We start from the raw sequence: 115,343 nt of genomic DNA, 5'->3' as shown, positions 1-115,343 counted from the left end.
GCGACGTGCGGGACGTGGCTGACTATAGCGACAACGTCGTCGTGCGCGTGCGCGTCGACCGACACGACACGACAGCCAAACTGGGAGACAAGCGCGTGCACACCGCGGAATGCGGCCATGTCGGTACGCTCCGTGGGCGTCAGCACGTAGTACGCGCCTTCAAACAGGTTCGGGTCGGACGCCTCGACGCCACTACGCTCTGAACCTGCCATGGGGTGTCCACCGACAAACGATGCGCCCGATCTCAGGTAACGCTCGGCGGCATCCACGATCCCCTTCTTTGTCGATGCGACATCGGTCACGACCCCGCGGTATCCCATAGAACCGAGCCGAAGCAGCCACTCCTCTGCGCGCGCAGCGGGTGTCGCGAGCACGACAAGGTCGACCCCTTCCTCTCCGAGCCACGCTTGCGTGCCCAAACCATCCGGAAGGGACGCGGTGTCGATGACGCCGTGGTCACACGCCCACGAGAGGGCTCTCTTGTCGATGTCAATCCCCACAACTGTGGGCGGGTTATCCAAACGTTTGGCCGCGGCCGCGAACGAGCCCCCGATGAGCCCTACACCTATCACCGCTATCGAACGAAAACGCACGATCCCACCTCCCGGCACGTGATTAACGCGACTGCTTCGGTCAGCCTCCAGCATCGGCGAGATCCGAGTGTCGCTACCAGCCGCCCATAGTGTCGATGGCCGCTTGAAAGGCGGCTACCGTCGTGGCGGTGTCTTCGGGGGTACCAACCCCCACCCGCAACGCGGGCGCGGTCCCGAAGTCTCGAACGATGACCCCTTCGCAAAGGAGCGCATCGAACGCTTCGACCGGCCGGTCCGTATGCACATAGATGAAGTTTGTCTGGGACGGGACATACGGTATGCCGAGACGGTCGAAGCATGAATAGAGGTACGTCTTCTGCTCCTGATTCTCCTCTTTGCGGCGGATGACCTCGGCCTCATCGGCGAGCGAGTAAAACGCGGCGACTTGTGCCACGGTGTTGACGTTGAACGGTTCACGGAGCTTGTGTATCGCCGAGGCGAGCGGCGCGGGAACGACACCGTATCCGATACGAGCGCCCGCGAGAGAGTAGATCTTCGAGAACGTCCGCAACACCGCGATCGGGCGTTTCCCGTCGAAGTAGGCTAGGCCGTCAGGGTATTCGGGATCATCAACGAACTCAAAGTACGCCTCGTCGACAATGAGCATCACATGCGCGGGGAGACGAGTCAAAAACGCCTCAAACGACTGGCGATCATAGATCGTACCGGTGGGATTGTTGGGATTGCACAAGAACACGATGCGGGTGCGTTCGGTGATCGCGGCGGCCATCGCCTCAAGGTCATGAACCTCACCGTGAGCAAGTGGCACCTTGACTGCCGTGCCGCCGAACATCTGAGTCACCATCGGGTAGACGACAAAACTCGGCCACGCGAAAACAACCTCGTCACCTGGGCGGATGAACGCCTGGGCGATGAGACGGATGAGCTCGTTGGAACCGCTGCCAACAACGAGGTTCTCATCGGCGACAGTGAGGCGGGCGCACAGCTCACGGCGTAAAGCGCGCGCCGCGCCATCTGGATAGCGGTTGAGACGAGGCAGCACGGCCTCCATCGCTCTAATCGCCGAGGGAAACGGTCCGCACGGGTGCTCGTTGCTCGAAAGTTTGAGGATCCTGTCTTTGCCGGAGCGCTCGCGAACTTCGCTCACCCGCAAGCCAGGTGCGTACGGCACCATCGGTTCGAGCTCTGCGCGTATCGCCGTCTCCCAGTCCATGCGCTCCCCTGCGTTGCGGCGCACCCGCCTACCGTGGACTAGGATTGTGGCAGGTGCGCGAACGTGCGACAAGGCCGCGCCAGCCGCGAGATGTACGCCGCCAGGGTTACCCGATCGTGCGGAACTCCTCGACCATTCCGTGCCCGTCAAGCACGCGGATCTCGGCCACCGATCCGTTTTGTATGTGAAACGACCAGATCGCTTGGCGTGGCAGTCCAAGGAGGTGGGCTATGGCGGAACGAAACACCCCGCCGTGCGTGACGATGGCCACGCGATCGAACGCGTGAGGGACCGCATCGAGCGTTCTGGCGACGCGGTCGTATATCTCGTTGCGAGACTCTCCGCCAATGGCCACCGGCGCGTCCGGCGACGCAAAGTCAAACTGCACACCCCGCTCGGACGTCTCAGCGTACGTGAGTCCCTCGGCAAGCCCGAAGTCAAGCTCGGTGAAGCGCACATCGACGATCGGATCGACTCCGAGGCGTACGGAGGCCTGCTCGGCGACCACACGGGCGCGTCTGAGGGGACTTGTGTACAGCGCGGCAGGCCGGAACGAGACGATGTGTTCGGCGAGCAGGGTCGCCTGAATGTTCCCGCGCTCGGTAAACGGCGTGTTACCTCGGCCGACGTATCTGCCTTCCACGTTCGCGACTGTTTCGGGATGCCTGACCAGCAGGAATCGGACATCGGTACTCACGTCACCACCACCATCGTCGCTGCCAGCAAGATGAGCGCCTCTGTAACGAGTATGCTCGCGCCCATGACGTCGCCTGTCACTCCCCCGGCTCGTGTGGCAAGCACGTGTCCCACAGAAGCGGCCACAAGCACGCCAAAGAGTAACCAGCCGAGTCCGGTAGCTCCGCCGTAGTGGAGAAGTACGACACCGCAGGCGAAAAGGACACTCACCGTCCCGGCAACGCCGGCAACACGGGGACGACCGATCACGGACGAACCGAGCCCACCCGGTCGCGCAGGAACGCCGAACCAGCATGCGAACGTGGCGGAGAGGCGTCCAATAACGGGGACGATTGCCACGAAGGCGAGCTTCAGCTCGAGCGCCAAGTTCCCGGAAGCGAGAATGGTGGCGATAGCCGCGCTCTGAGCTAAGGCGACAAGAACAATCGAAACGGCGCCAAACGCGCCGATCGCGCTGTCCTTCATTATCTCGAGCCGTTCTTCGGTTGTCTCTCCTCCACCGATCCCATCCGCGGTGTCCGCGAGACCATCCCAGTGCAAGAACCTTGTGGCGAGCGCCCACGCGCCGAGGATACACGCGGCAAGCGGCCATGCGAGCGAAACGGCCACATCACCGCGCGCTTCCGCATGCACCGCCGCATTCGCGAGCACCTCCGCCAAAAGCACGATCACGCCAGCCATCACGCCGAGCAACGCTCCGGCAAGAGGGAACCACCCTGCGACATCGGGTCGCGACTCAGGTTGGAGGCGCGTGCGAAGGGGCGCGACGGTGAGCAACGTGAGCGCTAACGCTGCATCGCGAAATGGACGTGACGGCGGCGAAACTTTAGCTGCCTTCGTTTCGTTCACAAGGCGCTCACTCACTTGGCCACGAAAGCTCGCACGGCGCGGCGGTAAGATCGATCAACCTGCCGGCCACCGCGAGGTAGGCGGCATCGGCAACCCGTACGAGCGTCACACCGGCTCGGCCAAGGCAATCTCGAAACACCCGTCCGCTCGCATAGGCGGGAACCACCCCCGAGCCAACTTCGTTGGTGACAACGATCGTGTCTCCCGCTCGGCACACGACCCAAGATATCGTCTCATTGAGCGCCGCGTCGAACGCTGCTTCGAACCCGGCGGGGTCATCGTCGAGGGCTACGGGCAACTCATCCATGAGCCGTGCGGCGAGCGTACCGAGGCAGTCGATAACGAGAAGGGCGTCTGTGGGAATCTCACCGCGCCAGGTTGTCGCGTCACCCGCCTCGATGACGGCGAACTCAGGGGGCCGCAAAGCGCGATGGTGTGCAATCCGCGCGGCCATCTCCTGGTCAGAGTCCCCATCCGCGAACACGACAGTCACCACACGATCTCCCGCCGCCTGACGGGACTCCGCGAGGCGCTGGGCAGCAGCGGATTTGCCGCTACGCGCTCCTCCCGTGATCACGACGAGGGCCACACGTCACCGCCCTTCACGGTCTGGCCTGCGACGCCGTCGTGTGCTGAACTCTTCAGAAGCACGACTTCATCGGCCGTGAGAACCCGATAGGACCCAACGGCAAGATCACCAAGATGAAGCGGCCCAAACGAGATTCTCTTAAGCGAGAGAACCGTGTGGCCGATCGCCTCGAACATGCGGCGCACCTGACGGTTGCGTCCCTCCCGGATGGCGATCTCGACACACGATTGCGTACATGCGATGTCGATCGCGCGAACGCGAGCGGGCGCGGTGGGGCCGTCGTCAAGTTCGACTCCTTGACGTAGTCGCGCCAGCGCCTCCTCATCAGGAGCGCCCTGGACGCTCGCTAGATAGATCTTCTCGACGTGATAGCGCGGATGCATCAGCCAGTGCGCGAGATCGCCGTCGGTCGTGAAGAACAACAGGCCAGTCGTGTCCCGGTCAAGCCTGCCCACCGGGAAAAGGCCCGCCGGCTCGCGCGGCACGAGTCCGGCCACGGACGGACGCCCCTGCGGATCGTCCATTGTCGTGATGACACCCGCGGGCTTGTTTAACATGACGTATGTCGGCTCGGCCTCAAGCGAGACGGTTTTGCCATCGAGGGCCACGATGTCGGTAAGCGGATCGACCTTTGCGCCGAGCTGGGTCACTACCACACCGTTTACCGTGACGCGTCCGGCGGTCATGAGGTCCTCGCTCCCCCGCCGCGACGCGACACCGGCGCGCGCGAGAAATCGCTGAAGGCGCATCGGGACGATCCGCTCGGCCAAAGGGACACGCCTCCTAGTCGATTCTCATTACGTCGTCATCTTGCTCACTTGGAGACGAAAACTCTACATCTTCGGTCCCGGGTTCGTCCTCCTCCGTCACCGGCGCACCAAAGGTGGGAGTCCCAAGTCGTTCCCGTATCCGCTCTTCGACTCGGGGGTCGGGGGCGAAATCCTCAAGGGGAGGGAGGGCCGAGAGATCCTTCAAACCGAACTTCTCTAGGAAGGTTCGTGTCGTGCCAAAGAGGATCGCGTTGCCCGCGTCTGGATTGCGTCCCATCTCACGCACGAGACCCTTCTCGATCAACGACGAGATCACCGCCTCGCTGTTGACGCCGCGTACAGCGTTCACTCCAGCGCGAGTGACCGGTTGGTGGTACGCGATGACCGCGAGGGCCTCGAGCGCCGCTTGCGACAGGCGGCGGGTGTCCCACGACAAGACGTAGCGCTCGATATGATCGTGGTACGCGGGGTGCGTGTAGAGACGCCATCCTCCCGCGACTTCGCGTAGCTGAAATCCACGTTCTTCGGCCCGGTACTCTTCGGCGATCGCCGCAAGCGTCGAGGAGACGACCGCGTGCGGCACTTCGAGGATCTGAGCTATCGTGGCAGTTGAGACGGGTTCATCCGAGACGAAGAGCAACGCTTCGACCGCGCCCCTAACAACGGGATCGAGCGATTCCATCATGGCACCTCCGGGGTCCGTGCGTGCGGCGGTGACGAAGCGACCACGCCGTCTAAGCATGCGATGACAAGGATGTCGTCGAACAAGCGGTCCTGACGCAGGTCCACCCGTCCGCGCTTGTAGAGCTCGAGAATCGCCAGCAGGGTTACGACGATGGTCTCGGGTGTAGCTCCCTCACCGAGCAGCTCGGTGAAACGGGCCGAGCCCCTCGATGCGAGGGTGCGCGAAACGCTCTCCGTGTGCAGCTCGAGGCTAATGGGAGCGGCCGCGACGTGCTCCGCGTGCAGGAGGAACACTTCGCGCTTGTAGATCAGGTCCGCACAGATGACCGCGAACCCGCGAAGCGTAAAGCCGTCGAGGAAGTCCGGCATCAATCCGAGGAATCGATCTTCGAGACCAGCCTGACGCGGGTGCGTGCGACCCTCCGCTTCCATACGGGCGGCAAGCTCGGCGGCGACACTCTTGAACTGCCTGTATGCGAGCAGACGCGCTACAAGCAGTTCGCGGGCTTCCTCAGGTGAGAGGTCATCGATCTCGTCACCCGCGTAGTGTTCCTCGGCGGGGAGCAAAGCGGCCGCCTTGATCTCAAGAAGCGTCGCGGCGATGAGGAGGAAGTCGCTCGCCACATCGAGGTCGAGATCACGGAAGCGCTCCACGTACTCGAGGTACTGACCGGTAACTTCAGTGATCGAGATTGTCCGCACATCGACCTTGTGACGGCTTACGAGGTGCAGTAGCAGGTCAAACGGCCCCTCAAACGCATCAGTCTTGACCCGGTAGCCCACGAGAAAACCCTATGCGCCGTCGTCGATGCGAACAAGACGGCGGCACGCCTCGACAACCTCGCGTGTCACGGGACGCGCCTTCGCGGCGCCTGCCTCAAGCACTTCCCACGCGAATCCGGGCCGTGCCGCGAGCTCAGCGCGGCGTGCCCTGAATTCGCCGAGATACTCGATGAGATCGGCGGCCATCTTCTTCTTGTGTGCGACGCAACCGCACTCCGCGGCACGGCAGCACGCGTCCCACTCGGCAATGTCCGCCGGATCGCTCGAGACGAGCTTGTGGATCTGATGGAGCGGACAGATGTCCGGATCGCCCGGATCGGTTTTTAGCTTGCGCGCTGGATCGGTGATCATCCCGCGCACCTTGCTTTCGATCTCTTCTGCCGAGTCAGAAAGGAAGATGGCGTTGCCGTATGACTTGCTCATCTTCCTGCCGTCGGTACCGGGAACGCGCGCGCCTTCTTTGGCGATGAGCGCCTGAGGCTCGACCAGGTAGGCGCCGTAGGTGTTGTTGAAACGCCGAACCACCTCGCGCGTAAGCTCGAGATGCGGTAGCTGGTCTTCACCAACCGGCACGACATCAGCAAGCACGATCGTGATGTCTGCCGCTTGAAGGAGCGGATACATGAAAAAGCCCAAGTTGCCGAGATCCTTGTCGGTAACCTGCTCGCGCTGTTCCTTATAGCTTGGAACGCGCTCGAGCCACGGCATGGGGGTCACCATCGAGAAGTAAAGCGTAAGCTCAGCTACCTCGGGAACGTCGGACTGACGGTAGATCGTACAGCGCTGCGGATCGAGTCCGGCCGCGCACCAATCGAGCACCATCTCCTCAGTGAACCGGCGAACACGCGTCGTATCCGCCCAATCGCTCGTCAGGGCGTGCCAATCGGCGATGAAGTAAAACGCGTCGTAGTCGTCTTGGAGCGTGAGCATGTTTTGCAGGTTGCCAAACCAGTGGCCGAGGTGGAGTTTGCCCGTCGGCCTGTACCCGGTCAGTACGCGCTTCTTGGTCATCGGTTCGTCTCGCTTCTCGCTTGCGGCCGCACCGTGTGACGGCGCGCTCTCACGTCGTTGGGATTGTAGCGCAGTTGACGCGGCGCGAGGCGGCTACGAGCCGCTTTCAGAAACTAAGTCCCGTGAACAGCTCGGTTAGCGGCACGGTGGTTACTCCCATATACCAGCCGAGAGGATCGAACCCGAGAAACTCCGGAAGAAGCCAGAGGCCGGCTATGAGGATGACGAACCCGTAGCGCTCGACCTGGTCGTAGATGTCCATTCCCCGATCCGAAAGAAAGAGAGGCAACACCCGCGACCCGTCGAGCGGCGGAAGCGGGATGAGGTTGAAGAACATGAGAGCGAGATTCATGAACGCGAACATGAGCAAGACGTAGCTCACGATCCCGGCGTCGGACATGCGAAAGAGCATCCCCGCGATCGCGGCCATGATCAGGTTCGATGCCGGTCCGGCGATTCCAGTCAGGAACAAGCCTTGACGGTAGTTCTTGAACCGATTCGGGTTGATGGGAACCGGCTTGGCGTATCCAAACGCAAACCCAAAGATAGCGACCATGATTAGGGGAAGGAGCAGGGTTCCCCACGGGTCGATGTGACGCACGGGATTGAGGCTCAAACGTCCCTTGTCCTTGGCGGTCGAATCGCCAAGCAGGTACGCCATCCACCCGTGAGCGACCTCATGGATGACGATGGCGGGCACGAGCACGGCAAACCGAATGGCAATCTGGGTAAGGTCCACTGACAGGGCTCCTACTTCTCGGCGATCGGGACACCATGTCTCTCGGTCGCGCGGGACACAAGGCGTCGCAGATGGGCAAGCTCGTCGTCCCTGCCAACGACGATTCCGTCGAGCCGGGCGTTGAGCGCTTGCGCGAGTATACCCGAGAACACCGCCGATGGCGGCAGTCCCATCTCTATGAGATCCGCGCCACTCACGCCAGGCTTGAGCCGCGCCAAAACGCGAACAAACCGCTCGATACGCTCCCGTGCCAGCGTGCCTCCCACGCCCCACAGGTACACGAGCGCTTCGTCAGGGACCGGTTCGAGCAATCGGTAGAGTCGCGAGTCACGCATCTTGCGGCGATCTTTGAGCCGCCTTCCAAGAAAGTCGGCCCTCTCGGCAAGCTCAAGCGCGGGAAGGCCGTACTCTCGGCCGAACCTCATGTACTTGAGCCATCGCTCTGCGTTCTGACGTCCGCAGCCAGCGACGAGCGAGGCGACGAGCGCGACACGGCGGCGGGGCGTCTTGCTGAAGGCGTCAGCGACCGCGCGATACGCGCGCTCAGTGGCGTACAACCCGTCGATCACCCGGTGACTCTCGGTCCCGTCAGGCACAAACACGCCGAGTACCCCGAGATCATCGAGGCGCACGAACACGGTTGCTGGAGAGTCCTCATCGATGATGTCAAGCATCTCCTCGCGGATCCGCGCGCCCGAGACTTCATCGATCACGCCCATCTCAACCGTACGACGGGCGAGCTCCTCGGTCGCTCCGTCCATCTTGAATCCGAAGCGCTCCTCAAAGCGGGCCGCGCGCAGCACGCGTGTGGGGTCTTCGACAAAGGAAAGCGAGTGTAATACGCGCAGCGTTTTGCGCTCCAGATCGCGCAAACCGCCAAACGGGTCGGCGATGGCCCCGAAACACTCGGCGTTCACGCACGCCGCGATCGCGTTTACCGTGAAGTCGCGCCGGAACAGGTCTTGCCTGAGCGAGGACCGCTCTACCGTTGGCAGCGCACCGGGACGCGTGTAGTACTCGGTGCGAGCGCTCGTCACATCCACGTACAGGCGCTTGGACACCACGACAACCGCAGTACCGAAGCGCCGGTGTATTTTCACCCGCGCACCGAGACGCGCCGCGGCCTCCTGCGCGAAGGTGACGCCATCGCCTTCGACGACTACGTCGATGTCGAGGTTTTGGCGGCCGAGCAACATGTCTCTGACGAACCCACCTACAGCGTGTACGCGAACACCTCGCTCGTCTCCCAGACGGCCGAGGACACGCAGCGAACCGGTCGCCTCTTCGGGCAACAACGATTCGATTGAGGACAGGAAGCGCTGCGTCGAGCGGGCGCGAGCCTGCGGAACCCGGCGGTCGAGATACTCCTCCCCATGCTCAGCGCGCAAAAGGTCTTTGCGGGTGACGATACCGATGATGTCGCCGTCAGCGACAACCGGCAGACGTCCGATGCCCTTGGTCGCAAGGAGCCGCTCGATGGAGACAAGATCAGCGTCGGGATGGATTGTCACGATGTCCCGTGCCATGAAACCGCGCACAGGCGCGTGTGAGAGGTTGTGGCGCGCTGCCTTGTCGACGTCCTTCCGAGTGACGATGCCAACGATCGTCGCATCCTCAAGCACGGGCAACCCGCCGTGTCCCCACCGCGACATGATCTCGAACGCCTCGGCCATGGTTGCGCCAGGAGGCACGAACCTTACCGGGCTTGAAGCGATGTCCTTGGCTCGCAGCGGAGGTCTGACGCAAGCGTGCAGCGCCTCACGGATCCGCTCAATCGCTTCGGCGACCGGCACGTCGCGCATAGCCGCGGAGGCCGCCTGCGGATGTCCGCCGCCGCCGATCCGAGCCATCACCTCGCCAACATCGACCCCGTGGACCCTGCTGCGCGCCACCACCTGCACGCGCTCGGCCATACCCACTATCGCGATCGCCACCCGGTGTCCCATGTCTTCGACGATGTAGTGAGTGAGCACGCTCGCCGAGTCCACGTACTCCTCGGCGTGGGCGGTGCCTACCGCAATCCGTTGACCGTTCACATCCCACACCTGAAGTGAAGCGGTGAGCTGGTCGAGCAGCGCGCTTTGCTGCGGGTCGAGGGTGCGCATGAGGAACTGGTTGAGCACCTCCATGTCGGCGCCAGCGGCCATCAGATAGGCGACGGCCTCCGCGTCGTAGGCCGTGGCATTGGGGTAGGTGAGCGATCCGGTGTCCTCGTGGATGCCGAGAAGCAGTAAGGAAGCTTCCAGTGGGGCAAGCGCTATGGCCTGCCGGTGGATCTCGTGCACGAGTATCGAAGTCGTGGCGCCAACTTCAAGACTGCGATCGTCCACCCCTTCAAGATCGCCTTCAGCGGGCGGATGATGGTCGTAGACGATGACATCTACCCCTGGCCTGAGCGCTACCTTCCCCAGCTCACCAATCCGCGCGGGATCGCGCGTGTCGACGACGATGAGACGCTCGACCGCCCCGAGATCAAGTCCGCGCAAATCGACGAAGTCGAGAAAGTCCTCGTGCAAGTTGTGAAACGCACGCACGTTGGCGTTTTGGGTGCCGAGAAACACGCCGCGAGACCCCGGGAAGAGCTTCGCGGCCGCGACCGTCGCGGCGTATGCGTCGAAATCCGGGTTTGCGTGTCCCACCACGAGTTGCACGGTACGGCTCCTACCCCTTAAGAAAGAGCGGTGGCGGCTCGGTCCTCACATCGCTGATGGTGATCGCCGAGAGCAGCATCGCTTCAGCCTCAGCGCACCGAGCGTCCGTCGCGGCGTGTACGGTCGCGATACGCTCGCCGCGCTCGACCGCATCTCCGATGCGTGGCTCAAGCACGAGCCCCGCAGCCGGGTCGATCACGTCCGTGGGGGTCGCCCGGCCTGCGCCCGCGAGCATCGCCGCACGACCGATCGCCTCGGCGTTTGTGGCTGTCACGTATCCGGCGCGTGTCGCGCGGACCTCGTGCGTCACCCATGCGCGAGGCAGGCGTTCCGGGTTCTCAACGATGTAGGGATCACCGCCCTGAGCCGCAATCCAGCGCGTCATCACTCGAACGCCTTCACCGGATCGCAGTGCGCGCTCGGCCATGGCGCGTCCCTCGCGCTCATCGGCTGCCACACCGCCGAGCAGGGCCATCTTGCCCGTCAACGCAAGGCATACCTCGGTCAGGTCCGGCGGTCCCTCACCTTTGAGCGTCCTTATCGCTTCAGCGACTTCAAGCGCGTTACCCACCGCCGTGCCAAGCGGCTGATCCATCCCGGTCATCACCGAGTGTACCTGCTTGCCAAGTGCCTCTCCTGTGCGCACGAGCGCATCCGCGAGCGCCTCGGCGTCTTTGATCGTCTTCATGAAGGCGCCCGACCCGACCTTCACGTCGAGAAGGATCGCATCGGCCCCACCCGCTATCTTCTTAGAGATGATCGAGCCCACGATAAGCGGGATGGACGGCACTGTCGCGGTGACATCCCGGAGGGCGTACATCTTCTTGTCGGCCGGGTCGATGTCGGGCGATTGAGCAATGACGGCTATTCCAACCTCACGCACCTGCTCGATGAACTCCTCGGCGTCAAGTTCGACACGCATCCCGGGTATCGCCTCGAGTTTGTCGAGGGTACCTCCCGTGTGCCCAAGTCCGCGCCCGCTCATCTTGGCGACAGGAACGCCGAGAGCAGCGACGAGCGGGGCGACCACCAGGGTTGTCGTATCGGCCACACCCCCCGTCGAGTGCTTGTCGACCTTCACACCGTGAATCTCCGAAAGGTCGACCACGCGCCCCGAGCGCACCATCGCACCGGTCAGCGCTACGGTCTCATCGGCGGTAAGCCCGTTCAAGAGCGCGGCCATTAGCCACGCGCTCATCTGGTAGTCGGGCATCTGGCCTGTCGCAAACGCCGAGACGATCCGCTCAATCTGCTCGGGAGTGTGTTCCGCGCCGTCACGCTTTGATGCGATGAGCTGCTCGAACGTCACGATGCTCCTTTCGTGTCGGGCGCGTGCAGCACGTCGGCGAGAAACGATCTCCCGCGCCCGCACGCGCCCGCAAGACCGTAAAAGTCGAGCACTGTCTCACCGACGTCGGAAAACGTCGACCTCACCCCTAGGTCGACACCGGAATCGACACCCTTGACCTTGGCGATAACTGGAGTGTACTCCCGGCTGTGGTCGGTTGACGGCATGGTCGGGTCACACCCGTGATCGGCGGTGATTATGAGCAGGTCGCCGTCGATCATCGCGTCAAGGAGCTCGGGGATCCTTGCATCGACCGCTTCGAGGCCGCGAGCGTAGCCCTCGGCGTCGTTGCGGTGTCCCCAGATCATGTCGAAGTCAACAAGGTTGGCAAAGACAAAACCCGGGGTGAGAGACGCGACGCGCTCGATGAGGTTGTCGAATCCGTGCATGTTGTCCTCAGAATGAGGGCTTTCGCATATCCCCTGCCACGCGAAGATCTCCCCTATCTTGCCGATCCCGTACGACACGATTCCTCTATCAGCGAGGCGATCGAGGACGGTGGGCTCGAAGGGCGCCACCGCGAAGTCCCGGCGGCGGTGAGTCCGCACATAGGCGCCTGCCGGATCAGGCCCGATGAAGGGTCGTGCGATGACGCGTCCAACCGCGTGTTCACCCACGCACACCGCTTCTCGAGCGATAGAACACATCTCGTAGAGCCGCTCGACGCTGATCACATCCTCGTGCGCGGCAATCTGGAAGACTGAGTCGGCCGATGTGTAGACGATCGGCTTGCCTGTCCTCACGTGTTCATCGCCAAGCTCTTGTATGATCGCCGTCCCGCTGGCCGGAGTGTTGCCGAGCCACCCTTCCCCGGTCTCACGTGTGAAGGCGTCCATCACCGCGACTGGAAAACCTTGCGGGTACGTGGGAAACGGCTGCGTGAGGTGGAGTCCCATCATCTCCCAATGACCCGTGGTGGTGTCTTTGCCCGCACTCGCCTCAGCGTTGCGTCCCCACGACGCGAGTGCCCTTGAACGCCGCGGCACGCCAAGAATCTCTGTCACGTTGCCAAGCCCCATCGCGCCGAGGTTAGGCATGTTGAGCCCGCCTGCCGCGCGAGCGGTGTTCGCAAGCGTGTTCGCGCCTTCATCTCCGTAGAGGTGAGCGTCGGGCAACGCGCCGACGCCCACGCTGTCGAGCACGAGCACGACCGCGCGCGGGTCTCTTCGCACTGTCACATCACAACCCTTGCTACCTCAGCAAGACTCGTGTGCCCGGCCGCAACCTTGTCGAGCGCGTCCCTGCGCAACGTGACCATCCCCCTCTTTATCGCAAGAGTCCGAAGCTGGTCAGCGGGAGCATTCGTCATGAAGAGCCGGGTCAGGCTCTCATCGATGTGCATGACCTCGAAGAGTCCCATTCGCCCGCGGTATCCGGAGTCCCCGCACTGTGCGCAGCCCACCGGTTCGTACACAGTGAGGTCAGCGGCCTCCCGCTTGTCAAAGCCGGCGGCCGCGATCTCCGCCGCATCGAGCTTCACCGGGCGCTTGCACGCCTCGCAAAGCTTACGCGCGAGTCGCTGAGCGATCACGCCGAGAAGGGACGAGCCGGTGATGTAAGTGGGCACGCCCATGTCGACAAGGCGCGTCAGCGCCGAGGGCGCATCGTTGGTGTGGATCGACGAGAGGACGAGGTGCCCGGTAAGCGCCGCCCGGATGGCGATCTCAGCTGTCTCTGGATCCCTGATCTCACCGACCATCACGATGTCGGGATCGGAGCGCAGCACCGTCCTAAGACCGCTCGCGAAGGTCAGTCCGATCTTGGTGTTGACGCCAATCTGTGTGACGCCAGTCATCTGGTACTCGACCGGTTCTTCGATCGTGATGATCTTGCGCGACGGGTCGTTGAGCTTCTGGAGCGCGGCGTACATCGTCGTGGACTTGCCCGAACCGGTGGGACCAGAGACAAGGAGGGCACCGTACGGACGGGTGAGGAGGTCAGAGAGTGTTTCGAGGTGGGTGGTGTTCATTCCGAGGTCGGTCAGGGAGTGAAACGAGAACTCGGCGTTGAGTATGCGTATGACGAGACTCTCACCAAAGGGCGTTGGAACGCCTGCGACACGCAAGTCGATCGGACGTTCTTCGATCCTGAGCGCGATCTTGCCGTCTTGGGGCCGGCGACGCTCCGCGATGTCCATCTCGGCCATGATCTTGATCCGGCTTGTAATCCCCGCACGCGCCGCCAGCGGGAGCGACATGACCTCGTGGAGCACACCGTCGACCCGGTAGCGGACTCGAACACCGCTTATCCCTGGCTCGATGTGTATGTCGCTCGCCCGCTCGAGTACCGCCTCTCGTATAAGCTGGTTGACGAGACGGACGATCGGAACGTCCTCCCCGCCAACAAGGACCTGCGTGTCCGCCTCGGCCCTCACCGATTCGGCGTCCTCGACTGCGTCCACCACGCCCTGGAACGCGTCTGCGGCCGAGATGTACTTCTCTATCGCGTAGCGGATGTGGGATGGAGACGCAACGACGGGAACGACGCGATACCCTGTCCGGACCTCCACCTCGTCAGCGGTCTCGATGTCGAGGGGGTCCGCCATCGCGAGCACGAGCGCGCCGTCGCGCAACTCGATGGGGACAACGTGCCGCATGAGCGCAACACGTGCGGGCAGGAGGCTCGCGGCCGAGCGGTCTACCCGGTACGTGGTGAGGTCAACGTACTCGTACCCTTTCTGAAGAGCGAGCGTGTCAGCGATCTGTTCCTCGCTCGCCACGCCCATGTCGACGAGGATCTGGCCAAGCTTCCCGCCAAGTCTGAGCTGCTCGGCAAGCGCGGCGCTCATGTCCTCCATCGAAACGAGGCCCGAGTTCACGAGGATCTCGCCGAGTCTCTCACGTGTGTACGTCACCTAGGCCGTCACCCCCGCCACCGGACGACACTCAGTATCCACTCGATTAACAGGAGCGCCACGGCGGTGATCGCCGCGTCGGAGTCGAAAACGCCGCCGTACGGAGTACGCGGCGAGGTGACGCCCAGCGGTGGGGTCACGTACTCCGTCAGCTCCACGACCACACTTCCCAGGTCGGTCGCGGCAAGCACTCCAAAGAACGCGATCACGACTCGCGCGATAAGTGCGATCGCGAGGAGTAAAACCACGTTGGCGGCGATGTTTAGAATCGTGCGGGTGGCGCCATCAACGCTCACAGGCCCTCGTCTCGTTCACGGGTCACGTGTGTCTACGCCGATTATGCGGGTTGCGAGGACGTGTGACCACCTCGCTCGAAGGGCGTACGCCGATTAACGAATGCTGTCGGAGATGATCCGGCCGAGCATACTCTCGGCAATCACCTGAGGCGGCGGGAGCGGCCCCTCTATCAGCATTCGAGCCGACTCGATCCGGTCCTCGCGGTAATCAGGTAGCGACTCCAGGTGTTTTTGAAGACGCTCAAGTAGCTGGGGGGATATCTCGCGCGACGCTTGTGTGTCCCGTGCGCCAGACGATGTTTGCAGGTAGCGGGCGGCGTGCCCGACTTGTTCGCGTGAAATTTTCATACTGTGGTACGTATCGGCTTTGCGCAGTAACTTCTTGACCCTTAACCCGTATGAATATCTTATGAATCGGATGGTTTTTCATCGTCAGCGGGCTGGGTGTCTGGAGTAGAGCCGCACGGCTTGAGCGATGTGCTCAGAAAAGGTTGAGCCCCAAGGCCGGCACCTTGAGGCTCAGGGGTAAGGGGTTGCATTCGCATGCAACACAACGACATTGTAATGCGACACTCCGGCAGGTGCAAGGAAAATTTCGTGAAACTGAGCGCGAACCGCTGGGGAAATTGCCACTTCAAAACCTATTTCAGTCAGACAAATGTGAGGGTCCTGACTATCCAGCTGAGCCCAGTGGCGAGCGGAACGATGCCGGCCGCCAGCAGCAGAAAAGACAGCACGAACAGCGCGGCAAGCGCGGGTCTATCAGGACAGGCTGTCTCGCAGACTAGCGCCTCAGCATCGCCGGCGTCGCCAGCATTCCCTGCATCACCGGATGACGCCGAGAAGTAAATCGCCTTCAGCACCGCGCCGTAGTAGCCAAACGACACTACGGACGCGATCACGCCGATGAGCGCAAGCCACCACAGACCGGCGGACACCGCTACTCCAAGCAGCAGGAATTTACCCCAGAACCCGGCGGTGAGCGGCATCCCAACGAGGGAGAAGAGCGCGATTGTAAGGGCGAACCCGAGCAACGGGCTCTGGCGGCCAATACCCGCCATCCCCTCGATCGATCCGTCCCACGCCGGACGCAACGCCCGCACGCATCCTGCGGCCAGATACGCGCCAGCGGCGGCGATCGCGTAGAAGATGAGCATCGCCGCTAGCGCGTTCATCGCCTGAGGACCGGTTGCGAGCGCAATCAGCGCGAAGCCAACGTGTGCGACGCCCGAATACCCAAGCATCCTGGTGTAGGAACGTTGCACGAGGCCGCCAAAGACCCCGAACGCCATCGAACCGGCAGCGAGCGCACCAAACACCCAGAGGTAGATCACTGGGTTGACATGCGAGAAGACCGCGAGCGGGAATAGCAGCATCATCGCGACGCCAGCGGCGAGTTTAGGTATGCCCGCCAGCAACGCCGAGGCGTGCGGTGGCGCGCTTTCAAACGCGTCAGGTGCCCACGAATGGAACGGAAACGCCCCGAGCTTGTAGGAGAAAGCCGCTACGAGGAGCGCGAACGCGGTGGTGACGCCTTGACCGGAGATCTCGCGGGTCTGGACGTTGAGCGATACGTACGACGTCGACGCTCCATACAACCCAAACAATACCGCCAGACCGAGCACGAACAGTCCGGTCGCGACCGCGCCTTGGATAAAGAACTTGATCGCGGCTTCCGTGGATGCTGGCGTCCGGGCGGACCACACAAGCGCGTAACTCGCGACCGCCATCACCTCCAGGCAAATCAACACAATCAGCAGATCAGCAGCGTGTGAGAGCGCGGCCGCGGCGGCGAGCGCAACGGTGGCGAGCGCGGCAAGCCCTCCGCCCATCTCGGCGGATGTGAAGTATCGCCACGATCCAAGCATCACCACCGCGCCTGTTGCGAACACGACGGTGCCCACTGCCGAGAATCCCGCTCCGCTCACAGCAATGTCGCCGGAAAGTGAGCCCGGACGCGCCACGGCGAGCGCGGACAGTGCCGCGGCGACGGCAAGACCCGTGGCGCAGGCCGCTACCGCAAGTCCACGCCGCGAAAACGCGTCAAACACCAACGCGATGACGGCCGCCGCCGTGGCGGCAATATGCGGAGCGAAAACCGTGATGAGAGCTACCTGCTCCACGTCATCCACCCGCCGTCATCGACGCGAGCACTCGGAAGACATCGCCAGTGGCACCTGTGACAACACCTGGCCACACCCCCACAGCGACTATCGCAACGCCGAGAAGAAGCGTGCCAGCAAGATCGCGAACGCCGACATCGGCAATCCCGCTCCACTCCCCGCTCGCCTGACCCCAAACCGTCTCGCGAACCGCGCGAAGGTTGTACGCGGCCGCCAGCACAACTCCCGCAGCGGCCGGCGCCATCCAGTACGACCACGCGCCAAACGCGGAGACCAGCGCAAGCAGCTCCCCGGGAAAGCCGGAAAGTCCTGGCAGTCCAAGTGAGGCAAGCGCGCCAAACGTGAAGAGCGCAGCCCACCTCGGCATGGTGACGCCAAGACCTCCGAAGCGCTCCATGCTACGGGTCCCGGTTCGCTCGTAGAGCTGCCCGGCGAGCAGGAAGAGCAGAGGCGCGATGAGGCCGTGACTCACCATGACAAGCATGGCGGCGAGATAGCCGTTCTCGGTCCCAGATGAGATGGCAAGAAGCACGAATCCCATGTGCGAAACGCTCGATAGCGCAATGAGGCGCTTCAAATCAATCTGCGCGAACGCGAGGGATGCCCCGTACACGATTCCAATGCCGCCGAGGATGGCGAGTGCCCCACGCGCGTCGATAAACACGTCTGGCGCGATCGGGATCGCGACACGCATGAAACCATATCCGCCCATCTTGAGCAGAAGGCCCGCAAGCAGGATGGAACCGGCTGTCGGCGCCTCCACATGGGCGTCGGCAAGCCACGTATGCAGCGGGACGGCGGGAATCTTCACGAGCATGCCCGCGGCGATCAGCCAAAACACAAGTGCCGGATCGGAGATGCTCCCGGCCGATCCGACAATGGCTTCAATCGAGGTCTGGCCCGTCTGGAAAATCGCGACAAGAATGCCGACAAGCATGAGGGCGCTCCCCGCGAAGGTGTAGATGAAGAACTTCATCGCGGCGTGCTTTCGCCCCTCGTGGCCCCACACGCCGATGAGGAAGTACATCGGGATCAGCACAGCCTCCCAAAACACATAGAGGAGCACGATGTCAGCGGCAAGAAAGACGCCGGCTATCGCAGCTTGCAGGCCGAGCAGAAGCGCGTGGTGCGCGACGGCCCGCTTCTCGACATTCCACGATGCAAGCACCGCAACCGGGCCGAGCAGGGCGCCAAGCGCAAGCAACGGCGCGCTCATCCCGTCGATGCGAAGCGACCAGAACGAAAAGGCGTCGGTCGGTATCGCGGTCCCCACAACAGCCGTTCCATCAAGCAACCAGTGGGGCGCGAGTGAGGCGAGCAGAAGCGCCGGTCCAAAGGACACGCACAGCGAGATCACGCGCGCAAAACGAGGCGCGCGTGCGCCAATCACCACAACCGCGATCGCGCCTGCGAGCGGGAGTAAGACCAACAGATCGACCGCGAGCATGGTCTTAGAGCCCCCTTCCGATGAGCGCGACGAGCGTGAGCAGAGCAACAGCGCCAGCGCCCGTCATCGTGGCGTACCACTGTCCGTCGCCGGACTGCAGCGCAGAAAATCCGCTACCCACAACGCGAGAGGCCGTCCCAGCGCCCTCGGCAATGCGGTCGATGACGCCGCGATCGATCCTCCGGTCCAGTAGTTGGACTACCGCCGCGGCGGGCCGAGTGATCATAGCGGCGACCAGCGTGTCCCAGCCAAAACCCGAGCGCGCCCAACTGGAGAGGCCAGCGTGTGAGGGCGGGTGCACTACCTCGCCCCTCACAAGGGAGCGGCGCGCGAAAAGCATCCCTATCACGCCGCCGGTCACCGCGAACGTCGTTGCGGCGGCGGCGATCGCGAGGTCGAGTTCAGCCGCGCCTCCGCCGATGAGCGCGAAGACCGGGCCACCTGCAAATCCAAGGATGGCCGCAAGAACGGCGAGCGCGACAAGCGGGCCACGCATCCGCAACCCGCCCTCGTGCGGAGACCCGTGCCCGCGATACGCGCCAAAGAAGACGAGCACCGTGGCGCGAGTGATATAGAGCGCGGTAAGCGCACTCGCCGCGAAAAGCGCGGCGCCCCACACTGCGTCAAAGCCCCACACAGCGTCCAGGATCTTGTCCTTACTGAAAAAGCCAGCGAACGGAGGGACGCCCGCGAGCGCCGCTGCGCCCACGAACCACGTCACGGCCGTGAGCGGCATCAGCCGAGCGATCCCGCCAGCGTGTCGCATCTCTTGGGTACCAGTAGAGTGGATCACGCTTCCGGCGCCAAGGAAGAGCAGCGCTTTGAATGAGGCGTGGGTTACTAGATGGAAGATCGCGGCGGCCCATGCGCCGGCACCGATGGCGGCGAACATGAAGCCGAGTTGGCTTATCGTCGAGTAGGCGAGCATCTTCTTGATGTCACTTTGCGCACACGCCGCCGCGGCGGCGAGGACCGCCGTAACGACTCCCGCCGCCAAGGTCGCCATGAGCGCTACCTCAGAAGCGCCCAACAGCGGCCACGCCCGCGCGAGCAGGAACACGCCTGCCGCCACCATCGTCGCCGCGTGTATGAGCGCGGAGACAGGGGTCGGACCCTCCATCGCGTCAGGCAGCCAGATGTGCAGCGGGAACTGCGCGGACTTGCCTACGGCACCCGCCAGCAGCAGCAGCGCAACCACGGTCACGGTCTCGGGAGCCATCCGAGGAACAGCGGCGGCCACAGCCGCAAACGACAAATCGCCCACTTCGGCGAAGAGCACCGCAAGGGCGATCAAGAGACCGACATCGCCGACGCGCGTCGTGAGGAATGCCTTCATTGCCGCAGAGGCCGCCTCGGCTTTGGTAAACCAGTAGCCGATGAGCAGGTATGAGCACGCCCCTACGAGCTCCCACCCGATAAACAGGCCGAGAAATCCGTCAGCGATCACGAGTAACGACATCGCTCCGGTGAACAGCGCGAGTAGCGCGAAATAGCGTGGACGCGCCTCGGCGAGCGCAAGGTACCCATCGGAGAACACAATGACGAGCAGCGCGACGATGCCCACCAGGCAGAGCATGACGGTCGCAAGCCCGTCTATCGCCCAGCCCACATCGAGTCCTACGCCAAGCCAAGGAAGCGCCCCTGCACCGATCGCCCCCTCGCCTCCAACAGGCGCGAACAACGCCGCTGAGACGCCGGTCGCCAGCACCCACGCTGGGGCGAGAGATGCGAGCAACGCAACACCCCTGCCGAGTCTGCGTCCCGCAAGCGCAACGGCGCACGCGACGGCTACCGGAACGGCGACCACGCTCCATCCGTGTGTCACGAGCGCCTCCACGCTACCCTCCCAACCCAGTGAGCTCATCGATGTTCGTTGACCGGAAACGCCGGGCTACAGCCACGACGAGCGCGAGGCCTATCGCCGCCTCGGCGGCGGCCAGCACGATGATCAGCATTGCGGTGACTTCGATCCGCGCGCCCGCCAGATCAAGATCGGCGATAGGCGCGCTCGATGCCGCCATCCCGATCAACAGGAGTGTCGCCGAGCCGAGCATCACCTCAATGGACGCCAGCACAGCCACAAGGTCTCGGCGGGTCAGCACTCCATAGAGCCCGACTGAGAACAGCAACATCGACACTACGAGGAGGCTCACTTCTCCCTCCCGCCCACAATCACAACCACCGCGACAAGAACTGCCAGCAGCAGCACGCCAGCCATCTCAAAGTGGGTGAGCATCGGACCAAGGAACACCTCGGCGATCCTGTCGGTGTCAGAGTCAATCGCGCCTTCCACGCCGCGGGGAGCGACGTCTTGAAGTGTCGAGACAACCATGAAAAACACCCCGCCGGCGACGGTGAGCGCGGCGACGTCGTGTCTGGTTTCAAGCCGAGGTGAGCCGTCGGAGCCCCGATGCACGAGCATGATGGCAAAGACAAACAGCACGAGCACGCCGCCAACATAGACAAACAGCTGTACCGCGCCCAGAAACACCGCACCCCAATAGACGAAGAAGCCGGCGAGTGCCAGAAGAAACGCGCCGAGCCCGATCATCATTCGCGTGATGTCCCGGGTGAACACCGTGATGAGTCCTCCGGCAATGGCGACGCCGGCAAGAACGGCATACACGATCGCGTCTCCCGTCATGATCCGGCCTTTCTGGCCTCGTGACACACAGCGTCACGCCCCGTGACCCGGGTGCCGATGCCATCGCGGAGCATCTCGTCGCGGTCGAGGACAGCAAGATCGCGGTGGTAGAAGGTCAGTTCGTAGCTACCGGTATGCGCAAGAGCGTCGGTCGGACACTGCTCGGCGCACAGTCCGCAGAAGCAGCACTTGGTCAGGTCGAGATCGTAGCGAGTGACGCACCTGCCGCCAGGATCGTCGATACGGTCAACTTCGATGGCGTAATCAGGACACGTTCGCGCGCAGAAGGTGCAGCCCACGCACACCTCGGATTGGCATCGCAAACACCGGGCGGCTTCGTTCAGCGCCTCGAGATGCGTGAAGCCAAGTTCGATGGGTCGAAAGTCCTTCGCACGCTCCTCGGCACGGGCCATGGGCATCACCGCTCGCAAGCGGGAGCTCTCCACGCCTGCGAGAGTGGCCTTCTGATACGCCGAGTAGAGCGGCACCGGACGCAACGTGCGCTCAGCGCGCAGGTCCTCGCCACGCAAGTGGCGATGGATCGAGATCGCCGCTTCGTGACCGGTCGCGATCGATCCGATCGCGCTTCCGGGTCCCGTCACGACCTCGCCGCACGCGAATACGCCTGGATGCGAGGTGGTAAACAGCGTCCCGTCGACCGGCAGCAGCCCACGCTCGGTCAGTCTGAGGTCTGATCCCGCGACCAGATCGGCGAGCGCGGGAGCCTGACCAACCGCGAACACCACGACGTCACACGCGATATCGGTATATCCCTCGCCAAATCGCGGCGCAAAGCGACCAGCGGCGTCGAACACCCCGAGGCACTCCCGCATCCTCATCCCCCTAACGAGCCCGCCGGATGTCGTGAGTACTTCTTCCGGGCCGAGAGAGCACATCGCGATGACACCCTCGTCGAGCGCTTCCTCGATCTCCCACGGATGGCACGGCATCTCATCATCTGCCTCGAGACATGCCAGACGCACCTCAGCGGCTCCCGTGCGGACAGCGCATCTCGCGACATCCACGGCGACATTGCCGCCGCCGATCACCAAGACGCGCTGGCCCTTTACCCCGGCATCGCCCTTCCAGTTGGCGGCCTTGAGGAACGGCAGGGCGCCCTCCACGCCGGTCGCATCGCTGCCAGGAAGGGGAATGATCCGGCTCTCCTGAAGACCCGCAGCGATGAGAACAGCGTCGTACTCGCCCATGAGGTAGTCGATGGGAACGTCGGTACCCACCTCGATACCGAGTTTCAGCTCGAGGCCCAGCCTCACCAAATATTCGATCTCTCCGAGCAAGATTTCCCGTGGCAGTCGGTACGCCGGAACACCCGAGTACAGCGCGCCTCCCGGGTGGCTGTCCTTCTCGTACACAGTCACCGAGTAGCCCAGGCTCATCAGGTCAAAGGCCGCCGCGAGTCCGCTCGGTCCAGAGCCGATGATTGCGACTCGCTCCTCGCGCGTCACCGGCAGCAAAGTGAGCCGCTCCTCGGCGACCTTGACAAACTCCTCGTACGCATGACGGTGCAGCGGCCTGATCGCGACGGGTTCGTCGTAGTAGCTGCGGCGGCACGCGGTCTCGCACGGGTGGTGACATATCCTGCCAAGAACACCCGGCAAGATGTTGCGCTCCCTGACGAGTTCGTACGCCTCGGCAGCCCTTCCCTCGGCGAGCAGATAGCCCTGTCCGCGAGCGTCTACGTTAGCAGGACAGTTTCCCACGCATGGCGGGAGCCGGTCAGCGGAGTAGAGCTCGTCGATGAGGTCGTTGTAGACGGGTGGCGACGCTTTGAGCAGGCCGATTTCGTCGCGGCCCAGAATTCCTCGTAGCCGGAGCGCTCCACGCCATCGCGGGGAAATGGTGACCTTCTCATGGGGGTAGCGAAGAGTCGTAGCGGGCTCAAGCGCTCGGCGGCCTGTGATCCCGTACCCGACGAGGAGCGAGCGCCACCTCTGGATGAATCCTGTCACGCCCGGGGAGAAGTCGTCGGTGACGCTCACCGTGATCGGCACGACGTCCGGCGTGCGATCGGGCGCGCCAACTTCGTGGTGGCGGGCACCGCCATTCAGCCGGGCGCCGGGCTCATCACCTCCACGTGAGAAGCGACCCCCTACAGCCACGGGAGCACCACCCCCACGAGGGCCAGCTGCACGAGCGCCATCGGCGTGAGCACCTTCCACGCAAGCCCCATGAGCTGGTCGGGACGCATCCGCGGAAACGTCCACTTGGTCCACACCATGAGGGTGGCTATGGCTGCGGAAAAGACGACAAACAGAGCGATCCCCGCAGCGCCCGGCAGCAACGAAAACGGGCCGAGGAAGAGCGCCGCTCCAAACACCGATGCCGCCAACAGTCCGCCGTACTCGGCCATCATGAAGATCGCCCAGCGGATCCCCGAGTAGTCCGCGAAGTAACCCGCCACAAGCTCAGACTCTGCTTCCGGCAGGTCGAAGGGGCCGCGGTTGAGCTCGGCTAGTGAAGAGATGAGGTAGACGACGAAGGCTATGGTGAGCAGTGGGATCCACCACCACCGCCACGCATCCACGATGTCGAGCGGGCGAAGGGAACCGGCTAGCAGCACGAGCGGGAGAACTGACAGCGTGCGCGGAAGCTCATACGAGATCATCTGCGCCGCGGCGCGGATACCTCCGATGGTGGCGTACGTGTTTCGCGACGACCACCCTGCGAGCAGCACTCCGATCACGGATACTGCCGGCACGGCCATGAAGAACAGTACGCCGACGCCCGTGTCGAGCGGAGCGAAGCCCTGGGCGTACGGAACAACCAGGAGTGACATCGCTACCGGTGCGAACACGATGAGCGGCGCTATGCGAAAGATGGTGACATCCGCAGCCCTCGGCGTGATGTCCTCCTTCAAGACGAGCTTCACCGTGTCGGCGAGCGTCTGCAGCAAGCCCGCCGGGCCAAGCTCCTGCGGACCTATTCGCATCTGAATGGCGCCGGAAACTTTGCGCTCCCACCACACGCCAAGAAGGGCGGCGAGCGCGATGAGCAGCGAAGCAGCAAAGCCCCACACAACGCCCCACACCAATCCGCTCACCGGTCCACCTCCCCGAATACCGGGTCGAGGCTTCCGAGTACGACGACAAGGTCTGAAAGCAGGTGGCCCTCGGCAAGCAGCGGCAACAGGGCGAGGTTGGAGAAAGCCGGTGAGCACACCTTCATGCGGTGGGGCCGCGTGGAACCGTCGGAGACAAGGTAGACGCCGAGAGTGCCGCGCGCCGACTCGATGTGGTCGTACGCCTCACCAGGACGAGGGGCGAGCAGTCGCGGTAGACCCTCCGCGCTGCACGGGCCTGGCTGCATCTGCGCAAGGGCCTGTTCGATGATCCGGCACGACTCGTAACACTCGAACAGGCGTACGCGGGCGCGATCGTAGGCGTCTCCGTTTGTGCCAGTAGGCACGTCAAAATCGAACCGCGGATAAACCGAGTACGGATCGTGCTTGCGTAAGTCCCAGTTGACACCGGAGCCTCGGGCAACCGGCCCGGTGGCGCCCCACGCGATCGCGTCGCTCGCGTCGAGCACGCCAACGCCCTTCAGGCGCCCCCGCGCGATGGCGTTGCCAAAGTACAAGCGATCGAGCTCGCCGAGCGCGCTGCGGTGCGCCGTGGTGAATTCAAGAAGGCGGCTCGTCCAGCCCTCGGGAAGATCGGACGCCACGCCGCCGGGGCGTACGTAGTTGTATGTGAGCCGCGCGCCGCAGAGCTCCTCGAACAACTCTACGATCCGTTCCCTCTGGTCGAATGCGTAGATGAAAAACGTAAACGCGCCCGTGTCGGCGCCCATGGAGCCGAGCGCCATCATGTGGCTCGCTATCCGCTGCATCTCGCACACGATGACGCGCAGGTACTCTCCGCGCTCCGGGACACGGATACCAGCGAGCCGTTCGACCGCCCGGCAGTACGCCCAGTTCGAGTACATCGAGCCCACGTAGTCGAGACGGTCGGTAAGCGGGACGACCTGGAGGTAGGTGCGGTTCTCGGCCATCTTCTCGATGCCGCGGTGCAGATAGCCGATAATCGGCTCGGCGCGTGTCACGATCTCGCCGTCGAGATGCACGACGACACGGCACACCCCATGCGTGGAGGGGTGCGACGGACCGATGTTGACAACGAGCTCCTCGGTGAAGCTCCCGTCGGCAGTCTCTACGTTACGCCTGCTTTCCACGCCGAGAGGCACGCACGCCCTCCTTTCTCGTCCTCAGATGTAGTCGGGTCGTTTGATGACACGCTCATCGTGGTAGTCCTTGCGAAGCGGGTGGCCCTCCCACTCATCGGGCAGCAAGATCCTGCGCAGATCGGGATGACCCTCGAAGACGATCCCAAACAGGTCATACGTCTCGCGCTCGTGCCAGTTCGCGGCGGGCCAGAGCGAAGTGAGGGACGCGACCCTTGCGTCTTGGCGGGGAAGAGCGCACTTGAGCGAGATTGAGGCCGACAGCGACTGGGAGTGGAGACGATTCACATACTCGAAGAACTCACCGCGATCGACGGCGGTTATCATCCCGAGCCGCTCGAACCCAAACTCCAGCAAGTTTGAGGCGGCAGCGTAGAGCGCGTCCCGCTCGACAGTGATCACACCGTCATCGAATTCGATCGAGAACAGCGGACACAGATCAGGAAACGTCGCGCACAGGTGGTCGCGAAGATCGGAAATGTTCATCCAACGCCACCACACTTACTGGACGGTTCGTCACCTGATGCGTCGTGGCCCGTGCTGCAGGGGCCGCCCGGGAGACTCAGCGGGCGGTCGTACCGAGCGCCCGGGGCAATCGACTCAGTCGCTATGATCTCGCGCAAGCGCAACACCGCGTCTTGAAGCGACTCGGGACGTGGCGGGCAGCCCACCACGTGCACGTCGACAGGGAGGATCTCGTCAACGCCGCGCACCACCGAGTAGGAATCGTAGTAGAAGATTCCGCCCGAAACGGCGCAGTTTCCCATCGCTATGACCCACTTAGGATCTGGCATCTGCTCGTAGAGACGCTTGACCGCCGGAGCCATTTTGCGGGTGATCGTGCCCGCGACAACCATGACGTCTGTGTGACGCGGGTCAGGACGGGGAAACGTGCCGTGCCGGTCGAAGTCAAACTTGTTGAACGACGCGGCGATGAGCTCCATGGCGCAACATGCCGTTCCCATGGGCATCATCCAAAGCGACGTCTTGCGTGCCCAGTCGAGCACGGCATCCATGCTCGTGAGAATGATCTCGCCGGAGCCGCGGTCAAGGGCGTTGCCAAGACGGTCGATCAGCGCCACGTGAGCACCCCTTTGCGCCACGCGTAGAGCAAGCCCACTCCGAGAAGAACTACAAACGCGCCAACCGCGACCACGCCGCTAAGACTTCCTCTGAGGCCGCTCGCGACCGCAAAAAGCATCGCCGCTTCGGCATCGAAGATGACAAGCAACAGCGCGATCGCGGTGAAACGCAGGCGGACGGGCGCTGACGGATGGCCGGCCTGAGGCATTCCGCACTCGTAGGGTTCAACCTTAAGGGCGGTGGGGTTGCGCGGCGAGAGTAGCGCGTTGGCGGCGAACACAACCAAGATAAACACGACGGCTGCCGTGGCTGAACCGATTACGAACAGTACGCTGTCGGCGTACGGCCCTTCCACGAATGCCCCCTGCCGTGTTGACTCTTCATGCGATGACCGACGGCATCATCGCATATCCAAACAACATTGTAAAGATTGTTACAATGTACGGTTATCGCAGGTGAAGGGCGTCACAACGTTACGGCCGAGCGAGCATCACGGGCGGGGTTAAGACCCGGCGTCGGCTCGCTCCACAGCATCGGCAGCGATCATCCATGCCTCTTCCGCCTGGGCCAACCGGGGCTTGATGTCGGCGTACTCACTCATTGCAACACTGAACTCACCTGCGTCTTCGTAGAAAGCGGGATCGGCCATCAGGGCGACGAGCTGATCGTGGCGATGTTGCAAGGCCGCCAGTTCGCGCTCGGCCCGCTCCAGGGCTGCCCGGCTGTCACGAGTTTCCCGGTAGCGGCGGTTTCTGTGCTCCGCTTCCTCCCGCTTGCGTTCTTTCGACTTGGGCAAGGACGGAGGCGCTGCGGCCTGGGGAGGTCCGGAGCCGCCAGCAACGTCAGTTGCCTGCGCATCGATCCGCGCCCGCACCGCCAGAAACTCGTCGTAGTCGCGATCGTACACGGTGGCTGTTCCATCACGCACGTCGACGATCTTGTTCGTCACGGCCCTAATCAGGTGCCGGTCGTGCGTAATGAGGACAATTGTACCCTCGAATGACTTGAGCGCCGCTTCGAGCACATCGGACGACGCGATGTCGAGATGGTTCGTGGGTTCATCGAGACACAGAAGCGGCGCGGGCTTCACAAGCATCTTGGCCAGCGCCAATCTGCACCGCTCCCCTCCCGAGAGTACCGCTACCTTCTTGTCAACATCATCGCCAGTGAACAGGAACGTGCCGAGCAGCCGTCTGACCTCGGATTGTGTCCAGCCGGGAGCCACCGAATCGAGCTCGTCGAAGACCCTCTTGGCCGGATCGAGCGCCTCGAGCTGGTGCTGGGCGAAGTAGGCCACATCTACGTTGACGCCCCAGACGCGCTCCCCCGCATCGGGTGCGAGAACGTCGGCGAGCATCTTGAGAAGGGTGGATTTTCCCGCACCGTTGGGTCCGGTGAGCGCAACCTTGTCACCACGGTAGAGTGCCAGATCGAGAGAGTCGTACACGACGTTATCGCCGTAGGCTTTGCGCACCCCCGAAAGCCGTACCACCTCGTCTCCCGTCCGTGGTGGTTGCGGAAACGCAAAGCGCACACTGCGTCGCTGCTCGGGTAGCTCGATACGCTCCATCCGCTCAAGCTTCTTTATCCTGTCTTTAGCCTGTGTCGCTTTGGTGTTCTTCGCGCGGAAGCGCTCGACAAATCTTTCCATATGCGCGATTTCGCGTTGTTGCTTGCGGTAGGCCGCTTCGAGTTGCTGAAGCGCGAGTGCCTTGGCGTCTAGATAGCGCTGGTAGGTGCCTGTGTACGTTGTGACGTGACGCTGATCGATGTCGGCGACGTGGTCAACAAGGCCCTCAAGAAACGCGCGGTCGTGACTGACAATCACGATGGCCCCCTCGTAGCTGCGCAAAAACGTCTCGAGCCACGTGACACTTTCAAGGTCGAGGTGGTTGGTTGGCTCGTCGAGGAGAAGGAGATCGGGGGTCGCCAGAAGCATCCTTGCTAGCGCGAGCCGCATGAGCCAGCCACCCGAGAACTCCTCGGCCATGCGGGAAAGGTCGCGCTCCTTAAATCCGAGACCGGTGAGAACCGCTCTCGCACGCGGCTCGATGGTGTAGCCGCCCTGATGTTCGAACCGCTCGCGCGCCGCACCGTATTCAGCGAGCAACCGCTCTTGCGCCGAACCGGCGGGGGTCTCGGCGATCTCGCTCTCAAGGAGGGTGAGACGGTGTTCAAGGGTGGTGACGCCAGACGCGGCCGTTAGCGCTTCTTCAAGGACGGTGCGCCCCGATATCTCGATCGCTTCCTGTGTAAGGTAGCCGATCACCACGTCCTTTGCCCTGGTGACAGTACCGCTGTCAGGGCTCTGCTGACCTGCGATGATCTCGAGCAACGTCGTCTTCCCGGATCCGTTGTGACCCAGAAGGGCGACCCTGTCGCGCGCGCCGACACGCAGCGACGCCCCCTCGAACAGGACGCGCGCGCCAAAGGTCTTGGTAACGGAGTCAACAGAGATGATCACGGTGACAGTCTACCAGGGAGTTACGCTAAAGCGCCCCTTCGAAGGCTCTCGGCGGAGAGTCCGAAAGGGCGCACTGTGATCGGTGGTGGTGGGCCGTGGTCGACGCGCTTCGAACGGTGCGTAGGCGTCAGTGAGTTGAGCCGCTAGCGAAGCGAGTCGGGTTGAACTACTGGTTAGTCCGCCCGCTCCAGATCATCAATCAACGCGCGGCACTCCTCGCGAAGCACCGGAGCGTCATGCTGCGCGATCGCCCAGACAACCTCGTCTCTGATCGCGATGTAGTCGTGCACGAGTTGATTGCGAAATCCCACGATCTTGCGTGCGTTGGAGATCTGGCCTGCCAACTCCGGGTTCTGTCGAGAGATGGCGTTCACGGCCTCGCCGATGATCGTGAACTCGCGCTCCACTGCAGAGCGGATCGTGCGGTTGGCAAGGTACGCCTCAACGTCCACGCCGCTGAGCGTAGCCACGACGGAATCGCATGCATCGACGATATCCCGCAGATAGGCGAGCGCGCTACGCCGCATACAACACCTGCTTCGACGCCTCGATATCCGCAAGGATATATGGATTCTTGATGGCGCCAGACATCACAAGGTCGACAGGGCCACCGAACATCTCACGCAGTTCACCGAGCATGGCGAAGTACGCCTCCGCAAGCGCATACGGATCACGCGCCTCGAAATCGACGAGCAAATCGACGTCACTCTTGCCGGGATCATAGTCATCGCGCAGCACTGAGCCGAAGACGTCCATGCGGACGACTCCGTACTTGCGACACAGAGCGGCTATCGCCTCGCGCTTGTCTTCGATGGCTGCGACCATGATGTACCTCCAAGAGGAATCCTACCCGCGATTCACGAGCGGTGCCAAGCGCGAGCCTGAAATACTCTCCTTAAGGACGGTCAAACGCTCTTGGGCGAAGAGCGACGCCAAGATGCGCGCAACAGACGCCATCGTCGCGGTTTGTCGCGGTGGATGCGCGGGTTAGGTGTCTCGCGTTGACCCCCCGAGGCGGACCCGCTCAACGAATTCTGCTGGCGACGCCACCGACACGCCGCAGCGGGACTGTGGGGGGAAGTGCGCCAGGTTCCCCGTGACCAGACAGTCAGCGCCGCAAGCCAAGGCGACTTCAAGGAACGGTTCATCGTCGGGGTCCGGAAGGCGCGCGGCGAGCAGCTGTGGAGCGGCGATCTCACCGGCAAAGACGATGTAGTCGAGCAGCGCAGCGACCGCATCAGGCTCGAAGCCGAACCTCGGTCTTGCGAGGACCTCGTCGTACTCTGCGAGTATGCGGGCATCGAGACACAGGGTCACCGCGCCAGAAGACACCATGCGGACGATCTCACCGGGAGGGCCGAATGGAGAGAGGAGCCCGGAGACGAGCACGTTGGTGTCGAGCACTATCCTCAACGGACACGGGCCTTGCGGACCGCAGCTACCTCCGCGTCGATCTCAGCTTGGGACAGCGCATCTGTTCCGCGGGCAACCGAGCGACGCTGCATAGCGGCAACCGCATCGACAGCGCGTGCCTGACGAAACGCCGCGAGTGACTCTTCCAGGTTGGACTCGTTGACCGCTGCCAATATGGCGACGGGTCGCCCATTGCTGGTGACGACCATCTCGCGCTCATCCGGCAGGTCGCGCCAGATGTCAGCAGACTTTCCGCGGAGATCCCGGACGCTGATGAACTTCATGATGTGCCTCCAATCGTGACACTATTGTGTACACGATGGTGACTCACGTCAAGAGAGCGCGTTCGCTTACGGGAGTCTCGCGCGTCCGGACTCGAATTACTCGTGTCGCTAACGCGCGGCGAGTGAGCGGTGGCCCACCCGCAGGCTTGATTCCCGCGCGCGCTGCCGCCCGCTGATGCTTGTTCTACTGATCAGACGTCTGCTTCATCCGGCTCGACATCGCAAACCTTGCCCATGGCGCGCTCGAACTTAGCCCGGTCACCACTGGTAGCGCGCTCTTCGAGGTACGCGACCGTCATGAGCGCCGCCATCTTCTCCGCGAGCGCGGTAGTGATGAGCTGGTTGATCGAGACGTTCTCTTCTTTTGCGAGTTCGCGCACCTTGTTGTGCAGCGACTCGGGCAGACGCAGACTGATGGTACTCATGATCGCTCACCTATCCTTCGCAACAGCTCGTCCGCTGGTGTAGTCGAACGCATTAGGCTTGACCTGCAGCCGCGGCCAGATCAGTGGCGGGCTCAGAGGGTGCCCTCGGGTTACAACCATTCTGCCTGCCACTCTCGTGCGCGCAGGCCTGATGCGCGTGTTCGACATCACTCAACTGCGACTGTACGGAACGACCACGTCCTTCATCATGGAGAAATGTCGCTTGTTGAACGTCACGAGCACCGCACCAACGGAATCGGCCGATGCGGCGACAATCGCATCAGCGAGTCCGGTGCCGTGGGCCGGTCGGTAGCGCTGTCTGCAGATACCTCCGAGACGGGCGAGCGCCCGGTCAACCGGGATGACCTCGAACGCGTCGAGGAACCGCTCGAGCGCCTCCTCCTCATCGATGCCTTTCGCGCCCGAGTACAACTCCGCCACCGTGATCGCCGAGACGTACAGTTCGTCTTCCAGGGATTCCACGTACCGGATCGCCTCGTCGCGCCCGCGCAGGTACTCAATGATCACATCAGTGTCGAGAAGGAGGCGCTTCGTCGTCATGAGCGGTCAGCCCCAGCATCCAGCCGATCCCACTCGCTTCGCAAAGCATCTGCGTCAAGCAAGTCCTGGCGATCCCTCCACAGTCCTTTCGCGCTGCGAATCAAATCGAGCCGACCCGCCGAACTCTCGCGGTCGATGAACCGGTCGACTGCTGTGCGAATCACTTCGCTCTGGGTCGTGCCCAGGCGTCGCGCGATCGCCTTGACCGCCTTCTGCTCACGATCCGTAAGGTAGATCTGAGTTCGCCGCATGATGCACCTCCGATGAATGTACATCGTGAGTATACATCGTAGCTGCGGTGGTGCCCAGTCTCTTGCATGTCCAACGTGCTAGGTATGACCAGCAATCCGGCCACGCCTGGATTCCAAGTCGCGAATACCTCACACGACCGGTTTGTCTGCGTCGATGCCTTTGTTAGTCATTGACGGCTAAGCGCACCTACGAGCGTGGAGACTCAGTCCTAGTGAGCGCATGACCTTCATGATCGTGCCGAGCTCAGGGTTACCCTCAGCAGAGAGCGACCTATAGAGCGACTCGCGCCCCAGTCCGGCCTCGCGCGCCACCTGGCTCATTCCTTTGGCCCGGGCGATGTCGCCGAGAGCAGCCGCAACCACACGTGGATCGTCTTCCTCGAACGCGGCCTCAAGGTAGCCGATCATATCGTCTTCGGTCTTGAGGTAGTCGACTGCGTCGAACAGCTTCGTCTTCGTGTGCGCCATCTCAGTCATCCTCTCCGAGTCCGGCGGCCAACTGCTTGGCCTTGGCGATGTCCTTATCCTGCGAGGACTTGTCCCCGCCTATGAGCAAGACCACAAACAGCTCGCCTCGCCGAGTGAAGTACACGCGGTACCCGGGGCCGTGCGGGACGCGCATCTCGCTCACTCCATCGCCGACCGGCTTCACGTCTCCGGGGTTCCCGAAGGAGAGCCGGGTGATCCGCGCGAGGATGCGCTGCCTGCCCTGGGCGTCGCGGAGCCGCGCCAGCCACTCGTCGAACTCGTCTGTTCTGCGAATCTCAATCACACGACGAGTGTATTCCACAGGCTACAACTAGTCAATCCTTCGGGGTCATCTGACTAACGATGAGTACGTAGTCCGCATAACAGCATCTGGCAACAAGATCATGCGTGACCAGGGTGCTTCTCGGGTCAAGGCGAGCGTGGCTGTGGTCGGGTGCTGCCCAAGCTCTCATGGACCTTCCCACCTGGAAACTCCCGCATGGCGTGCGGCGCAAGGAGTCGTCTGCGAAATAAACGTTACTGGCAGGTCGAGGCGGTAGCCAGGGCCGCGACGAGCGCATGGTCGCAGTTCGCGACAGCTGACACCGAAGGCAAGCGCCACCTTCTCAATGCCGCAGTTTTGAACGCCGAGCTCACCGACTGCGCTATCGGCTCCTACCAGCTAAAACGCCCCTTCGAATATCTCCGCGGAGACCCCGAAGGGGCGCACTGTGATCCATGGTGGGCGATACTGGATTTGAACCAGTGACTTCTACCGTGTGAAGGTAGCACTCTCCCGCTGAGTTAATCGCCCGCTTGGGTGCCGCGTTGGCGGCGAAAGTCATTCTACCATTCCCACACGTGAGTTCCAGAGGCTAACGCTGTGGGCTAACGCTGTGCCACCGCCATGCGTCGGCGATCATGGTATGCAGCTCGCCGCGCGCCGGTATCCAGCCGAGTTCCGCACGCGCACGATCCGCCGAGGCGACAAGCACGGCCGGGTCACCCGCTCTCCTCGGCCCGGTGCGTACTTCAATGTCGACTCCGGTGACCTCGGCGCAGGCGCGAACCACCTCGAGGTTGGAGTAGCCCTGTCCGTTGCCGAGGTTGAAGACGCCACCATCACCGCCGGCGTGAAGGTGTTCGAGGCCAAGACGGTGCGCCTCGGCAAGATCGCACACGTGGATGTAATCGCGGACGCACGTGCCATCGGGCGTGGAGTAATCGTCGCCAAATACCTCGAACTCGCGTTGCCCGCTTCCCATGGCCTGCAAGATGCGCGGAATGATGTGGGTCTCAGGATCGTGGGCCTCGCCGAGAGAGGCGTCCGGCCACGCGCCCGCGACGTTGAAGTACCGGAAGCGGACAGACCTGATTCCGTGAGCGGTTCCGTAGGCGTCAAGCATCTGCTCGAACATGAGCTTAGTGGCGCCGTAGGTGTTGATTGGCCGAGTGGGGGCGTCCTCGATGATGGGAACGCTCTCGGGCTCGCCGTAGACCGCCGCTGTGGAGCTAAACACAATGGCGGGGATGGTGTGGCGTCTCATCGCTTCGAGCATGAGCACCGGCCGAGCGGTGTTGACGTCGAAGTACGCACCCGGCTCGCGCTGCGACTCGGCAACCTCGATGAGACCCGCGAGGTGCATCACGGCGTCGCAACCGGGTAGCGCGTCGTCGAGAGCGGTAATGTCGCCGATGTCGCCACGCACGAATCGCGCGCGCGGGTCGACCGCCTCGGCGCGCCCACGCACCAGTGAGTCGAGCACCACGACATCGTGCCCGGAGTCGATCAGGTGACGCGCGGTGATCGAACCGATGTAGCCTGCGCCCCCAGTGACACAGATCCTCATGCGCGCCACATCAAGCATCCAATCCCTGAAGTGGAATTATGCCGCCCTGGAGTGCTGCCACCACCCGCCCGGCGACCTCACTATCCCATCGCTCCGGGCGCTCCCAGTCGCGCGACGAGGCGAGTGCATCTTCGATACCGGTGAGAACCGCCGACGTCTCCGCGGTCACGAGCCGGTTCGCGCCCACGGTGACGGTAATGCCGCGCTCAGTGTTGCGTCGCACGGTCACGCACGGCGTGCCGAGCACACACGACTCCTCCTGCACACCTCCAGAGTCAGTCACGATAGCGGCAGCGTCGCGCTGAAGCGCGAGCATGTCGAGGTAGCCAACGGGGTCAACCACGTACGTGCGCGCCTCATCGGTGAGTCCAGCCAAGGCAAGCAGCGGTTTCGTGCGCGGATGTGCCGGAAAGAGCACCGGTAGTTCTATCGCCATGAACGCGCTCGCAATGGCGGCGAGCCGCTCGGGGTGGTCGGTGTTCTCCGGCCGGTGCACCGTCGCGAGCACGTAGGATCCCGGCTCGAGCCCGTAGCCGCGGCACACTTCGCGGCTTTCGACCCGGACGGCATTGCGAAGCACGCTCTCGGCCATGATGTTGCCGACAAAGTGAATGCGGCGGCGTTCTACACCTTCGGCCACAAGGTTATCGTCGGCGTCGCGCCCAGGCGTGAGATGCATAGCGGAAAGCTGGTCGGCGACGAGGCGGTTGATCTCCTCGGGCATCGACATGTCGCCGGAACGCAGACCCGCCTCAAGGTGGACGACCGGGATGTGCAGCTTGCTCGCGGCAAGCGCTCCAGCGAGCGTGGAGTTCACGTCGCCCACGACCATGACGGCATCGGGGTTCTCGGCGATGAAGAGCTCCTCGAGCGCCATCATCGCCTTGCCAGTCTGCACCGCGTGCGTTCCCGACCCTACGCCGAGAAACCACGTGGGCTCAGGGATATCGAGGTCGGTGAAGAAGACGTCGCTCATGGCGGCGTCGTAGTGTTGACCGGTGTGTGCGAGGCGCGCCTCAATCCCGGCCGAGGCAAACGCGGGCATGAGCGGTCCCACCTTAATGAAGTTGGGGCGCGCGCCGACAACGACGATCAGCCGCATGTGATTCCTCTCGTAACGGCAACTGGCAGTACCGATGGTATCAGTTCGCTACGGAGCGATGCGTGAGATCTCGTCGACAACGTCGTTGGAAACCGCGGACGTGCCACCGTACACATGTACGGCGTTAATCCGGTGACGGTGTGTCTGCAGGAAGCCCGAGCTCGGCACTGGTAGCGAGCCGGTGTTGGTTAGCAGCAGGACACCGCCAGCCGCACCGGCAGACGAGCCGCCGGAAAGCGCGTCGGCGAAGCCGCGGCCAGTTGCTACCCCTACTACGCCGGTGTCAGCCCAGTGAAACCTGAGCGCGTACTCGGCAACCTTTGCCGCAGTCTCGAATCGATCCTTGCCGCCGATACGGTCGACCCGCTGGATGCCAGTAACACCTCTAAGCTCCGTGGCGACCGAATCGGCGATGGCCGCTGTTCCGCCAACCATGAGGGCCTCTTCGGCTTTGATAGAGGTAAGCGCCGTGCGTGTGCTGGAACTGAGGGGACCGAGCGGACGTGTCATGAGCACCGGAATCTTGCGTGCGTAGGCAAGCGGAGCAACCGCGAGCGCATCAGCGAAACCATCGTGACGGACGATGAACGCGATACCGTTCCAGTCGAGTCCCGCGCGGTTGACTTCCGCGATCGTCGCCGAAGCGACGGCAGCTGCAGTCGCAAAGCGATCAGAACCCCAGACGCGTTCGACGTTGACACGGCCAAACTCGCTTCTCAGCGCCGTCTCGACGTCCGCACCTACTGCCGAGGTACCCCCGATGATGAGAACCCTCTTCGCACCAAGACGGGTCATCTCAGCGAGGACTTCAGCAGGCAGACCCGTGCGCGGGGTAAGCAGTACCGGAGAGCCGTACGCTCCGGCAAGACCAGACGCAGCAAGGGCGTCGGGGAAGTCAGCACCCGTCGCGAGAATGACTGTCTCACACGACCCCGCTGCAAACGTTTTGCGCGAGATATCGACGGCGGTTAAGTAACGATCCTGTCCTGAGAGGCGCTGCACCGAGGCGTGCGTGCGCGGGCCAATCGACCACGTGAGAGCAAACGCACCAGCGCCACGAAACGAGCTAACCTGAACGTAGTAGACGCCGCCTGCGCCTACCGGAACATCATATGTGATCACGTCAGGATAGTATGGGAGCCTGCTTTGCGCGACCGGCAAACCGGTGTGAACCGACGCAGTGCCAGGCGCGAACAAGCGAAGGTCGAAGTCTGTGGTGCTCTCACCCGAAAGCGAGAGCGTGATGCGCTCGCCAACGAGGGCGGCGGGCAGCGCGTAGACATACGTGGCCCCGGTGCTACCCAACGCGTTCACCACGGGCGAGGCGCTCACGGCGACCCCGGGAATCTCTGCCTCGGCACCGGGAGCAGGCGTGGGCGCAACGGTTGCCGAGAGTTCATACAAGGGCGAACCTGAGGCCGCCCACACGTTCAGGTAGTACGTGCCGCCAGCACCGAGAGGCACGTCGTAGAAGAGAAACTCAGGATTGTCCGGTGTCGCCGCTCCGGCGACCGGGGTGTCGGTCGTGACGTCGGTCGCACCGGGTCCGAACAAAAATACGTCCGCATCTCCTCCGGTAGCGGACATGGCAACCGACAGGCGCTGTCCGCCAGCCACCTCGATCGCGTAGACGTGATCGGGCTCGGTTCCCCGATCGAGCTGTCCGGTCACCGATGGCGGTGTGTACGTCACACCAGGAATCGAGTGAATGGGCCCTAAGACAGGCGCCGCTGCGGTAGCAACGTTGAGCGTGTAGGCGCCGATCCCTGAGAATCGCTCGACTACAACGTAGTACGTCCCCGCGTGCGGCGCGCGCACGTCGTAGACGATGCGCTCGGGATACGCGTCGAGCAAAGAGGAAGCAACAACGCCCAAGGAGTGAGGTTGCCGGTAAAGGTAGAGGTCGAAGTTCGTACCCGACACACCGGTAAGCTCGATCGCGACGCGCTGATCGGCACTGAGAGTAATGCTGTAAACGTCCGAGGCCTCGTCCGCGGCGAGCAAGCCGACCGTTGCGCCAGGGCCTATCGGCACCGCCGAGGAGAACTCGGGCACCGAAAGAGCGGTCATACCACCCGTCAAGTCATCCCGCACCAAAGCGTCTGCGAGACGCGCCTGCTTTACGCCGACGGCGGACTCACCCGCGACAACACTTTGCGACGCAACCGCGGGCGCAACCGCAGGCACCACAGTCACAACCAGAGCGGCACACAGCAGCCCGCGCGCAACGACGGAAAAGATACTATCTCGCTTCGAGCGAGCCATTCCCCTCACTCCCCTCCATCCGAACCCTCGCGCACGGCGTATGGCGCGCCCTCAATCTACTCTACCCTACCGGAGCGCTCTGACATCGTCCAGGCTGCCGACACCCCGCACTGAACACTACACGCAAGATGGAAGGAGTTGGGGCGTGAGATACGTCAGCCCTTGCGGTACGGCCCGCGTCCCTCGCGCGCGACGAAGCCAGTCTCCCCTACCAGCTCCGGATGCGCTCGAAGCAGCCTCATGAGCGTGTCGGCGGTCTTGCTCTGAACGAAGAGGCCGCGCTCCCAACGGCCCACGGTCTTCTCTCCCACGCCAAGCAGTCGTTCGAGATCACCCTGAGTGAGACCGAGGTTCATCCTCAGCTCGCGGATTTCGTCGGGGCGAAGAAGGCCCGCTTCCTCGCGCGCGAGCTTGGAAGCTGCCGCCCGTATCGCATCCGTCTGACCCGCTGGATGGAATTCCTCTGCGCACGCGGTGCAGCGCTCGTAGTCGAACCCGCTGACCGTGTAGCGGCCCGTGCGCAGTTCGACCGTCACTGGTTCGCTTGTCGAAACGATCGACCGCGCGCCACAGATCGGACACGCCGGACCCACCGTCATTGTCGCCATGTCACACCCCTTAATGGGCTTCACCATCAGCACAGAAGCTTAGAACCACAAGACTATGCCCGTCCTCGGTCTCCGTGAGTTTCAGATAGCGACGACACCCATCGAACGTCGGCCGGTAGATGTCGAGCCACACACCTGGGCGTTCGAGGTGCTCCTGTGACTTGTGCAAGTCGCAAGAATCGAGCGCCTGAACACATGCCCGCAAGTCCGCTTCGGTCCACTCACGCCGATCCATGTATCGTCGCACCCGCCGAGGAATCACGTAGTGACCCTCTGCAATCCGTTCTTGTATCACGCGTAGCGGATAGTGCGCGCCAAACTTCTCACGCTTCCCTGCATGTGCCACGCCACACCCCTCGTCAGCCAAGCGAGAGGGGATCGCGCGCCCAATAGTAGCGTGGTATTCCTTTTCGCACAAGAGGGATAGGTACGCGAAGAGCGCCGCCGAGAATCGCTTACGCCTCTTGCCCCTCTCCCACCCCTCGCTGCCTCAACACCCCGAGCACGGTCTCACGCTCGAGCATCCAGCGGTCGGCGTCGCGCTCGAGAAAGCGCTCGACATCGGTGAGCACGTGGTCCCACGGCGCCTCCCTCATCCTCGCGTACAGAGCAGACCTCCACGCGCCCTCGTGCGCAAGCTCCGTCCGACCCGCCTGCACGCACGCGTTGGCGAGCAACACCTCATTGGGTTCCGGCCAGCTTGGGTCGCTCAGGTACCACACAAGGTCGTAGACGTCCCTGCCCTTGATCCATTCTCGCAGGAGCAACGCGGCGATCTTGCCGGCGAGGAGCGATGAGCGATCGTGGTGAGCAAGCCTGAGTGTCGCGTACCTGCGCACCGTCGTGACCTCGACGACGGCACCAGCCGGCGGGTTGGTATCCACTTCGATCTTGACCGAGAACGTCTTGTCCCGTTGCGGACTGAGTCCCAGCTCGTGTTCGAGCCCTACGAAGCGGACGAACGCCTTGTTGACGGTGGTCTTGGTGGCAACCTTCAAGGTCACGTTATACGCCTCGCGCTCGAACCGCGTGCGCACCGCCTCAAGCAGCGCCGTGAAGTCGTACTTCGCGGCATCTACCTCCAGAGCGAAGTCGAGATCTTCCGAGAACCGGGGGATCGCGTAGAGGAACCGCAACGCGGTGCCGCCGTGGAAGGCGAGGTACTCCCAGGCACCTCGGTCCTGCAACGTTTGGAGTACCCGCGCCTGCAGATACTCACGCATCACGTTGGTCGCCGCCTGCCGAGGAACCCCGCTGACGACACTCGCCAGGTACTCCTTCACTCTGTGAACTCCTCTCGCTCGATCCACGCGAGACCGACCACGTTCGCCGCGAAGCGTGCCACCTTGGGGCTCGCGAATCTCTCCGCGTGCTCCATGAGTCTCGATGCGTCGATCTCGTCGAGGTGCTGCAGTCGCAGTTCACGGGCGAACGCGGGATTGTTGGAGCCGGTTCGCAGGTACGCCAGGTCGAGGAGCGCCTTTTCCGGCGTCGCCACGAACGCAAACCTGCCGCCGGAAAGCTCCACGTGTTCGTATCCCCAGAACAGCGACTCCTTCACATGGTGATACACGAACGTACCAAACGGCGTCTTACGAGATGCTTGCCTGCCGGTGGTTAACGCTGTCGTGACGAAGACCGCTTCCGGGATCAGTCCGGCATCGGCGAGCACGGTCTCGAGACTCACGTACGAACCGGGCACCAACGTGTTCGAGACCTCGTAGGGATGAGGCTCTGTGCGCCGGTACGGCTCCGACAGCGCGTACACGCCACGCCGCAGCTGCACCACGAACCCGTCGGACGTCCAGCGGGACAACTGCTTGTGCACATTGCGGACGTCTGAACCGGGGCCGAGGAGCATGCCCGTCGTGAAGACAGGCTCGTCGCCCACTATCGCCAGGAGTTCTTCGCGTTTCATGGCAATAGGTTACCATATGTGGTAAGTTCATGCCATGAAACTCACGCTCCACAGTAGGCTTCATCGCGCGCGAGTACCGCCAGTTCAGCCACAGGAAGACGAGTCAGACGGCGACACACGCAAGATGGAAGGAGTTGGCGCGTGAGATACGTCAGCCCTTGCGGTACGGCCCACAGTCTTCTCTCCCACGCCAAGCAGTCGTTCGAGATCACCCTGAGTGAGACCGAGGCCATCCTCAGCTCAATGTAGGTTGGAGCCAGACGGTCGCCCCATGGTCCGAGTATAGCGGGCGGCACCGACAGGGGACTTCGCTGGGGCGCTCCCTAGAACAGGAACACCAGGTAGCCAACGTACGCGGCGATGAAGACGAGCCCGACGCTGCGGCCTACGTTTCCGCGCCAGACGAGCAGAGGCGCCAAGAGGAGCGACGTCCCCACCATGATCCACACATCGATCGATGCGATCTGCTCGGCGACCACCATAGGACTCACGAGCCCGGTCACGCCGAGAATCCCGAGGATATTGAAGATGTTGCTGCCCACAACGTTGCCCACCGCCACGTCGGGATGGCGGCGAATGGCGGCCACTATGCTCGTCGCCAGTTCAGGCAGGGACGTACCGGCCGCAACAAGGCTCAGTCCGATCACTGCTTCGGGCACGCCGTAATTGCGAGCGATCTCCGATGCCCCGTCCACGAGGAGCCTCGAGCCGATGACGAGTGCAGCAAGGCCCCCTATCAGGAAAGCGGCTCCTGCAAGCGGGGAACCGGTGGCAGGTACGTCGTCCGCCCCGTGCTCATGATAGGCAGCCGATGGGAGCGAAGGATTGCGCACCTCCGACCGGTACGAGAACACTACGTAAACGCCCAGGCCGAGAAGCAGCAGGGCGGCGGGAATCCGTCCGATATCACCCGTGACGACGATGAGCGCAAGCGCAAGCGCCGAGGCCAGCATCACCGCAGTGTCACGTCTCAACGCGCGCGGGTTCACGAGTATAGGGGTGATGACCGCGGAGACACCGAGCACCACGAGGATGTTGAAGATGTTGCTGCCAACTATGTTGCCGACAGCGATATCAGACGCGCCTTCAAGCGCGGCGCTCAAGCTTACGATGAGCTCGGGTGCGGATGTGCACCACGCGACGACTGTCATTCCTATAAGGAGCGAAGAGAGTCCGAAGCGCCGCGCGATCAGGACCGCGCCGCGCACGAGGAACTCGCCGCCGCCGAACAGCAACACCAGGCCTGCGGCGGCCGAAAGATACATGAGCATTGGACAGACTCCCTCCGGCACCATGGTCAGCGCGCATCCGGCCCGTGTCGGCCGGTTCCTGTGAATGCCCCAGGGTAGCGTTCGGGTGGGTGGGACGCAAGCAGCCGAGTTGCCTCACCAGGACCGTACTCGAAGCCGCCGAGCGTTCTCCTCCATCTCGCACCCATCGAGCGGCTCCCCGATCGAGGCGGCGGCAAGCTCGCACAGCAGCGGCACCAACACCCCAGCGTCGTCGCCGATACGCGCCTCGCGCGCGAGCGTCGCGATGCGGCCAGATAACTCCCCGTTTATCCACGGCAGACAGCTCAGTCGCACCACAGCGGGACACTCGGTGGGCAAGAGATCACCATCGGGCTGCACGAGGATCTCATGCAGCTTCTCTCCAGGGCGCAAGCCTGTGAACTCAATCGTGGTTGGCACGCCGCTCAGTACAATCATGCGACGCGCCAGTTCGACGATCTTCACCGGCTCGCCCATCTCGAGCACGAAGATGTCGCCTCCGTCGCTCATCGCTTGGGCCTGCAAGACGAGCCGAGCCGCCTCCGGAATGGTCATGAAGTATCGCGTGGCGTCCGGGTGGGTGACGCGAACAGGCCTTCCGTTGCGAAGCTGCTCCTCGAATATCGGAACAACGCTGCCTCGCGAGCCAAGCACGTTGCCAAAACGCACCGCAGTCGCGCGCAGACCGTTGCGGGCCGCCTCGAGCATGACGCGTTCGGCGACGGCCTTGGTGGCGCCCATGACGTTGCGGGGCTCGACCGCCTTGTCAGTGGAGATGAGCACGAAGTGCTCCACCTCGTGGTGCGCGCACGCAGCAAGCACGTTCATCGTGCCGATCACGTTCGCCCGCACGGCTTCAGCGGGCTCGGCCTCCATGAGCGGAACGTGCTTGTAGGCCGCCGCGTGAAAGACGACGCCGGGTGGCGTCGCAGCGAAGATGCGGTCGATCTTGCGGTCGTCGCGCACGTCGCAGATGTGCATACGCGCGACACCCGGCCACGTCGCCTCGATCTCGAGGTACATCTCGTAGAGGCGCGACTCGTCGATCTCGAGCAGGAGCAATCGCTCAGGCTGCATCTTGACGATCTGGCGGCACAGCTCTGAACCAATCGATCCGGCGGCCCCCGTCACCGCCACCACCTTGCCGGTGAGCGTACTCGATATGAGCTCAACGTCGATCTCGACCGGCTCCCTGCCGAGGAGGTCGTCCACAGTCACCTGGTGCAGGTCACTCAATCCCTTGAACTGCTCTTCGACCACGAATCCGGGGATGATACGCGTCTTTACGCCCGCACGCGTACACAGGTCGAGCACTTCACGCTTGCGCGCAGGCGTAAGCGATGGGATGGCGACAAATATCTCGTCGACGCCATGCTCCCGGACAACCTCTTCGAGCGCCGATATCGGACCGAGGATACGCGCCGCGTGCACAGTCATGCCGTGCTTTCGCGGGTCGTCGTCAACGAAGCCCACCACGTACATGCCAAGGTCGGGCCGATTCTCGATGTCGCGCAGCAGAAGTGAGCCGGCGTCACCCGCGCCCACGATGAGTACCCGCGTACCGCTGCGCATGCCCGCCTGACTCATGACCACCCACAGGCGCCCCATGGTCCGCAAAGCGCCAAGTCCCACAAACGCGATGACCCCCGTGATGAACACGACTCCAAACGGTACGAGCCTCGTGCCTTGGATCGGCGTGAGAGCGACATTGAGCGCGAACAACACGGCCATCGCGAGCCCCACCGCCAACGTCAATCGCGCTATCGCGTACACGCCGACGTGCCGCAGCACCATATTGTAGAGGCCGTTTAGCAGCAACATGCCGATGAACACGACGACCGCTACCGCCATGTACTCCCACAGGTAGCGCCTGAACACCTCGGGTACCGAGCCCTCGAAGCGCGCAAAGTACGCGAGCGCGACGGCCACCACCACAACGGTGGCATCGGCGAGCATCAACATAAGTATCTGTACGCGACGCGACGTATGCACCCGCTGCTTGGCCTTGAGAAGCCAGTTCCCCTGCGGCATTCCTTTGGTCCCCCGTCGGCTAGGTCGCGTCTTCTGTCGCCTGACGCATCACGTCCGCCATGACGTCAGCCGCATGTCGCATGTCGTTTTTGGTGAGCGTGGGATCCACCTGCAACATTACCGAGGTCTCGCCGAGCGCTCTGGCGACGGGCAGGCGCTCCGCCGGACCCCAGCCCCGCTCCACGAACGCGCGCTCGAGATAGATTTCCGGGCACGATCCCTGCGTGAGGACGACGCCTCGCGCGTTGACCTCATCGAGTATACGCGAACGATCCCACCCGGGCAGCAGCGCCTCCGGCCTGACGTACGCGTAGTACTTGTAGTATGCGTGGTAGGCACTGGCGGGCGGCACCGCGACTCGCAGACCCGGCACCTTCGCCAGTGCTTCGTCGAGCACGGCCGCGTTGTGCCTGCGGTCTGCAACCCACTGCCCGAGCTTGCGAATCTGCACGCGTCCCACCGCCGCCTGCACCTCGGTCATTCGCCAGTTCGTGCCAAACGAGCCGATGAGCCACTTGAACTCAAATCCCGGCTTGGCCGTTGCGGCCCGCATGGCGTCGAAGTCACGTCCATGGTCCTTGTACTCCCACGCGCTGCGCCAGACGTTCTCGTCGTCGCTGACGAGCATCCCGCCCTCACCACACGTGGTCATGATCTTGTCCTGACAAAACGAGAACGCCGACGCATGTCCAAAACTTCCCACCAAACGCCCCTGCCACCGCGCGCCATGCGCCTGCGCGCAGTCCTCGATGACCTTCACGTCCCGTTCCCGTGCAAGCGCCATGATCGCGCTCATATCGCACGGCCACCCGCCGAGGTGCACGACAATGACCGCCTTCGTGTCCGACGTCATCGCCTCGCCGAGCGTCTCGGCCGTCACCACTCCAGAGTCCGCATCGACATCGGCCACCAGCGGCCGAGCGCCCACCGCAACGACCGCGGTCGCCGTCCCGATGAAGGTGCGTGCGGGCACCACGACATCGTCACCCGGCCCTATGCCGAAAGCACGCAGCGCCAGCTCGAGCGCCACGGTGCCGTTGGCAAGCGTAATCGCGTGCTTCACGCCCAGGTAGGCCGCGAACTCCTTCTCGAACGCGCGACCCTGGCCGCCGGTCCAGTAGTTGACGCGGCCCGAGCGCAACACCGCTTGCGCGGCGCCGATCTCGTCAGGACCGAATGTGGGCCAGCTACTGGGCATCATCATCCACCGCGATGACACGCGCGGGAACGCCGACCGCAGTAGCGCCATCGGGCACATCCGCGGTAACGACCGCACCCGCACCGATCGTGCATCCCGCACCGACGCGTACGCCCGGTAACACTACCGCCCCCGCGCCACAGAAGCTCGCCTCCCCCACTGAACAGCCGCCCAGAAGCAGCACACCTGGAGCGATGTGACAGTGGGCACCTACAACGCTGTCGTGGGCAACGAGACATCCCACGTTCAAGATGACGTTGTCTGCGACCTTTGCGCCAGCGTTGACAACGACGTTCTGCATTGTCTGCACGCCCCTGCCGATGCTCGCGTAAGGACTAAGACTTGCCGAGGGATGCGCGAGCGAAACCAGAAGATCCGCATGAGCGAGGGAATCGTGCACGCGCCGCCGTGCGGTGACTTCGCCTATCGCTATCGTGAGACCATCGAACTTGATCTTCACAACGTCAGGAACGACAGGAGCGCCCGTGGGCTCATGCACGCCTCTCATTGCGTCGTCCTGGAACCCAGCGAGGCTGTGTCCGCACGCCACGATGAGGTCCGCGACCTCTTTGGAGTGCCCTCCAGCACCAATCACCGCGATCCTCACGCCAGTTGCACCCCTCGGTAGCCCGACTGTTCCATCGTCTTACTCGCTAGCACGCTCGTCACTCCCACGGAACTCAGGCATCGTCGCGTGTCCCTCGGCGTTTACGCCCCGCAGCGAAAGCACTTGTCCTGCCGTCATCCAGAGAATCTTCATGTCAAGCATGAACGACCGGTTGTCGACGTACCACACGTCTAGAGCCAGCCGCTCGTCCCATGATAGTGCATTGCGCCCGTTGACCTGCGCCCAGCCGGTGATGCCCGGACGGACTTCGTGCCGACGTGCCTGCTCGGGTGTGTAGCGGTCCAGATACTCGGGCAGTAGCGGCCGAGGCCCGACCAGACTCATATCGCCCCTGAGCACGTTCCAAAGCTCAGGAAGTTCGTCCAGTGAGGTGGAGCGCAAGAAGCGCCCGAGGCGCGTGAGGCGCTCCGCATCGGGAAGCAGTACGCCGTCAGGACCCCTCTCGCTCGTCATCGTGCGGAACTTGTACATGCGAAAGAGGCGGCCGTTCTTGCCTGGACGCTCTTGGACGAAAAGTACGGGGGAGCCGAGTCGTAGACGAACTAGAAACATCAGGGCCAACAGCAGCGGACTGAGCAACAGTAGGCCGATAGCGACGAGCACTGTGTCCAGGAGGCGCTTCATAGTCGAGTTCACCTTGTGCTCCACGGGTTACCGGTGTTCAGGCTTCCAGTACTTCTCGATAGATTGCCTCAAGCCCGGTCCAAATGCGTGCCTGAGCGAACTCCTCGACAACGCGCCTCCGGGCCGATTCTCCCATAGAGCGCGCTCGGTCGGGATTCTCCAACATCAAGCGAAGTGCAACAGTCAACTCCTCGGAATCGCCTGGCGAAACGACAAGCCCCGTTTCACCATCGACGACAGCATCACGAGCGCCGGTCGCAGTCGTGGTGACGGTTGGTATTCCTGAGGCGGCAGCCTCGAGTGGGGCGTTAGGGAAGCCTTCTCGATGGGTCGGTAAACACAGTACACACATCAACTGGTAGTAAGGTGCCGTCTCATCTACTAATCCCACTCTGATTATGCCTTCATGGCGCTGAAGCATCCGCATCGTCTGGGAAGGCAAGGCATCCTGACGCTCCACCTCCCCTACGATGAGCAGTCGCCTTGAGTGGTCTTCGGAGTACAGATGATCAAAAGCCTCAAGCAACTCGACCGCACCCTTGTCTCTTGTCAGTCGTCCAACGAAACCGACCGTTGGGGTACCTTCAGGAAGATCCAGCTCCGTTCGCATCGACTGAACGAGGTCAGACGTACAAGTGTCCACAGTGAATCGAGCACAGTCGACACCATTGCTGCTACCCGCCCCAATAACGTGCGCCTTCCGCTCCGCAACCACTCCTGATGCAACCGCTTCGCTACGAAGGCTATGGCTTACACAGATGACAACACTGGCGCAACTACATGAAATTCGTTCCGTCATCGCGAGAACGGCCCGCTTGATTCCCTTGGCTCCTTCTAAGCGAAGACCGCGCATCACGTAGACCCGGCCTTTCACCCGCAGCAGGTAAGCCGATATCATCCCGATGAGTCCTGCCTTAGGCGTTCCTGCGTTGACGACGTCGGGCTGTATGCTGCGAATGAGCGACAGCATTGCGCAAAGCGAGCGCATGTCGCGCAGTACTGACACCTCTCGACACATCGGGATCTCGTGCACCACGACTCCCTCACGTGCAGCAACAGCAGACAGCTCAGCGCCGGGCGCACATGCGAGATGCACGGCCCATCCCCGCTCCACGAAGTAGGCCATCTGGCCACGAAGTAGTGTTGCGGCGCTCATTGGAACAGTTACACAGTAAAGAAGCTTTGGCCCCGATATTGAAATAACCGAGCTGTCTTGGCCCCGAGCTAGCGGCGGCTGAGGTTTCGAATCATTGGGTTCGGTCACCGTGTCGGCCTAACCTGGCAGTTCGTTGCGTACCACTCAAGCGTCCGGCTCAAGCCATCCTTAAAGCAAACTGAGGGCTCATAGCCGAGCACGGTCTTTGCGCGTTCAATAGCGGCGTGCGAAAACCGAACATCGCCAACCCTCTCGTCAAGAAAGCGGGTCTCCCCTGTGTGTGAGGTAAGGGAAATCAGAGATTCAATGAGCTCAAGCAGTGAGATTCGAACGCCACATGCGACATTAACCACCGCCCCGTCGAGGCTATCGGCTTCCAGTGCAAGCAAGTTCGCTCGCACTACATTCTCGACAAAGGTGAAGTCTCTCGCCTGCGTGCCGTCTCCATGGACAGTGAATGGCTCTCCTTCGAGTGCGGCAGTCATGAACTTGGCGATGACACCCGAGTACTGCGAAGTCGGGTCCTGGCGGGGTCCGAATACGTTGAAGTAGCGGATGGCTAGTGTTTCCATACCGTAGATCTCTGAAAAAACACGGGTATAGTGCTCGCATGTAAGTTTCGACACCGCATACGGTGACCGAGGGTTTGGGGTCATGCCCTCATGCTTAGGGAGCTGCTCTCCGTCCCCGTAGACCGAAGAAGAGGATGCGAGTACGACCCGACGCACACCCGCCTTGTGTGCCGCACTCATCAGTTTCAGCGTACCGCCGACGTTCACATCGTTGGTCGTCACCGGCGCCTTAATCGACCGGGGAACCGATGGCAAGGCCGCCTGATGAAGAACCATGTCGACGCCGGCAACAGCCTCCTCGACCGTTTCGAGATCCCTGATGTCTCCCTCAATCAGCTCAATGTCACCCAGGCAGTGCGTGAGGTTCTCACGCCGCCCGGTGGCGAAGTTGTCAAGTACCCGGACACGGTACAGATCCCTAGCTAACAATCCATCAACAATGTTGGATCCAATGAATCCTGCACCGCCGGTAACGAGCACTGTCGATCGACTCATGCAGTTCTCCCTCGTTGTCCAAGAGCCCGTGACCACTCTCCCGTGCCCGACAGAAATATCTCAGTGCCGCTCGTTCGCGATAAGTAGTTCATCCTCAACCGTCGCCGCATCACCACTTTCATCGACAATTACACCTGCTCGCTCCATGCAGCGCGATAGGATTGGACCATATCTTTGATGTCGTAACGCTGCACGATCACTCCTCGGCACTCAAATTTGCGGCGAGTCCAATCGCTATCACGCTTCATCAGTTCGATAGCGGACACAATCGCATCAGCTAGAGCATCTGAATCTCGCGGGGGGACAACCCAGCCAGTCTGGCCAACAATGGTTCGAGCGTCGCCAACAGCGGTAGTCACACATGGGGTGCCACACGCCATTGCCTCACAGATGACATTAGGAAATGCTTCGGTCCGCGATGAGAGCACATGGATGTCGATTGCGTTCATGACGGCTGGAATGTCTTCTTGTCTGCCCAACAGCATCACACTGTCATTGACATTCCATGCTGCTAGCCGCTCTTGAATACCACGGTTGGCTGAGTCCAGGCCGTTCCCGACTAGGACACACGTGAACACAACCCCTCTTCGCGCGAGGGCGGAAAGTGCTTGAAGCAGGTTCTCATGGTCTTTGTCTGGGTGTAACCTGCCGACCATGCCCAGCACGGCTGCCTTTTCGTCCACGCCCCAATTTGTTCGCAGTCGCTCCCTAGCTGCCTCACTTGGGGCAAAATGCTGCAGATTATAGCCGTTCGGAACAACAATCATCTTGTCAGACGCGAAGCCTATGTCCCGATGCGCATCAAGCGCACTCTGGGCGCAACAGATGATTGTGGAAGGCACGACGTAGGAGAGGACTGCATTCAACCGCGCGATCATGCGTGTTGCACGAGAAGAGGTTGATTTGTCGAGGCGCGCATGGTGCACCCCCCAACATACGCGGCGAATGCCCGCAGCCTTCGCAACAATCCCTCCAATTAGGTCAGCATGGTACATCCAAGTCTGCACCACGTCAGGCTTCTCAGCTCGCATAATCTTCCAGAGACGAAGGGGCGCATCCACACGCAAACGCCCTTTTCGCATTCTCAAGCAATGCACGACGCTGCCGGCTCGCTCAAGCAGCCGACCGTATTTCCCTTCATCCATCAGAGACACTACAACATGAGCTTCTGGATTGCTGGCGATAATGAGTCGATACAGAGCTGACTCTGCACCCCCGTCGTTCAGTCCCGTGATTACGTGCAGAACCTTCATGGGCGCTCGGTGCCCTTGGGAACAGTCACACACAAAGATCCGCCAGCCGCTGCCATGGACAACACTAACCAGGTCACCTTTCTCGCCTCAAGGTTGAGAATGAAGGAGCTGACTACGAGAACTGCTCCCAGTAGAACCCAGTAGGCGCGAGAAGGGCCTCTCAACAAACAGCGCTGCCCAAGGGCCGAAGCAGCCAGCCCCACCCAAAGAAGCAGACCGACAACCCCGCCGCCGACCGCGACTGACAAGAAGGCGTTGTGAGCTGAGTGGAATCCCCCCAGTAGCCTTTCGGCCACAAATGGAAATGTGCCGGTACCAAAGCCAATAAGCGGACGATTCCAGAAACCCTCCAGGCCTGCGTTCCAGATTGGGATGCGATTTCCGAGCGTTCCTGAGCGGATCTCGTAAGGAATGGTCGCTGCCCGAGTGAAGCCGTCATGCGCGAGATCAACCACGAAGAGAGAGGCCAGAGCGACCAACAATACGGGAGCCCAGGACCGCCAGCGTCGACCAAGCCCAATACCAGTCAACAAGACCCATGCGATGATCATCCCGCTAACAAGCACTCCTAAGCGAGAACCGGTCAGAAAGACGGCAAGGAACGCAACAGGAATCACCCCCCAGCAAAGAAGTCTCATGACGCCTCCGCTGCGCCCACCAACATACCAGCCTATGACAATGGCGACATTCAAGTAGACTGCCAAGTCGTTAGGATCGAAACCTATTGCTGCATACCGCGCGTACACTACCTGTGTTCCTTCGACGAAAGCAGCAAGTGTTCCAAGGGCTGAAACCCACGAACCGAGAACATATGCAAACATCAACGCCTCGAGTCTCGCCTGATCAGCGACGTACAGGACAACAAGCACAGAAGCGATGAGCAACTGGGTATATGTGAACGCCATCGAAACCGTGATTGCCGGATGAATACTCCAGAAGAGACTGACCCAACTCCAGAGTACGAACACTAGTCCCCACACAAGATGGCGGTGCACACGGATTCTTCCCGTCGCCAATAGCGCAAGGAGCCCTATTGTAAACACCCCCAGACCAACCATTCTTGCAACGGTCCCTAGACCCGGGATTATGACCATGTTTTCCCAGGGAACCACGAACGCGTACACACACAAAGCCCCGAATGCAATCCTGCTCATGATTGACCCAGAAGTAGCGCTATGTAGCGCTCAGCCGATACCCCAGCCGTGTACGACCGAATGTCGAAGTCGTCTGAGGGGGTCTCAATCAATGCGGCAAGTATCTCGCTCGCAAGTGCATCCGGGTCCCCTGGCGGAACTAGCCTCCCCCAGCGCCCTCCTTCCAGGATCTCCGCTGGACCACTCGGGCAATCGGTGCTCACGACAGAACATCCGCACGCCAGTGCCTCAATCAACACGGACGGCAAGCCCTCCCACCTTGACGACAGCACGAACACTGAGGCTCTCTTCATGTATGCATACGGATTGACGACGAAGCCTGGCATCGCCAGGTCAGATCGAACACCCAGGTCTGAGGCGAGTTTTTCCAACTCTTGCCGCAATTCCCCCTCCCCAAGAATCATGAGCCGGCAAGCCCGCTTGCTGCGCACCTGCGCAAATGCACGAATCAGATTCTCGAAATCCTTGGCTAAGGTCAATCGGCCAGCGCCCAAGATCACCGGAGGGGAACTCGGACCGAACCACGGATCATCAATAGACTGTTGACACATCTCAACAAGCGTGGGGGTTACCACAGGGTTGTAAATCACATGCACTCTATCCCGCGGGACCCCTGTTGAGTCCACAAGGTCGTCTGCTACACCCTGAGAAACCGCAACAACGACATCAGCATACGAGTAGGCGAGCTTGCGCATGACCTTGACTACTCGCGCAGGGACACTCTTTGCGCTTTTCTCCGCAACGGACACGGTGCTGTGCTCAGAAACAACCAGCCGCAAAGGGACCCGAGCCATGTTGCGAGCTACAACAGCGATGACATTTGCATGCCCTAGCGCGGAGAGCATCGCGGCCGGACGCTCGCGGCGCAGATACTGCACCAGCATTGGTAGACTTAAGGCCACCCTAGATGCACCCAGATCTACAACCCTGACATTCTCTGCAACTTGGTCAATGTAGGGGCCTTCTGCCCGAACGAGAACCAAGTCGACCTTGTGCCCAGCATCCGCGAAGGCATTTGCGAGGCCAACAATGACCCGTTCCGCGCCTCCGCCGCGAAGCGAGGGGATGTAGATCGCTATCCGCTCACTCAAGACAACCCTCCGAGGCTGCACGAAAGCCGTTCACGGCAATTCGCGACATTCAGGAGAATGACCAACCCGCCATACACAATGCCCCCTAGAGCCACTTGGCCCAGTAGCGCTACGACACCCAACTGGTCCGAAACCTGGGCGACCGCGATAGCCATCCCTCCAGCAGCTATCAACACCTTGCTTGCATCATGCCACGGGAATCCCAGCACGAAAGCCCTTCTGCCGAGGAAGATACTCAAGAGCAGCGCAAGACCGTAGCTAACCACAGTAGCCCACGCGGCACCAACAAGCCCGTGCAAAGGAATCCACCATAGATTCAACAATACGTTAGCCATAGCGGCCGGTAGCATCACCCACAGCTGACCGATGGTCCGGTGGCCCATCTGAAATGCTAGATCGAAGTAGTACGATCTCACTCCTGACAAGAAGGTAGCAACCGTAACCAGCGGCAACAATACACTTGCTGCTTCGCGAAACTCCTCACCTAGGAGTACCGCCGAAATATTGGGAGAGAGAAGGATAAGGCCGATGCACGCAGGCAACCCAACAGCCAGCAACAACGTAGCATTGTTCCGCAATTGATCACGTGCTGCTATTACGCCTTCTGCTTCAAGTGCCTTGAGTGCAAGAGGATACGCAGCTAGATTCACTACAACCATCAGAGATGTAAGCGTCTGATTCGCAAGGTCGTAAGCCGGCGCGTAGACACCGGCGTCAGCGGTGGTCAGTAGCGCTGCAATCAAGAACCGATCAGATGCGCTGATTACGAATACAAGAGCAAACGTAGCTGTAAGCGGCCAACCGTATCTCAGTGTCCTTGCAAGCCATTGTCGATTCAGGCGCGGCCTCACTTGCCATGTCGAGTCTCGTAGTCCTGCGGCACCAAACAAGAGAGCCGCAACCAGCAAGCCAAGCAACGGGCCGAGCTCGCCAAGTTCAAATACCAGAACACCGACCGCTCCTAGAAGAAGTGCAGATGCGCTCTTCGCGACAGACAGTAGGCCGTACCGCATCGGCCTGAGCTGAATCCGACTCAGCGTGAGCACGGTTTCCATCCATGCCATCGCCCAGAGCAACGGAATGCCAATCATGATCAATTGACGAATTTGAGAGTCCAGAACGAAGAAAGCAGACCCGGCTCCCGCTACACCCGTCATTACGACGAGCAGTATGAAGGCACCTAAGGTAGTAGAGGCAAGATCCTTAAGCTCTTGTCCAGCTGCTGGGTGGAACCGGAGCAACGCCGCACGCATCCAGTGGAACAGCACCGCATTACCGAGACCAACTGCCGCAATCACCAGGGTATAGCTACCGTACTGGGCAGGCGACAGCAAGCGTGTATATACCGCAAGCCCCGCGAACCCGAAAAGGCCGGTCAGTAGGCGGATAATCAGGTACTGGCTAGCGTGCCGTAGCAACATGATGATCGGCTCGTTCAACCAAAATGCCACTGGCCAAAAGTGTGGCTGCTCTTAGCATCAAGATAAGAGGAATGGCAACCTTTGACGCAACCAGCCAAACCGTGTCACAAATCAACCACCGCTCGGAAGAGTGCAAACCGAGTCCGGCACCCACTCTTCGCCAATGCACGCTATCGCGCACCGGTAACCACATCGAGCAGCCCCCACCCAAAGTACTGGTCGAGGAAGTACGCTGTAAGTGCCGCGACCACCACAACAGCGAGGAACCCGAGTAGCCCGGCCATCACGCGGCCCACGAAGCCGAGGAACTTGCGCATCGGCGAGATCTCCGGCAGGTAGACTACCGCAGGCGGCGGGAACTGCTCGGCAGACCTCACGTTCACCGTCGCTTTCGCGCCCGAGTCGTGCCTCTTGCCACCCTTCTTGGCGGCCGCGCGACCACTTTCTGGCGCGTTGTAGTAATCAGCGTAGTAGTAGTCGCCAAAGTACCCAGCGTAGTAGCCCCCACCCGCCGCGCCGCCCTCAAGGCCCCACACTACGGAGCCCACGATGCGCGCGCCAACGTTCTCGAGCATCTCCGCGCCCTTCGCGGCGGCTTCGCGCGTAGTCACACCCGCGCGCGTTACCATGAGCACGCCGTCGGCCCAGCGCGCCACTGCCGCCGGATCCGCGACCGCGAGCAGCGGAGGCGTGTCGAGAATGACCCAATCGGCCCACTCGCCTAGCTCGGTGAGTAACTCGTGCATCTTCTGCGAACCCAGCAACTCGCTCGGGTTGGGCGGCATCTTTCCGCTCGTCATGACCAGCAAATTCTCATCTCCGGGACGCTGGAGCGCCGCCTTGATCGAGTGCGAGCCAAAGAGCACGTCGGAAAGCCCGATCATGTTTTGCAACCCGAAGAAGTCACCAGACGTCGGGCGACGGAAGTCGCAGCTCACGAGAACGACCTTCTTGCCGGCCTGGGCGAGCGATGCGGCAAGGTTCGCGGCCACCGTCGATTTGCCCTCCGCGGGCGCGGCACTCGTGACGAGCAGCGTCTTGATATCGTGTTCGAAGTTGATGAAATCGAGTGAGTTGCGCAGCGCTCGGTATGCCTCGGCAGCCGGCGAGCCGGGGTGCTGGACGATCGTGAGCCTGCGCTGCTCGCCCTTCTCAAACGTCTCGAGCGGGATCATCCCGAGCACCGGCGCGCCAAAGAGCTTCTCGGCCACCTCGGTCGATTTGATGGTGTTGTCCAGGTACTCGTAGAGAAACGCCATGCCAAGACCAAACACGAGTCCCACCGCGAGCCCAAGCGCGCCGTTGCGCAAAGGTTGGGGCGACAAGGGTGTCTCGTTCACAACCGCCGGGCTGACCACGCGTCCCGCGCCTGTTTCGAGTTGCTGCTGGATGCGCAGCGACTCGAGCTTCTCGGCGAGTGTGGTATAGAGACCGGCGAGGATGCGCAACTCCGCATCGAGCTCATCGGTCCTGCCCTCATCAGAGATGCGACGGCCCACCTCAAGGACCTGGTCCTGCGCGTCTTCGAGGCGCAGTTCTACCTCGGTGGCGGCGGCAGCGATGCTCTCGCGGCGCACCTGCTGCGACCAGTTAACAAAGCCCTCGGCCATCTGGTTGGCGATCGCGACCGCCATCTCGGGGTCGGGGTCGGTGGCGACAACACGGATGATGTTCGTCTGCCCCACAGCTGCGACGGTGACGCGCTCCAGGAGTTCGGCGGGGGTGGTGCGCAAGCCGAGCTCGCGAACGGTTTCCTCGGCGATTGGGCGCACCTGCATGAGCTGGACCTGTGTTTGCAGATTGCGCTCGGCCGGGCCGGTGAACTCGCCCACGGCAAAGCCAAGAAGCGCGGCGCCGGCGTCACGGTCGGTGATGAGGACCTTGGCCTCGCCCTCGTAAGTGGGCGTCTGCAAGAAACTCACGGCAAGCGCGGCGAGCGTCACGACCACGATAGCCTGGACGATCACCCACTTGCGGGCCTTGATGACCTGCAGGTAGTCCCTGAGTTCGAGCTCTTCCACTTACAGCTCTCGGAAGGACGTCAAGAACCAGTGCTTGACGCCGTTGATGTCCTTTGAGATCGCAACGATCTGGCCCGCGCTACGCGGCTTTGTTCCCCCGCCAAACTCAACATCGATCGTCACCGTGCCAGAGCCTGTGGACACACGGTTGACCTTCACGGTGCGGTAGCCGCCGTCGACAAACGCTGCAATAACGTCCTGACTCGCGGTCTGCTGCTCGACTATCGTGTCGATGACTGAGATGTCTCCCCTGCGACCGGCAGCACCGCGAGAGGCGTTGCCGTCACGCGTGATGCTCGAGAAAAACCATGCGCCGTCGTGTGCGCGTAGCACAACCGTGCCGGAAATCGGGTCATTGCCGTTGGTGGACACGCGCAGCCGAGCCTCGGTAGCCGTTGCGGACTGCGGAGTCAGGGAGAACGATGAAATCTTGCCACCCACGAGCTTGCCTATCTGCTCCTGGCTGTCGACCTGCTCCCAGTACATGCGCGCACGCGCGTCCGCAGGCACGGTCACGCCCGTTGCGGGCACCACCGTAGCCGGAGGAGTAGGCGCGGGGGCCTGTGAGGAGACGGGCGAGACCGGCGGCGCAGGCGCGGCAGGAGCTGTGGGGGTCTCCTCGGCGGCTGTGCCGTCCCCGGGGGGCGTTGGCGCTTCCGCATCCGGATCCTCGGTAGGCTTGGGCGGTACCGGGGCTGTTACCTGGGCGTTATCCCCGCCGCCAAGGATGTTGTCGACAAGATCGATCCCGCCCAGAAAGACGAACGCCCCGGCGAAGACCGCTGTGGCGAGCAAGACAGCCGCCACCGGTATCACAAGCGAACGCGGCTTCGCGGGCAATTGGCTCTTTGGCTCATCAGTCATGATGTTACACCCCTCTACCCGCGCGCACGCGGTACGTTGATGAAGCCACGATAGTATACCATCAGCGAAGAATACGTCGAAGACTCTCGAGGGCCTCAGGTGAAAGGTCGGTCGTCACCCCTGCCGTTTGCGGTTCCAATTCGGCGACCGCACTGGCAAGTGCTTCGGTGAAACGCTCCGCTACCCTCTCGCGTTGCGAATCGGTAAGATACGCCGCCCCCTTGAGGTATTCGCACGTCTCGACACCTTCTAGCACCTGCCTTCCGGCAGGAAACGACAGTAACCGTTCGCCCGTGAACACGTCAACCGGGCGGGGCGATTCAAACTCGAGTCCGCCAGCGGCGTCGACCCACTGGGCCCACACGTCAGCATCGAGTATCACATACGCCGGGTGGGTTCCGTCGCCGAGGCGCGCGATAGCGGCCGCGACCGCCGGTCCGCCTCCAAACGCGTAGGCGTCACGAAGCTCGTTGTACGTGGTGCCAGGGATGGTGACCTCGGTAAGCGGGTCGTAGGAGCGAACCGATCCATCGGCCACGGTTACCACCGCCACCAGAGGCGTTACAATCCCGCCGTCCTCGCCCTCGCACGCAAGCGCGATCACTACCTCGTCTGGCAGCGTGGCACGGTCGCCGTCAAGCACCCCTGAGGCGAGCACGTAGACAACCGCCACGACCGTGATGACAAGTGCCGCTCCGACGCCTCCCGCAACAGCCCTGCCAACACCCCTGCCCTGGCCCATCTCACTCCCCTACAAACGCAAGGATCCCCGCTGCGATTCCCTCGGCCAGTTTGTCCTGGTAGTGAGGGCTCGAGAGTAGGCGATCCTCGACCGGGTTGGTCATGAACCCGCATTCTATCAGTACGCTTGGAACTGTCGCCCAGTTGAACCCGGTGAGGTCGGTCCGGGGCTTGAGGCCCAGGTCGCCCGCGCCGGTCGAAGCCACCACCGCGTCGTGGACGAGGCGCGCCGCCCGCTCGCTGGGGCCCGCGATACCGCCGGTCCAGCGGTTGGGCCCCGGAAAGAGCGTCGCGATTCCCGCGCGCGCGGGGTCTGTGCTGCCGTCGGCGTGGATACGCACGAACAGGTCCGCGCCGGCCTCGTTGGCCATCCGGGCGCGCTCGGAGTTGGAGATGTTGACGTCGTTGGTGGTACGCGTCATCACCACCGTCACGCCCGCTGCCTCGAGACGCGCTTTGAGGTTCATCGATATCTGGAGCGCGATCTCGTACTCGGGCACGCGCGTCTCAACGCCGGTGGTTCCGCCAGTCACACGCGCTTTCGTCTCCGTTGCGCCCGGGCCTACCGGTTCGCGCCGGTTGTCGCCGCGCGACTGATGCCCGGGATCGATGCACACGACAACACCGGTGAGCAGTGAGGTTGCCGTCGTGCCCGTCTCGGCAGGAACAACAAGCGTGACCGCCATGCCCTCGGGCAAGAGCATTCCCGCCGAGGGTTCCTGCGAACGCACCTTACGCGCCTCGCCTACCGCGTCAGCCGCAACCGAAACATCGTCGGCGACCTTGACAACCAGACCGGCCGCCTCGAGTACCACGTACGCCTCGGCAAGCGTGCGCCCAACAACGTCGGGCACCTCAATGGCTTTGGGGGTCTGCGTGGCGGCTGTTGAGCTACCGGCGGCGGTTTCGGTCGCAGCAAGCGCTGATGGCTGGGCATCAAGCGTCTGGGGCGAAGCGTCGCTATCCTGGCTCAAAGCGAGGACGAGGGTAGCGGTGGCGAGGAGTCCAACGCATCCCACGACCGCAAGCACGACCATCGTGCGTCGTGCGCGTTCGGTGCGGGAGCGTTGCCCCCTGTCGGTGCGAGATCGTCTCATAGTGTGTGTGATGGTGGGTGGTGCGTTGTGGTGGGCCCGGCAGGATTCGAACCTGCAACCAAGGGATTATGAGTCCCCTGCTCCACCATTGAGCTACGGGCCCTCTTGGGTAGACTCGAACTATCGCGACATGCGCCGCACGGGTGACTATAGCGAATCGGCGCGCGTGTTGCACCCCGCGAAGCGCTTGAGTATACTGCGCGGTGGCGCCGCACCCGCTCTGCGGCGTTCCTGCTTTCCTCGGTAGCTCAATGGTAGAGCATCCGGCTGTTAACCGGAGGGTTGTAGGTTCGAGTCCTACCCGAGGAGCCAGAAACCTTTCCAGGCCGCCCACCCAGGCGGCCTGTCGCATTGTGTTAGGCGATAAGCGATACGTTGTGCACAATCTGGAAATACTCTGAGTGTGCAAGTGCGACCGGGAGGCGCCATGAGCCCACGTGTGCTAGTCGCCGACGACGACACGTCGAGCCGCTACCTGCTCGAATCCATCCTGTCCTCGGCAGGCTACGATGTCGAGTCCGTGCCCGACGGCGAACAAGCCCTCTCAGCCGCCCACAGGCAACCTCCAGACCTCATCGTCACCGACATCCTCATGCCCAACATGGATGGTTACGCGCTGTGCCGCGCGTGGCGTTCCGACCAGCGTCTTTCCGCCATCCCCCTTGTGTACTACACCGCCAACTACACCGATCCTGACGACGAGCGGTTCGCCTTGAGCCTCGGCGCGGACCGTTTCCTCCTCAAACCGCTGGACCCCGACGTCCTTCTCGCCGAGGTCGACTCCGTCCTCCAATTCACCAGATCCGGGGACCTTACCCGCCGGATGCTCCCGTCGGAAGACGAGACCGAGGTTCTCAAGGAGTACAACGCCCGTCTCGTGAGCAAGCTCGAGCAGCAGCTCATCGAGGTCCAGCGCGTCAACGAATCGCTCACGCTGCTCGTAGACGGCACGATTGAGGCGATCGCCAAACTTGTCGAGGCACGCGATCCATACACTTCCGGACACCAGGAACGCGTCGCCGACCTTGGCGCGGCTATCGCAGCCGAGATGGGATACGACTCTCACTTCCAGCGCGGAATCCGGATGGCGGGCCTGCTGCATGACATCGGCAAGATCTACGTCCCCGCCGAGATCCTCACAAAACCACGGCGTCTCACCGAAGTCGAGTTCAACATCGTCAAACTTCACCCCGAGGTCGCCTACGATGTTCTCGCCCCCATCGAGTTCCCGTGGCCAATCGCCGAGTACATCTACCAGCACCACGAGCGCGCCGATGGCTCGGGCTACCCGCTTGGGATCAAGGATGATGCGATCGTTGACGGCGCGCGGATCCTCGCTGTCGCCGACGTGGTCGAGGCGATGTCGTCGCATCGCCCCTACAAGCTCGCCGTCGGACTCGATGCCGCGTTAGACGAGATCGACTCTAACGCAGGCATTCTCTACGACCGGGATGTTGCCGTAGCGTGCCTACAACTCTTCCGGGTGCACCACTACGTGATCCCTGAGTCGTCGAGCTCCCCGCTCGCATTGTGAGGCTCGAAACCGCACGCGCGGCGGCTGACCCCTCCTGCGACCTACTCCAGGTAATCCTTGAGTCTGCTGCTGCGCGACGGGTGGCGCAGCTTACAAAGCGTCTTGCTCTCGATCTGGCGGATGCGCTCGCGCGTGACCCCAAACTCCCGGCCCACTTCCTCAAGCGTGCGTGGATGACCGTCGGTGAGCCCGAACCTTAGCTCGATAACCTTGCGTTCCCGCTCCGACAAGCTGTCGAGAACACGGGAGAGTTGTTCTTGAAGCATCGAGAAGCTCGCCGCCTCGGGAGGCACGACCGCGTCACTGTCCTCGATGAAGTCACCGAGCTGGGAGTCTTCCTCCTCGCCTATCGGCGTCTCAAGACTCACCGGTTCCTGAGAGATCTTTAAGATCTCGCGCACGCGTTCGGCGGTCATCTCCATCTTCTCGCCGATCTCATCGGGGCTTGGCTCTCTGCCAAGCTCTTGCAGCAGCTGACGCTGCACGCGGATGAGCTTGTTGATCGTCTCGACCATGTGCACCGGGATGCGGATGGTGCGCGCCTGATCGGCGATAGCCCGGGTAATGGCCTGACGGATCCACCACGTGGCGTATGTCGAGAACTTGAAACCCTTTGTGTAGTCAAACTTCTCAACTGCACGGATGAGTCCGAGGTTTCCCTCCTGGATGAGGTCGAGAAAGAGCATCCCGCGTCCCACGTAGCGCTTCGCTATCGAGACCACGAGACGCAGGTTCGCCTCCACGAGTTGCTGCTTGGCGTCGAGGCCCACCGCCTCGATGCGGGTAAGGCGGCGCCGCTCAGGGCGCTCAAGCGCAACACCGAGTTCCTCGGCCTTCTCGATTTTGTCAGTCGCTTCGAGGCCCGCTTCGATCTTCATCGCAAGATCGATCTCTTGCGCAGCGGTGAGTAGCGGAACCTTGCCGATCTCTTTCAAGTACATCCGCACGGGATCACCCGTCAGCGGAGCGAGCGCGGAGCTATCCGTCCGGCGCTTGGTCTTCTTCTTGGTGGCCTTGGCGGGTTTGGGAAGCGGGATGTCTATGTGCTCCTTCTCAGTGCCGGGGATGTCATCGCCGATGTCGTCGGAGTCGGAGTCGTCGGCGTGCTCTGTGGCGGTGCCTACGACGTCACCAACGCCCGGCTCTTCGACAACAACGATACCGACGTCACGGAAGTACCCGTACACGCTCTCGATCTGCTCTTCAGACAGATCGATGTGCCCGATCGCACCCTGGATCTCTTCATCGGTGAGTTTACCCTTTGCGGCACCCGTCTTTGCGAGTTTCTTCACCTCGGCAAACTCGACGGCCTCAAGAGACTTGGCCGCGGTGGTCTTCTTGCGTTCGGTCTTGATCGGTTCTGTCACTCGAAACCCCACACTTCCGCTTCCTTTGGGAGCACACCGCGACGAAGCGAGTCACGCTCCGACTGCAATGCGACAACACGTCTGAACTGTTCATCGGCATCGGTTGCGTCTCCTGAAGTATCAGACTCCCGATACCGTGCCGTGCTCTCCCTGATTTGTCGCTCGAGCGCGAACTCCTTGAGCTTAGTCACCAGGTCACGAACAACCGAGTCTACATCTCCAGACGCGGGCACGTCCATGAGAAGCCCGGAAAACACACTGCCGGCGTACGTGTCCCGCTCGGCTACCGCCCGATACAACTCATCGGTCGTCGCGCTTGACGGCATCGCGCACACCGTCTCGATGAGAAGGCGCGACACTGGATCAACAAGCAGGTCGGTATCTAGCAAGCGGCGTGCCCCCATGCGCAGATCCGGAACCGCCGCCGCAACGCTCACGAGCGCGCGCTCCGCGCGTGTGGAGGGATCGATGTGCTCGTGGGAGCGCTCGGAGTCTGAAGCTCGGCCTCCCGTAGGGGGTGCGTCCCGAGTATCCGCGTCTGATCCTCGCGACGCGGGCTTCGCGTTATCGATGGCGGCGAGCGCCGTGACGTAGTCGATCCGCAAGCGATCGGCTAGATGGTTCGCGTAGTCTTGAGCAAGCAGCGTACCCTTGACTGGTGCGATGACCTGGGCGGCGTCCCGCAGGGCTCTCGCTCGGCCTTCGGCCGCGGAAAGATCGTGCGTCGAGAGCCGCTGATCGATCGCGAACCGCAAGAGCGGCTCGGCGGCAGCGATCACCTCGTGCATCGCAGCGGCGCCACGCGTCGCCACAAGCTCCGCGGGGTCGAGTCCGTCGGGGAGCAGCGCGACTTTGAGATCGATCTCCCTTCTGCCGGGCGACGCTAAGGCGGCGTCGATGAACTCGGCCGCGCGTGCGGCGGCCCTCAGTCCCGCTGCGTCACCGTCGAAGAGGTAGACAATGTTCTCGGTGAATCGCGCGAGCAAGTTGACGTGCTGGCGCGTAAGGGCGGTGCCAAGAGTCGCGACCACGTGTGTGATCCCCGCCTCATGAAGCGCGATCACGTCGGTGTAGCCTTCGACCACGACCGCGGTCTTTTCGGCGATGATCGCGTTTTTGGCCCGGTCGATGGCGTACACGTTTTCCGACTTGCGAAATACCGGAGTGTCCGAGGAGTTCAGGTACTTAGGTTCACCTCCGCCGACCACACGTCCCCCAAATGCGATGACGCGGCCGTGGACGTCGCGAATGGGAAACATAATGCGACCGTAGAAGCGGTCAACAAGGCGTTTGTCCGGGGACTCCCTGACATAGGCGAGATTGGCCGCGACGATCTCATCGACCGTGAACCCCTCAGCGGCGAGCCTCTTTGTGAGCGCGTTTGAACCGGGAGCGAAGCCGAGCGTGAACCGGCGTGCGACTTCGATACCGAACCCGCGAGCCGCCAGGTACTCGCGAGCCGCGGCCGCCTCGGGAGCGGAGGAGTGCGTGAGCAGGTGGTGGTAGTACTCGGCGGCGTCCTCGCACGCGGCTATCAAGCGCTCGCGCTGTCCCCGGTGAGGGCCCGCGGCGTCCTCGGCGATCTCGATATGCGCGCGCTCGGCGAGCAGTCGTACAGCTTCAGGGAACTCGAGGTTCTCTCGGCGCATAAGGAAGCCAAACACATCCCCGCCCGCGGCGCACCCGAAGCAGTGCCACATCTGAGTAGCCGGGTCGACCTTAAACGACGGCGTCTTCTCGGAATGAAACGGGCACAACCCCCAATACAGGCGTCCCTTCTTGTTGAGGACCACGCTTTCAGAGATGAGGGCGATGACATCGGTCGCGTCACGCACCCGCGCGACATCCGATTCAGGGATCCGTCCCACGCGCCCTCCTTTCGACAGTCACACTGCAACGTACCCCAGGCGGGGCCGCGCTAATACGACGAGGCTCCCGGGTGAGCGCTCGGCCACCCGGGAGCTCCCGGCGTCATGTCCAGGCTGCGACGAGCGCACTCGCTCGACAGCCGCGTAACTCTGAGTGCGCTACCTGCCGAGGAACCCTCCGCCCATCGCCACGAAGAGCGGGACAAACACGAGGCTTACGATGGTCATGAGCTTGATCAAAATGTTCATCGAAGGGCCCGAGGTGTCTTTGAAAGGGTCACCAACCGTGTCACCAACAACAGCTGCCTTGTGAGCCTCAGAGCCTTTGCCGCCGTGGTTGCCGGCCTCGATGTACTTCTTAGCGTTGTCCCACGCGCCACCGGCGTTTGCCATGAAGATGGCGAGCAGGAAACCGGTCACGAGCGCTCCGGCGAGCAAACCCGAGAGCATGTCGACCGACACCATGCCCACGACGAGCGGAGCGGCCACGGCGATGACGCCGGGAACGACCATCTCCTTGAGTGAGGCCTTGGTCGAGATGTCGACACAGGCGGCGTAATCCGGCTTGCCGGTACCCTCCATGATGCCGGGGATCTCTCGGAACTGCCTGCGGACCTCTTCGATCATCGAGAACGCCGCGCGACCCACCGCGTTCATAGTCAGCGCTCCAAACAAGAACGGAAGCATCCCGCCGATGAACAAGCCCACGATGACGTAGGGGTTGTCCAGGCCCATGTTCAGCGGCGCGGCACCCTCGCCGATAAGGCCGGCGTTGACTTGGGTGCGGAAGGCGACAAAGAGTGCGAGTGCGGTAAGGCCCGCCGAGCCAATCGCAAAGCCCTTGGCGATGGCAGCGGTGGTATTGCCTACGCTGTCGAGACTGTCGGTGATCTTGCGGATGGGAGCACCCATCCCGGCCATCTCGGCGATGCCTCCGGCGTTGTCGGCCACAGGACCGTACGCGTCTACGCCCACGGTGATCGCAATGATGGAAAGCATGCCCAGCGCGGCAAGACCGATGCCGTAGATGCCGCCACCGTCATACGCCGCCTCACCGGCCGCAAACGAGATGATGATTCCGGCCGACACTACGAAGATCGGAGCGGCGGTCGACATCATGCCCGTACCGATACCGGCGATGATGTTGGTCGCGGTACCCGTCACAGAGGCCTCGGCAATCTTGCGGGTGGGACGGAAGTGATCGGAGCAGAAGTACTCGGTGATCTTGCCGATCGCGATTCCGGCGGAAAGACCGGCGACGACGGCTGCGAAAAACCACATCCGCGCGGGATCTGAGCCCTCGCGAGTCGACCAGTGCCAAAACAGGTAACCCATCGCGCCTAGCTGCAGCGCCGCGGCAACGTACGTGCCCATGTTCAGGGCTGAGTGCAGGTTCGCACCCTCCTTCGCACGGACAGCGAACAGGCCGATGATCGACGTTACGATGCCGAGCGCGGCGATGAGCAGAGGTGCCGTAGCGCCATAGACGAAGTCGATGGAGTCAAAACCGACGGTTATTCCCCACAGGGAGATAGCGAGAACGACGGGTGCGATGATCGAGCCGACAAACGACTCGAAGAGGTCCGCTCCCATGCCGGCGACGTCGCCTACGTTGTCGCCAACGTTGTCCGCGATGACAGCGGGGTTGCGTGGGTCGTCCTCGGGGATGCCCGCCTCGACCTTACCCACAAGGTCTGCGCCCACATCCGCGGCTTTCGTGTAGATACCGCCACCCACACGGGCAAAGAGCGCGATCGAGCTCGCACCCATGGCAAAACCGTTGACTACCTCCGGCTGCGGAGTATCGCCTGAAAGGATCAGGAAGATAATCCAAAGCGAGATACCGCCGAGACCAAACGAAGCGACCGTGAGGCCCATCGTAAGACCGGAACGGAATGCGACAGTGAGCGCCTTGTGAACGCCTATAGTCGCAGCTTGTGCGGTACGTGTGTTGGCGCGAGTCGCTACGTACATACCAAAGTAGCCCGCTGCGGCCGACAGAATGGCGCCCGTAAGGAACGCGACTGCTGTGAGCGGCGGCATCGCCGGGACGATCCAGATAATGATCGCTACAACGGCGGCGAAGATGACGAGCACGCGATACTCGCGGAGAAGGAACGCCAACGCGCCCTGTTGCGTCGCCTCAGAGATCTCTTGCATCTTCTCGGTGCCAGGATCCTGCTTGAGGACCCACGAAGCGAGATAGACTGCGACCGCGATTCCAAGAACCGCGGAGGCCGGTGCGGCCCACGCTATCCAGTCAGCCATTAGGCGTGCCTCTCCTTCCACATGCTTCAGCAGAGTGTACGAACAGTGCCCACCTTCCGTGCGGGCGTTCCGGTGAATAGTAAGCGAAGCGAAGGTGGCGGGCAATAAACCGCCCTACGCCGCCGTACACCCGCCCCTACACCCGCCACGCCCTCGGCACGAACAGGTGCTGAAACGAGCGGATCGCGAACCGGTCGGTCATGCCTGCGATGTAATCCGTGACCGTCTGCGCCAGATCGACCTCGGTACTCTCGACGCGGTACTCGTCGGGAAGATCGTCCGGGTTCTTAAGGTAGTGCCGGAACAGCGCTTGAACCACTCGGTAAGCTTTGGGCTCCTCTGCCTTCGCCTCGCCCCCGAGGTACACCGCGTCAAACAGCCACGACCGCAGGTCCATCATTGCGTCCCAGACTGGCTTGCTCATCCGGATCTCGGGGGCATCCAGCGAGGTCGCCACCATGTCGTTCACCATTGTCGTGACCCGCGCCGCATGGTTGTGGCCCAGTACGTCTGTAGGACCCGTGGGCAGCTCGTCTTCGCGGATCACGCCGGCGCGAATGGCGTCGTCAATGTCGTGGTTTATGTAGGCGATACGATCCGCTGTCGCGACGATCTGTCCCTCAAGGGTAGACGCTCGGCCCGATCCGGTGTGGTGGGATATCCCGTCGCGCACCTCCCACGTAAGGTTGAGACCCTTGCCTCCATACTCGAGTCGCTCAACGATGCGAAGTGACTGCACGTTGTGCCGGAAGCGAGGCGGAGCACCCGCGGGGTCGCCAAACATCTCGGCCAACGCGTCATTAAGCGCGTCCTCACCAATGTGACCAAAAGGCGTGTGGCCGAGGTCGTGCGCGAGCGCGATCGCTTCGGTGAGATCCTCGTTCAATCGCAGCGCGCGCGCAATCGACCGCGCGATCTGCGCGACCTCAAGCGTGTGGGTGAGCCGGGTGCGGTAGTGGTCCCCCGCTGGCGCAAGGAAGACTTGTGTCTTGTGCGAGAGGCGGCGAAACGCTTTGCAGTGAATGATCCTGTCACGGTCCCGCTGGTACTCCGTGCGCAACGGATCAAGGTCGATCGCGCGCTCACGCCCACGCGTGCGTGCCGAGAACGCCGCGCGCGGCTGAAGCCGGAGGTGTTCCTCGGCCTCGTAGGATTCACGGGTGAGAATGGGACTGCTCACAGGCGCCAGATCACCTTGCTACCGGTTCTCCGAGGCGGCCGCGCGCTCAGCGAGTACCGCCTGTGCGGCCGCCAGACGCGCGAGCGGCACACGATACGGCGAGCACGACACATAGTCGAGGCCGATCGCGTGGAACACTCGCACCGATGCGGGATCGCCACCGTGCTCGCCGCACACACCGAGCTTGAGCGCAGGGTTGCCCTCGCGCCCGCGCACGCAACCCATCTCCACGAGCGCGGCCACACCGTCATCGACGGTCTCGAAAGGATTGAGTGGAAGTATCTTGCGCTCAAGGTAGCGGGGAAGGAACTTCGACTCGATGTCGTCGCGTGAAAAGCCAAACGTCGTCTGGGTGAGGTCGTTGGTGCCAAATGAGAAGAAGTCAGCGGATCGCGCGATACGATCCGCGAGCACCGCCGCACGTGGAAGTTCGATCATCGTTCCTATCGAGATGTCGATCTGTACTCCGCACTCGGCCTGGACCTCGGCGAGGACACGCTCACTTTCCGATCGGAGCACCTCAAGTTCCGCGGAGAGCGACACGAGCGGGATCATGATCTCCGGTTGCGGATCTTTACCCGCGCGCTTGAGCTCGCATGCAGCGCGAACGATCGCACGTACTTGCATCTCGTAGATCTCCGGGTACATGATCCCCAACCGGCACCCGCGAAGCCCGAGCATCGGATTGGCCTCGGACAGGTGGTCGATGCGCTCGAGCAGCGCGCGCTTGTCCGCGAGCTCCCCGGCGTTTGCACCAAGGCACTCGGCGCGCGTTATCTCGACAGCTAGTTCGCGGGGGTCATCGAGAAACTCGTGGAGCGGCGGGTCGAGCAGGCGCACCGTCACCGGAAGCCCGTCCATCGCCTCAAAGATGCCGAGGAAATCTTCAACCTGAACATCGAGGAGCTTCGCGAGCGCTGCATCTCGGCTTCTTTGGTCAGCGGCCAAAATCATGTCCTGCACGATCGATTTGCGATCCCCGAGGAACATGTGCTCGGTACGGCACAGCCCTATTCCGGCGGCACCGAACTTCCGGCCGAGCGCGGCGTCTTCGGGTGTATCGGCGTTGGCTCGAACGCCAAGGCGGCGATACTCATCGGCCCACCCGAGAATTGTGTCGAAGTCGTCTGACATCTCCGGCGAGACGAGCTCAACGGCGCCGAGCACCACGATGCCGGTCGTCCCGTCGATCGAGATGACGTCGCCCTCCGTGAGCGTGACGTCGGTGCCCGCAACGGTGACCTTCCGTGCGGCAGCGTCGATGCGGAGCGCCTCGGCGCCGCACACGCACGGCTTGCCCATGCCGCGAGCGACCACCGCAGCGTGCGACGTCTTGCCGCCATGCGAGGTAAGTATCCCCTTCGCGGCGACCATGCCATGCAGGTCATCGGGGTTGGTTTCCCAGCGAACAAGAATCACGTCACGGCCCTCGGAAGCGGCCTTCTCGGCGGCGTCAGCGGTGAAGACGACCTCGCCCACCGCCGCGCCTGGTGAGGCGTTAAGGCCTTTTGTGAGCACGTCGTACTGAGCGTCAAGGTCGAACTGCGGGTGGAGAAGCTGGTCGAGTTGCTCGGGATTGATCCGCACGATCGCTTCCTCGCGAGTGATCAACCCTTCGGCCACCATGTCGACGGCGATCTTGAGCGCCGCGCGCGCGGTGCGCTTGCCAACCCGTGTCTGAAGCATCCACAGCGTGCCCTGCTCGATGGTGAACTCGATGTCGCACATGTCACGGTAGTGATTCTCAAGCGTCACGAACACGCGCTCGAGCTCGGCGGCGACCTCGGGCATCACGTCGTGCAGCTCGGCGATGGGTGAAGTGTTGCGGATACCAGCCACAACGTCTTCTCCCTGGGCGTTGACGAGGAAGTCTCCGTAATACTCGTGTGCGCCATCGGCCGGGTTTCGCGTGAACGCTACCCCCGTGGCCGAACTGTCACCCTTGTTGCCAAAGACCATCGTCTGCACGTTGACCGCGGTGCCAAGGTCGTCGGGGATCTTTTCCATGCGGCGGTAATCGATCGCTCGGCGGTTGTTCCACGACTTGAATACCGCCTCAATCGCGAGGCGGAGTTGAACGTCGACATCTTGTGGGAACTCGACACTTCCCGCGACGGCAAGCTCGGGAAACACATCCGCCGAGACGTGCGACGCCACGATTCCCTTGAACTGATCTGCAAGCTCTCGCAGGTCGTCAGCGGTAAGATCGGTGTCATTTTTCACTCCGCGATCGAACTTCATTTTGTTCATCGCGTTTTCGAACAGGTCACCCTCAACGCCAAGCACGACCTTTGAAAACATCTGGATGAAGCGGCGGTAGCTATCCCACGCGAAGCGCTCGTTTCCCGTCTGCGCTATAACGCCCTGGATAGACGTGTCGTTCAAGCCAAGGTTGAGCACCGTGTCCATCATTCCCGGCATCGAGAACGGTGATCCGGAGCGAACCGAAACGAGCAGGGGATCGGCAGGGTCGCCGAGTTTCTTGCCCATCTGGGCCTCGAGGTCGGCGACGTGACCGGCGATCTCGTCTGAAAGTCCTGCGGGAAACGCTGGCGGGTCTGAGGCATAGTACTCAACGCACGCCTGGCACGTGATCGTGAAGCCGGGCGGCACCGGCAGCCCTAACTTGGTCATTTCGGCGAGGTTGGCGCCCTTGCCACCAAGGACGAACTTCATCGATGAGTCGCCCTCACGGAACGCGTACACACGCTTGACTTCAGACACGATGGCTATCTCCCTTACGTCTGGGTTCCCGGCGCCTTGCATGATACCGCAGCGCTATGCGCCGCATGTGTGGTGCGTATGGTCTCCTGTGACTGTGGGCACTCGCGACAGAAGGATCAATCCAGGGTGGCGAATCCACCCTGCACGTAGCGGATGATCTCTTGAGCCGCCTCCTCGATCGCGCGGTTCTCGGTGTGAATCACGATGCAGCCGAGGGTCCGCATGAATGCACGTGCTTCCTCCAACTCCCGCTCAACAGCTTCCCGGTTAGCGTACCCGGACACGAAAGCGCCGATCTCGCGCATCCGCTCGGAACGAATGTCCACCAAGACATCGACGCTCGTCACGAGGCCAAACACCCGCCTGGGGTCAACGTCGTGAAGCTCGGGAGGCGGTACGAGCCCGGAAGCGAGAGGCACGTTGGCGACCCGCCACCCTTTGAACGCAAGGTACATGGAAAGCGGCGTCTTACTCGTGCGTGACACGCCGATAAGAACGATGTCCGCTTCGGTCAGCCCCTCGGGATTGCGGCCGTCATCGTGCTTGACCGCGAACTCCATCGCCTCGATGCGATCGAAGTACCCCTGGTCGGTGCGGCGAACAGCTCCGGCCTCACCGGTTGGGGCGAGCCCGGCGACCTCGCGTAGCAAACGCACCGCTGGACCGATCAGATCGACCCCGCGCACGCCACCCTCACACAAGAGCTCCATCTCAGAACAGAGCGCTGCGTCCACAAGCGTGTAAAAGAAGATGCAGTCGCGGCCGCAGTGCGTCTCGACCGTCTCCCGCAGCTCTTCCGGAGTTGTGACTTTGGGCAACCTCTCTATGCGAAATGAACCACGGGCGAACTGCGCTTTCGCGGCGCGCGCCACCATCTCTCCCGTCTCACCGAGAGAGTCCGAGATCACATGAATGGTTATCGGCCCGGACGGTGCGCCCGGTCCACCCAGCAAGTCCACGCGCTACCCCGCAAGCTTCCCAAAATCGGCGAAACGTTCGAACAAAGCGACGAAGCGGTTCAACTGTTTCAACCGGTTGTCGCGCAAGGCCTCGTCCGGGTCCATGACGAGCACCGTGTCGAAGAACGCGTCGATTGGCCGTCGAAGCGACGCGAGCACAGCGAGCGCCTGGGGGTACTCGCCATTGGAGAGAAACTCGAACGCATTCTCCTCAGCGTCGCCGAGTGCGGCGGCGAGAGCGGACTCCTCGGCACCCATCAACGCGGGTACCGCAGCGATCCCGAGCTCGGGCCTGGAGAGGTTGCGAGCGCGAGTGAACGCTACCGAGAGGTCCTCCATCGCATCGCTCGCGGCGCGCATCGCCGTGAGCGCCCCGGCGCGCGCCAGGGCGTCGGCAGGATCGTTGGAGGCCGTTGCGAGCACGGCGGCAACGGTGTCGTAGGCATGACCACGATCGCGCAATACGCCTTCAAGCCGAGCCACGAAGAACTCCATAATCTGGGCGCTCACCGCAGCCGTGTCCACGTCGAGGGTATCGGCATAGCCGTCGAGCGCCGCACCGACCATGACGTCGAGGATGAGCTCGGGCCCGCTCATGACGATGTTCAGGATTCCCAGCGCGCCGCGTCTTAAGGCGTACGGATCCGCTGAGCCGGTAGGAGCCATGCCGATCGCGAAGATCCCGCATATCGTGTCGAGCTTGTCGGCCACAGAAACGAGACGGCCCGCCGTACTGACAGGCAGGCGATCCCCCGCGAACCGTGGCAGGTAGTGCTCGGGGATCGCCGCGGCGACAGCGGCGCTCTCCCCCGCGGCGGCCGCGTAGTGCCGGCCCATAATGCCCTGGAGCGACGGAAACTCGATGACCACGTGACTCACGAGGTCTGCCTTGGCAAGGCGTGCGGCCCGAACCGCCGCCGCGGCAGTCTTCGCGTCTGCGTTACTGAGCGCGGAAAGACGGTCTGTCAATGCCACGAGCCGCTTTACCTTGGCGCCGAGGGTGCCGAGCTTTTCCTGGAACACGATTTGGTCCAGCGCCGAGACAAGATCTTCGAGCGGACGGGCAAGGTCTTCGCGGTAGAAGAAAGCGGCATCAGCGAGGCGCGCCCTGATCACCCGCTCATGGCCAGCGACGATCGCGGCGGTACGCTTAGGTGCGCCGTTGTGCACTACGATAAACGCGTTAGAAAGCGTGCCGTCTTTATGCTGCGTGGGGAAGTAGCGTTGATGCGACTGCATCGCCGTTTCGAGCACCTCGCGGGGCACCTCGAGGAACGCCTCGTCAAAGCGTCCAATTGCCACAGTGGGACACTCGACAAGGTTCACGACCTCGGAAAAGACCTTCTCGGCGACGACCGGAGTTAACCCTATAGCGGCAGTCGCCGAGTCGATCGACGCACTGATAGTAGTCGAACGTCTCGTCTGGTCGAACTCAACGTATGCGCGACGCAGGCAACTCTCGTACTTCGCGACGGCGGGAACCTCAATGGCTCCGGTCGAGAGGAAGCGGTGCCCGTAGGTCACACGCCCGGCACACACGCCGGCGAACTCGACTGGCACGACGTCGGCGCCGTACAGCGCGAGTAGCCAGCGGACCGGGCGCGCAAAGCGAGCCTCGCCTGAGCCCCACCGCATCGATTTTGGCCACTCGATTCCGGTGGCAAGGCGGCTCAGAAGCCCGGGCAACACGTCTGCCGTGGGACGACCTTTCTGCTCGATGACCGCATACACGTACTCGCCCGCGTCATCGGTGACGCGCTCAAGCGCCGAGACGTCCACTCCCTGGCCTCGCGCGAACCCTTCTGCGGCCTTTGTTGGATTTCCCTGTGCGTCAAAGGCGATCTTGACCGCAGGTCCTTTCACTCGTGACGTGCGGTCGGCTTGCGACTCATCAAGCCCGGTGATGCGCACAACGAGCCTGCGAGGCGAGCCAAACACATCGATTTCCTTGTACGAGAGGCGTTCCTCAGCGCACAACGCCTTTGCGTCTCCACCGAGCCGGGCGATGGCGGCGTTTAGGGGCGCAGAGGGGATCTCCTCGGCCCCGATCTCGAAGATGAGGTCGCGTGCGCTCACGAGCGAACACCCCCCTTTTCCTCGGCGGGCGTGATCGAGACGAGGTACGCCTCGCAACATGCCTTGGCAAGAACGCGGACCCGGCCGATAAAGCTCACGCGCTCCGCCACCGCGATCGCACCGCGCGCGTCGAGCAGGTTGAACGCGTGCGAGCATTTGAGCACGTAGTCGTACGCCGGTAGCACGACACCTGCCTCAAGGATGCGGCGGCACTCGGCCTCATACGTGTCGAAGAGGCGGTAGAGCATCGCGGTGTCGGCGATCTCGAAATTGTAGGTCGAGTACTCGAACTCGTTTCGCGCAAAGACGTCACCGTAGGTAAAGGAGGTGCCGTCGTCGCGCTCGACCCAGATCAGGTCGTAGACGCTGTCCACCTGTTGGATGTACATGGCGAGCCGCTCGATCCCGTAAGTGATCTCGGCGGGTACCGGTCGGCAGTCAAAGCCACCTACCTGCTGGAAGTAGGTGAACTGGGTGACTTCCATGCCATTGAGCCACACCTCCCAACCGAGCCCCCACGCGCCGAGGGTCGGCGACTCCCAGTCGTCCTCGACGAGTCGCACGTCGTGCTCGGCGGGCTCGATGCCGATTGCGCGCAGCGAGTCCCAGTACAGGTCGAGCACGTTGTCGGGGGACGGCTTCAAGATGACCTGGTACTGGTAGTAGTGCTGCAGGCGATTGGGATTCTCGCCATAGCGACCATCGGCGGGACGGCGGCTGGGCTGCACGTACGCCGTGTACCACGGGTCCGGGCCGAGGGATTTAAGCGTCGTGGCCGGGTGGAACGTGCCCGCGCCCACCTCGGTGTCGTAGGGCTGCAAGACCACGCAACCCTGATCGGCCCAGTAGCGCGAAAGCGCCAGGATAATGTCTTGAAAACTCGATCCGTGCATGGAGGTGCGCTCTCCTCTCGGCCAGCGCCAGGTGCGGCACGGCTCGACTTCGTTTGGGCGAGACGTGTCCTGTATCTTACCTCAAGCCATCATCACGCCGAGGCGGATTGCCAGCACCCGCAACAAGCAACTCCCTGAGTGTGGGGCGCAGCTCGAGCGGGACGTCCTCGACTGGTATGAGCACATAGTTCGAACCACTCGTATAGAGCATGAGGTGGTCAACAACGTTTCGCCAGCGCGTGACTGAACTCCACGCGATCTGGCCGTCCCCCTCCGCTGACGAGTAGCCGATCTGCTCCCCGGAAAACACCCAGGCGACCGGCGTATAGAGCACTTTCGCGCTGGGCGAGTTGGCGAGCCACGAGACATAGCCCCACACCACGAGCGGGATCGCGAGCAGCGCCGCAAACATCGTGAACCCGGTTGCCGACGCGCCGCTCCCATACGCGATGACCCCGCCGATGGCGACAAGCGGCGGCGCGAACCGCAAGGCGCGCGCTGCGAGGTGAAGCATCACGCCACGGTATCCTCGCGGCGTGAGGGTGGCGGTGAACGCCACCTCAAGATGCTCGGCGCAGGGCGCCTCTGCGGACCCGGTGGTGGTCTCTTTCACGGTCCCGCCTCTCCGATGAAGAAGTCGAGCGCCTTGATCCGGACCGGCACATGATACGAGATGTACCCGCGCATCAGTGCGAGATTCTCGCTGACGGCTCTAGACGGAGGCGGCGTCGCGGCGATCTCGGACATCGTAGAGCGCATGAGGAGGCACAGCGCGTCGTATGCGGAGGCGCTGAGCCGCGTCGCGCCAGGCGCCTCCCCTCCGCACGTGTGGCATACCACTCCCCCATCTCGAAGGGAGAACCCGCAAGCTCCTGAAGCTACGCATCCGCACGACACGCACGATTCGAGGTGGGGACGATAGCCGTGCATCGCCATCGCTTTTACGAGAAACGCCGTCACGACAGCGCGCTGGCTCATCACGTCGCCCGCGGCCAGGGCATCGAGTGTCGCGCACGCGAGTCCATACACCCGGACTTCCGTTTGCCCCTCAATTGCAAGCTTGTCGATGACGTCGAGCACGACCGACGCCGCGCAAGAGCGATCGTACTCGGTGCGCAAAACAGCGTGCAGGTCGACTGAGCGCGCGTCGGAGACGACCTCGAGAGTGCGTCCGGTGTTGAGCACGAGATCAACAACCGCTCCCGGCTCGAGGCGGCCGGAGAATCGCGACGTGGGCTTGCGCATACCCTTGGCAATAGCGGAAACGATGCGCCCGTCGTGGGCGAGCAACGTCACAATGATGTCGGCCTCGCCGAGCTTTGTCTTGCGCAGTACGAGCGCCCTGATGGGATACGACGGCACGGCCCGTCCTCTAACCGCGGCGCTCGAGCGCCTCAAGTATCTCGAGCCCCGATGAGGCGCCTACGCGGCTCGCGCCCGCCTCGATCATGGCACAAGCGGTGTCAAGATCACGTATTCCGCCTGCGGCCTTTACGCCGATATCAAGCCCAACCGCAGCGCGCATAATCTCGACGTCGCGCACGCTCGCTCCCCTCGGCCCGAACCCCGTGGACGTCTTGACGTAGTGCGCTCCCGCGGCCACGGCAAGCCGGCAGGCGCGGTCGATATCGGCATCGGTGAGGTACCCGGTCTCCAGGATAACCTTCACCATCGCCGCGCCACCCGACGCGCGTGCGACGCTGTCGACCACCGCGCGAATGTCGTCGGTCACGAACTCGTCTTCGCCCTCGAGCAGCGCAGCGATGTTGAGCACCATGTCCACCTCGGCGCACCCGAGTTCCACAAGGTGCCGGGACTCTTCGGCCTTCGACTCCGTGTTGACGTACCCAAGCGGGAACCCGGCGACCGAACAAACCGCCGTTGAGGTGCCAGCGAGGCGCTGGGCAGCGACCGGTACCAGGAACGGTGAGACACAGATCGCGGCAAACCCGGCGTCGCGGGAGCGTGCGATCCACTCCGCGCCCTCGGCCAATCCCGCGGTCGGTTTGAGCAACGTCTGATCGATGTAGCGTGCAAGCGTCGCTCTGTCCATGGTCTTCACAATCCCTCTCCGTAACCAAAACGCCTGATCTGAGAGGCGTCACGACGCCAGTTCTTCTTCACCTTGACCACCAGGTCTAGATAGACCCTCGTACCGAGCAGGCGCTCAAGGTCGTGACGAGCGTCGGTCCCCACGCGCTTGATCATCTCGCCGCGCTTACCCACGATGATCCCCTTCTGGGACTCACGCTCGACAAACACCGTCGCCGAGATGCGGGTCAAGCCGTCATCACTCTCGGGCCACTCGACGTCGTCGATGACCACGCCGACGGCGTGAGGCACCTCCTCACGCGCGAAAAGTAACACCTTCTCCCGCACGAATTCGGCCATCATCACCTCGATCGGCTGATCGGTAGGCATGTCCCGCGGGAAGTAGCGAGGGCCATCCGGCAGGAACTGAAGTACGCACTCGACAAAGCCCTCCACGTTGAAACCCTCGAGCGCCGAGACGGCCACGACATCATCGAAGTTCGCGAGGGTGCGAGCCGCGTCAATCTGACGGGCCAGGCGGGGTTCGTCCACCAAGCCGACCTTGGTCACGACAAGAACCTTTGCCGCCCGCGACTGCGCTATGTGAGCCGCGACCCATCTGTCACCGCTGCCGACCGTTGCCGTGGCGTCAACCACAAAACACACGACATCCACATCCGCAAGAGCAAGCAAGGTGGAACGGTTGAGCTCCTCGCCGAGCACATCGTGCGGCTTGTGCATGCCGGGAGTGTCGATGAGCACCATCTGGGAGTCGTCGCGGTCGATGATGGCACGGAGACGATGGCGGGTCGTCTGCGGGACGTGCGACGTGATCGCGATCTTGGTGCCAGCAACCGCGTTGAGCAGCGTTGACTTGCCTGCGTTTGGACGTCCTGCTAAAGCGACGAATCCGCTCTTTACCGTCTCCCACATAGGGGCCGATCCGGGAAGGTCCACCGGGTTCCCGCCGATCACTCCGCGTCGTCCGGACCCTCGTCCTGATCAAGGTAGCCCCGAACGAACGCCTCGGGCAGTAGCTCATCGAGTGTCGTGACACGAACCTCATCGGCCCGTCCACCCATGATCACGCGCATCTCAGGATTGAACTCTGCGAGCGCCTGACGGCATGCTCCGCACGGAACCGTAGGCGTCTCCGAGTCACCCGCAACGGCTATCGCGTCGATCTCGGTGCACCCCGCCGCGATCGCCGCCGTGAGCGCTCCCCGCTCCGCGCAGAGCGTCGAGCCGTACGCGGCGTTCTCCACATTCACGCCCTGAAAGATCTCACCCGATGCGTACACTGCAGCACCAACCCTGAAGTTGGAGTACGGTGCGTAGGCCTTTGGCTTGACCTCGCGCGCGAATGCGAGCAGTGCCAGGTCCGGTTGAGTGACCTCACGCATCAGCTTCCTCCACTCGATCGGCCGTCGAAGCGGCGGGTCCTACCGTCAACTGCATGATACGTGTTCCCTGAAGCCCCTCCACCGTCAGACGCAACCCTTCGATCTCAATACTCTCGCCAACGACAGGTATATGCCCGGCGACCTCGGTGAACACTCCACCGACCGTGTCGGCGTCGAGTTCGATGGCGGTGTCAAATCGCGCATTCAGGTCGTCAACGGGAAGGCGCGCATCCACACGCACCGCACCATTGCCGAGCTCGATGATGAGCGGGACTTCCGAGTCGTACTCGTCGAAGATCTCACCTACGATCTCCTCTAACAGATCCTCTATCGTCACGAGTCCAGCTGTACCACCGTACTCGTCGGCGACAATAGCGATATGGGTGCGCGAGCGCATCTCCATCAGGAGCTCTTCCACCGGCTTGGTCTCGGGAACGAAGAACGGCGGACGAGCGAGCTTCGCCGGAACCACCTGGGGATCACGAATGAGAGCGGCGAGCAGGTCCTTGGCGTACAGCACGCCCCGGATGTCGTCGACGGTGGCATGGTAGACCGGCAAACGCGAATAGCCGAGCTCCTCGATGAGCGCGATCGCCTCACCCGTGGTCGCAGTGTCCGGAATGCACGTCATGTCCGTTCTGGGAACCATAACCTCTCGGACGATCTTCTCTCCAAACTCGGCCACAGCCTCGATCAGGGCCTCCTCGGCCTCCTCACGAGCGGCGTCTTCGTCATCTGCCCCGTTACCGCGAAGCTCGTGGTCGGCGGCCCATGTCGAGTGCGTTACGTTCTCACCCGCGACAAGCCTCATCGCCCACTGCCACGGAGCGTTAAGGACGCGAGCGACCGGGTAGAGCACGGCAACCACGCGAACCGCAAACGGCGCAAACGCAAGGGCAACGCCCTCGGGGTTCGCCGCGGCGACAGTACGCGGAAGCGCGTCGCCAAACGCAAAGAGCACCACGAGTGCGACTCCGGCCCCCACGAGCGCCGCTGCCCAATCGGGCCACGCACTGTACGCCAGCAAAACGGCGATGCCGATCAGAGCAGCTGCTGCGGTGTACGCAAGGGCCGACACCAGCGCCGTCGCTGCGTGCATACGACCCGGGTGATCAACGATTCTCTCGAGCGCGGAAGCTCCGGCGCGCTCGGACTCGACGAGACGCAAGACGCGTCCACGCGATATGTGTGACGCCGCCGAATCCCCGGCGACCATGAGCGCCTTCACCACGACAAGCACGATGATGACTGCAACGACTATGGGGACGACCAACGATCACTCCTGTACGGCTCGACGATCACAGAAAGAATACCTGAAACACGGCGGTAGTGACGAGAACGCCCAGAAGAGCGCCGAGCCCAACCTGAGGTAGTGTGTGCGCCTCGGACTCAACGCGGCTCTGCGCGACAAGGGCCGCGATGAACAGTGCGAGAACGGCCGCCGCCGCACTCTGGGTGAGATAGGCGATCGTGGTGGCCGCGGAAGCAGCGAGCGCGGTGTGCCCTGAAGGCCAGCCGCCGCGCATGAAGCTGTCCGCGCGTGTCATCGCCTTGACCCCGACGACGAGCAGAGCAGTCAGTCCCAGTGCGATAAGCGTGAGATGCACAGGCGAGCGTTTCGCAAGAAGCAATCCCTGGTCTACAACTGCCGCCATGCGTTCGTGGAACACCATATAGCCGACACCAAGCGCAACCACGCTAGAAACGAGAACAGCGCCTGCGGCGACGTCCTTCGCGATCTTCGCGTGGGGATCGAAGCGGTCTACGTGCAGATCGACCGCGGCCTCGATCGCCGTGTTGGTAAGCTCGGTAACGAGCACGAATCCAATCGCGAACAACAGGGCGATCATCTCTAAACGGCCGACACCGGCCACAAGCGCTGAAACGAGCACCACGATCGCCGCAACCGAGTGAATCCTCATGTTGCGCTGAGTGCGCAGCGTATAGACGATCCCCTGGATCGCGTAGTCGAAACTCCAAAGCAGCGACCGGCTTCTCACCGGCTCCCCCTCTACGCTAGCTCGGACCAGGCGCTGAGCAGCGAACTCTCACGCGCCTGCATGACTTCCGCGGCGTCATCGTCGTCATGCTCGTAACCGAGCAGATGGAGCACTCCATGGACAAGGAGCAGGTTCAGCTCCTCCTCCACCGTGGCGCCATGCTCGGCCGCTTGCTTCTCGGCTACCTCAGGTGCGATGACCACATCACCCAGCATGATCGGTTCTCCACTTTGTACCGGGCAGGGATCATCGCATGCAAACGAGAGAACGTCGGTGGGACCGGACAGGCCACGGTAGCGCTCGTTTAGCAGCGCCATCTCCTCGACGCCAACAACGGCGATCGAAAGCTCGGCGCCCTCAGGAACATCCTCGCGCTCTAAGACGAACTCGGCAAGCGTCTGGAACGCGGCAAGATCGAGTGGCTCGGGATCCCTATGACTCGTGATAGCGATGCGCATGCACAGACCTCCTCGGAATCGTCTCCGGGTATTCGACGCGGGGATGATATACGGCCGCAAGAAGCTTCGAGTAGACCGCGACCACCTTGTCGATATCGGCGAGAGTCAGGTCGGAGTCGTGGAGCTGTCCGTCAGCGACCTTAGCGTCGACGATCGAGCGAACCGCGGCCTGAATGCGCGGCACTGAGGGCTTGTCGAGCGCGCGGACCGCCGCCTCCGCACCGTCGGCGAGCATGACAAGCGCTGCCTCGCGGGATTGCGGACGCGCGGAACGGTAGCGGAAATCCTCCTCGGGAACGGCTGCCCCGGACTCACTTGCCGCCTTGTCGTAGAAGTACGTGACGAGGCTGTCTCCGTGGTGTTGCTCGATGATCTCGACAACCTCGGCTGGCAGGCGGTTCTCCTCGGCCAGCTTCACGCCCTCGCGAACGTGCGCGGTGATGATGAGCGCCGAGAGGCCCGGCGCGGTCGAATCGTGCGGATTGCCTGAGCCGCTCTGGTTCTCGACGAAGAAACTTGGACGCGATAGTTTGCCGACGTCGTGGTAGTACGCACCCACGCGCGCGAGCAAGCCGCGCGCGCCGATCTCCTCGGCGGCCGATTCAGCGAGTGTTCCGGCGAAGACGGAGTGGTTGTAGGTGCCCGGCGCCTCAAGCATGAGACGGCGCATCAGGGGGTGGCTGGGGCTCGCCAGCTCGAGAAGCCGGACGTCGGTGGTCACACCAAACGCGTATTCAAAGAAGGGCAACAGCCCGTAACCTAGCACCGCTGCGAACATCCCTCCCAGGGCGCCGTTGCCAGCCGCGCTTATCGCCTCGCGAGTTGGTTCGCCGGCTGCAAGCGACGCGACCGCTCCGATAAACGCACCTGCGGCTACAAGAAACATCCCGACGTAGAAAAGACGGCGCCGTTCAGTCATGAACGAGACCGCTACGACGGAACTCACGCTCCAGACAAGCATGGCGACCGCGCTCGCTCCCTCGGAAAAGCCGAGCAAGACGCCGCCGATGGTGGAGAGCAGTCCGGTCAGCAGACCGATACGACTGTTCACGAGAAGGGTCGCAAGGATGGCCGCGAGCGGGACCGGAAGGAGAAACAGCGATATCTCCGGGAAGAGCCAGAGTATCGTGCGCGTCACCCAGATCGCCCCGGCCACGAGCACGGTCACAAGCAGCAAGTCGCGTACACGTTCGAATACCCGGCGCTCGAAGCGCCATACGTACGCGGCGCACGTACCCACCGCCATGGTCGCAAGGAAAAAGAGTGCAAGCAGCGACGAAACGGATCCGCCCTGATCAAGCAGGCCAAGGCGGCGAATAATCTCCAGGTGCTCGGAGTTGACGATCTCGCCTTGCTGGACGATGTTCTCTCCCGCCTGCTTGACGATCACAACGGGATCGGCGCCATCGGCGGCGGCGGCTCGAGCGGCGGCGGTAGCCGCATCGTCGAGCTTGAGTGTTGGCTGGACGCTCCGGGTGGCAACCCCCTTGATGGCCGCACGAACCGGGGCGGTGAACTCGAGACTTTCCGCGCTCTCGGTGAGTTGCTGAATGACCGCGTCGAGCTCATCGGCGGAAAAGCGCCTGGACAACACCGTTGTGACGAGCTGCTCGGCTGCTCGGGCGGCCCTGCCGAACGTCGCGTCATCGGTAGTGAGGAGTGTCTCGGTCCACTCGGCATCGTATCCTCGAAGCGACGTCACTAGTGCGGCGACCGTTGCGGTGTCATTCTCGGCCATCGCGGGACGCGTCGTCCGCACGGCGTCGAAGTAGGCGGCGACGTCCCCGCGAGCCTCGGCAAGCACCTGAGCGTCGAACACGTATACCGGCTCGACTGAGTCCGCGGCGGCTTGTCGCGCAAGAGCTGTTGCGGGCTCGTCGACAAACTGGACGGTACGATTTGCTCTAAACGTACGCTGCGCGGGCTCGCCCTCGGTCACACCTATTGGAGGGGCCTGAACCACGAGCGGCATGACGATCAGGACGATGGCCACAACCGGCAGCAAGACGCGGTATCGCTTCTTCCGCCACCAGACGGTGGTCGATACTTGCCCGACGGGGGGTGCCTCGGTGGAGTCACTCATCGGCTATCCCGGCATCTCGACGCCGCGACACTATCACGGCGTCCGGTCCTGACGTCGACCGGCGATGTCTGCCGCTGCTGCGGCGGTTACGGTGGCGGAAGCGGAAGCGCGGGCCTCCTCGAAGACGTGGTACGCGTTGACGATCCGCTGAACGAGCTTGTGGCGCACCACGTCTTTTGAGTCGAGTTCCACGAAGGCAATCTCGCTCACGTCCATGAGTATTTCGCGCACCTGCTTGAGACCTGACTTGCCCTTGGGCAGGTCGATCTGCGTCACGTCTCCGGTGATCACCACCTTGCTCCCAAAACCCAGCCGTGTGAGGAACATCTTCATCTGTTCTGGGCTCGTGTTTTGCGCCTCGTCCAAGATGATGAAACTGTCGTTTAGCGTTCGGCCGCGCATGAACGCCAGCGGCGCGACTTCGATGATGCCCCTATCCATGAACTGTTGCGACTTTTCGATGTCCATCATGTCGAACAGCGCGTCGTAAAGCGGCCGCAGGTACGGGTCGACCTTCTCGTACAGCGTGCCAGGAAGATAGCCGAGACTCTCGCCCGCCTCGACAGCGGGCCGAGTGAGGATGATCCGCCCTACCTCCCGCTTCTTGAGGGCGTCGACCGCCATCGCCATCGCCAGGTAGGTCTTGCCTGTACCAGCCGGCCCGATGCCAAACGTCACCGTGTTCGCGCGGATCGCGTCGACGTAGCGCTTCTGTCCGGCCGTCTTGGGCCTCAACTGCTTGCCCTTGTGGGTGAGCAGGACGTCCGCATAAAGCGCGCTCGGAGAACACTCCCCGCCCTCAAGCAACTCGATGGAGCGCTCGAGGCTCTCCGGAGTGAGTCGCTCGCCCTTCTGCACAAGCGAGATCATCTCGGCAAAGAGCGCCGATACCACCTGGCTCTGGGCAGCCTGCCCTGAGATGGTGATCTCATTTCCGCGCACCGTGATCTGAGGTTCGAAGTGTGCCTCGATCATGCGTAACACTCCGTCGGCTTGTCCGAGCAGGTCGGTCATGTCGAGTTCGGGCGGCACGACGAGACGAATCTGGGCTGAATCCACCGTGTGTGCACCTTCTGTCCGTGTGTGCGGCGTCAACCGTGCCGGACGCCGCTTGTCTCCCTCAATTCTACCACCCGTGCGTCAGCTCACACTCACGCCCACTCGCCGATGAGGGTCGCCTCCCGCCGCCCGACCACACACGCATGGCCGAGCGAACCGGGAGCGTAGTGCGCCGCGGGCGCGGCAAGGGTCAGGTACTCGCGTGTGGTGCCTGTGGCAATGCCGTCCTTGACCGACTCGACGAGCACCTCAACAGTCGTGCCGATGCGCGATGCGGCGTGTTGCTGCCTCAAGGACTCGTCGAGTGAACGCAGCTCTCTCGCTCGGACGGCGATCGTTTTCGCAGGAAGGTGTCCGGACATTTGGGCGGCAGGTGCCCCCTCTCGGCGCGAGTAACGAAACACATGGAGGCGCGCGAATCCCAGATCGCGCACGAACTCACGCGTGCGCTCGGCCTCTGCATGGGTCTCGCCAGGAAAGCCAGCGATCACGTCGGTGGTAACCGAAAGCCCCGGCAGCGCCTCGCGAGCCGCTGCGATCGTGACAGCGTACCCGGAGGCCGTGTAGGGCCGACCCATCGCCGAGAGGATACGGTCAGACCCGGCCTGCAAAGGCACGTGCAGGTGCGCGCAGAGAGCACGGCTTGAGGCGAGCGCATCGAGCAGGTGCGGCGTGAGGTCCGCTGGCTCGAGGCTAGAAAGGCGGATGCGGGAAATCCCCGTGGTATCGAGTGCGCTGACCACGTCAGCGAGTACGGCGCCGGTAGCGGGATCCCTATACCTGCCGAGGTTGATTCCGGTGAGCACGACCTCACTCGTTCCCGCCTCGGCGAGGGCACCAACCTGGATGACGATGTCTCGAAGCGGGACAGAGCTGGGGCCACCGCGGGCGTAGGGCACGATGCAGTATGTGCAATACGCGTCGCAGCCGTCCTGGATCTTGACCGCGACCCGGGTCCTAAATCCCTCATTCGCGCGCAGCGCACCGCCTGTCTTGAGGACGTCTTCAGCGGCGGCTCTCTCTGCGGAGCCGGGGGCCGTCTCACCGCTGCGCCTGCCGAGCAGCTCGGTGATCTTCCGGAAAGCCTCCTCTTTGTCCGCCACCACTACGACCCGGTCGCCAAGAGCCGCCAAAGCACCCGTGTCGAGCGCCGCAAGACAACCCGTCACCACAACAGTGGGGTTGCGAGGCTGTGAGAGCGCACGGCGCACGGCCTTGCGGGCCTTGCGATCGGCCTCGCCAGTGACCGTGCAGGTGTTTACGACGATCACGTCTGCTTCCAGGGTCTCTGTGAGTCGCACGCCGGCCTCAAGCAGGTGAGCCGCGATGGTGTCGCTCTCGACACGGTTGACCTTGCAGCCAAGCGTCGTGAAGGCGACGCTTTGACCCGTGATGCCGTCAGCCACGCGCTCGACCTCCAAGTGCGCCCAGTTCGTAGAGGGCCACGGCCGCCGCGACGATCCCGGCGGTCTCAGCGCGCAGAACGCACCCGCCAAGCGAGACCGCACGTGCGCCAGCCCGCTCGAAAGCGTACACTTCGGCGGCGGTAAGCCCTCCCTCTGGCCCCACAACCACGGCCACGCGGCTCTCGGCATTCGCTCCCGCCTCATCGAGCGCCTCACCGATCCCAGGAGCGGTCGCCGCCGCATCCTCCCACGCCACGAGCACGACGTCATGCGAGTCGATGATCGCCTGCGCGACCTCAAAGAGAGCTACCGGGTCATCTACCACCGGGACCGAAGCCCTCTGCGCCTGCTTCGCGGCAGCCGCAGCGACTCTGCGCCAACGATCCCCTCTCGCCGAGGCTTTCTCGGGAGTAAAGCGAACGACGGAACGCTCGGCGAGAATAGGCGTGACGCGGCTTACGCCGATCTCGACGCACTTCTCGACGGCAAGATCAATCTTGTCGCCCTTGGTCACGCCCGCTACGAGAGTGACGTAGGGAAGCCTCTCGTCTTCAACGCGCTCAATGAGAGCTACGACGATCCCGGCATCACTCGCCGAGGTGATCCGCGCCTTCCATACCGCGCCACCCGTGTCGACCACAACGATCTGGCCGCCAGGACCGAGGCGCAACACGCGGGTAGCGTGTCGAACGTCACGCATGTCGAGCGCAAGGGTGACGATTTGGTCAGCACTCACGTCTGCCGGGAGCGGCCCAGTGAGGAAGAATCGGTGCAGGGCCATCGGTATCCTTTCGCACGGATCTGACCCGCGCGGATTTTTACGAGACTTCCACGCCGACGGACATGCGGGCAGCTATCCTGAAAGCCAGTCTTTGAGCCGCTCAAACGTGGTAGGCCGCGCGGCCTCACCGAACGTCTCCGAAAGCTCCCCGAACAGCTCACGCTGACGTTTAGTGAGCTTTCGGGGGATGTCGACAGCAGCGTGGACGTGCAAATCGCCACGGGAGCCACCGCGCACGCGCGGCATCCCCGCACCACGCACCCTGAGCACATCGCCGTGCTGTGTCCCCGCTGGAACTTCGACCGTCACGTCACCGGCAAGCCCGGCGAGGGTCACCTCGGCCCCGAGGACCGCCTGGGTGACAGTAAGCGGCATACGCGCGTGCAGGTCTGCCCCCTCGCGATGCAGATACTCGTGAGGGGCAACGCGCACCGTCACGATGAGGTCGCCGGAAGTCGCGCCGCGAACACCAGCTTCGCCATGGCCGGGCACTCTTACCTGCATACCGTCGTCGATGCCAGCGGGTATAGGAATGGTCACGTGTTCGCGGTCGGGCACACGGCCCTGCCCCTGACACTCGGAACACGCCGACGCGATGGTCTCGCCGGTCCCGCCGCACGGTTCACACGGGGTAAGCGTCTGCATCACGCCGAGGAACGTCCGGCGCTCGGTGCGACGCTGACCTGTCCCGTTGCACGTGGCGCACGCACTCGGCTGCGATCCGTCGCTTGAGCCGGTGGCAGCACACTCATCACACGGAACGAGGCGGTTGAGGTATGTCTCCTTCTCGACGCCCTCGGCAGCCTCTTCGAGCGTGATGACGAGCTGCATGGCCATATCGCGTCCTTCTCGGCGAACCCGGCGCCCCGAACCGCCACCGGCCATCCCGCCAAAAAACGCGCTGAACAGGTCTTCCATTCCAAAGCCGCCGCCAAATATGTCGCCGATATCCGGACCGTAGCCACCCCCGGCGCGGGGATCGGTGGTGCCGTACCGGTCGTACACGTCGCGCTTGGCAGGGTCGGACAAGACGTCGTAAGCTTCGTTGACCGCCTTGAAGCGGTCTTCGGCGTCGTGGTCGCCACACACGTCGGGGTGGCACTCGCGCGCCTTGCGTCTGAACGCCTTCTTAATCTCTGATTCGCTCGCGTCGGTCGATACGCCGAGCACCGCATAGTAATCCTTCGTACCCGCTGGCACAGTCACCCTCCGTCAATTGATTATTGCCGCCACATCGCACGCGGTTCGTTACGCTCTCACGCGTACGCTCCCGGGCCGTCGAGCACCTCGTTTAAACCCTCAGCCACACAGTGGACCGCCGCTATCGCCCTCGAGTAGTCCATGCGGGTCGGACCGATGACGCCTACCATGCCATCAGCACTCGGTGAACCGTAGCGAGTAGCAACAAGACTCATCTGGCCGAGTTCGCTCAAGGTGTTCTCGTGGCCGATGCGCACAGTCAGCCCGCCTGAGCGCACGACTTCCTGGAACGCGCTGAGGAGCGCAAGGCCGTCCTCAAGAACACAGAGCAGCGGGACGGCGAGTCCGGCGTCGGCGAACTCGGGGAGCCGAAGCAGCTCCGGCACGCCCACGTGGTAGAGCCGGTCGCGATCAGCCTGCTCGAGGCACGCGACGACGTGACCCATCACCTCACTGAAAAGCTCCTCTTTGAGGTGGTTGTCGTGCGCGGCTTCAGCGAGCGGGCGAACCTCGACCGCCCTCTTGCCGTCGAGACGAGCGTTGAGCGCCCGCTCCACCTCGGCGAGAAGATCCGGAGTGGCCTCCTCGGCGAGTGCGATGTGCCTGTTGACCACTTGGCCTCCCTCAGTGATCAGCACGAGAAGCGCGCGGCGCGGCCCCATCGGAACGAGGTCGACCTTGCGGACACGGGACACGTCGAGCGCCGGAGCGAGTACAACCGCGACGTAGTGCGTCAAGTGTGACAGGAGCGCCGATGTCTGGCGCATGAGGGAATCAAGTTCACTCGCAAGCGCAAGGTGTTTGCTGCGTAGCTCCACAGCCACATCGAGACGGGCGATGCCGTCCGAGACGATCAAGTCGTCGACGAACGAGCGGTAGCCGATGTCCGTGGGCACACGACCGGAGGAGACGTGCGGTTGGTAGACGTAGCCGGTCTCTTCGAGCGCGGAAAGCTCGCTTCTTACCGTGGCGGGGCTACAGCCCAGCCGGTAGCGATCAACAAGACACTGCGACCCTACTGGCTGTCCGCTCCCGATGTACTCTTCGACAAGCGCCTTCAACACCAGACGCCTGCGTTCGCTCAACATCTCTTCCCGCTCCTTCCGGCGAATCTAGCACTCTATTGTAGCGAGTGCCAAGCCACCGCGCGAGGACATCCTGGCGCGCTACTCATCGACCTTGAGAATCGCCATGAACGCCTCCTGGGGCACCTCTACCGCTCCGACAGATTTCATCCGTTTCTTGCCAGCCTTCTGCTTCTCGAGCAGTTTGCGCTTACGGGTGATGTCGCCGCCGTAGCACTTCGCAAGCACGTCCTTGCGCTTTGCGCGCACCGTCTCGCGCGCGAGGATCTTGCCGCCGATCGCCGCTTGAATCGGAACCTCAAACATCTGCCGGGGGATGATCTCGCGGAGCTTCTCGGTAAGCACCTTGCCTCTCGCATACGCCTTGTCGCGGTGAACGATGAACGAAAGCGCGTCGATCGCTTTGCCGGCGAGCAAGATGTCGAGTTTGACGAGGTTGCCAGGCCTGTAGCCGATGTACTCGTAATCGAGACTCGCATAGCCGCGGGTACGGCTTTTGAGCTGGTCGAAGAAGTCCATGATGAGCTCGGAAAGCGGGGTCTCGTAGTGCATCTCGACCGTCGTGGCAGAGAGGTACTGCATGTCTTTAAACGTCGACCGGCGGCTTTCCGCCAGCTCCATCACAGCGCCAACGTATTCAGGTGGCACGAGCACAGTCGCCTTAAGAAACGGCTCCTCGATCCGGTCGATGTGTCCGGGTTCCGGCATGTCTTGGGGAGAGTGCACGATGACGAGCTCGCCGTTGGTCTTGAAGACGCGGTACTCCACGCTGGGAGCGGTGGCGAGCAGATCAAGGCCGAACTCGCGCTCGAGGCGCTCCTTGATCACTTCCATATGTAGCAAGCCGAGAAACCCTACGCGAAACCCGAAGCCGAGAGCGTGGCTCGACTCCGGATCGTAGACGAGCGCCGGATCGTTGAGCTTGAGTTTGTCGAGCGCGTCACGCAGATCCGGATACTGGTCCCCGTCTATCGGATAGAGGCCCGCGTAGACCATCGGCTTGACCTCGCGATACCCCGGCAGCGGCTCCGTCACCCCGTGCCTCGCGACGGTGACGGTGTCTCCAACTTTGACGAGCGCCGGGTCTTTGAGTCCGGTGATGAGGTATCCCACCTCCCCTACCCCGAGCTCGTCAACGGGCATGTTGGCAGGGCGCCGAACACCAACCTCTTCAACATCTGTCACGACGCCGGTCGCCAGCATGCGGATCTTCAGGCCCTTGCGCACCGAACCGTCGATGATGCGAACGAGCGCAACGACTCCCCGATACGCATCGAAGTACGAGTCGAAGATGAGCGCCTTCAACGGTGCTTCAGCATCACCCCTGGGTGGTGGAATCCGCGTGATGACCGCTTCAAGCGCCTCTCGGACACCCTCACCGGTCTTACCGCTGGCAAGCACCGCGTCATCGGCAGGAATAGCGAGGCCTTCTTCAATCTCGTGGCGCACCCGGTCTGGATCGGCGGCGGGAAGATCGATCTTGTTGATGAGCGGGATGATCTCAAGGCCCGCGTTCATCGCCATCATGGCGTTAGCCACGGTCTGGGCTTCCACGCCCTGAGCGGCATCCACAACCAAGATGACGCCTTCACAGGCTTGAAGTGAGCGCGATACCTCGTACGTGAAGTCAACGTGTCCGGGAGTGTCGATGAGGTTGAGCTGATACGTCTCGCCGTTCTCGGCAGTGTAGAGAACACGCACCGCTTGGGCCTTGATCGTGATGCCGCGCTCGCGCTCGATGTCCATCGAGTCGAGAACCTGCTCGACCATGTCGCGATCGGCGACGGTATGCGTCAGCTCGAGAACCCTGTCGGCGAGCGTCGACTTTCCGTGATCGATGTGCGCGATGATAGAGAAGTTGCGTATGTGGGTGGGGTCGCTCATGTCTGCGAAAGTGTATCAGGTGAGTGCGCGATTCGCTGGAACGGTGGGGCCAGGTTCACGATGGCGAAGGAGCTGCGCACTATGCGCTTTCAGGCAGGAACTCGATCACTCGCCGTACAACTGCTCGCGCAACGAGTCCACATCGACGATCTCCCATAGCTCTTGCCGTCGCGGACGTGGGCGAACACGGCCTGGTTGATTCTGAACTCTCGACCGAGTCCGCGTGTCGAGAGACCGGCAGGGGCATGCACTATGACGTCGTCATGCATAAACTTGCTGAATGCATCCGTGTCGCCAGCATCACCTGCGGCAAACACGGACTCCAGCAGGGAACCCGACTCGTTCATCGCGGCCTCCGAAGGCATCGTGGACGGGTATTCCTGAAAGTGGATACCCAGCGGGCCAGCTTCCGGCTAGTCGTGTAGCGGATAACCTGCGAACGCAGCAAGTCAAGTGTTGCTATTGAGATTCGCGGGTGCTCACGCGATTGCGGCGAGCGGCTTCAACGGCTCCGACGGGCGACTGCGTGCCAAATCATGTGCCGTTTGCAGGTTGATCCAGAACTCCGGAGTCGTGTTGAGCGCCTCAGAGAGCAGCCACGCCGTCTCCGGCGTCACACCCCGCTTGCCGCGAATCAACTCGTTGATGCGCTGGACGGGAACACCCAGGTGCGCGGCGAAGGCGACCTGGGTGATACCGAGCGGGGCGAGAAACTCCTGGCTCAAAATCACGCCGGGATGAGTGGGTATGCGGTTTTCCGGAATCATGGTCACGCCTCCTACTTGTGATAGTCCATCAGCCGGACGTCGTGAGCGCCGTTGTTCTGCCAACTGAACACGATCCGCCATTGGTCGTTCACCCTGATCGAGTGGAAACCCTTCAGGTCGCCCTTGAGCGCCTCCAACCGATTGCCGGGTGGCGACTTCAGATCGAGTACCGCCGCGGCACCGTTGAGCATATCCAGCTTGACCAAGGCAAGGTTCACGATGTCGTTTGGAAACCGACGCGCCCCGCTGGTGGACCGGCCATGGTACAGGTCCTCTGTCGCGCGGTCGCCGAACGAGACGATCAATGGGCCTCCCTGGTCACGGAGTGAGTATACCCACTATCACGGCAACCGTGCAAGCGCGTAATGGATGTGCCGCTGAATCTAACGCCCTTAGGCATCTGCCACAACGGATGCGCCCCTCTTCCACAGTCAACCTTGTGGCCGTCAGCAGTTGCTGGTGGAACCGCGCCATGACTTCGTCGTAGGTGTTGCCATCAAGTCGGCACGAACTGCTTGCTAGTCCGCAGAGTCGAACTGCGAAATCAGCGCTTCGCACTCGCCTCTGAGAACCTGCAAATCAACCTTCGCAAGTCCCCACACTAGCTCGTCATCGACGGTCGGATACTCATGTGTCAGGCGATTCCGGAAGTCGACGATCCGCCGTGCGCCCGTGATCGAAGCGAAGACTTCTGGCGCTTTGTGTGACAGAGCTAGCACCGCTTCCCGATGATCGTGAACTCGCGCTCCACGGAGGATCGAACGAGTCTGTTCGCGAGATAGTCCGAGATCCGCATGCCAACGACCGCAGCATCAATCGCGTCGCACGACTCCAGGATATCGGCAAGGTATGCGCGCGGCTCACGCTGCATAGAGCTGCTGTTTCGTCCGATTGACATCGTCGCGGATGTAGCGGTTCTTGAGCGCGCCAACCATCACGAGATCGACATCAGTTCCGAGGATGGCGCGCAGTTCGTCCAGCAGGCCGAAGTATGCATCCGGCTTGTCGTAGGGCGACATGGAACCGAAATCGACCAGGAAATCAATATCACTTCGTCCAGGCTCGAAGTCGTCACGCAGCACCGAGCCGAAGACATCGAGGCGTACCACGTGGAAACGCTCACACGCCTTGCGTATCGCATCCATTCTGTCTTCGATCACAGCAACCATGGCGATCCTCCACCAACATGGTACCCGCTGGAAACCCGGCCTTGCCATCGAGCCCGCATGCCGGTGGCCTGTCGGTCAACGATTTGCGCATAAGCTGCGCGCCACCAGCTTACACCGCGAAGCGGCCGAACGCTCCTGCGCGTCGAGAAGCGCGGGTTAGACAGGGTGGCCGCCGCCAAGGCTGAGCAATCACTCGCATACCAGTTTTCGCGTAGAGGTCGGGGTTGTTTCAGGGTCTTCCATAGGTACGCGAGAGCCGCGACATGCTTGGCGCAAGCCGGAAGGGCCGGATAAACTGAGCTGGAGGAATCCTTCCTCACGTCATCGCCGTGTGCTATCCTACCTGGGTTCGTCCAGCCCCACTGCGACGGGCACCATGTTGACCGAGAGAGGAACCGTACCAGTGGCGAACATCAAGAGCCAAAAGAAGCGCATCTTGACCAGCGCGAAAGCACATGACCGCAACAAGGCGGCCAAGTCCGCCATCAAGACAGCCATCAAGAAGGTGGATGTCGCTGTCGGCGCAGGAGATTCTGACGCCGCCGTCGCCGCCGCGCAGGATGCATCACGCATGCTTGATAAAGCGGCAAGCAATGGCGTTATCCACAAGAATCAGGCAGCGAACCGCAAGTCGGGCATCATGAAGCGCGCAACTGGGAGTGGCGACTAGTCACGGCAGAGATCCACTATCCAGCGTTCGAAGACGAGCCGGGCATCCCGGCTCGTCTTCATTTCCGCATCCGTGCGAGCGGCACCTCTCAGGGCGTCCACCAACTCAGGGCCAGAGTACCGTCCCGCCTGACGCAGCAACTTGTTGGCCTGCCAGTTGGCCACCCCGACCTCCCGCATTATCTCGCCCACTGGAGACCCGCTTGGGCTTCGGGCCTTGATCGCGTGAACTGAAAGCATGTGGCGTACGTGGCGCACGCTGAGCGCAAGGATGCCGTGCACCGACTCGCCTTGATCGACGAGGAGCGCAAGCAGGCGCAGCGCAGCCCGAACATCTCTCGCGCCGAGAGCGTCGGTGAAATCGAAGACCGACGGAGGCGCGGTTGTGGAGACAACATGCTCGACATCGCGACGCGAAAGTGTCTCCTTGTCTCCCGCGAAGGCCACTACCTTGTCTACTTCTGTCGAAAGGTGCCTCAGGTCGTACCCGACAGCACGGACTAGCACTTCAGCCGCATCAAGCCCAATGCGCTTCCCGCGCTGCGCGAAGAACTCGAGGACGCGCTGCGCATACTCACCTTTCTTGGGTGACTTGTACTCCGAGACCCCTCCCAGCGCGTCGATCGCCTTGTACACACGGAGGTTCTTCGCAAGCTTGAGCGCAACAAGAACAAGTACCGTCTCCGGATTCGGGTCAGCGGCGTAGCGAGCAATCACGTCAAGCGAGTCTTTGGGCAAGGCGTCAGCCCTGCGCACAATCACCAGGCGGCGCTCGGACATGAACGGCAACGTGTTGCAGACCGTGATGACCGAGTCGCCGTCGGTCCGATCCCCATCGAGCACCGTCAAGTTGTAGTCGAGATCCGCGACGGCCGCCAGCCTTTGCTTCAAGCGCTCTACCGCCTGCGTAAGCAGCAGCTCCTCTGGTCCGTAGATGAGGTAGACGGGTTTGAGGTCTGCAAGTCGAGGGTCGGTCATGATCTCCGGGTTCTGTGAGGGTGCGTGCGATACCACCCGAGATTGTCGCACACGCCGCCTCCCGGGCTCCACGGGTGGTGAAAACGGCGAACCGACCGTCAAGATCGTGAGAAACCCGCAGTTCACCGTGGATATCTGTTCGAAACACCGCGATCTCACGGTCCTCAAGCAGATCAATCACCGATCGCGAGGGGTGTCCAAACTCGTTTCCGGCACCCGCGCTGATGAGCGCGACGGCTGGTCGCAAGGTATCGAGGGCAGTTGCTGTGATTCCGTTTGAGCTACCGTGGTGCGGTACCAGCAGCACATCGATATCGGGAATCATTTCGTCCCGCGCAAGACGGTCCCACACGACCTCCTCGGCGTCGCCCGGGAGGATCGCCGAGAATTCACCACGGGTCAGGTGCAGGATTACACTCGTATCGTTGGTCGCAAGCGCTGGATCAGGCCCTCTCGGCCACAAAGCCTCCAATCGCGTGAGCCCCACGGTGAGCACATCGCCCGCGGCTATGGAGCCAAGTAGCGAACCTTCGTCTTTCCGGTAATCAACAACTCGGTCGAGGTGCGGGATTAGTTGCGCGAAGGCCTCCGGATCAGCAACGCTGGGCGCAAACGCGCGCCCGACCCGGACGACGCCGACGAGGCCCGGTGCGCCACCGGTGTGATCGGCGTGGTCGTGAGTGAACACAAGCGCGTCGATCCGTCTGATTCCGGCACGAGTCAGCGCGGTCCTGAGAACGTCCGGATCCGGTCCCGTATCAATGAGCAGGGTCGCGTTGTCGTCGGTAACGATCACCGCATCCCCTTGGCCGACGTCGAGCACACGGATGCGAGGTTCGCCGGAGGGTGTGGGGGCGCCGATCATGCCCCATACCGTGAGCGCCACCACGAGACCGAGCGCCATCCGCGGAGCTGTTGAGTCTCTCGGTCGAGGCCACGCGACCCAAAGCGCGCACGTAGCCACGGTCACGGTTGCGACAAGCGGGCCAGGCGGCGCCTCCACGCCGAGAGCGGCTCCCGGTATCGACGCGAAGTGACGCGCCAGCGTTGTGACCAGTCCAAGAGGCAATGCGGCCAGTGACATGAACGGACCTGCCACCACGCTCAACACAAGACCGGCCACGGCAGCTACGAGACCTACAATCAAACCAACAGTGACGAGGGGCATGGCGATCACGTTGGCAAGCGGGGCAATCAGCGAAAACATGCCAAAAGCGGGCAGCGCGACAGGCAAGGTAGCCACTTGGGCCACGAGAGTCAACGCCAACATGTCGGCGGCGCCCTCAGCCCAACGGTGGACACGTCCCGTCCCGAACGCCGAGCGAATCCATTCGCCGGCAAGCCCTCCAAACACAACGATTCCCGCGACAGCGCATACCGAAAGGCGGAACCCAATATCAAACGCGACAACGGGATCGGCCATAAGCATCACAGCGACGGCCGCCGCCAAAGCAGCAAGCCCGTCACCGCGGCGGCCGGATACGGCCGCGAGCCCCGCAACAGCACCCATGCCCAACGCGCGAAGTGCCGAGGGCTGAACACCGGTGAGGACGACGTACATTCCCATCGCTGCGACCACCACAGCAGCGCGGGTCACAAGTCCCTGGCGCGCGTGGCCTAAAACGCGTCCGAGAAGCATTCCCACTATGCTCAAGTGTGTGCCGGATACTGCGATGAGATGCGAGAGCCCGCATACACGCATGTCCTCTTCGGTCACAGTGCCACTCATACGGGTCCTGTCGCCCAAGAGCACCCCTTGGAGCACATCCCCTCTCGCCCCAGGGACTTTAGCCACCATCTCGTTGACCGTAGCCCTGATCGGGCCCGCCCATCCGCTTGGCGTGGAAGCCCATCCCTCAATCTCTACCGCGCGCACCGGCACGCTGCCCGCCTCGAACCGGCGATGTGCACGGCGCGCCCACTCCTGGGATGGATCGATTGGCATTACCCGCTGCTTAAGAGCAAACACTTCTCCGAGACGAACGGGCGGATCCTGTCCGGGCGGCAGCATCACTCGGAAACGAACTGGAGCGCCTTCAAGCGGGCGGACGGTCGTCACCCACCCAAACCGGCCCTGAGTTGGATCGCGAATGGCGACAACTGCTGTGTTGGGAGTTTGTGCGTCGGCTGTCGATTCGTTCGGTGTGGGCAATTGGGCTTGAGCTGCGTGCCAACCAGACCAGCGGGCTGAACCTGAGGCCACTCCCAGCGCCGCCCACACGAAGAGCACCCCGGCAAAACAGCCGATCTGCACCACCCTGGCACGTCCATAAGCGTACCGTCGAAGCAAGCGCGCCATGCCGATGCACGCCACGAAGCCAATCGATGCCAGTGTCAGTGCGATCACAGCAACGGTCGGCAGCGGCACTTGCATATCACCCGTCAGGTACCGCCAGGACAGCTCCTCACTAGTGAGAACTCCGCAAAACAGCATGATCGAATACCATGCGAGTGCCGGTATGCTCGGACGCGGGCGATAATTGGTGCTCATCGCACCACGATGAAATCGCGCATCGCCTCAAGTTTCTTCTCTCCGATGCCAGGTACCCGCATGATGTCTTCGGGTGCGCTGAACGGACCGTTTGCCTCCCGGTCAGCAACGATTCTCGCAGCGGTGGCAGGCCCCACCCCTGGAAGCGCCTCAAGCTCGCTCTCCCCCGCGGAATTGATGTTCACGTGCTGTCCCGCGCTGGAACCGCCACGTGTCGCACCGCTCGATGTGCCCACAGGCGAGGGCACGGTGCCGGCCGCAGCCTGTTCACGAGTTGGGACGTAGACGTGTTCCCCGTCATTGATGATCTGCGCCAGGTTGATCGTGTCGATTGATGCCTCTGGCGAAGGCCCGCCTGCCGCCTCGACCGCATCCCCGACGCGCGAACCAACAGGCAGCTCTCTGAGCCCCGGAGAGTTCACGGCTCCAGCGACGTGCACCCACACGCTTTCAGGTTGCGCATCCGCAGCCGGTGTCGCAACGCCCGAGCTATCGTCCTCTCCGTGGGCGTGCGATGCGACATCTTCGGCGAGATTTGACTCAAATGCAACCTGGGGCGCACCTCCATCGAACAGGGCACCGCCAACGCGCCACGCGGCCACGAGAAGCGCAACGAGGAGCATCACCACTACGCCGGTGAGCGCCGCCGGAGAGATATCCGTAAGACCGGTCCTTCGGAGAAAACTTGCTCCACGCCCATGTGATCGTTCCGGCTCCACACGCACGTCATCAAACATGAACAGGCGCCCCTTTCCCCGCCGGGGCGGAGGGGGCGCCCGGACTGTCTTTCGCTACACCTTTGAAACCTCACGTACGTCGAACAAACGCCCACAGCAAGAACACTAGTTGACGCGCAAGATGTCGACTCGAGCGCGCTCCACGCTCAAGTCGTCGTAGCCCACGATCAGCTCAAGTCGTCCATCACCATCGATATCCACGCTGTCAAATGACGCCACACCCGCATCGTAGTCACCCGAGTATCTTGGAGGATCAAAACCTGATCCGTTCCAGAGCCAGACGCCCATTCGCTCGATGCTGCGATGGCTGAACTGCTGTGGAGCGGCAACCCCCTCCACACACACAACGTCAAGAAGGCCGTCACCGTTGATGTCGGCGAACTGGGCGGCGCTCACTGAACTTGAAGACAGCTCGAACAGTTCGCGAAAAGCGCCATCACTTACTGTTGCCACCACAGTCCGTCGCGACTCACCGTCTGCACTTCCGTGGTTCAGCACCACCTCATCCCCTGGGGATTCAGGTACCACATCACCAACGGCGATCACTTGGCCGTGAGGGTTGGCGGCTAGTATGTCCGTCACCTCAGTGGTCTTGCCGTCGGACGTGGTAAGAGTGTGCCGTGTCCCGGCATCCTCCCACCATTCGATTAGCCAAGCGTCGCCTTCCGGCATACGAATGGAAAACATCCGCGCAGGCCTTTTCAGCCCGTTGCCGAGAGTTACTGTACGCACATTGGTTCCGTCCCCATCTGTGATACTCAAAACCGGCTCGAGCGACTCCGGCGACAATCCCACAACCGCGACAGCGCCCGATCCCGCTTTGGACACCGCCCACGCCTGTGGCCTGCCTGCGACCCGGTGTTCCCAATGATCGACTCCCTCTCCTTCCGGATTGGGCACGCCTCCCGCGAGCCATACCTCATCTGTCTCTGGGTCGTTGACCACGCACGCCACGTTCACACTCGGACCGTCTGATACCGCTCCAAACCGGAGAACTTCCGCACACGCGAACAGGATCTCCGTCTCTACCGATGAGTCGCCAACCCGGGCGGCCACAACCTCGTGGTACCAGCCGCGCGATTCCTGACCTGCCTCGGGGTCACTGTCGATGACGGTGCGGACCAATACCAGGCGCCCGTCACCGAGTTGTGTGACCCCCGTCGATACCGGACCCACTGAATCACCGAACCCGATCCCGTCGGCGGAGTAATCAGCTGAAAATCCCACGGACTCCACGAGCGACCCGTTCGTGTACGAGTAGAGCGATTTGCCGGCCCACACGAGCGGTCCCCCGTCCATCTCTACGGCGCCCACGTGTGTACCCGTGCTCTCTGCGCTCACCATGACGCTCAATCCCCCGGCTGAACGGCAGCCGGCGGCTGTCGACAACGCTACGGACAGCACTACTCCGGTCATCAACAACGCGCAAACCGACATCGATCGCGGCATCAGTCGGTCACCACCCTGCCCGACTGCGCATCGACATACACGACAGCCGGCATCGCACCGCTCTCGGCGCCTTCTTCAACGAGCGTGAACTCCCACGCGGGCCACATCACGCTTTGGCGGCTGCTTGACTTGTTGGCGTAGTAGACCAACCGAGCCCTCTGAACCTCAACAACAGGAGGAAGTCCGGTGACCCGCTCACCTTCACGGGCGACCGCTTCGAATGCCGCTTCCGCATCGATGAGCTGTACCGGGCGGCCGCTGTGAGACACCTCACGCCAGGTGGTTCGCATCTCGCACACGCGCTTTCCCGCCGCCAACACGATCCGGATCGAATCGCCCTCGGTGCCAGCGATGGGAATCCCCGCATGCTCGTGGCCGTACTCGACGATGTAGGCGTGCGTCTTCTCGTCTGTGAGCTTCCCCGTAAGTGGATCGACTGACGCGGCAGCCACGCCAGTAACCCCGTTGAGAACCGCATCGGCGGGGAGACCTCCGTGATCGCCGATATAGCGCTTTGCGGCCTCCACGGCCTCGTGAACTGTGAAGTCAACCACGGCGTTTCCGTACTCCTCACCGTTGTCTAACAGAAAACCATCACCCTCGAAAACCATCAGACGCTTTCCGTCCCGCTCGAACAATCGGGACCCCTTTGTCTGACCGAGTGCGCCAGCAACCGCTCTTCCTCCACCAAGAGTGCGGCGGGCCACTTCCTCAGGTTCCGGGCGGTCAGACTTCAAAACCAAGGGGGAAACTCCATTCGGTGCTTTCGGGAACTCTGTGCCAACCCGAAATGTGGTGTTACGTCCTTGAATCAACCTTGTTTCCGAATTTGCCATCGCCTTGGGAATCGCGAACGCTTCTCTCAGCGCTGCAACCCCTCTCGACCAAAGCGATTCGTTCGACCCGAGGTGCGGTCCGCCGATGTGGTTGCCAAGCAGGTTCAGGTACCAGAAGCGCATGTCGACAATCTCGCCGGTGGGTGAATCGGCCTGGCGAGCCCTCACCGGAGGCAGTCCTTCGTAGGTATGGCGTTCGTGAAGGAGAACAGCCGCGTTCTTGGCGCTGCCCGAGAAGTAAGAGTTGGCTTGAAGCCATGAGTACCGAATCGAGTTGCCGAGCGCGACCTGATCGAAAAAGCTGTCCACGATCCCTACGTCAGTCGCGTCACCAGGAGCCGTGGCCTGGTAGCCCATGATAGAGTGCGCCCGTCGCGGGTCTCCGAGAAGGGTGCGCGCGTAGAGCGCCCGGGAGCCCGGAGAGTTGCCGCCTGCGGACAGCTGATTGCACGCGGCGAGGAACACCCACTCGATGTCATCGTTCCAGCGGCTGTTGGTTCGCGTCACCGACCAGCCGGGATACGTCGCTCCGATCTCCCACAGGTTGCGCTCCCAGCCAAACGTGTTGCTTCCGCACAGGTCGTTGTCCCGCGGCCCGATGTTGTCGTTGTGTCCATTCTGATCGAGACGTCTGCGCCAATCCGAGTTGTCCCGCGTGCTGCCGACCCATCTCGGCGAGTAGAAGCGCAGTTGCCCCGGCCATCCATGAGTTGACAGGTACATGAGGTCACGCCGGTTTGCCCCCGGCCATCTGTCCACTCCGGAATAGCCGTTAGTCACGTCCCAGTGGGCGACATCGTCTTGCGGCGCGTCGTACGACGTCTGCGTCTTGCCGGTCCAGATCCCAGTCCCGCCGAAATAGTGAAGTCGAAACGCGAACCTGTGCGCATCCGACGGTGAGAAGTTCCCCCCGTAGAGCACCGAGTACTCGTGGTGGCTCGCATCATCACCACGGGCACTCTGTGCCAACACCCCCGACGTCCCCGTCGCGAGCGCAATCACGCAGAGTGCGCTTCCAACACAGCGAAACCCTGAGCGCCTCCACCCCGTCCGACCGCGACGTGCGCCCCAACCATGAGCTTTTCCAGACATACGTACCACTCCCCCCGTGACGACCAGCAGATTCGCGACGGTCGCACAGAGGCAAACACACCCCGCTCACGTCGCGGACGAAGTACACCACGGCGGGTCTAACCGGGTCTTACCAGAGATATACCTGCTGGTCAGAGAGTAAAAACTCCCGTCGCCAACACCTAACGCACGACGATGCTCACGAGCCTGCCCGGGACAATCAGCACCTTGACGACTTCCTTCCCGGCGACATGCGCCTCCGCCTCGATGAGCGCCGCCTCACGAACCTCATCATCCGGGGCGTCTGCGGACACGATGACACGTCCCCGGATCTTGCCGTTGACCTGCACCGCGAGCTCGACCTCATCGAGGGCCGCCGCCGCTGGATCGTACTTTGGCCACGCCTCCCTGTGGACCGAGGTGTCGTGTCCCAGCACATCGCGCCACAGCTCTTCGGCCATGTGCGGAACGTACGGAGCGAGCAGGCGCGTCATGTTCTCCGCAACCGCACGCGTGAGCGCGGCATCGCGCATTCCTGGCTCCACCGCGTTGCGATAGTCGTACGCGGCGTTGGTGAGCTCCATCATCGCGGCGATGGCGGTGTTGAGACTGAAGCGTCCAATGTCGTCGGTGACCTTGCCGATCACGCGGTGCATCTCACGGTGGAGCGTCTTGGCCGCCGGGCCGTCGAGCGCGATCTCGCCGCCGACGTCACCTGCCGAGGACTCCTCGGCAGCCTCAGTCACGAACCTCCACACGCGACCAAGCCAGCGATACATGCCGTCAAGCCCCTCGAAGGACCACTCAAGATCTTTGTCAGGTGGCGCCATGAACAGGATGTAGGCGCGCAGCGTGTCGGCGCCGTACTCGGCGATCATCTCCTCGGGAGCGACGACGTTGCCCTTGGACTTGCTCATCACCTCGCCGTCTTTGCGAACCATCCCTTGAGTGAGCAGGTTGGTAAACGGCTCCGAGAAGTTCAGCAAGCCCGCATCGCGCAAGACTTTCGTGAAGAAGCGGGAGTAGAGCAGGTGCAAGATCGCGTGTTCAATACCGCCGATGTACTGGTCGACAGGCATCCAGTGCTCGGCTTTTTCCCGGTCCCATATCGCCTGTGAGTTGCGGGCGTCGCAGTAGCGCAGGTAATACCACGACGAGCAGGTGAACGTGTCCATGGTATCTGTCTCACGCCGAGCGGCCCCGCCGCACGCCGGGCACTTTGTCTCGTAGAAGTCGGGTTTGTCCGCAAGTGTCTCACCCTTGGTGATGTCGACGTCGTCCGGCAGGCGCACCGGCAGGTCGCTCTCGGGGACCGGCACGAGACCGCACGCCGGACAGTGGACGGCGGGAATCGGGTTACCCCAATAGCGCTGTCGGCTGATAAGCCAGTCGCGAAGACGGAAGTTGATCGCGTACCGGCCGTGGCCATGATCCTCAAGCCAGCGCGTGACCGCCGCGACACCGATACCGCCCTTTCCGGTGCGCATGCCCGTGAATGGACCAGACTGCACCATAATGCCAGGGCCGTCGTAGGCGCACTCCCAGGTCACGTCATCGAGCACTCGCTCTTGCGCGTCAGCGAGTTTCGCGGCAAGCGGATCGTCCTCCGCGACGACCACCGGCGGGATCGGCAGCCCGTACTGGCGGGCGAACTCAAAATCGCGCTGGTCACCGCAGGGAACGGCCATCACGGCACCAGTGCCGTACTCCATGAGCACGTAGTCCGCCACCCACACGGGGACCTTCTCCCCGTTGACGGGGTTGACGACGTAGCGCCCGGTGAACGCGCCGATCTTCTCACGCTCGCCAGCGGCGCGCTCGACCGCGCTCGCCCGCGAAGCGCTCTCGACAACCCGCATCACTTCAGGCGCGAACTCCGTGCCGTGAACGATCTCGTGCACGAGCGGGTGCTCCGGCGCGAGCAGGAAGAACGTGCACCCGAAGAGCGTGTCGGGGCGCGTCGTGAACACGGTGATCGTATCGCCGGACGGCTCGCCGGCCGCGTCGCAGAGCACGAAATCGACCTCGGCGCCCTCGGAACGCCCGATCCAGTTGGCCTGCATCGTCTTGACGCGCTCGGGCCAGCCGGGAAGCGTGTCGAGGTCGTCGAGGAGCTCCTGAGCATACTCGGTAATCTTGAGGTACCACTGCTCGAGCTCGCGCTTCTCGACGTGGCTCTTGCATCGCCAGCACACGCCGTCGCCGATGACCTGCTCGTTGGCGAGCACGGTCGCGCAGCTCGGACACCAGTTGACCGGGCTCGACTTGCGCTCGACGAGCCCGCGCTCCCAGAACTTCAGAAGGATCCACTGGCCCCAGCGATAGTACTCCTCGTCGCACGTGACGACCGTGCGGTCCCAGTCGTAGCTAAATCCCATCCGCTTGAACGAGGCGGCCTGCTTGGCGATGTTGGCGTACGTCCACTCGGCAGGATGTGTCGCGCTCTTGATCGCGGCGTTCTCGGCGGGAAGCCCGAACGCGTCCCAGCCGATGGGGTGGAGTACCTGCATGCCGCGCATGGTGAGGTGGCGTGCGATGACGTCGCCGATGGTGTAGTTGCGAACGTGACCCATGTGGATGTCGCCTGAAGGGTACGGGAACATCTCGAGCACGTAGTAGGCGGGCCGGGAGGGGTCCTCGTTTACCGAGTAGAGCCGGTCACGCTCCCATGTCTCCTGCCACTTGGTCTCTATCGCATGCGGATCGTACTGTCGCGTCACGTATGACCTCCTGGTGGCGGCGTATCAGTCCGTGACTCCGCATGATAGCGGGTCGGCGAGCCGGTTGCAGCCCCGGCGGAGGCGCGGTAGAGTCGATGACGTACACGCGGACACCGATCGGGCCCGGCCGTGGGGAAGGAGCCGTCATGCAGGTAGCCATCGAGCGGTTCGACCCCGCACGTCACGATTCCGCGACGGTCGCCCGTCTGATCTACCAGGCGGATCCCTCGCTCATGCGATTCGTCTTAGGCGCGGAGGATGAAGCCGTGCCTGTGCTCACCGCGCTCGTGGAGATGGAGCACAACGACTACAGCGGAAGGTACGTTCGCTGCGCGGTCGATGAGACCGGGGAGGTCGTCGGTATCGCGGCCGGTCTCACCGGCGCCGAACGGCGTGCCGCAACCAGGCTGCGCGGCAGGGAGTGGGGGCGTGCTCTCGGCGCCCGCAGGATGCTGCGGGCGATGCGGTGGGGGTCGAAGCTCGAGAGCGTGGCGACCACCGAGGTCGCCGACGACGAGTTTTACCTGAGCGCGCTGACCGTCGACGAGCGACACCGGGGCGGCGGCGTAGGCTCCGCGCTCCTCAGCTCCGTGACCGCCGAGCACCCCGTGGTGATCACCGACGTCAACATCACCAAGAACGACGCGCTACGCTTCTACCGCCGCCACGGGTTCGAGGTCGAGCGTGAGATGACGTTCGTGCACAAAGGCGACGCCCTCGGCAACTTCCAGATCCGCCGCGACGCGCGAGCGGCGGGAGCGGGGTAAGGCGCACGCACGTGTCCCCAGACGCGACAGGACCCAGCATGAGGCCGGGTCCTGCATTCATTCTTGGTGGACCTACCAGCGGCCAACTCTGGTAAAAGAATGCGAGATGACGAAGTCTAACCGAGTGACGCACAAGGGCCTACCTAGAGCTTCCGGTAGCGGTAGCCCACCTTCTTGATCCGCGCATCGAGGCAACCGCCGACGCTTGAGGCACTCAACAGTGCCTCGCACTCTGACGCAGGCGCATCGAAGTACGGATAGATCCCACCGTGTCTGAACTCAACCTCGAGAGTCCATGTGGTCGCGTCATAGCCGACCGACACACAGTTGCTGCTCGTGACCGGAGTGCGCAGCATCACTCAGCTCCTGCCTAATCGTCCCTAGAGTCCGCCTTCTCCAGCTCTGCGAACTTCGCCGCCATGGTCGGGTTGCCGCGTGTCAGCTTCTTGATCGTCACGTCTTGCAGTTTGTTGTTGGCCAGACGGAGGTTGTTCTCGGAGCCAAGTAGTTCGGCCTTCGTCTTCTCAAGACTCTTGATCGTCTTGTCAATCTCAGCGATGGCAGTCCCAAACTTTCGGGACGCCAAGTCATAGTTACGGGCAAAGCCTGTCTTGATGGTTTCCAGGTCGTCCTCGAAATTCGTAATGTCGATGTTCTGCGCCTTCACGAGCGCCAGCTCGGTCTTGTATTTCAGTGCGTTCTGAGAAGCGTTACGAAGCAGAGTGATCATCGGAATAAAGAACTGTGGTCGGATGACGTACATCTTCGGATACCGGTGAGACACGTCCACGATGCCCGTGTTGTAGAGCTCGTTGTCCGGCTCCAGCAAAGAAACGAGTACGGCGTACTCGCAGCCCTTCTCGATGCGGTCCTTGTCGAGTTCTTTGAAGAAGTCCTCGTTCTTCTTCTTGGTTGCGGTGGTGTCGCACTCGTTCTTCATCTCGAACATGATCGACACACATTCGGTGCATGCTTCGTCGGAGTCACGGAATATGTAGTCGCCCTTGCTACCGCTGCGGGCGTCATTGTCCTTCTCAAAATAGGCGCGAGGGAAAGCAGTAGCGCGGATCTTGTTGAACTCGGTTTCACAGTGTTGCTCTAGGGTCTCGCCGACCAACTTGGTGGACAACTTGGCCTTGAGGTCCTTCAGGCGCTCGATGGCATCGTCGCGATCCTTGATCTGGGTTTCGTACTTGTCTTTGAGCGACGATTCGAGCAGCTTTCTCTCAGTGTCCTTCGAGTCAAGATCTCGCTTGAGATCGTCGCGCTCCTTCTCGACCGTACTGAGCGCTTCCTTCAGCGCGAGCTGATTGGCGACATCTGCCTTCTCGAGCTCTGCTTTAAGCCGAGCGATCTCGGTGTCCTTCTCGGCATCCTTCTTGGCGGCTTTCCTCTCCATCTCGCTGGCGACCTTGGTCTGCGCGAGTTCGATCGCCGTCTTCTTGTCTTGCTCGGCAAGCACCAACCGGTCGTGCAGCGCCTTGTCGAAGGCTTCGTCGCGCACCTGTTTCAAGATGTCCGCATAACCGGCCTCATCAACGTTGAATGTCTTGCCACAATGCGGGCATTTGATCTCGTGCATAGTAACTGGCCTCCTTTCAGACCTAAATTCATCACGCCGTAGCGAGGTCGCAGAACTCCTGCTTTATCGCGTCGATCTTTGACGCATCCACCAGCCCTGACTCCAGGTGATAGAGGATGTACTGCGGCTTGCGATGCGACTCGTTTCGGGGGAGTGGGGTGATCCCAAGCTCCGACTCCAAGTCGCTCGGGAACCGAGTGATCCTCTTGGTGAACGCCGACTTCGCCCCATCAATCGCCGCGGTTACCTCGGAATCATGCGAACCGCCGTTGTCCCCGTCGTAGAGGACCGAGTGGTCGATGCCAAATGCGCCGAGAATCGCGACGAAACGATGGATGTTGAACTTACCCATGCAGTCGATGACAGAAAGGCCTCTCAAAGGCGGGTCCATTAGACCCCGGGTCGTCAAGTAACTGTATAACGCCGTCTCACTAGCACCTTCGACAAGGATCACTCGCTGACTGAAGAAGGCTATCGTACGTGTTGCCTGCATCCATAGCTCAGTCTTAAGGGACGCCATCATCGCAGCCTTGTTGACATCCGCCGATGTCGTGCCGATCGGCGTAATGCTGTCATCAACGACGAGGAGGTCGTCGAACAGCTTGTCGAGTTCAGCCTGCGACAACTGGTGGGCCGTAGTGATACCAGCGTCGCGGCATAGTCGGACTAGTCGAGTCAGGTCGTCCATCGAGCGGCTAACGAAACGTGAGCTATGCGTCGTTAACAAGACCTGTGTAGTGCCGTCCTGAACGAGTTTCAGTAGGCTGTCGTGCAACACCTCTTCCTGGGAGGGGTGCAGGAAGGCCTCGGGTTCCTCGAACAGAATCCACGTGAGCTGAGGCGCGAACTCCTTCTTCTCACCGGCCGATGTCCTAGGTGGATTGGCATGCTTCGCCGCGAGTTTGATCAGTGTGTAAATGAGGTGACGCTGAAAACCCGCACCAAAACGCGCCTGATCTATCTCCCCGCCGTGCGTCTCGTCGATGAACTGCGGCTTAATGAGTGTCTTCAGGATCTCCTCCGGCTGAATGTTCTGAACTGCAAGCGAAAAAGACGCTTCCCAATTAGCAATCTCGTCGGTTACTTCCTTCTCAAGAGACTTAAGCGACTGCCCGTCAGCACAGGTCTGCGTCCTAATCGAGCCTTCAAAGGCGCCGAACGCCTTGGTAAGCTCTAGGTATGCGGGGCTGTCGGCGACCACCTTGTTGAGAACCTCCGCTACGAGTTCTCGTAGCGCAGAAGGGCCGGTGAGCTTTGTGTTGTCATCGACCTTGCTGACAGCGGGAATGTAGACGATGTGTCCGACCTTGCCAGACCCCACATTCTTCGCACCGTAGAACAAGTTGTCGGACAACTTGTCGTCTTCGTAGGCGTAGTACCCCGCGCGAACCTTGCCATCTGCTCCGCTCGAGGGGCTGACGTAGTTCCGGACGCGGAAGGTGCCTTCTGCACTCCTGTAATCATCCTTCAGTTGCGCGAGCTCATCCGCAGTCGGCTGAAACTCGATCTCAACCCATGCTTCTGAATCGCTCGCCTCTACCTTCGGGGCATCACGTCCCTCATCCCACTTCAGGTCCCCATAGAACAGCCGGATGGCATCTATGATGTTGCTCTTGCCTGCATTGTTGGCTCCCGCGATTAGCGAGAGTGGCTCAAGGCGAATCGTCGCGTCGTGGACGCTCCGGAAGTTGTGAATCTGGACCTCTACTGCGCGCATTACAAGCTCCAATTGCCAGGGACGCTGACAGCGTAGCCCGGGACGGTATCAGTGCCGATGCCCAGCTGCTTGAAGTGCTCAGTCGCGGCTTTGATCTTGGCGTTCTCAGTCGGGCGACGCTTGGACTCATCCAGCGTGCTCTTGGTCTCGCGGATCATGTAGATGCGATCCACGCCATCCTCATCCTGCTTGATGATTGCCCAGTCTGGGTTGTACGGCCCGACGGGCGTGTCGATCTTGAACTTGTCGGGCAGCTTCATGAAGAACTTGACGTCTTCACGTGAGTCCAGCTTCTCCGCGAACTGGCGCTCAGGGGCGTCCGCACCGTCTGAGTCGATCTGGATGTAGTCGAAGTCGGTCTTGCCGGTGTTCTCGACCTTGTAGACGCGATCGAGAAAGAGGTCACGTGCCTCAGCACCATCGGCCTGCAGTTCACGCAACTCGTAGACGTAGCCGCCGATCTTCTCGTACTGAATGCCTTCCTGAACGGCAGCGGCCACCACGTTCTGGAGGTTTCGCTTCACCATTGCAATGAAGTCATTGGGATTGCCGATAAACTCGCTCAGCTTGCCAGAGCGCGTCAACACGTCAATCAAGGTCCGACGCGTAAGGGATGTAGCTTCCTGCAGCTCGCTGAGGATGTCGGGAAGTTGATAGGCGCCAGTCAGCTCAGCAGAACGAGTTGCAGTCTCGGAGGTCTTGGTGCCGCCCCGCACCAGCTTTACGCCTGCACGGGTGACCTGAACTCGAAGCGGCAAGATGGGCTGCTCAGCCTTGATTCTGTTGACTGCGTTGTCGATGACTTCCTCACGATTAAGGGCCACTCGATAGGTGGTCTTCTGCGAAATCGTGCGCCAAAAGTCCTCGAACCACGGCGTTGAGTAGATCTCCTTGTTGAGCTTGCGAGCGACACGCTCGCGCCGAGTCTTGACTATGCGCTCGATGCGACAGTTGAGCATCACATCGATTATGTCGTCTTGGGGCCAGAAGAACTCCGGCACCGGGCCAAGTGTGAACCCGAGTGTCTCGGGACGGAAGTTGGCGGTGACTCTGCCTTCCTTGTCAATGAAGCTGCGTTCGACCAGTTCGTCCCAGATCAGTTTGGAGCCCTGGAAGCCGAGCCGTTTCTCGTCGCCGGTAACTTCGTCGATTGTCGGGATCTTCGCGAACTCACCAGGGCGCACCAGGCCGATACTGACGCCGGAGTCCCGATACTCCTTCTGTAAGCTATCGGCGAATTCTCGATAGGACTCATTCGCAACGACGGTGAGTTGAGCGATGCCCTTGTCTGGTACCCGCTCTCCTGCCTGGCTGACCGGCAGCCGCAGTCCGCGTCCGATCGTTTGGCGACGCTCCGTCGCTTCGCCCATCTCACGTAGAGCACAGATCTGAAAGACGTTCGGATTGTCCCAGCCTTCACGCAGCGCCGAGTGGCTGAAGATGAATCGCACCGGCTCGTTCTCGTCGAGGAGTCGTGCTTTGTCACGCATTATCAAATCGTAGGCGTCATCATCAGCCTTCGATGTGCCGGTTGTGTCCTTAAAGGTATCGTGCTGACCCTTCCTCCCCCTAATGGCCGAGAAGTAGGCGCGCCGGTAATCGACTGGATCAAGAGGCAGTGATTGCGACCATTGCTGACTCCTGGAGCGCTCCTCGATGAACAGCTCGTCGAACCAAGTGACGAACTGCCCGTCAGCAGTGTCGTTGTTGTAGCCCTCTCCAAGGAAACTTGCGACCTTGTCGACAAAGAACAAGCTCAGCACCTTGATCCCGTGAGGTCGTAGCATCGTCTCCTTACGCAGATGCTCACGGATGGTCTCACGGATCATCTCGCGGTAAATGGAATCGTTGGAGCCGCCGATGGTCTCACCTGCCTGAAGCCACCCGTGCGGGAACAGCTCGACTGACTCGGGTTCGATACTCAACTCGTTGACCAACCAACCCTCATAGGCAGAGTTGTCAGTGACCAGAGCGAGGTCTTGGCCGTTTTTGACGTACACCGTCTTCCGCTGGATTGTGCCGTCCGATGCTTTGCGCACCGCCAGTTCCATACATGCTAGAAAGCCTTTGTCATTACGAACTGACTGGAGCTTCACATACGGTGCTGCATCGGCGCCCTGCTGCAGCGCCTCCGCCACCACAATCTGCTTGACCAAGCCGAGATCGTGGGCGTCAACCGGGTCGAGGCGATAGACGACGTTGCGCGTCTTGCGATGGGTTGCCGAGTAGCGCAGGGTGCAAAGCGGATTCAGCTCACCCACTGCAGACTGGCTAAGCAACGACTCCATGTTCTGTGGCTCGTCCATAATGACCACTGGATGTGTGGCCTTCAGATAGTCAATTGGGCGCAGCCCGTTAAGCTTGTCACGAGTCTGGTGGATGACGCGGGTGTTCTTGTCGCCCCGCAACGAGTCGATGGTCATGACCATGATCTGCACGCTCGTGGAAGTGGCGAACGACTGCACTTCTTCCGGCGTGCTGCCGCTGTAGACGAACGAGTCGAACGGCGTGGCGTAGAGATCTTGGAAGTGCTTAGTCATTAGCTTGATACTGGTGGTCACGCCCTCACGGATGGCCACGCTCGGCACGAGGATGATGAACTTGGTGAAGCTGTAGTTCTTGGCCAGCTCGAAGATGGTACGCAGATACACATACGTCTTGCCGGTGCCGGTCTCCATCTCGATGTCAAAGTCCAGCGAACCCCCAGCCAGCTCGCTCACTACCTCGAGGCCGTTTCGATCCTGCACGGTCTGCAGGTTCTGCAGTATTGTCGCGTCGTCGAGCAGCAGGTTGTTCCCAACCGCGCCAACTTCGCTAACCATGTCAAAGGCGATCATCTGATCGCCAGCGTCGGGAACCGCGCCCTGGAGCTTCGTCGACAACGATGCGGCGTCGGCCAGCTGACCCTCAAACAGATCGACCACGGCAGCGATTGCGTCCTGCTGGAACTCCTGGTGAGCATCAAACTTGAATTCCATCGTCAGGCCGTCCAGAGTTCCACGCTATGTGACCTGCATTCTTGGACCAAGTTGGTCTTTAGCTCATCGTCGCCTTGGAATGCGTCTTCGAGGATAACGAGGCGTGCTGGCTTCTCCGCCAGCACAGAGCGCAGTTGATTCAGCGTCGGCTTGGTGCGCTCGTCCAGGTATGCGAGCAGAAGTCCCCCACCAACGGTCTTCAGCTTCAAGCCTGAGACTTCGATCTCGTCAATCTGCTCGGAGAGAGAGTACCCCTGCTTCAGTAGAATCTCGGTCAACAAGGCATCCGGTGTTGCATCGTCAGCAGCGTTGTCGCGCAAATCGAGCAAGTGCTGCTCGAGCGTACTTGCGTCCGCATCGCTTGCCACGCGCCACTTCGAGAAGTTGGTGTCACTGAGGGTGAACGTGCGAAATCCGACATCAACAGTCTGGCCCTGGAGCGACCCGTGAACTTCCTCACCAGCACGCCTGATCCGCTCAATCGTCAGTGCGGAAATCGTGTCATACCCCGCGTTGCGAGCATCGGACTCTTCGGGTGTTGGTTCAGGCAGCTGAACCAACACGAAACTGCGGCTGCCACCATCGGCTGCGTTCTGCTTCAAGACCGCTTGTGCCGTCGTGCCGGAGCCAGCAAAGAAGTCGAGGATGATCGAGTCCTTGCGAGCCCCGATGGCCAACACATCACGGATGAAATCAACGGGCTTCGGGTTGTCGAAGTAGTTCTGTCCATCGAAGAGCGCCTTTACTGCACGCGCTCCGCCTGCCGTATCATACTTCGGGTCAATCCAGACTGTCTTAGGCCGGACCGTCCTCGCCTCGCCATCAACGACATCACGCATCTTCACATAGACATTCCACTTGCCGTTGACTTCTCTAGCTACAAGCTCGGTATCCTTGTTCTTCTGAAAGGTGTCCCTGCTCCAACGCCACCGACCTTCCACTCCTGCTGAGTCAACCGGGAAGATTTCAATTGCGCCAGTACTTGGCTCGAGGCTGAATTCCGAAGAACTCGGACAGTAGTAGATCGGGTAGTACATGTTCGGGCGGTCAATCCTTCGTGAGTTCTTACCGGTCTTGCGAAGCCCGACCTCTTTGTAGTTGCTAATCTCATCTGAATGCTTGAACTCGGCTTGATAGTCCTCCGCTGTTGCGAATCCATAGATGGTCGCACCCTCGTTGTTTCGTGCACAGGCGACCAAGAATTCATTCGCCGTAGCGAAGTACTGGTCATCAGAGCGACCCTTGAGGTTGTTGACCACGGAGACTGAGCCGAGCAAGTTGCTCTCACCGAAAACCTCTGCACACAGACGCAGCAGTGCAGCGTGCTCGTGCTGGTCAATCGAGATGAACAGGACACCGTCCTCGGTCAACAGGTTCCGCGCAAGCTTGAGGCGCGGATACATCATGTTGAGCCAGTTTGAGTGGTAGCGACCCTCGGTCTCGCTGTTGGTGCTGACCTTCTTACCCTCCTCATTGACCTGCCGAGTCCATTCGAGGTAGGTGTCCAACCCCTCCTTGAAGTTGTCAGGGTAAACGAAGTCGTTGCCCGTGTTGTAGGGCGGATCGATGTAGATCAGCTTGACCTTGCCGTGATAGTGCTTCTGCAGAATCTTGAGCACCTCGAGGTTATCGCCCTCGATGAACAGATTCTTGGTGGTGTCCCAGTCCTTCGAGTTCTCGAAGTCGGGCTTCAAGGTTGCTGTAGTCGGCTCCTGCGCGGCACGCAAAGCTCGCTTCTTTCCGGGCCAGAACATGCCGAAGCGCTCGCGGTCGTCACCCGCATCGTCCCCCAAGAGCTCCTTGAGCTTTTCGACGTCGACTTTGCCATCGGCAATGGCCTCAGGAATCAACTCCGAGAGTTGTGCCGCGAGCTCCGTTTGGAAGCTTGGTGTTGTGCTTGGTGTTTCGTAGATGTCCTGTGAATCGTCGTTGCTCATTGAATGTTTCCTCTATTCATATTACCAATAATTGTATATTCGACCAGTGCGCTCATCAGGAGACCACCTTCCATCGGATGGCAAATAGGTGCTCGACCTCCTGAGTTCCCTTGAGCGCTTGCTCAATCAACTCGAGATAGTGGTCCGCTTCTTCACGCATCTTCTTGCGAGCCAGGCGTGCCTCTTCGTCTTCTTCCTCCGCACGCTCTGACCAGCGGCGTGCATCCTTCTTGAACTTTAGCTGTTCCATTGGATCATCGGTGGCCCTGGCGGCTCTGCGGGCCTCCTTCTCCTTGGCCTTGTACTCGCGAATCTTGCCCTCGGACTCAGCTCGTCGGTCCTGTTGATTGCGGTAGAGGAGCTCCTCTTGCTGGTCGTAATAGCGGGAGTTGCGGCCCTGGACTTCCTTCTCCAAGTGCGAGCGACGCTCTGACAGATGACTATCAAACCTCGAGTCATCGACAGTGACTTCCGGCCCCTCATCTACACAAGCCAAGTCCAGCAAATCGGCGACGTATTCATGATCGAGCCACTGGCCATCGTCGGTCAGGCCCCCAGCAAGCATGTAGGACTCACTAATGTCATCGTTCTTCGCCTTCATAGAGAAGGTGACAAGCTTGACCGTTAGCTCACCAGACTTGCCCTGAAGCTCCTTCACGGCAGTACTAATACGCGAGGACTCGCCGAGGCTGAAAGTGAGTTCCCTGCTTGGGGTTTCGGCCTCCTTGGATGACTCCACGACATAGCGAGCAAGGTCACTGTCGAAACGGTACTGGTGGGCGTTGTCGAGCGGCTCTGACTTGAAGTAGTAGCGGCCGGTCTTCGCATTCTTGACTGGGGCTCTATTCAGAACGAAGCGGCGACCATCGCCCTCAAATGTCGCGAAAGGTTCGAGCTGCAACTTGGTCACTGATAGCAGCAGGCGCTCGAACTTGTTGAGAACCTCGCCGGACTGCGAGTCATATGCTTTCAGGCGGTCTTGCACGTTCGGGTCAAGGTTGTCGAACACCTTGGCTTTGGCGGCAGCCATTTCAGCCGTGATCTCGGTGGCGTACTGCTCCTCCAGTGCCCTGAACGCTTTGTCGATATCAGCGTCACTTCGAGAAGTACTGAGGATGCTGTTGATCGTCTTCTCGAAATCGAAACCGTCCTCGATAGCACCAAGCACTTCATCGCTGGCACCAAAGACGGACTCAAACAGGTGGAACTTGGTCGCCAGCAGTTCGAGGATGCGTGCCTCGGCTACATTGCCCTTGTTTGAGAAGTTGACCACGACCACGTCGAACTTCTGTCCGTAGCGGTGAGCACGTCCAATGCGCTGTTCGACCCGTTGCGGGTTCCACGGCAGGTCGTAGTTCACGACCATGGAGCAGAACTGCAGGTTGATACCTTCGGCTGCGGCCTCGGTGGCGATCATGACGGTGCCGTGGTCGCGGAAGTAGTCCACGAGAGCCTTGCGGCGATCGGCAGCCGGAATGCCGGTTATGACGTCGCCATCCTTGTTGGCTTCAAGCCAGTCCCTGTAGATCTGGTTGCTCTCGGATGAGTTGTTGGAGCCGTTGAACAGGACCAATCCCTTGGCCCGACCGGCCTCACCGAGCGAACGGGCAATGTACTCCTGGGTCTTGGTTGAATCCGTGAAGATGATCGCCTTCTCGGGTGCGCCAAGTTCACGCAGACGTTCGAAGCCTTTGTCGAGAGCTTCGTTGAGCTTCACGGCCTTCTGATTCACCGTGATGGCGCGAGCCATATCGGCGTAGCTGCGAAGCTCGGCGACCTCGGCACGCATGGCTTCGAGTGTTTCATCATCGAGACGCGCACCGGAGCCGGGGCCGAACTGGGTCCGCTCGGAGGCGGGTTCGCCACCATCTTCGAGCTCCTCAAGCACCTCATCCGGGAGGTCGTCGTCAATGAGGTCGGCCGCAATCAGGCCACCACGACTGTCGCGACGGACGCCCGCGTCTAGCTCCGCTTGGAGCCTGTCAGCGATCTTCCCCAACGTACTGGAAACGGCGTAGGTCGATGAGCCGAGGCGCTTTCGGATAATCAACGTTGTCAAGTGCCTCTGGGAGTTGCCGAAGGCAAACAGATCCTCGCGCTGCAGATAGTCGTTGACCCTGTCGTAGAGTCGGATCTCCTCGGGACTCGGCATGAACTCCACGGTGAGCGGCAGGCGCTTGGTGAAGTGGATGTACTTGTCGGCGTCCCGTCGCAACGTGCGCTTGCTGATGGCTGCCACGCGATCAACTAGATCGTCATTGTCTCCAATGCCTTTGGCCTTGACGTACCGCTCACGAAAGGCATCGAGTGAATAGAAGTAGTCGGGATCGAAAACGCTGACAAGGCCATAGAGTTCCTCTAGGCGGTTCTGCAGCGGCGTCGCGGTCAGCAGCAGTGTCTTGTGAGCTTCACGAACGATGTGGCTGATTGCCTCCGGAGCCTTGTTGCGTCCGGTGTAGAAGTTGCGCAGACGATGGGCCTCATCGCACACCACCAGGTCCCACTGGCGCAGCAGGCTAGCCTCATGACGTAATGCAAACTCATACGAGCAGATCAGCACTTCGGCACCGCGTTGCGCGGTGCGCGCGAGCTGTTGGTCCTTGAGCTTTGGGTCGAGTAGTTGACTCGGAATCAGGAACTTCTCGTAGAGCTCTTGCTGCCACTGTTGACGAAGGCTTGAGGGCGAAATGATGAGGATACGTCGCTTGCGTTCAGCCCAATACTGCGTGATGACGATGCCCGCCTCAATTGTCTTTCCGAGGCCCACCTCATCGGCAAGAACCACTCCGGCCAGGTACGGTGTCTGCAACGCAAACAGTGCCGCATCTATTTGATGTGGCTTCGGTTCAACTTGTGCGTCAAAGAGAAGGCCAGCAAGCTTGCCGACATGATCGTTCGCGTAGGAGCGCTGGAGCTCGTGGGCGTAGTACTTCGCCTGATAGGCAGTGATGCTCATCGACACCCCACGCTGTCGATTGGTCCCTGATTGCCACTCAGCGCATCAGCGGCTATCCAATGCCGCTGAACCGTTCTCTTGCTGTGCTGCGTCTTGCCCGTGCGTGCCATACTTCGTGCTCCATCTTCTTATTCCGGGATGAGATCCCCGGCGATCCGCAGCGCTCCCCCATCATGATACGTCCGGCCGCTGACACGAACACGCAGAATCCCCCCTACACCTGCGTGAACTTGGGACGGACAGCGCGTCAGAAGATGGCGCTGAAACCTACACTAAGAATAACACATGCATATATCGCTCACAAAACTGCATATTGTACTGAGGACTGTGTTCCAGCACCTACGAACTGAACCACTCCCTGAATGGCACACCCCAGTCAACTGACTCGTCAGCCGTCTGCAAGTACCGTGGAGGCCGCGCGTCCAAGGCTGCCCGAGGAATCGCCTCTAATGCTCTGCCGTCGCTGTTTTTCGCTGAGACCCCAGATTCACTCAAAGCGATGTCCACCGTGTTCTCCACCAAGTAGAGGAATTCTCGTTCAGCTTCCTTGGCTTCCATAGTCAGAGACCCGAACCTGCTCTGCAGCACCGCGCAGGCAAGCCTCGCAGCTTCGATTGCCGCACCACGGTGCCGGGCCGTTGGCCGCTCCCAAGGCATCGTCGCGCCGATCGGAGAAACTGGCCATTCAACTGAAGCCAGCATGGCGCTCCAACGCCCACGTAGTGCTCCGTGTTCACCCTCAATCAGCTCCAAGGCAAAGGTGTGAGGATCGTCATCCTTGGCAGACGACAGTGCTTGCAGGAGGACCTCCAGCTCCTCGGTAAGAAACGGTCGGTCCAGCCGCGTCCACACCCACCACTCGAGCGGCAGATTCTCGCGAAGGAAGTCCCGACTGGCCTTATCCCTAAGCACCTCGTTGAAGTACAAGTGCACGTACGTGAACATCCACAGCGCCAAGTCCCCATTCATGCTCGGCTGCTCTGAAACGAACCGCGCAGTGTCCCGGTACCGATTGCTCGCCGGAATTTCAAGTGAACAGCGCGCGCAGAAGTCGGCCGCTTCCAACCTCAGCGTGACCTCCTGCAGATAGCGATACAGCTGTTCAATCGCGCCACTGGTGCGTTCAGCTACCAAGTCACCGCCTGCACCAGAGCGGGCAGAGCCTGCCGACACCCCAAGCGTTGGCAGGCTGTCTTGGGCATCGCGATGTATCTCCCAGGCCAGCGTCTGTAGGATGCCTGGTTGAATACCTGTGCGTACGTGCTCGGCGCTGACGCCCAGATGCCTTCCCGACTCCCTGCGCCTGTCTCCGATGGGTTGGCGTCGACTCCCTTGGGCGGCACCGAAGAGAACGGCGACAACCTCCTTTAGCCGGTCATCCGGATACCGACTGAGATGCCATCGGAGTAGCTCATCCAGAGCGTTAACCCGGCCAAGGCGATCACACGGATCGGTGGTTCGGATGAGTACGTTTGGCAGAGACAGCAGCGTCTCGTCATCGAACTCGGGTACGACAGGCAGGCCTCTCCGGACGATAGGACCCAAGGCCTTCGCAATATGCTCAACGCTCGGGAGCGAATCGCTGCGCGTAGGATCCGGTCCTTCGTTTGAGATACGGAATTCCTCCGCTTCGCCCAATATCTCTCCTACGCGCTTCTGCGGTCAGATACAGCCAGACGCAACCGAAGCGTCTGGACCTCCTTCTTCGAGAAAGGATGCGAGATGTCTGACCAAACTGGCTTGGCTCTTCAGGGTAACGGACAAGCGATTCAAATGCTCGATCACATGTCGCGCTCGACACAGCGCCACACTCGGCGTGAGGTTGAACTGATGGCCAAGCGCACCATCATCGCCTGCCAGCGCGAGGAAGGACGGGCGCAGATCGCCCAAGCCGCCATGATGGGCGCGGCCACGGTAGGCATGGCCCACGAGACCCTGATCGAGATGGCGCCCATGGCCGAGGACAACCTGAGGGCGCTCAGCATGGCCTACGGCATCGGTGCCTCCAAGGCAATCATGGCGTGGTGACGGCAATGCATCCCATCTGGTGGTTCCTCATCGTCATCGTGGGCCTGATCTTCCTCTGCGATCTAGCACGTCAGGCGAATGAAGGCCTGCGCGAATCAAGGGCGCTGGAGCAGGCGGCAATGCGACGACGGCTTGGCAAGTTCGAGGCCGAGCAGCGTGTGCGCCAGCAAGCCGCCGTCATGCAGCGCACACGAGAGATCAACGCCATGGCCCACGAGACTTGCCAGGCAATGCTGCGGGCCGCACTCGAGGCGCAGCGCAAGGAGCTCGACAGCTACATCGAGTAGGAACGTTGTCTATTCCACTACAACGGCTGACGTTTCCACTAATCGTGCGTATACCGCTTATGCCAACCTGTCCCATCGCTCCGACTAGTCGGTACCTCTGACCTGTGCTTTTGCCACGAATGGGTGTGCACTAGATGCGAACGGCGGGCCGGTTTCAGTTCGCCCGCCGCGTAAACGAAAGGAGG

The 115,343-nt window shown here is 62.0% G+C and carries 104 protein-coding genes and 3 tRNA genes (1 of these 107 running past the window's edge); 6 read left to right on the top strand and 101 right to left on the bottom strand.

From position 1 onward, the window contains the following. The 61 genes from KGZ40_02015 to KGZ40_01715 form a co-directional block, all read right to left on the bottom strand. Nucleotides 1-593 carry the 5' portion of a prephenate dehydrogenase/arogenate dehydrogenase family protein gene (locus KGZ40_02015; protein MBS3956300.1) on the bottom strand. Its footprint begins 544 nt before the window's first position, so the window shows 593 of its 1,137 coding nt (coding positions 1-593); the start codon lies at nucleotides 591-593; the stop codon falls past the left edge of the window. 73 nt (nucleotides 594-666) lie between these two features. After that, nucleotides 667-1,767, bottom strand: coding sequence for a histidinol-phosphate transaminase (gene hisC / locus KGZ40_02010; GenBank protein ID MBS3956299.1), 1,101 nt, complete (start codon nucleotides 1,765-1,767; stop codon nucleotides 667-669). A 106-nt stretch (nucleotides 1,768-1,873) separates the two neighbouring features. Beyond that, the gene (locus KGZ40_02005; protein MBS3956298.1) at nucleotides 1,874-2,464 is read right to left on the bottom strand and encodes a histidine phosphatase family protein; all 591 of its coding nucleotides are present in this window, start codon (nucleotides 2,462-2,464) and stop codon (nucleotides 1,874-1,876) included. Further along, nucleotides 2,461-3,312 (bottom strand): adenosylcobinamide-GDP ribazoletransferase, encoded by an 852-nt coding sequence (locus KGZ40_02000; GenBank protein ID MBS3956297.1) that lies wholly within the window; start codon nucleotides 3,310-3,312, stop codon nucleotides 2,461-2,463. Before KGZ40_02000 ends, KGZ40_02005 begins: the two co-directional genes overlap by 4 nt. A 7-nt stretch (nucleotides 3,313-3,319) precedes the next feature. Next, a complete protein-coding gene (locus KGZ40_01995; GenBank protein ID MBS3956296.1) occupies nucleotides 3,320-3,901 on the bottom strand; it encodes a bifunctional adenosylcobinamide kinase/adenosylcobinamide-phosphate guanylyltransferase in 582 nt (193 codons plus the stop codon). Further along, the gene (locus KGZ40_01990; protein MBS3956295.1) at nucleotides 3,886-4,659 is read right to left on the bottom strand and encodes an rRNA pseudouridine synthase; all 774 of its coding nucleotides are present in this window, start codon (nucleotides 4,657-4,659) and stop codon (nucleotides 3,886-3,888) included. Before KGZ40_01990 ends, KGZ40_01995 begins: the two co-directional genes overlap by 16 nt. Nucleotides 4,660-4,684: 25 nt before the next feature. Then, nucleotides 4,685-5,353, bottom strand: coding sequence for an SMC-Scp complex subunit ScpB (gene scpB, locus KGZ40_01985; GenBank protein ID MBS3956294.1), 669 nt, complete (start codon nucleotides 5,351-5,353; stop codon nucleotides 4,685-4,687). After that, nucleotides 5,353-6,138, bottom strand: a complete 786-nt coding sequence (locus tag KGZ40_01980) for a segregation/condensation protein A (GenBank protein ID MBS3956293.1) — start codon at nucleotides 6,136-6,138, stop codon at nucleotides 5,353-5,355. Before KGZ40_01980 ends, scpB begins: the two co-directional genes overlap by 1 nt. Before the next feature lie 9 nt (nucleotides 6,139-6,147). Further along, nucleotides 6,148-7,149 carry a tryptophan--tRNA ligase gene (gene trpS / locus KGZ40_01975; protein MBS3956292.1) on the bottom strand — a complete coding sequence of 334 codons (1,002 nt, stop codon included), beginning with the start codon at nucleotides 7,147-7,149 and terminating at the stop codon, nucleotides 6,148-6,150. A 106-nt stretch (nucleotides 7,150-7,255) separates the two neighbouring features. Further along, the gene (locus KGZ40_01970) at nucleotides 7,256-7,888 is read right to left on the bottom strand and encodes a site-2 protease family protein (GenBank protein ID MBS3956291.1); all 633 of its coding nucleotides are present in this window, start codon (nucleotides 7,886-7,888) and stop codon (nucleotides 7,256-7,258) included. 11 nt (nucleotides 7,889-7,899) lie between these two features. Next, nucleotides 7,900-10,539: a CBS domain-containing protein gene (locus KGZ40_01965; GenBank protein MBS3956290.1), complete on the bottom strand. Its 2,640-nt coding sequence runs from the start codon at nucleotides 10,537-10,539 to the stop codon at nucleotides 7,900-7,902. Between the two features lie 10 nt (nucleotides 10,540-10,549). Then, the gene (locus tag KGZ40_01960; GenBank protein MBS3956289.1) at nucleotides 10,550-11,848 is read right to left on the bottom strand and encodes a thymidine phosphorylase; all 1,299 of its coding nucleotides are present in this window, start codon (nucleotides 11,846-11,848) and stop codon (nucleotides 10,550-10,552) included. Further along, complete coding sequence (locus KGZ40_01955; protein ID MBS3956288.1) at nucleotides 11,845-13,059, bottom strand: phosphopentomutase; 1,215 nt, start codon at nucleotides 13,057-13,059, stop codon at nucleotides 11,845-11,847. Before KGZ40_01955 ends, KGZ40_01960 begins: the two co-directional genes overlap by 4 nt. Nucleotides 13,060-13,061: 2 nt before the next feature. Next, the gene (gene tadA / locus KGZ40_01950; GenBank protein ID MBS3956287.1) at nucleotides 13,062-14,741 is read right to left on the bottom strand and encodes a Flp pilus assembly complex ATPase component TadA; all 1,680 of its coding nucleotides are present in this window, start codon (nucleotides 14,739-14,741) and stop codon (nucleotides 13,062-13,064) included. 8 nt (nucleotides 14,742-14,749) lie between these two features. Next, nucleotides 14,750-15,037 carry a hypothetical protein gene (locus tag KGZ40_01945; protein ID MBS3956286.1) on the bottom strand — a complete coding sequence of 96 codons (288 nt, stop codon included), beginning with the start codon at nucleotides 15,035-15,037 and terminating at the stop codon, nucleotides 14,750-14,752. 93 nt (nucleotides 15,038-15,130) lie between these two features. Beyond that, nucleotides 15,131-15,385: a hypothetical protein gene (locus tag KGZ40_01940; protein MBS3956285.1), complete on the bottom strand. Its 255-nt coding sequence runs from the start codon at nucleotides 15,383-15,385 to the stop codon at nucleotides 15,131-15,133. A 302-nt stretch (nucleotides 15,386-15,687) separates the two neighbouring features. Further along, on the bottom strand, nucleotides 15,688-17,160 hold the full coding sequence (locus KGZ40_01935; protein MBS3956284.1) for a hypothetical protein: 1,473 nt from the start codon (nucleotides 17,158-17,160) through the stop codon (nucleotides 15,688-15,690). A gap of 1 nt (nucleotide 17,161) precedes the next feature. Next, nucleotides 17,162-18,607, bottom strand: a complete 1,446-nt coding sequence (locus tag KGZ40_01930) for an NADH-quinone oxidoreductase subunit M (GenBank protein MBS3956283.1) — start codon at nucleotides 18,605-18,607, stop codon at nucleotides 17,162-17,164. Between the two features lie 4 nt (nucleotides 18,608-18,611). Then, entirely contained in the window at nucleotides 18,612-20,471 is a 1,860-nt protein-coding gene (gene nuoL, locus KGZ40_01925) for an NADH-quinone oxidoreductase subunit L (protein ID MBS3956282.1), read from the bottom strand. Beyond that, nucleotides 20,446-20,760, bottom strand: a complete 315-nt coding sequence (gene nuoK, locus KGZ40_01920; protein ID MBS3956281.1) for an NADH-quinone oxidoreductase subunit NuoK — start codon at nucleotides 20,758-20,760, stop codon at nucleotides 20,446-20,448. The genes nuoL and nuoK overlap by 26 nt, the downstream gene beginning before the upstream one ends. Beyond that, complete coding sequence (locus KGZ40_01915) at nucleotides 20,757-21,251, bottom strand: NADH-quinone oxidoreductase subunit J (protein ID MBS3956280.1); 495 nt, start codon at nucleotides 21,249-21,251, stop codon at nucleotides 20,757-20,759. The genes nuoK and KGZ40_01915 overlap by 4 nt, the downstream gene beginning before the upstream one ends. Next, nucleotides 21,248-23,371 carry an FAD-dependent oxidoreductase gene (locus tag KGZ40_01910; GenBank protein MBS3956279.1) on the bottom strand — a complete coding sequence of 708 codons (2,124 nt, stop codon included), beginning with the start codon at nucleotides 23,369-23,371 and terminating at the stop codon, nucleotides 21,248-21,250. Before KGZ40_01910 ends, KGZ40_01915 begins: the two co-directional genes overlap by 4 nt. Further along, the gene (nuoH, locus tag KGZ40_01905; GenBank protein ID MBS3956278.1) at nucleotides 23,362-24,312 is read right to left on the bottom strand and encodes an NADH-quinone oxidoreductase subunit NuoH; all 951 of its coding nucleotides are present in this window, start codon (nucleotides 24,310-24,312) and stop codon (nucleotides 23,362-23,364) included. Before nuoH ends, KGZ40_01910 begins: the two co-directional genes overlap by 10 nt. Then, on the bottom strand, nucleotides 24,309-25,442 hold the full coding sequence (locus KGZ40_01900; GenBank protein MBS3956277.1) for an NADH-quinone oxidoreductase subunit D: 1,134 nt from the start codon (nucleotides 25,440-25,442) through the stop codon (nucleotides 24,309-24,311). The genes nuoH and KGZ40_01900 overlap by 4 nt, the downstream gene beginning before the upstream one ends. A 33-nt stretch (nucleotides 25,443-25,475) precedes the next feature. Then, a complete protein-coding gene (locus tag KGZ40_01895; GenBank protein ID MBS3956276.1) occupies nucleotides 25,476-25,937 on the bottom strand; it encodes an NADH-quinone oxidoreductase subunit C in 462 nt (153 codons plus the stop codon). Next, nucleotides 25,934-26,467, bottom strand: coding sequence for an NADH-quinone oxidoreductase subunit NuoB (nuoB, locus tag KGZ40_01890; protein ID MBS3956275.1), 534 nt, complete (start codon nucleotides 26,465-26,467; stop codon nucleotides 25,934-25,936). The genes KGZ40_01895 and nuoB overlap by 4 nt, the downstream gene beginning before the upstream one ends. A gap of 56 nt (nucleotides 26,468-26,523) precedes the next feature. Further along, on the bottom strand, nucleotides 26,524-26,889 hold the full coding sequence (locus KGZ40_01885) for an NADH-quinone oxidoreductase subunit A (GenBank protein MBS3956274.1): 366 nt from the start codon (nucleotides 26,887-26,889) through the stop codon (nucleotides 26,524-26,526). A gap of 147 nt (nucleotides 26,890-27,036) precedes the next feature. Then, nucleotides 27,037-28,998 (bottom strand): ABC-F family ATP-binding cassette domain-containing protein, encoded by a 1,962-nt coding sequence (locus KGZ40_01880; GenBank protein ID MBS3956273.1) that lies wholly within the window; start codon nucleotides 28,996-28,998, stop codon nucleotides 27,037-27,039. A 173-nt stretch (nucleotides 28,999-29,171) separates the two neighbouring features. Further along, nucleotides 29,172-29,525 carry a DUF86 domain-containing protein gene (locus tag KGZ40_01875; protein MBS3956272.1) on the bottom strand — a complete coding sequence of 118 codons (354 nt, stop codon included), beginning with the start codon at nucleotides 29,523-29,525 and terminating at the stop codon, nucleotides 29,172-29,174. After that, entirely contained in the window at nucleotides 29,515-29,823 is a 309-nt protein-coding gene (locus KGZ40_01870; protein MBS3956271.1) for a nucleotidyltransferase domain-containing protein, read from the bottom strand. The genes KGZ40_01875 and KGZ40_01870 overlap by 11 nt, the downstream gene beginning before the upstream one ends. Nucleotides 29,824-29,985: 162 nt before the next feature. Then, nucleotides 29,986-30,411, bottom strand: a complete 426-nt coding sequence (locus KGZ40_01865; protein MBS3956270.1) for a putative toxin-antitoxin system toxin component, PIN family — start codon at nucleotides 30,409-30,411, stop codon at nucleotides 29,986-29,988. After that, complete coding sequence (locus KGZ40_01860) at nucleotides 30,408-30,695, bottom strand: type II toxin-antitoxin system Phd/YefM family antitoxin (protein MBS3956269.1); 288 nt, start codon at nucleotides 30,693-30,695, stop codon at nucleotides 30,408-30,410. Before KGZ40_01860 ends, KGZ40_01865 begins: the two co-directional genes overlap by 4 nt. Nucleotides 30,696-30,886: 191 nt before the next feature. Then, nucleotides 30,887-31,120 (bottom strand): toxin-antitoxin system HicB family antitoxin, encoded by a 234-nt coding sequence (locus KGZ40_01855; GenBank protein MBS3956268.1) that lies wholly within the window; start codon nucleotides 31,118-31,120, stop codon nucleotides 30,887-30,889. A gap of 171 nt (nucleotides 31,121-31,291) precedes the next feature. Next, on the bottom strand, nucleotides 31,292-31,681 hold the full coding sequence (locus KGZ40_01850) for a type II toxin-antitoxin system VapC family toxin (protein MBS3956267.1): 390 nt from the start codon (nucleotides 31,679-31,681) through the stop codon (nucleotides 31,292-31,294). Continuing rightward, nucleotides 31,678-31,932, bottom strand: a complete 255-nt coding sequence (locus tag KGZ40_01845) for a ribbon-helix-helix protein, CopG family (GenBank protein MBS3956266.1) — start codon at nucleotides 31,930-31,932, stop codon at nucleotides 31,678-31,680. The genes KGZ40_01850 and KGZ40_01845 overlap by 4 nt, the downstream gene beginning before the upstream one ends. A gap of 177 nt (nucleotides 31,933-32,109) precedes the next feature. Further along, nucleotides 32,110-32,400, bottom strand: a complete 291-nt coding sequence (locus KGZ40_01840; GenBank protein MBS3956265.1) for a putative addiction module antidote protein — start codon at nucleotides 32,398-32,400, stop codon at nucleotides 32,110-32,112. A gap of 1 nt (nucleotide 32,401) precedes the next feature. Continuing rightward, nucleotides 32,402-32,704 (bottom strand): type II toxin-antitoxin system RelE/ParE family toxin, encoded by a 303-nt coding sequence (locus KGZ40_01835; protein ID MBS3956264.1) that lies wholly within the window; start codon nucleotides 32,702-32,704, stop codon nucleotides 32,402-32,404. A gap of 435 nt (nucleotides 32,705-33,139) precedes the next feature. Next, a tRNA-Val gene (locus KGZ40_01830) sits at nucleotides 33,140-33,214 on the bottom strand. Nucleotides 33,215-33,275: 61 nt separating this feature from the next. Then, the gene (gene galE / locus KGZ40_01825; protein MBS3956263.1) at nucleotides 33,276-34,250 is read right to left on the bottom strand and encodes a UDP-glucose 4-epimerase GalE; all 975 of its coding nucleotides are present in this window, start codon (nucleotides 34,248-34,250) and stop codon (nucleotides 33,276-33,278) included. A 10-nt stretch (nucleotides 34,251-34,260) separates the two neighbouring features. Next, entirely contained in the window at nucleotides 34,261-35,352 is a 1,092-nt protein-coding gene (gene wecB, locus KGZ40_01820) for a UDP-N-acetylglucosamine 2-epimerase (non-hydrolyzing) (GenBank protein MBS3956262.1), read from the bottom strand. 48 nt (nucleotides 35,353-35,400) lie between these two features. After that, nucleotides 35,401-37,617, bottom strand: coding sequence for a cell wall-binding repeat-containing protein (locus tag KGZ40_01815; GenBank protein ID MBS3956261.1), 2,217 nt, complete (start codon nucleotides 37,615-37,617; stop codon nucleotides 35,401-35,403). Nucleotides 37,618-37,772: 155 nt separating this feature from the next. Continuing rightward, a complete protein-coding gene (locus KGZ40_01810; protein ID MBS3956260.1) occupies nucleotides 37,773-38,225 on the bottom strand; it encodes a type II toxin-antitoxin system MqsA family antitoxin in 453 nt (150 codons plus the stop codon). A gap of 10 nt (nucleotides 38,226-38,235) precedes the next feature. Next, nucleotides 38,236-38,571: a type II toxin-antitoxin system MqsR family toxin gene (locus KGZ40_01805; protein ID MBS3956259.1), complete on the bottom strand. Its 336-nt coding sequence runs from the start codon at nucleotides 38,569-38,571 to the stop codon at nucleotides 38,236-38,238. 109 nt (nucleotides 38,572-38,680) lie between these two features. Then, nucleotides 38,681-39,508, bottom strand: coding sequence for a nucleotidyl transferase AbiEii/AbiGii toxin family protein (locus KGZ40_01800; GenBank protein ID MBS3956258.1), 828 nt, complete (start codon nucleotides 39,506-39,508; stop codon nucleotides 38,681-38,683). Next, entirely contained in the window at nucleotides 39,505-40,143 is a 639-nt protein-coding gene (locus KGZ40_01795) for a hypothetical protein (GenBank protein MBS3956257.1), read from the bottom strand. Before KGZ40_01795 ends, KGZ40_01800 begins: the two co-directional genes overlap by 4 nt. Before the next feature lie 323 nt (nucleotides 40,144-40,466). After that, nucleotides 40,467-41,414 carry a calcium/sodium antiporter gene (locus KGZ40_01790; protein ID MBS3956256.1) on the bottom strand — a complete coding sequence of 316 codons (948 nt, stop codon included), beginning with the start codon at nucleotides 41,412-41,414 and terminating at the stop codon, nucleotides 40,467-40,469. Nucleotides 41,415-41,528: 114 nt separating this feature from the next. Then, nucleotides 41,529-43,445 carry a polysaccharide biosynthesis protein gene (locus KGZ40_01785; GenBank protein MBS3956255.1) on the bottom strand — a complete coding sequence of 639 codons (1,917 nt, stop codon included), beginning with the start codon at nucleotides 43,443-43,445 and terminating at the stop codon, nucleotides 41,529-41,531. 19 nt (nucleotides 43,446-43,464) lie between these two features. Further along, complete coding sequence (locus KGZ40_01780) at nucleotides 43,465-44,694, bottom strand: DegT/DnrJ/EryC1/StrS aminotransferase family protein (protein ID MBS3956254.1); 1,230 nt, start codon at nucleotides 44,692-44,694, stop codon at nucleotides 43,465-43,467. Further along, on the bottom strand, nucleotides 44,633-45,250 hold the full coding sequence (locus KGZ40_01775; protein MBS3956253.1) for an acetyltransferase: 618 nt from the start codon (nucleotides 45,248-45,250) through the stop codon (nucleotides 44,633-44,635). Before KGZ40_01775 ends, KGZ40_01780 begins: the two co-directional genes overlap by 62 nt. Nucleotides 45,251-45,289: 39 nt before the next feature. Further along, entirely contained in the window at nucleotides 45,290-45,895 is a 606-nt protein-coding gene (locus KGZ40_01770; GenBank protein MBS3956252.1) for a sugar transferase, read from the bottom strand. 37 nt (nucleotides 45,896-45,932) lie between these two features. Beyond that, nucleotides 45,933-47,051, bottom strand: coding sequence for a glycosyltransferase family 4 protein (locus KGZ40_01765; protein MBS3956251.1), 1,119 nt, complete (start codon nucleotides 47,049-47,051; stop codon nucleotides 45,933-45,935). Between the two features lie 104 nt (nucleotides 47,052-47,155). After that, entirely contained in the window at nucleotides 47,156-48,118 is a 963-nt protein-coding gene (locus tag KGZ40_01760) for an SDR family oxidoreductase (protein ID MBS3956250.1), read from the bottom strand. Nucleotides 48,119-48,246: 128 nt separating this feature from the next. After that, nucleotides 48,247-49,371, bottom strand: a complete 1,125-nt coding sequence (locus KGZ40_01755; GenBank protein MBS3956249.1) for a glycosyltransferase — start codon at nucleotides 49,369-49,371, stop codon at nucleotides 48,247-48,249. Continuing rightward, entirely contained in the window at nucleotides 49,368-50,339 is a 972-nt protein-coding gene (locus KGZ40_01750) for an O-antigen ligase family protein (GenBank protein ID MBS3956248.1), read from the bottom strand. Before KGZ40_01750 ends, KGZ40_01755 begins: the two co-directional genes overlap by 4 nt. 182 nt (nucleotides 50,340-50,521) lie before the next feature. Next, a complete protein-coding gene (locus KGZ40_01745; GenBank protein ID MBS3956247.1) occupies nucleotides 50,522-51,616 on the bottom strand; it encodes a glycosyltransferase in 1,095 nt (364 codons plus the stop codon). After that, the gene (locus tag KGZ40_01740) at nucleotides 51,613-53,055 is read right to left on the bottom strand and encodes a polysaccharide biosynthesis protein (GenBank protein MBS3956246.1); all 1,443 of its coding nucleotides are present in this window, start codon (nucleotides 53,053-53,055) and stop codon (nucleotides 51,613-51,615) included. The genes KGZ40_01745 and KGZ40_01740 overlap by 4 nt, the downstream gene beginning before the upstream one ends. A 152-nt stretch (nucleotides 53,056-53,207) precedes the next feature. After that, nucleotides 53,208-55,058 (bottom strand): polysaccharide biosynthesis tyrosine autokinase, encoded by a 1,851-nt coding sequence (locus KGZ40_01735; GenBank protein ID MBS3956245.1) that lies wholly within the window; start codon nucleotides 55,056-55,058, stop codon nucleotides 53,208-53,210. Beyond that, nucleotides 55,059-55,922 carry a hypothetical protein gene (locus KGZ40_01730; protein ID MBS3956244.1) on the bottom strand — a complete coding sequence of 288 codons (864 nt, stop codon included), beginning with the start codon at nucleotides 55,920-55,922 and terminating at the stop codon, nucleotides 55,059-55,061. A gap of 61 nt (nucleotides 55,923-55,983) precedes the next feature. Next, nucleotides 55,984-56,664: an LCP family protein gene (locus KGZ40_01725; GenBank protein ID MBS3956243.1), complete on the bottom strand. Its 681-nt coding sequence runs from the start codon at nucleotides 56,662-56,664 to the stop codon at nucleotides 55,984-55,986. A 1-nt stretch (nucleotide 56,665) separates the two neighbouring features. Beyond that, on the bottom strand, nucleotides 56,666-57,700 hold the full coding sequence (locus KGZ40_01720; protein MBS3956242.1) for an N-acetylmuramoyl-L-alanine amidase: 1,035 nt from the start codon (nucleotides 57,698-57,700) through the stop codon (nucleotides 56,666-56,668). Nucleotides 57,701-57,788: 88 nt separating this feature from the next. Beyond that, nucleotides 57,789-57,863 (bottom strand) — tRNA-Ile (locus KGZ40_01715). A gap of 134 nt (nucleotides 57,864-57,997) precedes the next feature. Here KGZ40_01715 and KGZ40_01710 point away from each other — a divergent pair. Further along, a tRNA-Asn gene (locus KGZ40_01710) sits at nucleotides 57,998-58,072 on the top strand. Nucleotides 58,073-58,187: 115 nt separating this feature from the next. After that, nucleotides 58,188-59,294, top strand: coding sequence for a response regulator (locus tag KGZ40_01705; GenBank protein ID MBS3956241.1), 1,107 nt, complete (start codon nucleotides 58,188-58,190; stop codon nucleotides 59,292-59,294). Between the two features lie 41 nt (nucleotides 59,295-59,335). Here the strand turns inward: KGZ40_01705 and rpoD are convergent, their stop codons facing one another. The 27 genes from rpoD to KGZ40_01570 all read right to left on the bottom strand — a co-directional run bounded on the left by rpoD (nucleotide 59,336) and on the right by KGZ40_01570 (nucleotide 89,955). Next, nucleotides 59,336-60,673 (bottom strand): RNA polymerase sigma factor RpoD, encoded by a 1,338-nt coding sequence (gene rpoD / locus KGZ40_01700; protein ID MBS3956240.1) that lies wholly within the window; start codon nucleotides 60,671-60,673, stop codon nucleotides 59,336-59,338. Then, the gene (gene dnaG / locus KGZ40_01695; protein ID MBS3956239.1) at nucleotides 60,658-62,529 is read right to left on the bottom strand and encodes a DNA primase; all 1,872 of its coding nucleotides are present in this window, start codon (nucleotides 62,527-62,529) and stop codon (nucleotides 60,658-60,660) included. Before dnaG ends, rpoD begins: the two co-directional genes overlap by 16 nt. A 159-nt stretch (nucleotides 62,530-62,688) precedes the next feature. Further along, on the bottom strand, nucleotides 62,689-64,797 hold the full coding sequence (locus KGZ40_01690; GenBank protein MBS3956238.1) for a sodium-translocating pyrophosphatase: 2,109 nt from the start codon (nucleotides 64,795-64,797) through the stop codon (nucleotides 62,689-62,691). Between the two features lie 136 nt (nucleotides 64,798-64,933). Continuing rightward, nucleotides 64,934-65,965, bottom strand: coding sequence for a deoxyguanosinetriphosphate triphosphohydrolase (locus tag KGZ40_01685; protein ID MBS3956237.1), 1,032 nt, complete (start codon nucleotides 65,963-65,965; stop codon nucleotides 64,934-64,936). Between the two features lie 30 nt (nucleotides 65,966-65,995). Further along, the gene (gene ppdK / locus KGZ40_01680; GenBank protein ID MBS3956236.1) at nucleotides 65,996-68,701 is read right to left on the bottom strand and encodes a pyruvate, phosphate dikinase; all 2,706 of its coding nucleotides are present in this window, start codon (nucleotides 68,699-68,701) and stop codon (nucleotides 65,996-65,998) included. Between the two features lie 116 nt (nucleotides 68,702-68,817). Continuing rightward, nucleotides 68,818-69,660, bottom strand: coding sequence for a kinase/pyrophosphorylase (locus KGZ40_01675; GenBank protein ID MBS3956235.1), 843 nt, complete (start codon nucleotides 69,658-69,660; stop codon nucleotides 68,818-68,820). A 3-nt stretch (nucleotides 69,661-69,663) separates the two neighbouring features. After that, entirely contained in the window at nucleotides 69,664-71,736 is a 2,073-nt protein-coding gene (gene glyS / locus KGZ40_01670) for a glycine--tRNA ligase subunit beta (GenBank protein MBS3956234.1), read from the bottom strand. Beyond that, entirely contained in the window at nucleotides 71,733-72,629 is an 897-nt protein-coding gene (gene glyQ / locus KGZ40_01665) for a glycine--tRNA ligase subunit alpha (protein ID MBS3956233.1), read from the bottom strand. Before glyQ ends, glyS begins: the two co-directional genes overlap by 4 nt. A gap of 76 nt (nucleotides 72,630-72,705) precedes the next feature. Beyond that, on the bottom strand, nucleotides 72,706-73,242 hold the full coding sequence (locus KGZ40_01660) for a YcxB family protein (GenBank protein MBS3956232.1): 537 nt from the start codon (nucleotides 73,240-73,242) through the stop codon (nucleotides 72,706-72,708). Next, nucleotides 73,239-73,991 carry a DNA repair protein RecO gene (recO, locus tag KGZ40_01655; GenBank protein ID MBS3956231.1) on the bottom strand — a complete coding sequence of 251 codons (753 nt, stop codon included), beginning with the start codon at nucleotides 73,989-73,991 and terminating at the stop codon, nucleotides 73,239-73,241. Before recO ends, KGZ40_01660 begins: the two co-directional genes overlap by 4 nt. 10 nt (nucleotides 73,992-74,001) lie before the next feature. Next, entirely contained in the window at nucleotides 74,002-74,682 is a 681-nt protein-coding gene (gene deoC, locus KGZ40_01650) for a deoxyribose-phosphate aldolase (GenBank protein MBS3956230.1), read from the bottom strand. A gap of 5 nt (nucleotides 74,683-74,687) precedes the next feature. Next, nucleotides 74,688-75,617: a GTPase Era gene (gene era / locus KGZ40_01645; GenBank protein MBS3956229.1), complete on the bottom strand. Its 930-nt coding sequence runs from the start codon at nucleotides 75,615-75,617 to the stop codon at nucleotides 74,688-74,690. 14 nt (nucleotides 75,618-75,631) lie between these two features. After that, nucleotides 75,632-76,063, bottom strand: a complete 432-nt coding sequence (gene cdd / locus KGZ40_01640; GenBank protein MBS3956228.1) for a cytidine deaminase — start codon at nucleotides 76,061-76,063, stop codon at nucleotides 75,632-75,634. After that, nucleotides 76,056-77,336 carry an HlyC/CorC family transporter gene (locus KGZ40_01635; protein ID MBS3956227.1) on the bottom strand — a complete coding sequence of 427 codons (1,281 nt, stop codon included), beginning with the start codon at nucleotides 77,334-77,336 and terminating at the stop codon, nucleotides 76,056-76,058. Before KGZ40_01635 ends, cdd begins: the two co-directional genes overlap by 8 nt. A 25-nt stretch (nucleotides 77,337-77,361) precedes the next feature. Continuing rightward, complete coding sequence (locus KGZ40_01630) at nucleotides 77,362-78,063, bottom strand: diacylglycerol kinase (protein MBS3956226.1); 702 nt, start codon at nucleotides 78,061-78,063, stop codon at nucleotides 77,362-77,364. Between the two features lie 11 nt (nucleotides 78,064-78,074). Then, nucleotides 78,075-78,521, bottom strand: coding sequence for an rRNA maturation RNase YbeY (gene ybeY, locus KGZ40_01625; protein MBS3956225.1), 447 nt, complete (start codon nucleotides 78,519-78,521; stop codon nucleotides 78,075-78,077). Further along, nucleotides 78,496-80,604: an HDIG domain-containing protein gene (locus KGZ40_01620; protein MBS3956224.1), complete on the bottom strand. Its 2,109-nt coding sequence runs from the start codon at nucleotides 80,602-80,604 to the stop codon at nucleotides 78,496-78,498. Before KGZ40_01620 ends, ybeY begins: the two co-directional genes overlap by 26 nt. Before the next feature lie 33 nt (nucleotides 80,605-80,637). After that, nucleotides 80,638-81,618, bottom strand: coding sequence for a PhoH family protein (locus tag KGZ40_01615; protein ID MBS3956223.1), 981 nt, complete (start codon nucleotides 81,616-81,618; stop codon nucleotides 80,638-80,640). A 137-nt stretch (nucleotides 81,619-81,755) separates the two neighbouring features. Next, the gene (gene mtaB / locus KGZ40_01610) at nucleotides 81,756-83,069 is read right to left on the bottom strand and encodes a tRNA (N(6)-L-threonylcarbamoyladenosine(37)-C(2))-methylthiotransferase MtaB (GenBank protein ID MBS3956222.1); all 1,314 of its coding nucleotides are present in this window, start codon (nucleotides 83,067-83,069) and stop codon (nucleotides 81,756-81,758) included. Continuing rightward, on the bottom strand, nucleotides 83,062-83,850 hold the full coding sequence (locus KGZ40_01605) for a 16S rRNA (uracil(1498)-N(3))-methyltransferase (GenBank protein ID MBS3956221.1): 789 nt from the start codon (nucleotides 83,848-83,850) through the stop codon (nucleotides 83,062-83,064). Before KGZ40_01605 ends, mtaB begins: the two co-directional genes overlap by 8 nt. Nucleotides 83,851-83,922: 72 nt before the next feature. After that, complete coding sequence (dnaJ, locus tag KGZ40_01600; protein ID MBS3956220.1) at nucleotides 83,923-85,050, bottom strand: molecular chaperone DnaJ; 1,128 nt, start codon at nucleotides 85,048-85,050, stop codon at nucleotides 83,923-83,925. A gap of 56 nt (nucleotides 85,051-85,106) precedes the next feature. Then, complete coding sequence (hrcA, locus tag KGZ40_01595; protein ID MBS3956219.1) at nucleotides 85,107-86,138, bottom strand: heat-inducible transcription repressor HrcA; 1,032 nt, start codon at nucleotides 86,136-86,138, stop codon at nucleotides 85,107-85,109. Between the two features lie 78 nt (nucleotides 86,139-86,216). Further along, nucleotides 86,217-88,019: a translation elongation factor 4 gene (gene lepA / locus KGZ40_01590; protein ID MBS3956218.1), complete on the bottom strand. Its 1,803-nt coding sequence runs from the start codon at nucleotides 88,017-88,019 to the stop codon at nucleotides 86,217-86,219. 479 nt (nucleotides 88,020-88,498) lie between these two features. Then, on the bottom strand, nucleotides 88,499-88,786 hold the full coding sequence (locus KGZ40_01585; protein MBS3956217.1) for a HigA family addiction module antidote protein: 288 nt from the start codon (nucleotides 88,784-88,786) through the stop codon (nucleotides 88,499-88,501). An 11-nt stretch (nucleotides 88,787-88,797) separates the two neighbouring features. Beyond that, nucleotides 88,798-89,088, bottom strand: coding sequence for a type II toxin-antitoxin system RelE/ParE family toxin (locus KGZ40_01580; protein ID MBS3956216.1), 291 nt, complete (start codon nucleotides 89,086-89,088; stop codon nucleotides 88,798-88,800). Nucleotides 89,089-89,304: 216 nt separating this feature from the next. Next, on the bottom strand, nucleotides 89,305-89,505 hold the full coding sequence (locus KGZ40_01575; protein MBS3956215.1) for a DUF86 domain-containing protein: 201 nt from the start codon (nucleotides 89,503-89,505) through the stop codon (nucleotides 89,305-89,307). A gap of 141 nt (nucleotides 89,506-89,646) precedes the next feature. Continuing rightward, a complete protein-coding gene (locus KGZ40_01570; GenBank protein ID MBS3956214.1) occupies nucleotides 89,647-89,955 on the bottom strand; it encodes a nucleotidyltransferase domain-containing protein in 309 nt (102 codons plus the stop codon). Nucleotides 89,956-90,358: 403 nt separating this feature from the next. Here KGZ40_01570 and rpsT point away from each other — a divergent pair, with 403 nt between their 5' ends. Continuing rightward, a complete protein-coding gene (rpsT, locus tag KGZ40_01565; GenBank protein MBS3956213.1) occupies nucleotides 90,359-90,625 on the top strand; it encodes a 30S ribosomal protein S20 in 267 nt (88 codons plus the stop codon). On the opposite strand, the gene holA is transcribed toward rpsT, so the two are convergent. From holA to leuS, 6 genes are all read right to left on the bottom strand, one after another. Continuing rightward, entirely contained in the window at nucleotides 90,622-91,404 is a 783-nt protein-coding gene (gene holA, locus KGZ40_01560; protein MBS3956212.1) for a DNA polymerase III subunit delta, read from the bottom strand. The two genes, rpsT and holA, sit on opposite strands and share 4 nt — an antisense overlap. Continuing rightward, nucleotides 91,367-93,970 (bottom strand): DNA internalization-related competence protein ComEC/Rec2, encoded by a 2,604-nt coding sequence (locus tag KGZ40_01555; protein ID MBS3956211.1) that lies wholly within the window; start codon nucleotides 93,968-93,970, stop codon nucleotides 91,367-91,369. The genes holA and KGZ40_01555 overlap by 38 nt, the downstream gene beginning before the upstream one ends. Nucleotides 93,971-94,089: 119 nt before the next feature. Beyond that, nucleotides 94,090-94,830, bottom strand: coding sequence for a helix-hairpin-helix domain-containing protein (locus KGZ40_01550; GenBank protein ID MBS3956210.1), 741 nt, complete (start codon nucleotides 94,828-94,830; stop codon nucleotides 94,090-94,092). Nucleotides 94,831-94,935: 105 nt separating this feature from the next. Beyond that, nucleotides 94,936-96,279, bottom strand: coding sequence for a VCBS repeat-containing protein (locus KGZ40_01545; protein ID MBS3956209.1), 1,344 nt, complete (start codon nucleotides 96,277-96,279; stop codon nucleotides 94,936-94,938). Next, nucleotides 96,279-98,084 (bottom strand): hypothetical protein, encoded by a 1,806-nt coding sequence (locus KGZ40_01540; protein ID MBS3956208.1) that lies wholly within the window; start codon nucleotides 98,082-98,084, stop codon nucleotides 96,279-96,281. Before KGZ40_01540 ends, KGZ40_01545 begins: the two co-directional genes overlap by 1 nt. Nucleotides 98,085-98,368: 284 nt before the next feature. Next, nucleotides 98,369-100,906 carry a leucine--tRNA ligase gene (gene leuS / locus KGZ40_01535; GenBank protein ID MBS3956207.1) on the bottom strand — a complete coding sequence of 846 codons (2,538 nt, stop codon included), beginning with the start codon at nucleotides 100,904-100,906 and terminating at the stop codon, nucleotides 98,369-98,371. A 146-nt stretch (nucleotides 100,907-101,052) separates the two neighbouring features. Between leuS and KGZ40_01530 the strand changes: the two genes are divergently transcribed. After that, on the top strand, nucleotides 101,053-101,673 hold the full coding sequence (locus KGZ40_01530) for a GNAT family N-acetyltransferase (protein ID MBS3956206.1): 621 nt from the start codon (nucleotides 101,053-101,055) through the stop codon (nucleotides 101,671-101,673). A gap of 143 nt (nucleotides 101,674-101,816) precedes the next feature. On the opposite strand, the gene KGZ40_01525 is transcribed toward KGZ40_01530, so the two are convergent. The 7 genes from KGZ40_01525 to KGZ40_01495 form a co-directional block, all read right to left on the bottom strand. Next, nucleotides 101,817-102,029 (bottom strand): KTSC domain-containing protein, encoded by a 213-nt coding sequence (locus KGZ40_01525; GenBank protein MBS3956205.1) that lies wholly within the window; start codon nucleotides 102,027-102,029, stop codon nucleotides 101,817-101,819. A gap of 14 nt (nucleotides 102,030-102,043) precedes the next feature. Beyond that, nucleotides 102,044-103,255: a DUF2130 domain-containing protein gene (locus KGZ40_01520; GenBank protein ID MBS3956204.1), complete on the bottom strand. Its 1,212-nt coding sequence runs from the start codon at nucleotides 103,253-103,255 to the stop codon at nucleotides 102,044-102,046. 31 nt (nucleotides 103,256-103,286) lie between these two features. Next, a complete protein-coding gene (locus tag KGZ40_01515; GenBank protein MBS3956203.1) occupies nucleotides 103,287-104,972 on the bottom strand; it encodes an AAA family ATPase in 1,686 nt (561 codons plus the stop codon). After that, nucleotides 104,972-107,950: a DEAD/DEAH box helicase family protein gene (locus tag KGZ40_01510; GenBank protein ID MBS3956202.1), complete on the bottom strand. Its 2,979-nt coding sequence runs from the start codon at nucleotides 107,948-107,950 to the stop codon at nucleotides 104,972-104,974. Before KGZ40_01510 ends, KGZ40_01515 begins: the two co-directional genes overlap by 1 nt. A 2-nt stretch (nucleotides 107,951-107,952) precedes the next feature. After that, a complete protein-coding gene (locus tag KGZ40_01505) occupies nucleotides 107,953-109,887 on the bottom strand; it encodes a site-specific DNA-methyltransferase (protein ID MBS3956201.1) in 1,935 nt (644 codons plus the stop codon). Nucleotides 109,888-109,942: 55 nt separating this feature from the next. After that, on the bottom strand, nucleotides 109,943-112,843 hold the full coding sequence (locus tag KGZ40_01500; GenBank protein MBS3956200.1) for a DEAD/DEAH box helicase family protein: 2,901 nt from the start codon (nucleotides 112,841-112,843) through the stop codon (nucleotides 109,943-109,945). A 339-nt stretch (nucleotides 112,844-113,182) separates the two neighbouring features. Continuing rightward, nucleotides 113,183-113,977: a hypothetical protein gene (locus KGZ40_01495; GenBank protein ID MBS3956199.1), complete on the bottom strand. Its 795-nt coding sequence runs from the start codon at nucleotides 113,975-113,977 to the stop codon at nucleotides 113,183-113,185. Between the two features lie 588 nt (nucleotides 113,978-114,565). Between KGZ40_01495 and KGZ40_01490 the strand changes: the two genes are divergently transcribed. Both KGZ40_01490 and KGZ40_01485 read left to right on the top strand, forming a co-directional pair. Beyond that, nucleotides 114,566-114,871, top strand: coding sequence for a hypothetical protein (locus KGZ40_01490; GenBank protein ID MBS3956198.1), 306 nt, complete (start codon nucleotides 114,566-114,568; stop codon nucleotides 114,869-114,871). After that, on the top strand, nucleotides 114,865-115,158 hold the full coding sequence (locus tag KGZ40_01485; GenBank protein ID MBS3956197.1) for a hypothetical protein: 294 nt from the start codon (nucleotides 114,865-114,867) through the stop codon (nucleotides 115,156-115,158). The genes KGZ40_01490 and KGZ40_01485 overlap by 7 nt, the downstream gene beginning before the upstream one ends. The last annotated feature ends 185 nt before the right edge of the window (nucleotides 115,159-115,343 follow it).

The organism is Clostridiales bacterium (assembly GCA_018333995.1).
In the GTDB taxonomy this organism is placed as follows: Bacteria; Actinomycetota; Coriobacteriia; order Anaerosomatales; family SLCP01; genus JAGXSG01.
Note: the sequence above shows the minus strand (reverse complement) of the source record. Positions and strands in the feature narration are given on the sequence as shown.

Bases quoted from the DNA above. Each gene is read 5' to 3' on its own strand.
- KGZ40_01840 (MBS3956265.1), bottom strand. From the start codon at position 32,400: ATGGCGCACACGAAGACGAAGCTGTTCGACGCAGTCGACTACCTCAAG.
- KGZ40_01755 (MBS3956249.1), bottom strand. From the start codon at position 49,371: ATGAAGGTTCTGCACGTAATCACGGGACTGAACGACGGGGGTGCAGAG.
- holA (MBS3956212.1), bottom strand. From the start codon at position 91,404: ATGTCCGAGCGCCGCCTGGTGATTGTGCGCAGGGCTGACGCCTTGCCC.
- glyQ (MBS3956233.1), bottom strand. From the start codon at position 72,629: ATGCACGGATCGAGTTTTCAAGACATTATCCTGGCGCTTTCGCGCTAC.
- KGZ40_01810 (MBS3956260.1), bottom strand. From the start codon at position 38,225: ATGGCGACAATGACGGTGGGTCCGGCGTGTCCGATCTGTGGCGCGCGG.
- KGZ40_01895 (MBS3956276.1), bottom strand. From the start codon at position 25,937: ATGAACATTTCCGATCTTCGCGACCACCTGTGCGCGACGTTTCCTGAT.
- KGZ40_01510 (MBS3956202.1), bottom strand. From the start codon at position 107,950: ATGGAATTCAAGTTTGATGCTCACCAGGAGTTCCAGCAGGACGCAATC.
- deoC (MBS3956230.1), bottom strand. From the start codon at position 74,682: ATGGACAGAGCGACGCTTGCACGCTACATCGATCAGACGTTGCTCAAA.
- KGZ40_01620 (MBS3956224.1), bottom strand. From the start codon at position 80,604: ATGAGTGACTCCACCGAGGCACCCCCCGTCGGGCAAGTATCGACCACC.
- KGZ40_01585 (MBS3956217.1), bottom strand. From the start codon at position 88,786: ATGATTCCGGAAAACCGCATACCCACTCATCCCGGCGTGATTTTGAGC.
- scpB (MBS3956294.1), bottom strand. From the start codon at position 5,353: ATGGAATCGCTCGATCCCGTTGTTAGGGGCGCGGTCGAAGCGTTGCTC.
- KGZ40_01605 (MBS3956221.1), bottom strand. From the start codon at position 83,850: ATGGCCCTGCACCGATTCTTCCTCACTGGGCCGCTCCCGGCAGACGTG.
- KGZ40_01785 (MBS3956255.1), bottom strand. From the start codon at position 43,445: ATGCCGCAGGGGAACTGGCTTCTCAAGGCCAAGCAGCGGGTGCATACG.
- hisC (MBS3956299.1), bottom strand. From the start codon at position 1,767: ATGGACTGGGAGACGGCGATACGCGCAGAGCTCGAACCGATGGTGCCG.
- KGZ40_01725 (MBS3956243.1), bottom strand. From the start codon at position 56,664: ATGGGCCAGGGCAGGGGTGTTGGCAGGGCTGTTGCGGGAGGCGTCGGA.
- cdd (MBS3956228.1), bottom strand. From the start codon at position 76,063: ATGCGTGAGGTCACTCAACCGGACCTGGCACTGCTCGCATTCGCGCGC.
- KGZ40_01690 (MBS3956238.1), bottom strand. From the start codon at position 64,797: ATGGCTGACTGGATAGCGTGGGCCGCACCGGCCTCCGCGGTTCTTGGA.
- wecB (MBS3956262.1), bottom strand. From the start codon at position 35,352: ATGCGGCTGATCGTCGTTGTCGGCGCGCGCCCCAACTTCATTAAGGTG.
- hrcA (MBS3956219.1), bottom strand. From the start codon at position 86,138: ATGTTGAGCGAACGCAGGCGTCTGGTGTTGAAGGCGCTTGTCGAAGAG.
- KGZ40_01730 (MBS3956244.1), bottom strand. From the start codon at position 55,922: ATGACTGATGAGCCAAAGAGCCAATTGCCCGCGAAGCCGCGTTCGCTT.
- KGZ40_01855 (MBS3956268.1), bottom strand. From the start codon at position 31,120: ATGAGTACCATCAGTCTGCGTCTGCCCGAGTCGCTGCACAACAAGGTG.
- KGZ40_01760 (MBS3956250.1), bottom strand. From the start codon at position 48,118: ATGAGTCGATCGACAGTGCTCGTTACCGGCGGTGCAGGATTCATTGGA.
- KGZ40_01765 (MBS3956251.1), bottom strand. From the start codon at position 47,051: ATGAGCGCCGCAACACTACTTCGTGGCCAGATGGCCTACTTCGTGGAG.
- nuoB (MBS3956275.1), bottom strand. From the start codon at position 26,467: ATGGATGCCGTGCTCGACTGGGCACGCAAGACGTCGCTTTGGATGATG.
- KGZ40_01815 (MBS3956261.1), bottom strand. From the start codon at position 37,617: ATGGCTCGCTCGAAGCGAGATAGTATCTTTTCCGTCGTTGCGCGCGGG.
- KGZ40_01780 (MBS3956254.1), bottom strand. From the start codon at position 44,694: ATGGCGCTACTGCGGTCGGCGTTCCCGCGCGTGTCATCGCGGTGGATG.
- KGZ40_01850 (MBS3956267.1), bottom strand. From the start codon at position 31,681: ATGACGACGAAGCGCCTCCTTCTCGACACTGATGTGATCATTGAGTAC.
- ybeY (MBS3956225.1), bottom strand. From the start codon at position 78,521: ATGCGCATCGCTATCACGAGTCATAGGGATCCCGAGCCACTCGATCTT.
- KGZ40_01520 (MBS3956204.1), bottom strand. From the start codon at position 103,255: ATGCACGAGATCAAATGCCCGCATTGTGGCAAGACATTCAACGTTGAT.
- KGZ40_01915 (MBS3956280.1), bottom strand. From the start codon at position 21,251: ATGACGGGAGACGCGATCGTGTATGCCGTTCTTGCCGGCGTCGCCATT.
- KGZ40_01790 (MBS3956256.1), bottom strand. From the start codon at position 41,414: ATGCTCATGTATCTTTCGGCCGCCGCAGGCCTGGTGTTGCTGTTCGGC.
- KGZ40_01875 (MBS3956272.1), bottom strand. From the start codon at position 29,525: ATGCGGCGTAGCGCGCTCGCCTATCTGCGGGATATCGTCGATGCATGC.
- KGZ40_01525 (MBS3956205.1), bottom strand. From the start codon at position 102,029: ATGCTGCGCACTCCGGTCACGAGCAGCAACTGTGTGTCGGTCGGCTAT.
- nuoL (MBS3956282.1), bottom strand. From the start codon at position 20,471: ATGAGCTCACTGGGTTGGGAGGGTAGCGTGGAGGCGCTCGTGACACAC.
- lepA (MBS3956218.1), bottom strand. From the start codon at position 88,019: ATGAGCGACCCCACCCACATACGCAACTTCTCTATCATCGCGCACATC.
- trpS (MBS3956292.1), bottom strand. From the start codon at position 7,149: ATGACCAAGAAGCGCGTACTGACCGGGTACAGGCCGACGGGCAAACTC.
- galE (MBS3956263.1), bottom strand. From the start codon at position 34,250: ATGAGGATCTGTGTCACTGGGGGCGCAGGCTACATCGGTTCGATCACC.
- KGZ40_01505 (MBS3956201.1), bottom strand. From the start codon at position 109,887: ATGAGCAACGACGATTCACAGGACATCTACGAAACACCAAGCACAACA.
- KGZ40_01550 (MBS3956210.1), bottom strand. From the start codon at position 94,830: ATGTTTGATGACGTGCGTGTGGAGCCGGAACGATCACATGGGCGTGGA.
- KGZ40_01500 (MBS3956200.1), bottom strand. From the start codon at position 112,843: ATGAGCATCACTGCCTATCAGGCGAAGTACTACGCCCACGAGCTCCAG.
- KGZ40_01795 (MBS3956257.1), bottom strand. From the start codon at position 40,143: ATGAAACGCGAAGAACTCCTGGCGATAGTGGGCGACGAGCCTGTCTTC.
- KGZ40_01940 (MBS3956285.1), bottom strand. From the start codon at position 15,385: ATGAAAATTTCACGCGAACAAGTCGGGCACGCCGCCCGCTACCTGCAA.
- KGZ40_01570 (MBS3956214.1), bottom strand. From the start codon at position 89,955: ATGGTTGCTGTGATCGAAGACAGAATGGATGCGATACGCAAGGCGTGT.
- KGZ40_01530 (MBS3956206.1), top strand. From the start codon at position 101,053: ATGCAGGTAGCCATCGAGCGGTTCGACCCCGCACGTCACGATTCCGCG.
- KGZ40_01930 (MBS3956283.1), bottom strand. From the start codon at position 18,607: ATGCTCGCGGTCGATCTGTTGGTCTTACTCCCGCTCGCAGGCGCGATC.
- KGZ40_01490 (MBS3956198.1), top strand. From the start codon at position 114,566: ATGTCTGACCAAACTGGCTTGGCTCTTCAGGGTAACGGACAAGCGATT.
- KGZ40_01770 (MBS3956252.1), bottom strand. From the start codon at position 45,895: ATGAAGCGCCTCCTGGACACAGTGCTCGTCGCTATCGGCCTACTGTTG.
- KGZ40_01720 (MBS3956242.1), bottom strand. From the start codon at position 57,700: ATGGTCGTGCTTGCGGTCGTGGGATGCGTTGGACTCCTCGCCACCGCT.
- KGZ40_01870 (MBS3956271.1), bottom strand. From the start codon at position 29,823: ATGGTCGCAGCCATCGAAGACAAGCGCGAGGCGATAGCCGCTCTGTGT.
- KGZ40_01860 (MBS3956269.1), bottom strand. From the start codon at position 30,695: ATGAAGTTCATCAGCGTCCGGGATCTCCGCGGAAAGTCTGCTGACATC.
- KGZ40_01515 (MBS3956203.1), bottom strand. From the start codon at position 104,972: ATGCGCGCAGTAGAGGTCCAGATTCACAACTTCCGGAGCGTCCACGAC.
- KGZ40_01545 (MBS3956209.1), bottom strand. From the start codon at position 96,279: ATGCCGCGATCGATGTCGGTTTGCGCGTTGTTGATGACCGGAGTAGTG.
- KGZ40_01705 (MBS3956241.1), top strand. From the start codon at position 58,188: ATGAGCCCACGTGTGCTAGTCGCCGACGACGACACGTCGAGCCGCTAC.
- KGZ40_01845 (MBS3956266.1), bottom strand. From the start codon at position 31,932: ATGCGGCGAACTCAGATCTACCTTACGGATCGTGAGCAGAAGGCGGTC.
- KGZ40_01615 (MBS3956223.1), bottom strand. From the start codon at position 81,618: ATGACCGACCTGCTCGGACAAGCCGACGGAGTGTTACGCATGATCGAG.